We start from the raw sequence: 115,343 nt of genomic DNA on the forward strand, positions 1-115,343 counted from the left end.
CCTGATTCAGCTGAATTTGTTCCTACATACCAACAATCAGCATAAGAAGCCATATCCTCAACACTTGGTTCTTTGTTAAAGAATACAACTGGCATATCTGCCTCTTTAGCCTTTGATATTATTGTAGCCGCAGCTTGTGGATCAACAAGATTAATAGCCAATGCTTTAACCCCTTTTGATATCATCATCTCAACCTGTTCATTTTGTTTAGCTTGGTCATTTTGAGAATTGTTAAAAATCAACTCTGCCTTGTCTTCTGCATTTTTTGAAATAGCTCTACGTACAAAAGACATAAAGTTATCATCGTATTTATAGATTGTAACACCTACCTTCGGAGTTGCCTCCGCATCTGCACTTTTATTCTTATTACCACATCCTATAAGCGATACTGATAATAATAAAACAAGTAATAACGATACTACTTTTTTCATGTCTGACCCCCCATTATATTCATTATCTAAAAGGAAATTTATTCCTTTGACTCGATTTTACTAAAAATTTACCTAATTGTCAATATATTCTGACAACTCACACTTACATCTTTTCCATAATTTATTGGTACGCAATATATATATATTATATTTTTCAAAGATTTATACTAAGTTATTTAAGTTCTTTCATACTCATGTATTATATATTATTAGTATATTATCTATAATTTCATCTTACTCTTATTTTTTTGCCTATATTTTTACTTACTAAACACAAATAAAAACGAGATATCTCAAAATAATTTAGAAAATCATTTTGAGATATCTCGTTTTTATTAATATACCTTTTTACTTAATTTCCTTACAACTTTCTCTTAATACCATGTTCGTTGGTACAACTACTTTCTTAGGAATCTCCCTATTATCATTAATTCGCTCAATTAATAATTCAACAGCAGTACTTCCCATGAACTCTGTGTAAACTCGAATAGTTGTAAGGGGTGGAACTAAATATTTAGCTGTTGGTATATCATTAAAACCAATAATGCTCACATCTTTGGGAACACTAATTCCAGACTCATACAGTGCTCGCAAAGCTCCTATTGCCATAGAATCGCTACCAACAAAAAAAGCAGTAGGAAGGTCTCCTTCATCAATAGCCTTTTTCATAAGCTTATATCCATCCTCAGCGGTAAATTGTCCAATATAAATATAATCTGATTTTAGAACACCTTTTTCTTTCATATACTGCTGGAATATAAATTCTCTCTCATCTTTTATAACCACTTTATCATTTCCAACGTATTCCAATCCACCGATATATCCTATATTCGTATGTCCAAGTTTACTTAAATAATCTAACCCATCTAACACTGCAGCTTTAAAATCTATCACTACGGAATCATATTTCTTAACATTAGGAGAATAATCTACAAAGGTAATATTATTACAACGCTTAGCAAATCCCTCAGCATCCTCGTTGCTGAATTTTCCTATTGCTACAACACCATCAAATCTTCTTAATTCATTGATTGTATACTTATCGCTATTTTTGAATATCATAGTAATTTGGATATTTTTCTCAGCAGAATATTTTTCAATTCCCTTTCTTATAGATAAATAATATGGATCCTCCAACTCTTCATCTTGAGAATACCAATGCAATACTCCAATTTTTATACTCTTATCCATATTTCTATAATTACCTTTATTTCGTTGTTTTGGCGTTCTATAATCTAAGTCTTCAGCTACTTCAAAAATACGTTTTCTTGTTTCATTAGTTACCGAAATACTTCCATCATAATTTAAAACTCTTGATACAGTAGATAAAGATACATTTGTTAGTTTTGCAATATCTTTTAATGTTGCCATAAGTATTCCCTTCCTAAAACCTCAATGGATTTATAAATAATAATACATCAAATTAAACAATTCTATTCAAACCAAAATACGTACTTCACGAGCATTTCTAGAGAAGACCATATTTCCTTTCGAAGTAATTTTACTTCTCAGCACCCTTCTTAAATATGATTTTAGTAAATTTTTAGTATAATGTCAATATTGTTAATTATATCCATTTTTCTGGTAGAGAAATATTTTTTTACATTTCATGATTCTAGTTATAACCATTAATATTTTAAATTGTTAAAAAAGTTGTACATTTTTTCTACACTGCTTCTTCGCTCTTGCAACGTATCTGATAACAATTTAACTTTCTCTTTATATTCTTGTTCTAATATTTCTAATTCCTCATTTGACAATCCCTCTTCACCCATCATTTCATTTATAATATCCAATTCTTCTCTGATATCAGGAATAGCTATTTTATTATATTTATCAATCATTGATTCAATCATATAATCATGTTTTCCTGTTGTATACGCTTCTTTTCCCTCCTCATCTATTTCAATTTGATGAACATCTTCTAATCCACTTTTTAAATCATTAATTTTACTTTTAATATCATTAATCTCTTCAAATATTTCTTTTTCTTCAAACTCTTCATATAAATCTTTTTCATCCATATACTTAATCTGCTTAAGTTGCTGCTCTTGTTTCATCAGTTTAATTCTAATAGCCTTTGATATAATATCTTTCATAATAACTCATCACCTAAAATATTAAATTTTAAAAATCATATTATAGATAAATCTACGAAGTAGTTTATCTATAATATAGTCTATAATCACAGTAGTATATTTATGAAAACAAATAAATACATTAATAACTAACTTGTTTTTCTTTAATTTTTTTAAAGTTGATACATAAAGTTTTTGAAAATGATAATAATATTAGTATCGGAGATGTATTGAATACTCTCAAAGATGATTATAGTGAAGTTAGTATGATTCGCTTAAAAATAATCTTCTTTGTATTTAATATATTTACCGTTTGCTTGGGATTGTTTTCCCAAGCTTTATTTTTGCAATAAAAAAGGCTCGTTTCACGCGCTTCGCTAGGGAACTCTTATAAGCTGGATTACATGTGCTAATTTATTAAGAAAATTTTTAAATTTCCTTAATAAAAAAAACTTGTTCAAAACCAAACCTTAATAGGTTGGTTCTATGAACAAGTTATTCTATATTGTTTTCGTTCTTATGCATATTTCTTTTCTTTACTAATCATATGAATTTCTTCTTTAATTTCTGTCCAATCAGTTACCCTCTTAATATTGTTATTTAGAGCATGTCTATTATAATAACAATCTATAAGTAACACTCTGATACCACTTTGTGATAATTCAATTGCATTTTCATATCTATCCTCAATGAAAAGATCACACTTAAGTTCCATTGCTTTTTTTACCTTATTATGACTTCCCAACATAAATAGCTGCCCTTTAGGAAGCCCAGTCTTCTGGAACCATTCCTCTGTTATCTTTTTAAGTGAACTATCTCTAGCTGTTACATAATAAATATTATGCTCATGTGCTATGTTCTCTAAAACTTGTTTAGCATTTTCTCTAATAACAGCATTTCCATGAATTTCATCACTGTAAGTTCTATAAAAATCTTCAAACTGTTCTTCTGTAACTTTTGCCACTTTACACAAATCATAGTATATTATATCCTCATCTACAAGATTTAAATTAAAGTGTTCATTCATGTAATTTACCCAATAATATGCATTAGTAATTGTTCCATCAATATCTATACAAATATTCATCTCATACCTCATATATTTAATATTTCAAATTAGGCACATTCAAATAAGTAACTAGTCACTATGCCTTACAGTATTCCATCATACCCCAAAATAATTCCTCTACACCTTTATGCCAATTAGGATCATCTGCATATAATCTATTTATCCATTTAAAGATATTTTGACCCTCAATAGCGCCTTTACCAAGATTAATTACAGTTCTAGCTGCAATCTCACTGGAATCTTTAATATTCGTATTATAATGTCTCCAACTAATAAACACATTAAATGGATTATTAACTATTTTATTAGCATCATCATTCTCCCTTGGTACAAATCCTTGTTCTTGTCCTGTAATTGCAAAAAGGATTAAGGGGTTTAAATTGAACTCCTTTGATGTTTGTATTATATCATAAAAATACTCATCTTCTATTAACAAAGAGTTACGTTTACTTAAATATTCTTTTAGTTTCATCTCATCAATTTCAATATAATCGAAATAATCTGGTAAAAATGGATGACAAGCTAATATATCATAATTAACCTTAGCTTTTTCCAATTCCATTGAATATACTCCATATTCTTCAGCAAGATTACTTCTGTATTCTTTTTGAGTCAGTCCCCCATTGCTCTCTGCTATACCAACACTCTCATTAAACATATAAAATGCCCCTGTCATTATCAAAATCGCTATAAAGCTACGTCTAGCGATTTTATAGACCTCTTCAGCAGTTAGAGTAGTTAAAAATCCTTTAATAGCTCTCATAAGGTCACTAGTGCTTTTTACGACCACATGAGGAATAGTCACCAACTCCTCCTGGTGTGTTTCAGTTTGCACAACTGAATAATCTCCTAGATAGTCTATACCCTTAATATTATCCAAGAATTCCACTACTTCGTCCTTATGAACCGTGTAATCGACGCTATTCTCAATCCAATTTCCAATTTCCTTAATTGAACTTGATTGCTTATCGATAATGTTACTACAAACCTTGAGAACATCATATTTAGTTATATCATTCCCTTTATTAGTAATAGCTTGTTCAATTACACCGTTTATAACATCATCTTTTTCAGTTATGTTCAACTCTTCTAATTCCTTATTAACAACTTTATTAAGCGCATCTTTAATAATACTAGTGTTAACAGAGTCAGTGTTATTGGGATATTTAGTTTTAATATACTTGTCCACTTTAGTCACGACTTTCTTATCCACTAAAGTAGCTTGTTTTAACTTCTCAAAATAATACATAATAATCCTCTTCTTCTTCAATCTTCGCTACAATTACACTATTATACATGTAAAAATCAAAAAGTCAAATTTTTAACACTTTTTTAATCATTTATTTACTATTTATTAATATTCAGCTCTTGATTTTACAATAAATTCGTATTATATATACAAAGGTATTTTCTCTCTTATTTAGGCATATATAAATAAATAACTAGTCAGTATGCTAGTCTATTTTTCTAAAAAATCTAAGGCATATTGCATATATAATTTAGCCCCTTTTTCAAGGTTACTCTCTTCTATATCAAACCTTGGATTATGATGGGGATAGTTCTCTTCTTTTTTTGCTCCTAAGAAGGCTAATACCGATGGTACTTTTTTTGCAAATAACGAAAAGTCTTCTCCTGCTGTAAGCTTTCTCATAGAAATCAAACTTTCCTTTCCAAAAAGCTTTTTCACACTTTCTTCAGCAATTTTACTACACTTACCATCATTAACGACTGGTGGTGGACCATATATATATTCCATTTCAACATGAACACCGTACATTTCCCCTGTAGCTTTTATAATTCTCTCAATTGAATTCTTTATCTTAATTCTGGTTTCCTGATTAAAAGCTCTTACTGTTCCACTGAGCAAAGCATCTTCAGCAATTATATTATATTTTGAACCTGATTTCAGCTCCCCTATAGTCACTACCCCGGATTCAAGAGGACTTATTTCTCTACTAACAACTGTCTGTAAACTCATAACCATAGATGCTGCTGCAACTAACGCATCTTTTCCTTCTTGAGGTAAAGAGCCATGACACCCTATTCCTTTTATGTTTATCTTAAAAATATCTGGTGATGCCATTCTCTCCCCTTCATCAACTGATATTTTACCATTCTCAAGCATAGACCATATATGTATTGCAAACGCACCATCTACGCCATCTAAAACTCCCTGTGAGATCATTTCCTGGGCACCTTCACCGCACTCTTCTGCTGGTTGAAATACAATCCTTACGCTGCCCTTAATAAACTCTCTGTTATCATTAAGAAGCTTTGTGGCACCAAGTAACATAGCAATATGGGCATCATGGCCACACGCATGCATAACTCCCGTATTCACTGATTTAAAGTCAAACTCATTTTTTTCAATCAATTCTAAGGCATCCATATCCCCTCTCAGTAATACCCTTTTATCACCAACACTACCATTTATATCAACAACCACACCTGTTGATGCACACTCCTTAAATTCTATACCCAGTTTTGTCAATTCTTCTTTTATCCTCTTACTTGTTTCATACTCTTTCCAACTAACTTCAGGATATTTATGGAATTCTCTTCTTAAATCAATTAAATATTTATCAAATCCTTTTTCAATTCTCATAGATTCACCTCACTCTATGCCTAGTAATACTTACTCCTCAACCTCTCTTTTTTATACGCTTGAATTTTATTTTCAAATCACACTTTAGATATATTATACCATAATTATACATTTATACAGCAATCTTTTTTACAAATATTTCAAATAAAAAAAGCACGGCCATCCGCGCTTAAAAACAAATTGAGAATTAATAATGGAAAATGAATGTAGATTCTGACAAGAGTCAGAACCTACATTCTCCATTTCCCATTCTCGATTATCTTTTTATCTTTTCAATTTTTATCCTTCATATGGAAGTTTCATACTTCCATCTTTCTTTACCTTGTAATAATTCCCATCATATATATTCTTATATGTGATCCACTCACCTTTACTCTTAAGTTCTTTTGAAGCTTCGTTATTTATCCTTATGGCTCCTAAACCATCTTTATTTACTCGATAGATGTGTCCTCCAATTCCACTACTAAAGAAAATCCAATCATCCTCAATCAAAAATTCTAAAATACTTTCATTAGTAAGTTTTGTATTCTCTGTTCCATCAATCTTTATTTTATACAATCTAAAACTATCTTCTATATTGAGATAATATAACCATTTTCCATCTTTTACTGGAATAATCATCTTTCTGAAATAACTAAATTCTTTATTATTTAAGGCTCCAAACTTCTCCTTATCCCAAGTATGATTATTATCAATTACTGCATCATCTACTAGAAAATATGCATAACTAACCTTACCTTTCTTATCTGGTATAGGATCATTCCATGTTGGATCTAAATGATATTCTTTACCATCAATTTTAACAACATTCCATATGTGACTTTGGGTACGATTTTTTATTTGCGTTTCTCCTGTTATAACCCTGTTTGGTATTCCGAGTAAATCTAGGAACACTTTCATCCCATCTGCATAACCTTGGCAAACAGCTAAATTATCAATTAGAAGTCCATAAAGGTTAAACGAGTCTGAGTCTTTTGGTATTTTTTCATCTACAAAAATAGCCGTATTATATTCTGCATTCTTTACTATATAATCATTTAATATAATTAATTTTTCAAGATCAGTCATATTTTCGTCAATATTTTCTTTGATTACTTCAAGGGCTTTCATATAAGCCTTTTCAATTTTATCGTCATCAATATATAATAGAAAATCCTTTGCCACGGAATCAGATAGTTCTTCAAATGTCTTAACCATCGTGTATTTTTGAGAATTGTTCTTATTGTTTATCTCATCTTTTACTATTATAGGTTCTATTCTCGTCCCAGCTTTATTTACTTCTTGTCCAGTTCTCATAGCCAACTCAATTTCATTCTTATTAACTGCATCCAAATATAATAGATACACACCTTGTTCTTCAGGAACCCATTTAATAGTATCTTGATATACATCATTAACATCAATCCACGTATTTCTATTCACATCTAAAACCCTAAGCTTATACATGTAATCTACATTAAAAGAGTCAAGAAACTCTAACATCTCAATACCATTAATTGTGATTTCTTTTCCAGTTTTGTATATCTTATTTTTCTTAATAATATTGCTATCAAAATATTCATCTGGTTTTTCAGGCTTTGCTTGTATACTAAAATGTTTTCCGTCTGATGTTGTATACCCCTCATCATCATACATTGTTCTTGCCCATACCCATAACTTATAATCTCCAAAACCAATATTCTTATCTATTTCAAGTTCATAAACTTCATCTTCATCTATGAATTCACTATATCCATCAGTAATTTCAAAATATTTTCCCTCCTCAGGAAAAACAAATGCTCTATACTGAAATCTATCACTACCTGAAGATTTAATATAAAACTTTAATTTATCTTTATAAATTATTGGATCATGGGAAGGTATAATATAGTCTATTTTGGCTTTTTCTTTTCCACCTAAAATTTTTACAGGTATGATTACCCATCTATCAAACTTTTTCTTACTTTCATTACTTTTAATCCATAAATCTAAAAAATACATTCCATCTTTCTCTGGTTTCCAAGTTATATCTTTTCTATATTCTTCATCATCTATTATCCAATTATTTCTTTCAATATCGTAAACATGTAATTTATATAGTTCCCCTTCTTTATTCTTAATCTTTATATTATCTCCAATCAAATTATCTTTGTTGAAAATATACTCTAAAAGACCTTCATCTACTACTTTCCCCTCTTCAACTATACCATTTTTATCATATACGTTTTTAATATTTCCAATTCTTTCATTGTCTACTTCATAAATATTATCTGCTTTAATACCCCTCTTTATATTAATTTTTATGTCTAGTTCATAATCATCTGCTTGGCTATGATTATCTTTCTCCTGTATGTATACTTTTAAACTCTTGTCATCAAGAGTATATTCCTCTTCAAATTTCAGATTATAAACATCGTCTTCTTGAATAAATGCTTTATAATCATCAGTTAACATTCTTATATTTCCCTTATTATCAATTATTTCTACTTTGAAAACAGGTTCAGAATATCCACTAATCACAAATATCAATTCGATTTTTTCACCCTGTATCAATGGATAATGCAAAACTCCTCCATTCACCTTAGTATCCGTATATGCGAATACATTGGAATAAGTATGAAAGAAAATTATCCCCAATAAAATAAAGGCAATACTAAATTTTTGTATATACACCTTATTGCTTTTTCCCATCAAATGCCACCTTTATATTTTTCCTTTAAACTTAATATGTATTTGTTGCTTATGCATATATATATATTGCATAATAATATTCATTTACTATATAATCATATTATACCAGTAATTAAGGACATAAATATTAAAATTTTATTAAATGTATATATTTTCTATATGCCATTATATATACGGAATTTTAGTAAAAAAAGTTATAATAATTTTTTAGATGGAGAATTTTATGAAGAAATCAGGTAAAGTAACGAATGTAAAGCGCAGTAAAGTATATATTTTAACCCCTGAAAATGAATTTGCAATAGTAAAGATGAACTCTATTACTCCAGTTAAGGGTGAAATGTATACAGGATATGAATTCTACGAGATGCATAAAGGCTTAAAATTATTGATTTTTTTTATTCTGATTATGGGACTAGCTTTAAGCATATATTTCATGAAATATACTAAAACTAGTACTTCATTCATAATAAATATGAATGCAGAGTTTAAAATACACGTGAATAAAGATAATAAGGTTGTTGAAATTGAAGGTTTAAACTCTAAAGGAAGAAGTATATTAAATACCTCTAGTTTCTTTAATAAAAATTACGATGATACTCTTATCAGATTGTATAATATCTGCACGGCAAAAGATTATTTTTCAAATGACTACCTTTCAAAAAAACCCTATATAATCATATACATTAATGGACATAGTAAAAATATTAATCTTGATTTTTCTTCATTTGAAGAGTATATAAATTATCGAAATCTTGATTTAATAATAAACCAAAATGGAAAAAGCAATAAATAATCTATAACAGTGGATTATTTATTGCTTTAGGCATAAGAAAACAAATATTATTTTTTATATCTCGGTATCTCAAAAACTAATTTAATATTTTCACTCTTTTCAAGATACTCTTTTATCCTCTTTATTTGACCATATGGCCATCTCACATCTGTAGAAAATTGGTGCCACATGACACTCTTATTCCACCTCATCTCATAAAGAGTATTTTGATCATATTTATCACTATTAATATAATTTTCTCCAACCCACTTAGCACCTTCTATAATTGCTATCTCAGGTGTAAACCACCCCTGTTTATAAGCATATTCAGATCCATATTTGTTTGGGTTAGCATCTGTTGCTTGAATTCCATACATATTATATACAATCTTAGGTTCAACAGCCTGTCCTTTTACACTAGTAACTTCAATACCTTTAGCTAATTCTGATACCTTACCATGTCCCGTTTCAAGTATTATATGTGCTATAAGGTATGCAGGATTTATATCATATTTTTTTGCACCTTCTAATACAGCTGCGCCCTTTCCTTCTAATATTCCTTTTCCTTTTAAAATATCATTGACCTCATCAACAGTCATACCATCAACATAATTAAGTACAAGGAATTGGTATATACCATAGTCATCCATAAAGTTTTCTGGATCAAGATAATATTTTATTTCATCTAAGGTTGGTGTCCTCCAATAGCCATTACCTGCATATATTATTTGTTTTTCATTATTCTTCTCCTTCATAGCAAATTCTTCAATAGTCATATCATAATCAACATATCTAATGATTCTGTTTTTCTCAGCAACAATAAACCTTATAGTTGATATCTTTTGAAGAATTTCTCCATTTTTTGCTTTCAACCCAGAAGGTATATTTATCTCGTAACTACAACCTTCTTCATATCCTCCACTAGGTGGTTTTATTAATACAGTTTTCTCATCATCACCTAAGATTACTGATAGGTATGTCTTTATTCCTCGCTCATCTATAAGTTTAACTTGTACCTTTTTTAAGTAATCTTTATCTACTGCCTTATTAAATTTAACTTTCCAAACCTTATCTGGATTCACATCTGTAAACCTGTATTCATTATTTTTAATAGCATAACCACTGATAGATGAGAATAAAAAAACAACTAATAATACGAAAAAACAACTAATTCTTCTTAAGGTAACCTTCAACATCTCCACTCCCTGCTTATCTTTTTCATATAACTAATACTTTATCTACAAAGTTCATCATTTTATTTTTATATGTTTCATAATCCACAAAAATACTCTGAGCATGAGCTGCATCAGGAACTAAATATATCTCCTTATATCCTTTAGTCTCTTTATACATATTTTCACTCATAAATGTTGGTACGAATTTATCTTCTTTACCATGTATAAATAAAACTGGTATTCCACTGTCTTTTATTGACTCAATAGGATTCACATCTTTAACATTAAACTTAGCTTTAAACCTTGTATACCTATACGTTATATTTAACAGTGGAAATATAGGTACTTTACTTTTTTTAAATTTATATAATAGAAGATCATGAAAACTACTAAATCCACAATCTGCTATTATAAAATCAATCTCATTTGTCATGTTCGCTGTCAGCAGTGCAGAAGACGCTCCCATGGATTCACCATGTATCCCTATTATACTATTATCTACAACCTTTTCCTTTATAAATTCAATCCATGACAATAAGTCATGCTTCTCATAATATCCCATAGTTGAATATTTACCTTCACTATCACTATGTCTCCTATGATATATAAGAAGTACATTCCATCCTCTTTCAATGAAAGGTCTAGCATATTTATATGATGCTGGTATACCTGATGTTATTCCATGGGATACTAGTAAGGTCTTATCATTATTTTCATTACCATGTATAAACATTCCACTTAACTTAAAGCCATCAACTGATTTTATAAAAACTTTTTCCTGATATAACTTATCCAAAAATTCTCTATCGATTAATCCCTTCTCTAATTCCCTTTTTTCAACTTGATTCATATCCTTGATTTTCCTATTAATTGTTTCCAGGGAAAACTTTCTTAAATTCAATGCTATGCCAGTAATTACTAAAATAAGGCATAAAAAGATGAATGTCACCATATTTGTCTAAACCTCCCCCTTATCTACATTAATTATAATATGAAATAGAACATTTTTCTACGTTATCCACAAATATTATGTTGATATATTGTGGCAATCCTCTAATAATAATTATCCCCGACTTATTTCTATTAGTTATCAACAAAAAAACAAGTTATCCACAGCTCATTTGTGGATAACTTGTTTATTCTTTGTTTATTTTATAATTTTCTATTAATTATAATGCAAACCTTCGTTCTTTATATAGAATTAGCTGAATTTTCACTTAAAATTATCTCACTGATTGATTACTTTACAGAAAAGTTATCAACATTATCCACAGAATTGTTGATAACATGTGCATAAACCAACAAACCTACGTTCTAAAAATTACTTTCTCTTTATTAAACATAGTTCTAGTAAAAAGTATAGCTACAATAACAGCCACTATCATAACAGCTATTGTTATCCAGTAATGTGTATAATTTATTTTACCAAGCGCAATCTCCTTCAAGCATATTGCTGCATTGTATATAGGAATAAAGAACTGTACATTAGATACAGTCTTTATATTTATTACATATGAACTGAATCCAACAAACATACCTATAAGTGTTATTGGTGTTAGATAAGTTTGCGCTTCCTTGAATGACCTAGCATATATACTTATGGAAAGTTCCAATGCAGCGAAAGTCATAGTAACAAGAATTGTTATTGTTCCTATTAATAATAATGACTTTGTATCAATCCCCAAGGATCCACTATCACCACCAAATAATACTGGATTTCTCTTAATGGCTATAAGTAATCCTGTTAGAGATGCTATTACAGTTATTATTCCCATTGTTGTTATTGCAAAAAGTTTTCCCCATAAAAGAGATGTTCTATTAGCCTGTGTTGTAAGTAACGGTTCTAATGTTCCTCTTTCCTTTTCTCCAGCTGCTAAATCCACAGCAACAGGTAATGGACTTGTAGCAGAATACATTATCAACAACATTGGTAGTAACATTGAAAGTAGCATTAATCCTACTCCATCATCTTTATCATCTTTTTCTATTCCTTTTGTCTGTAACTGGAAAGGAGTTAATATACTCATATCTATATTTTTTTCCTGTAAACGATCTTTTACTATAACATTTGAATAGTCACTTAATATGCTATATACAGCTGATCTTGTCATAGATGATTTATTACTTGCTGTATCATATAGAATTTCTACATCCATAGTCTTATTTTCTTTTATAGCCGTTTCTATTCCATCTGGAATAACTACCGCTGCATCAATTTTACCTTTATTAATATCTTTTACTATATCACTGCTATTAATAACTTCTATATTATCCATAGACTTCAGATATACCTCAACACTATTTTCCTGAGTTGTAACAATAGCTATTTTTAATTTCTCATTAACCTCATCAATATCTTTTGAAATTCCTTTACCCATAAATCCATATAGAATAGGTAGAATCAATAAAGGTAGTAATATACTAGTTATTAAAGTTTTTTTGTCCCTACATATATCCTTTATTTCCTTTTTAAATACTGTTAAAATTATATTCATTATTTATCACCTACCAATTTAATAAAAATTCGCTCTAGATCATCATCATTATATTTGCTTTTTAAACCATCCAATGTTGAATCTTCAACTAATTTTCCTTTGTTAATAATAACAACTCTATCACATAGTCTCTCCACTTCTTTCATACTATGACTTGAGAGTATTATAGCTTTTCCTTCCTCTTTACATTTCAATATAAAATCTTGAACTATTCTAGATGATGTTACATCCAACCCAGTTGATGGCTCATCAAATAGCATAACTTTTGGGTTATGAACAATAGATCTTGCTATTGCAACCTTCTGCTTCATACCCCTTGAGAATTTTCCTACTCTTCTATTAATATATTCACCCATATCAAGCATTTCACTAAGTTTTACTATTCTTTCATCAAGATCACTCTTATTCATTCCATTAAGTTCACCAAAATATCTTATATTTTCTTTTGCTGTAAGCCTATCATATAGTCCCACCTCTCCTCCAAATAAGATACCTATTTCTCCACGCACTTCATATGGTTCACTGATTATGTTGTGACCATTCACTTCTGCATCTCCACCTGTTGGCTTTATCATTGTTGCAATCATTCTTAATGTGGTTGTTTTCCCTGCTCCGTTCTCGCCCAATAGCCCAACAATCTCTCCTTCTCTAACGGTAAAAGACATATCATTCACAGCTGTAACTTCCTTGAATTTTTTCGTTAGATTTGTAACTTCAATCATTTCCACTTCCCCCTTAATAATACACTATTAATTCTTATATAATATTGTATGTTATACCACATTATATCATTAAATCAATCCTTTATCAATTTATTTTGAAAATTTATGGTAATATTTTTCTTAAAGTTATCTATTTTTTGTAATTTATATAATATTTTGACTTTAATCATATCATTGATTTTTTATAAAATCTATATATTCTATAAACATTCTTTCATTTATTATCAATTACCTATAAACAATTATTTCTTATATCATAATAAAATGCTTAGTATATCTATCTCAATTAAATAAATACTAAGATTATAAAAAAAATAAGGATGGTGATTTTATGAAAAGGAAGCTTATTTCTTTTTCTTTAATTCTAATGCTTTTCATGGGAAGTACAGCTTCAGCATTCGGACTTCAAAAAGACTATATTGTAAAAAGAGGAGATACTCTCTGGAGGATATGCAAAAAGAATAATATTAATTATAGACGTTTGCTATCAGCCAACCCTAAAATTAGGAATCCTCGCGTATTATTCAGAGGACAACGGATAATAATACCTGACGAGTTTATGGAACCTAAGGATGGTAAATATGCACCTGAACAACCCCCAATGCCTGAAATGCCTCAAGTTCCTGAAAAACCTCAACCTGAAGCACCAAAACCTAAAACCCCTGAGGTGCCTAAAGCTCCTGAGACACCTAAAGTATCCATGAGTGACTTTGCTAAGGAAGTTGTTGAACTAGTTAATAAAGAACGTGTAAGCAACGGTCTTCAACCTCTAAAAGCACATGCTAAATTAACTGATTGCGCTCAAGCAAAAGCTCAAAATATGATAGATAAGAATTATTTTGCTCATAATTCACCTACATATGGTACTCCTTTCGATATGATAGAACAATGGGGAATTAAATTCACAGCAGCAGGAGAAAACATTGCTTATGGTCAAAAAACTCCTAAAGAAGTAATGCAGACTTGGATGGATTCTCCTGGGCACAGAAGTAACATCTTAAGTGATTCTTTCGCTGAAATAGGTGTTGGAGTTGCCACAAATAAGAATGGAGTTATTTATTGGACTCAAATGTTCATGAGAGCAGCTAAAGGAAACTAACAAAAAAAGCACGAAAGTGCTTTTTTTAATGGAGAATGATGGATGTTTCTAATTACTCAGAAACTACATTATATTATTCTTTGGCATAAGATATTTTACTCATTTTATCTGCGATAAAATATTGTATTTAAGTTACAATGTTTCATGTTACTTAACTGAACTTCTATTGATACTCGTTTGTCCACTTTCTACATTGTTCAATTCTCATACCATTATCTCCTTGTTCTTTGTCATATGCAAAACTCTTGAGCAAATCACAAGGGAACATTTCACATTTACCACAATGTAATCGTTTTTTACTTTCACAACAAGACTTTACAGGGCAATTTTCTCCCCAAAACGGCTTATCTATGTTTACACAACCTTTACACCCACTAGATGCCTTGTATTCGCATTTTGAACAATTAATTCCACATCTTGACTCAATCATTTTAGTTCCTCCCTCATATTTAAATATCTATCTAAAGTCAATTATACAAAAATGAATATGACACCTATATGTCATATTCACATATTATAATCTTCAAACATTTTTTTAGATTCACCCTTGATAGCTTCAACAATCTCCTCTGGTTCTATAACCTTCATCTTACTCCCAAAGCTTAAAACGTACCTCAATGCCCACTGAAAATTCACATACTCAAATGAAAATTTAAGGGTATCCTTATCTACAACTTCATAGGAATCTATCCCATAGCTATCCACTAACATATATTCCAAAGAGCGATGGACCAATGCCGTTATTACTTTAATCTTATTTTTATCCTTAAACATAAGATTAAAGTCTTTCTTATGTTCTGGTATATTCCTTTCTACATAAAGCTTCTCTGTATCCATAAGCTTGACCATTCTCTTTAGCTTGAATAATCTAAAATCCTCTCGTAACTTGCAGAAACCTAGCACATACCATTCATTCCATTGAAAAGTTAATATATAAGGTTCTATTTTCCTCACAGATTTCCCTCTACTTGAGAAATACTCAAATTCAATTAAATTCTTTTTTTCAATAGAATCTCTTATTATAGTAATTTTCTCTGAAAGAGTTCCTTTATAGAATGATGAGAGATCTATGATTGTATCATTAATAGATAAAGATGCAGTATCACTAGGGGAGAGCTTATCAATAAGAATATTTATGTTATTATTATCCTGAATACTGGTAATACTCTTAAGTCCTAATATTATATTATTCAATTCATCTTTAGTAAGAGCGCTTTTATCCATCTTAAAGCCTTCCATTATACTTATACCACCATGTCCACCTCTATATGAAACCACTGGAATCCCAGCCATACATATGCCATCAATGTCTCTATGTATAGTTCTAACTGAAACTTCAAACTTCTCTGCTAGTTCCTTAACAGTTACCCTATCTCTTTTTAATATCTCGTTTATTATTCCTATGGCTCTATCAATCTTCATATTGGTAACTCTCTCTTTCATTAAAAGTGTAATTCTTTCCTCATTTTTGTTTACTACTTATATATTATATCATGTGTTTTTCATATTTTTCCCATATATTACTCAGTGATATATACAAATATACGCAAATTAGTCCCTATTTTTTATTTATTCTTTAAGCTATAATAAAATATAAATATACTAAATGAAACTTAAGATATTCTAAAAGATGAAGCTGTTAGCAAAGTAGACTAGCATACTGACTAGTTATTTATTTGAATATGCCTAACTGTAGATAAATCTACGGAGTAGTTTATCTACAAATATAATTATATTTGAAAGGATGATATTAATTATGAGAATTGGTCATGGTTATGATGTACATAAATTAGTAGAAGGAAGAGACCTTATATTAGGTGGAGTTAATATCCCCCATAATTTAGGTTTATTAGGACACTCTGACGCAGATGTACTTCTTCATGCAATATGCGATGCACTTTTAGGAGCTGCTGCTCTTGGCGATATCGGCAAACATTTCCCTGATACTGATGATACCTATAAAGGAATATCTTCATTGAAATTATTAGCTCATGTTAATAACCTATTGAATGATAAAGGATACTCTATCGGTAATATTGATTGTACAATTATCGCACAGAAACCAAAGCTTGCACCTCATATTCCTCAAATGAAAAAATATATCTGCAACACATTAGGACTTTCCGATGATTGCATGAATATCAAAGCTACAACTGAAGAAAAATTAGGCTTCACTGGACGAGAGGAAGGAATTTCTGCTCATTGTGTCTGTCTTATAAAATAAGCACGGCAAGCCGCGCTAAAAAACAAATGTATAATTGAAAATGGAGAATTGATAATGATGTAGTTTCTGACTTTATGGTCAGAAACTACATCATTATCCATTATACATTCTCCATTTCCCTTAAGCTCACCACTCACAGTTCTCAACTATGCTTTTACTGCGCCAAACCCTTAAGTAAACCCACTCGCTCTTCAACAATTTTTCTATGTTGTTCTTCTGTCCATGAAGGGTTTTTATTTTCCCAAAACTTTTTACATGGTATCTCTTTACATTCTCCACAATGTTCAAATCCTTTATCAATTGCACAACATTCATAAAAATCACAGACATCAAGTCCCACTTCATGCAACCAACAAGCCATACCTTTTATAGCATGACATCCCTTACATTCCTTTTCAAAAATACGACAATCACTACAAATACATCCACAAACCCCAACAACTTTTCCCATTATGATTCCCCCTTCAATTATTTAAACACTCTAATTAACTTCCATAATTAATCTATTTATTTCATAATTATATCATGATTTACATTAAAATAACCCTATGGATTATTACTATAATCCATAGGGCTATACTCATTCTTTTAATAACATTTTCTCAAATTTTTGTAGTACGCTTATAGTTCTTTGTCCAAGTATACCATCTTCTCTTAGGGGATATCCACTTTCATCATATATACCTAATACATTTAGGAATTTTTGAAATTCTAATACAATATTTCGTTCTTCCTCCCCTAAAAATTCTGTAGCTACTACTTCTTCAAATTCTTTTTCAAAATAATTACAACATCCTCTTACAATACTAGACGCAATTTCCCATAAGAATTCTGATGATAAAAGAAGTTTTGCCTCTTGGGGATTGGATAGAAACCCTATCTCTATTAACACCGCTGGCATAACCGTTTTATTTAGAACTGAAAATCTCGCTTTTTTACATCCTCTGTTAAACAGAGATGTAGACCTTATAAGTTCTTTCTGAATGAGCTGAGATAACTTTTCTCCTTTAGTACTACTTGGATAACTCCATGTCTCAATCCCTCTTGCTAATTCATTTACAAAGCTATTACAATGTATACTTACAAAAATATCGCAATCATTTCTATTTGCATACAAGGCTCTATCCATATGAACCAGAGATTCATCTTTTTCCCGTGTCATAAAACACTGGAATCCATTTTTTTTAGCAATAAATCGTGCGTAATTACAAATTTTAAGTGTTATATCTTTTTCATATACACCATTTACCGATGCTCCATTATCTTTTCCTCCATGGCCTGCATCGAAACATATCCTCATATAAACATCTCCAAAGCTTGGTATTCCGTTATATATAATATGAGAATTATAAGAACTAGTGAATACTATTTTTTTAAATATTTTCTTACTTCACTTAATCTCTCATTTATAATATACATATCCTCTTCATCTGAAATCTTTGTTCCCTTAACATATATCTCTTCTGCTTTTGTTAGATCCCTAAGAGTTACTTTACCCATCTTTATTGCTGATAACCAATATGTATCTCCCCATTTTACATATGGCCATACAGTATCAGTATATTCCTTTGTAATTTCTTCAAAGCTTCTCTCACTCTCTTTTTCATTACCTAACTCAAAATAAGATTCTGCTATTGCTGTCTTCATGCTCATTACTATAAACTCCTCAGTCATAGGAAAAGCTATACAGAATTCCTCACAATAATTTATTCTTGCTTGATAATATTTATTATCAACAATTCCCGCATTTTCTAATTCCATTTCAAGGTCTTGCACCCAGTTAGTCAAACTCTCTTCACTCTCAACTTTTGTATCCATATCCTCAATAGATTTGATTTTATTTTCACATGCAATCTCTTTGATATTTTCCCATAACTTTAACCAACAGTCACATGCTTTTATTACGTCCTCATTTTCTAAATATGTGTATCCTTGAATCATTAATTCATTATTTATTTTCATATTTATTCCTCCTATTTGTATAATAACAATTAGTAAAGAACAGAGAATAAAGAACAAATAATGATACCTTTTAGCAGAGCTGAAAGCTTATAAATTAACAAAAGACTATATTATTAACCTTAGTAAATTTAAAATACATTTTCTTCTGACATTAGAAAGAAAAATAGCCTAATTTGTTCTTTTTTCTTTATTCTTTGTATAGATAAATCTATGAAGTAGTTTATCTATATATATTAAAACATAAAAAAGAGTTATTTAAAATAAAATTTGTGTAAAATAAGGAACAGATTGCATTTAACACCTGCAATCTGTTCTTTATTTTCATTATCTCATTGCCATAACTAGCATACTGATTAAAGTTGCTACTACTGCCGCTATTATAGGATATAATAACGCAACCCTAAATTCTTTCTTTTTATCTTTTAATTCGCTAACCTTCTCCGTTAAAACTTTAATGTCACACTGAACCTCAGTTAACCGATGTTTAATTTCACTATCTTTCTGATCACTTATAGCTTGTACCCCACTTATCCTATCCATAAATGTTTGTATATTGCTTAAATCCTCCTGTCTATGCTCATTAAATTTCAAATTCAATTCATGATTCAAGCCAACTCTCATTTTCTCAATTTTACTTTCTAGCCTATCAAATTTATTGCTATCCCCTTGTTGCGAAATATTTATCTCGATTAAGGACTGGTTAATCTCACTTACTTTTGATTCTAATTTTTCAAATTTATTCTCACTATTCTTTTGATTGTCCTTAATTTCATCTAATTCTTTTCGCAACTCATTAATTTCATTCAATAAAAACACCTCTTAATAAACGAGTCTCTCTATATAATATGTAATTCAATTATTCTTGTTCATCTTTTATAAAAATATATTTTCTGATAATTTCCGACTACATAAATAAACTTTCCATATGATTATTCTTTCAGATTATTACATAAAATAACCTTAGTGTCGGCTTAAAAATTACAACCCCTTTTATTTCAAAAATGTGAATGGTTCTTTCACTTTTTGAAATAACTTTAGTGGAGGTTATTTTTAAACGATCCCTTAGTCACATTCAAGAAAATAAAATAGGAGGTGATTCCATGAAACTTAATCTTTGGTCTTCAATAAAAAGAAATAAAAATCTTCACTCTCCCGAAGAAGAAAAGAAAATAATAAACGCAAAAGAATACGAAATAGCAAATAAGCTTAATGCTGCCTATAACTATTTCGTAAACAAAAAAGACTAATTATTGTACATACACAATGCTCGGTAATCTACTGTACTTTGTTCATTGTGTATTTTTCTGATTGAATAGGTTTCATATCCTCACGTAAGAAGCGTTTTTCACTATCCTTCATGTCTAATCCTAGTGTTCCACCTGGATTCATTATATTTTTAGGATCAAAGTGTTCTTTAAGAACTTTGAAAACATCTATCTGCTCTGCCCCAAGCTGACCTTCTAACCATGGTGCAGTCATCTTTCCTATTCCATGGTGATGACTCATTGCAGCACCATATTTCTGAATATTATCTAGGATACCACTTTGATACTCAATATAATCATCTATTTTATTTATCTTTGCAATAAAAATGAAATAAAGATTTGCACCCTGAGGGTAAACATGTGACATATGAGTCATACATACAGTGTTAGGTCTACTCTTACAATATGCCCTAACTCCTTCATGTACTTTTTTCATAGTATCCCATGTAACTGAGCATTCTAGTGTATCAGTCATAACACCATAATCTTGAAGATCTTCTCTCATATACGGATCTCTAAATCTTCCATGCTCCCAATTCTTTGTCACATATCCAGTAGAGTACATAGCTCCATACTTCTTACATATTTTATGAACCTTACGTTTTACTACCTTAGTAAAACTCTTTTCACCATCTGTAAAGCCTAGGAATAAGCACCTCTCACCTTTTTTATATCCCTTCATCGCCATGATTTTATCTAGAACTGTACCTTCAATTCCATAGAGTTTCATTGCCACATCAGTCTCTTCTGAATCTGATAATCTAAACACAGATGGATATCCAAACTGCCCTTGCATAATCTCTCTAGCTGCTTCCATTGCATCATCCCAATTTTTAAAAATGTAGCTGAATCTCCTCTGATTCTCAGGCATATGTCTAAATATCTTAAGAGTAACATTTACAAGAACTCCGTAAGCACCTTCACTACCCATCATTATCTGATCTATAGATGGTCCTGTTGCATTTGCAGGAAATTCTTCTGTTTTTATTATTCCTTTTGGAGTAACATACTCCTGACATATTACCATATCCTCTATCTTTCCATAATATGTTGAATTCTGACCTGCTCCTCTAGTTACAACCCATCCTCCAACACATGAGTATTCAAAAGATTGAGGGAAATGCCCGCATGTATATTTTCTCTTTGCATTAAATAAATTTGGAGCATCATTTAAGGTTTTCTCAAGATCTGGTCCGGACATTCCTGCTTCAACAGTTATCGTTTGATTCTTTTCATTGAAATTCAATACTTTCTTCATGTGCTTTCTCATATCTAATGAGATTCCACCTTTAACACATTCTACTCCTCTGGTTACTGATGAACCGCCTCCATAAATATACACAGCAATCTCTTGTTCATGACAATACTTAACTATTTTTTTAATATCTTCTTTATCTCTAGGGTATAGTACAATATCAGGAATATTCTCTACTATCCCTTCTCTTAATCTCATAAGGTCTATCATTGTTTTACCATAAGCAACCTCAAGTCTAGTATAATCATCAGTTTTTACATTCTCTTCTCCAACAAAGTCTTTAAACATTGATATTTGTTCATGTGAAACATTTATTGGAACATCATATTGAACCTTCTCTAATCCCCTTTTCTGAGGTGTCTTAAAGTCATCATCAGTCATATTAAATGTTTCTTTCATTAAAGCATATAATCGCTTATTAGGATGTTTATACTCATTAGGATCTCCCCATTTAAGTATACTTCTGTAAGACCCCTCTGGTGGTGCTTCTTCACACCATTTTGGATAATATTCCTCATTCTTATTTTTCATAATTAATCCCCTCCAAATTATCTTCAATATATTTCATCATATATTTTCTTGTACTCTGCGTGACGCAATCTTTTGCCAAAACAACTTTATCAAACTCCAAACTCCCCTTTGATCAGATATTTCATATCTGCTGTCAAAACTACATTAACATTCAGTCCAAGAACATTTTCTAAAACTATTTCTCCCGTGGCAAGAATCTTATCCACCACCACATTGTTTATCTTATCCATTACCTGAAATGTCATATTAAGTGGTATTTCCCCATCAGTTTTAACAGATATCCTAGGTAACTCTTCAAATACCGTTCTAACTGTTGAACATATGCTTCTCATAGGATTTCTTATCTCTTTTATTGCAAACTCCCTACCCCTTAAGCATTTGTTTCCTTCTACTTCTAAGGTACTATCATCATATATAACTGTCATCTCACAGCTGTTAGGACATATAATACACACCATATCCCTTTTCATATTACCTATCTCCTTATTAATAACTTAGACGTATCAAAATAAATAACAAGTCAAAGATTCAATAAAATAGACTAGCATACTGACTAGTTATTTATTTGAATATGCCTTGCAATACTCAAAATAATATCTCCCTGAATTTTATCCTTATTTAGGATAATTCTCTCCATCTCAGGAGGCTTCAATGTTATATATTTCTTTTTATAAATTGTTTTATTACAAGAATTTATAATCACTTCTGCATTTCTAATGTTTTCCTTAACTCTAAAATATAAAATTACTTCTCCATTTTCTTGACTCATATCTATTTTTTGAGGTACAGCATAAAGAAAATCTTTATTATCAGCTATAACCTGTACAAATCTTTTCTCTCCATTATACCCACGCTTTGCGTATTCCGCCGCATTCCTTCCTGCTATCTCTCCGCTCTCTGATACATAATCTACAAGATCATTAACATGTAATGCATTTCCACAAGAAAACACACCAGATACGCTGGTCATAAGTTTATTATCTACTATAGGCCCTTTTGTTCTATCATCAATTTTAATTCCTAACATCTCTGCAATTTCATTCTCTGGTATTAATCCAACTGATAATATCAATCCATCACATTTGATTATTTCTCTTTCTCCAGGTAATATCTTCATATAATTATCTACACTAGCTACCTCAACCCCTTCAACTCTGTCCTTTCCTATGATATTGGTTATAGTTTTTCCTAAATAAAGGGGAATGTTATAATCATCAAGACATTGAACAATATTTCTTGTTAATCCTGAAGGACTACTCTTTGCCTCATAAACTCCTACAACCTCACTTCCCTCCAGAGTCAACCTTCTAGCCATTATAAGTCCAATATCTCCGCTCCCTAGAATCACGGTTCTCTTACATGGAAGGTAACCATCAATATTAACAAGATATTGTGCAGTTCCTGCTGTAAATATGCCTGCTGGTCTTGTTCCATTTATGAATATCTGTTTAGCTGTTCTCTCTCTGCATCCATTAGCAAGAACCAAACCTTTAGCCTTAATAATCTGTACTCCACATTCTCCATTCATAACTGTAATATGAAACACTTTATTCTCTTCTACTATTTGAAGAACATAGGAGCTTAACATAACTTCCATACCTAGTTGTTCTATATTTCTTGCATATCTTTCAGCGTATTCTGGTCCAGTCAGTCGCTCTCCAAATTTAACAATCCCAAATCCATCGTGTATGCACTGTTTTAATATTCCTCCTACCCTTTTTTCTCTTTCAATTATTAGTACTTGATCAACCTTATCATGAGCTTCAATTGCTGCAGCCATTCCTGCTGGTCCTCCCCCAATAACCACCACATCATACATGGATATTCACCTCATCCTTATTTTTGGTCTGCTCTGAAATTACTTTTGATTCTCCCCCTTTTTTCGTTATATCTTCAAATGGAATGTGTCCTTCTCTCTCCATTATCTCCATTACAAGTGGCATACAGAATCCCCCCTGACACCGTCCCATCCCAGCTCTTGTTCTTCTCTTTATACCATCTACCGTCCTCACTGGTATTGGAGATTTAAGTGCATCTATAATTTCCCCTCTACTTATTCCCTCGCATCTACAGACTATCGTTCCATAATTAGGATTCCTCTTAATAACCTCATTCTTTTCTGCTATAGAAAGTTCCATCATATTTGGAGTTGACTTTCTAGTTCCACTCCAATATTCCTTTTTCTTTAATATTATATTTTTCTTTAATACCTCAACAGTTAACCGTTCTATTTCTTTAGCTATTGCTGGGGCAGATGCAAAGCCAGGTGATTGAATCCCTGCCGCATAAATCATATTTTGCAAATATTCCGACTTTTCAATCAAAAAATCTTCCTTATACGTCGCAGCTCTATTCCCTGCACAATATGTGATAATATCTCTTCTCTCAAGCCCCTTTAATAATGGTAAATGCTTCTTCAATAAATTATTAATATTATTCATATTAGTAGAGTAATCTTCTTTATCTGGTTGTTCATATGCATCTGGTCCAATCAATATATTTCCCTCTAGTGTTTTAACCAATCCCCCACCTTTAGAATGATTACTACCAAAACTTAATGTAACTTTTCCTAATACAGAGTTGAGAAGATGTCCTTTTTTCTTATCTAATAATATAATCTCTCCTTTTCGTGGATGTATTGTGAAGAATCTATCTCCTGCCATATCTGCTATTTCATCTGCAAATACCCCAGCTGCATTTACTATTAGATCAGTACTTATCTCCCCTTTATTTGTTTTTAAACTAACTATTTTATTTTTTTCCACCTTAATTTCCTCAACCATAGTATTCAGTGATATATCCACCCCATTATTCACAGCATTTTCAGCGTAAGCTATGGTCATCTTGTATGGAGACGTAACAGCAGTTGAAGGTATATGAACCCCCCATTTTATATCCTCACTGATATTTGGCTCTATATCTCTAAGTTCACTAATATTTAATTTTCTAACACCTTCTATACCAACTCTCTTGCTCTTATTTATGATAAAGGGCCAAGCAACTTTTATCCACTTTTTATCAAATAATATATTGGATCCACATCTATTTATTTTTACACCTAACTCTTTACTAATATCTGTATAGAGCTTATTTCCCTGCACATTATATTTGGATTTTAATGACCCTACTTTAGGTGCAAATCCTGGATGTATCATACCATCATTTCTTGATGAAGTTTGCATTGACACATCCTCTTCTTTGTCTAATAAAAGAATAGAAATATCCCATTTTGAAAGTTCCCGCGCTATTGAGCAACCGATTATTCCAGCTCCGATTATGACTACATTGTATTTCTTTCCTTCTAGAGATGAATCTCTATCTTTAGGTTTTCTATATGTGATTTCCTTCATATCTGTATATTTCAGGTTATTAATAACTCCCTTATAATTTGAATTTGCTGCTATATATCCTGCTTTTACAACCTCATCCCAGCTACTAACTACCCCTTCAAGAATAATTGAACTTCTTAGCTCACTACAAAATATATTTTCCCCTGTTTTTTTTCTGATTGTATTTTCAATTCTATTTATATATCCTATACTAATCACCCCTTTGATTAGGACGTCCGAACCTTTATGCTTTAATTATACCTTTTATGTTATACTTTAACAATATTTGGTTTAAATAAAATATTTTTGTATTTTGCTAGGTATTATGAATTCCATATATTGAAATGGTTCCGTTCTCCCTTCAACATATATCCATCTTATCATCTTCATTATCTTTACTTCATTTGAATACCCAAGCCTTCTTGCCTCTTCTATTGTTGAGTCTCTATAAGAGATATCTTGAATCACTCTTTTTATGGGAATATTAAGCTTCTCAACTATTATCTTTCCTAATGAATCTGAAATATCCTCCTTCTGAATCTCTTCTTGGAATTCATAATCAAAATAAAATTTTTCTATTCCAATAAGTTTCTCTTCAACAAACCTTTCCCTTTCAATGTAGTATGCTTTATCTTCATGCCACTTCATATCTATTTGTTCTGTCTGTGAAACATTAATTTTTTCATTTTTTATTATCTTATTATTGTGCTTTAATCCTCTTAAGTTAAGGGATACTGCCAAACTTATGAAGGGTTCAAATCCTAAATGCGGCTCTCTTCTACATACAAATGTCCCAATTCCTTGTCTCTTCTCAAGATACCCTTCATTAACAAGCATAGTGATAGCCTCTCTTATAGTAGCTCGTCCAACTTTATAATTTTTCATAAGCTCTTTTTCAGTTGGTATTTTTTCCTCTACCTTCCATACCTCATCACGTACTTTAGATAGTATTTCGTCTTTCACTTGTATGTACAAAGGTATATAATTATTTCTATTTATCATAGAACCCCCCCCTGATAGAAGTACCTAAAATTATATTTTTATTGAATATATATTTATCTAATTATACCAAAAAAAACCTGTTGCATCACTTAAATCTGTTAATTTCGTTTATTTGCCTATAAACATCTGAACCCAATATCTAGTCCCTTTATTATCTACTGCCGACCCTATTCCTATATGACTATAATTTTTACTAAGTATATTTGCTCTATGTCCCGATGAACTCATCCAAGATTTCATTACTTCAGTTGCACTCTTCTGCCCCTGTGCAATATTTTCTCCTGCTGCTTTATAACTAATATTATATTTTCTAAGCATTTCAAATGGTGATCCATATGTAGGTGATGTGTGGCTAAAATACTTATTATTAATCATATCCTGCGCTTTCTTTTGAGCAACATTGTTTACCTCATTACTTAATTTTAAAACTGGAACTCCAGCTTTTTGCCTCTCATTATTCACAATTTTGAATACCTCATTTATTATATTACTCCCTTGTTCTTTGGATCCGTCTGTTTCTTTTGGAGGTTGAGTTTTTTTTGGGGGTTGAGTTTCTTTTGGAGTTTCTGTTTCTTTTGGAGGTTGAATTTCTTTAGCAGGTGTTGTAACCTCTTCTTTTCCCTTGGACGGTATCTCATTGCTTATAATGTTTTTTTGTTCCTTAATATGCTTTTCCTTTTCTTTAGAGTATTTATTTACCTTTTTCTTTAAAATATCTCTATCATATTTCTTCACTATATTATGATCATGACTTTCCTCTGAAAGTTCCACCATATCCAACATTATTGGTATTGAAATCAAAATAGCCAAACCTATAACAAAAACCATTATTTTGTACTTTTTCATTTTTTCACATCCTTTTATTTCCATAACTTCTCACGAGATTTTCTGAATATATTTAGCCTTATTACATATAAATTATAAAAGAAATATATATATTATTAACTTTCCATTGTTTAAAAAAATCATACATTATAAAAGGACGGTAACTATATATGAAAAAGTTTTCCCTATTATTTGTTATAATTAGTTCGCTAATTTGTATGTGTTTTTCGTGTAAATATTCATGTTTTGCTCTGGATAAATATATACTTGCATTTGATTCATCTGATTATAATTCCAATCAGAAAATAAAAGTGGAATTATTTAAGGATAATAAAAAATTAGAGTTCTATAGTAACTTTAAAAAAGGCATTTCTGCATATGATTATTCAGAAGTACCAGGAGTTTTAACATTTAGAGGAGATAATCACCGTTCCTCTCCATCGTATGGTTATATTGAAAAAAAACCTAAAACTTTATCTGTAATCAACAAATTTAGAACAAGTTATCTTTCATGGGGTGGTGGTGCTGGCTGGACCGGACAACCTTTGATTATACAATGGCCACTTTCAACATTAAAACATATGAATGTTTATAAAGAATTTAAAGAATCCCAAAATTTTATTGAAGCTATATGCGTATCATTAGATGGACATATTTACTTCTTTGATTTAAATTCTGGAAAACCCTCTCGTGATCCAATAAATATCCATAATCCTATCAAAGGTACTCCATCAGTTGATTCCAGAGGATATCCACTCTTGTATGTGGGACAAGGTATAAATGAAACTGGTGAAATCGGTTATAGGATTTATAGTTTGATTGATAGTTCTTTACTCTTTTTCATAAATGGTAGTGACAAATTAGCCTTTCGTGGATGGGGAGCCTTCGATTCATCCCCTTTATTAGATAAAGAAAATGATACCCTTCTTTTATGTGGAGAGAATGGATTATTCTATAATATAAAATTGAATACTGAGTACAATTCTAAAGAAGGAAAGATTTCTATAACACCTGATATAATAAAACTAAGATATTCTGGAGATAACATTCCTCGACAGGGAATAGAATCTTCACCAGCGGTTTTTGAAAATTATTTATATTTTGCAGATAACTCTGGAACTATAGTATGTTTAGATTTGAGAACGCTATATCCGGTATGGGTAAATAGTAATCTTGATGATACAGACTCAACAATAACAATAGATATTCAAGGCGATATTCCTTACCTTTATTGTGCCAATGAAGTTGATCATCAAGGAACGTATGGAAATGTCTATCTAAGAAAATATAATGGTTTGAATGGGGCTATAAAACTTGAAAAACGCATTCCAGCATACTCAATATTAGGAGATCACCCAGTGAATGGTGGTGCATTAGGAACAAATATAATAGGAAAAAATAACCTTGATGATACTGTTATATTTTCCATAGCTCGATATAAAACAATGAATGGTGGTCTGATTATAGCCCTAGATAAGGAAACTTTCCAGGAAAAATGGCGTATTGAATCCCCATATTATTCATGGTCCTCTCCTGTTGCTGTTTATAGTAAAAATGGACAGGGTTATATAATAAATTGTGATTCAAAAGGAAATGTTCAGCTCATAGATGGGAAAACAGGTAAAATTATTGATTCTATAAATCTTGAAGGTAACATAGAATCTTCTCCAGCTGTATTTAATGATACAATTGTTGTTCCATCAAGGAACGGTAATATATACTTCTTGAAAGTTGAAAGTTAAAACCTTTAAAGAAGTTGTGAGTGGTGAATTGAGAGTTGAGAACGATGGATGGTTCTGCATAAGCAGAACCTACATTCTTTGTTTCAAAATAAAAAAATTTACTCATTTCATCCTTGCATGAAATGAGTAAACTTACCTTGTCCAAAAACAACATAATTAAAATTACTCGAAGAGAAATGTCCATCGTTTTCAATTCTCAACTCTCAATTCTCAATTATGCTTTTATATCTTCTTTTTATTCCGTTGGTATTATAAAGCATGCAATTATATAAACCCATAAACTCAAACCACCGAATAATATTAAAAATAAACATATTAATCTAATTATTGTTGGATCCACGTTAAGATAATATCCTATCCCAGAACATAACCCAGCTATTTTTCTATCATTCTGTGGCCTATACAATTTTTTACTCATATTATTTCCCCCCTTACAATGTATACTTTATACAATTATACCTTATTTGATACTAAAATTGAATTTGTTGAAAAGTCATAAATGTTGTAAATACTCTGTTTTCACTCTTCAGAGTTTCGGACGTTGAAAAGCCCGAATTACCATCCACCTGAGGCTCCACCACCTCCAGAGCTACCTCCTCCGAAGCCTCCACCACCAGATGAACCGCCACCAAAGCCTCCACCTGAGTTATTATGATTGTTTCCAAACAAGAACATGAAAGGTATTCTGGACCTTCTTCCTCGTCTTCCTCTAGGTAATATGAACAAGATTACAAGAATCATTATCCATATTTTAGAATTTCCTGAAGAATTGTTATTTGAATAATTATAATTTTCTATTTTAACATTCTCATCAATAACTATATTGTATTCTTTTTGTATCAAAGCTAATATAGCCTTAGTTCCTTGTATAATTCCTTCATCATAATTCTCATTCTTGAAATGTGGTGCAATTGTATTTCTAATTATTGAACCAGCTTTACCATCTGGTATGGCTCCTTCAAGACCGTAACCTACTTCTATTCGCATCTTTCTATCATTAAGTACTACAAGTAATAACACTCCATTATTTTTATCTTTGTCACCTATTCCCCATTCTCTAAAAAGGGTATTTGAGTACCCCTCTATATCAGATTCACCAAGGGTATCTATAACAACAACCGCAACTTGTGCTCCGGTCTTTTTCAACCCTTTATTAATAATATTTATATACTCTTTTGTTTCTCTAGACAGAGCATTAGTCTCATCATATACAAATAACTCTTTACTATTCTTAGGAATATTCGGTTCTCCATATACTGTAGTAAATGATATCATCATAAATACAATAAGGAGAACTCCTAATATACTACTAATTTTTTTCATGCAATTAAACTCCTTTGATTCTTTTTAGGGCAACAATACTTGATTTTTAGAAATTAACATCAGGTGCTTTTTCTGCCCCTGGTGTAGCAGTATAAAGATCTACCTTTTCAAATCCAAACATATTTGCAAACACGTTTGTTGGGAAGCTCTTTATTTTCTTGTTAAATTTTGTTACAGAATCATTATAATCTTTTCTAGCTATTGCAACTCTATTTTCAGTACCCGCAAGTTCATCTTGAAGCTTCATAAAATTCTCATTAACTTTCAAATCTGGATATGCCTCTACTGTTACTTTTATCATAGTGTTTAACTTTGCATCAACCTCATCAAATTCTTTTAAACTCTTTGCATTTTCATACCCACTTCTTAAACTTGCTATTTCTGTTAATACTTTAGCTTCATGCTCTGTATATCCTTTAACAGTATTCACTAAGTTAGGTATCAAATCTGCTCTTCTCTGATAATTATTTTCAACCTGTGCCCACTTGTTATGTACATCTTCATTAACAGAAACTAATCCATTATAAGTCATCACAGAGTACAATAACACTACAGCTACAAATGCTGCAATCCCCAATATAAGTTTTTTCACATCCTACCTCCACGTATTATTTATTGTTTTAGATAGTATTAATTACTTTATTATATTATATACAATTCCACATTGAATTTCAATGTCTTTATAAAAATTGTTTATGGAAATCAGTACCATCTATTATTAAGTTTATTTTTTTTTGTAGTTAATATACATCTTTAGCCATTTGATAGCAAAAAAAATATCCAGTAGTAATTACTGAACTTCTTAAAAAAGTCACATAATATTGTTTTCATACTCTTTTGCATCTTAGTGACAATGCAATTCACTTCAATTGCTTTTTCTGACCCTAGTGTACAGTATAAGCATCTATCTTTTTGAATCCAAACATATTTGCAAATACGCTAGTTGGGAAGTTATTTATTTTTTTATTATATTTCGTTACAGAATCAATATAATTCTCTCTAGCTATTTCAACTCTTTTGTCATTACTTGCAAGTTCATCTTGAAGCCTTAAAAAATTCTCATCAACTTTCAAATTTGGATATTCTTCCACTATTATTTCTAACAAAATGCTTAGATTTGCATCAAGTCTAACAAAATCAAATAAGCTTTTTGCATTTTCATAGCCACTTCTTGAATTTTCTATTCCTGTTAGTACAGTGGATTCATTATCTACATATTCTTTTACACTATTCACCAGATTATGTATTGATTCTGATTTTCTGTAATATTCTTTTTTAACCTGTGCCCATTTGTTATGTACGTCTTCATTTACAGAAACTAATGCATGATGGGTCATGATTGAGTACACTATCACTACAACTACAAATGTTGCAATCCCTAATATAAGTTTTTTCATTCCTCGCCTCCTCGAATATTTGATTATTTTAAACGGTACTTAGTGCTTTATTATAAAACATATGACTCCACTTACAATTTTCATACTTTTCTCAAATTTTTTTATGAAAATCAATGCCACCTATATCTTAATTTTATTTTTCAATTTGTAATATATGTCTTTATAAAAAAAGCACGCTAAGTGCGCACTAAGAACTTTTTAAAATAAGTTGAGAATGGGGAGTTGAGAACAATAACATTAAAATTTCTCGAAGAGAAATGTCAATATTTATTCTTTCTTCTCTGTTCTTTGTTCTTTTATAGATAAATCTACGAAGTAGTTTATCCATATCTATCTATATAAAATTAATGATTGCCAAAATGGTAGTGACTGATATTATAGCAAATAGAATCAATCCCATAACAAATCCTTTTGCACCTTTCTTAATAAAGCTCTTAAGATCAACTCCAAGACCCATACCTGCCATGGCCATAAGAATGAAAACTTTACTTAATTTTACTGAATAGTAAATCATCTCATTTACCACTTTCACATTTCCTACGAATTCTTTGTATGCACTAGAAATCATAACCGCAATTACAAAATACAATACATACATTGGGAAATTAGCTTTCTTTTTATCTCCATTCCCCCCCTTAGCGAATATAATACTAAGGACTATAGACGTTGGTACAAGCATTATAACTCTTGCCATCTTAACAAGCGTTCCTACTTCCCCTGAAACATCTCCACCAGCAAAAGCTGCTCCAACCGCATGTGCTACCCCTTGTAATGATAACCCACACCAAACACCATATTGAGATTCAGAAATACTTATTAAAGCCGATGCTACTAAAGGATAAATTATCACACCAATTACTCCTAAAAGACTCACTATAGCAACAGCTGCTGTAGCATCTTCTTCTTCTTCTGCCTGAATACATGGTGAAACAGCTACTATAGCCGATGCTCCACATATACTAGAACCCACACCTATCAATGTTGCTAATTTCGTATCTATCCCTAAAACCTTACCAATTATATTTGAAACCACAAATACACTAGGTATCAATATAAGAACCATTATGATAATGCTGGGTCCCAACTCTACAATAGAGAAAATACTCAATTTAAATCCTAACAAGACTATCCCTATCTTTAAAAGTTTCTTTGCAGAAAATTTTATTCCAGGCTTTAACCCTTCTGAAGCCTTCAATATATTATTATAAATTATTCCAATTATAATGGCATATGTTACTGCCTCAAGTCTTAAATTAAAATTTTCAACCATGATTTTGTCAAAGAATATACTTACCACTGAAATAATAGCAGTCAATATAATTCCTGGCAAAACCTTTATGACTTTATCCATCTTTAACACCGCCCAGTTATAGGATTTTCATAGTATAACTTAATTTATACATATCTCAAAGTCACAGTGATTCAATGTGTTTTGAGTATGTATAAGTTTAGCTTTATACTTAAAGCCTTATATTATTATTGATTATTTTCAATCTGAATTATAACATAATGACTCTTTGATTTTACTGATTATGCTTAATCTTGTGTCTAAATAATACGCTCCTTACAATGTATTTTCTTATAATTTTCCCTGTCTATTTTACCACTTTACAATATCAATTTATTACTGCTTGACAATATCAATTTATTACTGCGATAAATTATTAACGAATAATCAAAATTATTTATCACTTTTTTTCGTTATGTGATTGCAATCACATCTTTCATTTTTTCTAGAGAATATAATAATCCTGCAAGATAAAATTCACAAAAGACAATAATTAGTATATGTTTACATAAATATTTTAATCTGAATATAAAAAACTTAATTTTTCTTGAAGGGGTGGACAATATGTTTAAACAATGGGATGGATTTTTAGAAGGTACTTGGCAAGAAGAAATTGATGTTAGGGATTTCGTAGTTAAAAACTTTACTGCTTACGAGGGAGATCAATCATTCTTAGTAGGAACTACTGAAAAAACTAATAAGGTATGGGAAAAATCACACAAGTTAATAATTGAGGAAGTTAAAAAGGGAATTATTGATGTTGAAACTGAGAAGATTTCAGGAATCAATAATTTTGCTCCTGGATATATAGATAAAGATAACGAAGTAATCGTTGGTTTTCAAACAGATGCTCCATTAAAAAGAATCATGAATCCTTATGGTGGATTCAGAATGGTTGAAAACTCACTTAAAGCTTATGGATATGAAATGAAGCCAGAAATTAATACTCACTTTAATGAATATAGAAAAACACATAACCAAGGTGTTTTCGATGCATACACAAAAGAAACTAAACTAGCTAGAACAGTTGGTCTTCTAACAGGTCTTCCTGATGCATACGGAAGAGGAAGAATCATAGGTGACTATAGAAGAATTGCTCTTTATGGTATGGATTTCTTAATAAAAGAAAGACAAAATGATTTAGCTAACCTAAAAGCACCTGCTAATGAAGACACAATAAGAGCTAGAGAAGAAATTTCTACTCAAATCAGAGCATTACATGATATAAAAGCAATGGCATCTACTTATGGTTGTGATATATCAGAACCATCTAAGAATGCTAAAGAAGCAGTTCAAGCTGTATACTTTGGTTACCTTGCTGCTGTTAAAGAAAATAATGGAGCCGCTATGTCTCTTGGAAGAAATACAGCATTCCTTGACTGTTATATAGAAAGAGATTTAAGAAATGGAGCTTTAACAGAAGCTGAAGCTCAAGAATTAATAGATCAATTTGTAATTAAATTAAGATTAGTAAGACACTTAAGAACTCCTGAATATAATGATTTATTTGCTGGAGATCCAAACTGGATAACTGAAGCAATTGGTGGTATTGGAATTAATGGTAAGCATCATGTTACAAAAACAGCTTATAGATTCTTACACACATTATCAAACCTCAACCCAGCTCCAGAGCCAAACATGACAGTTCTTTGGTCTGAAAAATTACCTGAAAACTTCAAGAAATACTGTACTCATATGTCAATAGAGACTGGTGCAATCCAATATGAGAATGATGATATTATGAGACCTATTTATGGAGATGACTACGGAATAGCATGTTGTGTATCTGGAATGCAAATCGGTAAACAAATGCAATTCTTCGGAGCAAGAACTAACCTTTCTAAAGCATTATTATATGCTATCAACGGTGGTGTTGATGAGATTAAATTAGATAAACAAGGAAACAGAATAACTGTTGTTCCTGGAATAGAGAAAATTACTGATGAAGTTCTTGACTTCAAAAAAGTTAAAGATAACTACTGGAAGGTTATGGAGTATATTGCTGAACTTTATGTAGACACAATGAATACTATTCACTACATGCATGATAAATATGCTTATGAAGCTGGTCAGATGGCTCTTCATGATTCACAGGTTCACAGATACATGGCATTTGGTGTAGCTGGTATATCAAGTGCAGCTGATAGCTTAAGTGCTCTTAAGTATGCTAAAGTTAAAGCTATTAGAAATGAAGACGGAATCACTACTGATTTTGAAATAGATGGTGACTTCCCTAAATACGGAAATGATGATGATAGAGTTGATGATATAGCTGTTGAAGTTATTAAGAAATTTTCTAGTGAACTTAAAAAGCATGAAACATATAGAAATGCTGAACATACTTTATCAGCACTTACTATTACTTCAAATGTTGTATATGGTAAGAAAACTGGTTCTACTCCAGATGGAAGAAAATCTGGTGAGCCATTAGCTCCTGGTGCTAATCCAATGCATGGAAGAGATGAGAACGGAGCACTTGCTTCACTAAACTCTGTTGCAAAAATTCCATATAGAGAATGGTGTCAAGATGGTATCTCAAATACATTCTCAATCGTTCCAGATGCACTTGGAAAGACAGAAGAAGATAGAATTAACAACTTAGTATCTATAATGGATGGATATTTTTCTCAAGCAGCATTCCACTTAAACGTTAACGTTCTTAATAGAGAAACACTTATGGATGCTATGGAAAACCCTGATAAATATCCAACATTAACAATTAGAGTTTCTGGATATGCTGTTAACTTTAATAGATTAACAAAATCACAACAATTAGAAGTAATAAGCAGAACATTCCATGAATCAATGTAATTCATATAAATATTAGTATAAGGTGGTGTTATCTATGACAATTGGAAGAGTTCACTCTATTGAAAGTATGGGATTAGTAGATGGACCTGGAGTAAGAACGGTAGTATTTTTCCAAGGATGTAAGCTTAGATGTGCGTATTGCCATAACCCTGATACATGGCAAGTAAATGAGGGGGCTGAATATACCCCGGAAGATTTAGTTGCTAAGATTAAAAGATTTAAGCCTTACTTTGAACGTTCCAATGGAGGTGTTACATTCTCCGGAGGTGACCCCCTTATGCAACCTGAATTTCTTGTTGAATGTTTGAAACTTTGTAAAGAAAATGGAATTCATACATGCATTGATACCTCAGGATATGGATTTGGTGAATATGATGAGATACTTAAATATGCCGATCTTGTTCTTCTTGATATAAAGCATATAGACAGCATAGGTTATAAAGAACTTACAGGACAGGATGCTAAGGGTGTAAACACTTTCCTAGATGCAATAAGAGATTCTCAAACCCCTGTATGGGTTCGTCATGTTGTTGTTCCTGGTATGACTGATTCAAAAGAACATATAGAGAAGATTAGTTCTATTGTTAATGAAGAGATCCCTACTGTTGAAAAGGTTGAACTACTACCTTACCATAACCTAGGTACAAATAAATATAAAAGATTGAATATGAAATATAAACTTGAAGGGATGGAACCAATGTGTAAAAACAAGGTTCAAGAACTACAAGGAATTGTTAATAACATAATTAAGAATGCACGCAAACCATTCTTAGGAGTTTAAAATATAAATATCTGAACCGCTTCATTTGAATTAATTTGAAGTGGTTCATTATATTGTATAGAATTTTAATATAATTTGTAGTACAATGATTCTATTGAACTAACTTGTAAATAAATGAACTATCTATTATAGTGGCATAATAAATAACTAACAGATGAGTTATATATGAGGTGGTAATTTTTATGAAAAAATGTAGCCCACATAATCAGAATTGTCTAAATTGCGAAAATGATTATTGTTTACGAACTGTACCTTTTTTATCTAGTTTAGATCCACACCAACTTAAAGAAGTTTCAAAAGGTACTGTAAGGAGAAGATACAAAAAGGGAGAAAGAATTTTTTCCGAAGGCGAAACTGCTAGAAAACTATATATGCTCTGTAGTGGAAAGGTTAAAATATTTCGTTACACGCCTGATGGTAAAGAATTAATATTGTACATTTTATCTCCTAATTATTTCAGTTTTATTGGTGCTTTTAACCTTTTGAAGGAAACTACCTTTGATTTCAGTGCTGAAGCTTTAGAGGACACTGTTCTTTGTACTCTTGATAAACATGAATTTGAAAATATAATTTTGAAATATCCTAAAGTCACCCTAAAGATTTTAGAAGAGGCTTATGATAGAATAAATAAAATTGAAAGCCTTGTATATAGACTTAGTACTAATAATGTAGATGCTAAAGTTGCTGGATTATTATTAAGTTTAATAAAAGATTTCGGTGTTGAAGCAGATGATGGTATACATCTTAATATGACTATGAACCGTGAAGAAATGGGAAGTTATGCAGGTCTCACAAGAGAAACTATGAGCAGAAAACTCCGTTCAATGCAGAAACAAGGGTTAATAGAAATACAAGGAAATAAGAAGATAATAGTTAAAGATATAAATGATTTAAATGACATGCTTTTATAAAAATCCTCCAATTCATTGGAGGATTTTTTAATTGAGAATGAAGAACATACGTCCTTGTTTGGTCTGAATTTTTAAAAATTTATTATTAATAATTTAAGATTTTATTAATATATATTAGTTATAATCTCTTTATAAGGAAAATTTGCCATAAAAGGAGCTCACTATGCTAGAACTATTAAAAAAATCATTTAGTTATTCTTTTAGAACATTTGACTCAAAAAGTGAGGAAGCCTTTTTGATCATACTCAGATTACTCACCATATTCGCAATAATATACAATACATTTAATTTTAACATTGTCAGAATACTAGCATCACTAGCTTTGATAGGGATAACATACATTCCATTATTGATAAAAAAGCTATTTAAAGTGAACTTTAATTATGAACCTGTTGCAATATGTCTGGTTTTTTCATACTTCGCAATATTCATCGGTACCATTTTAGGTGGCTACGGAACGTTTAAACGCTGGGATACCTTCATGCATTCAATATCAGGGGTTATATTTATGATGTTGTTCTTAATGCTTCTATTCATAGTTTTTCATAGATATAACGCTGTACAAGTCCCTTTATGGGTATATTTTGTTTTTGCATTTGCTCTTTCCTTAACCACAGGCATAGTATGGGAGCTCTACGAGTTTGGACTTGATCAATTCTTTGGTATGAATACTCAACATGCCATAGATACAGGTGTTTTCGATACTATGAAAGATGTTGTTTGTAACACTACTGGTGCTTTAGCCTCATCTTTTATATTCTATAAAGCTCTGAAGACTAAAAAATTCAAGTCAATTTATAATATGTTCAACTCTTTCTGCCAGTTGAATGATATGAATTTGCCCAAATAAATAATCTCAATATAAAATCGAAACCAAGGTTGTTAATAAATATCTTTTATTAACAACCTTTTTTAATTGACTTTCTGCGTTTACAGTTGTAAACTATAAGTATATTTTTGTTGTTTACATATGTAAACAACAAAAATATATTTCAAAAGAAAATAAAGGAGGCTACCGATGAAAAAAGCTCTACCCAAAATATCAGATAGCGAGTTTGAAGTGATGAAAATCATATGGGAAATACATCCTGTAAGAGCTAAACAAATAAACGAACTCTTATCAACAAAAAAAGATTGGACTGAACAAACTATTAAGACTTTAATTAATAGATTGTTAAAAAAGAATGCAATATCATTTAAAAAAGAAGGTAGAACTTATTTATACTATCCCATTATAACTGAGAAAGATTATATGAATAGAGAAAGCAAATCATTTTTACAAAAATTCTACGATGGCTCTTTAAATGCCATGTTCTCATATTTTATTAAAGATAAAAATCTTTCTAAAGGTGATATTGAAGAACTAAAAAAACTATTAGAAGAGAGTTCTCAAGATGATTAGTTTATTCTTAATGATTGTAAAATTATCTGTTAAAGCATCTATTGCTCTGATTGCTGTACTTCTTTTACAAAAGCTTTTACATAATTTTTTATCACCAAAAGTAAAGTACTTTATGTGGGTTGTAATACTGATAATTCTTTCTTTGCCATTAACTATAGAATCTAAACTAAGCATTTATAATTTATCGACTTTTTATCAATCACAAAAGTCAATTGAAATAAATAAAGAAAAAGTTACTAATGATAATTTAGTCTCTATAAATATTCCTAGTGAACCCAATAGTACAAAACCCATAATTAATTATGAAGTATTAGATGAAAAAGAAATAGATGCGTTTACTAATAAAAAAAGTTTTTTCACTCTTGAGTTCTTCATAAAAATTTCATCAATAATATGGCTCTTAGGTTTATTAACTTTCATAACCATATATATTATTCAATTAAAAAGATTAAAAGATGTTATAAGGTCTGAAAAAGAACTTAATGATAAATCGCTCTGCAATATATTAAATGAATCAAAAAGGAAATTAAATATTTCAAAGAATATTAGATTATATGAAACTATTGAACTCTCTTCCCCTGCACTTACAGGAATATTTAAAACTAAAATATTATTACCTGATTATTTATTAAAGACTCTTTCAAAAGAGGATTTAAAGTTCATAATATATCATGAATTGTGTCACTTAAAAAGATTAGATAATATTACAAATTATTTAATTCTAATTTATAAGTCAATATATTGGTTCAATCCTCTTATTCATATGATGTTTAAATATATGAAAAGAGATATGGAAATCTCATGTGATAATCTGGTTTTAAATTATATTGCCGAAGAAGAATATTCAAATTATGGCATGACCATAATTAATACAGTGGAAAAAATGTGTATGAAAAAACAAAATTCTATTGCTACATGCCTAATAGAAGATAAATCAGAGATAGTGAGGAGAATAAAAATGATAAAAAAACATAACAAATTTTCAAAAACAGCATCCGTATTAACTTTATCACTAATACTGCTTGTTGGATGTTCTACGGTAAGTGAACCAGTAAAAGACACTTCATTACTAGGTTCAAAAGTTGAAGAAAAAAATAATCAATCTACAGAAAAAGTAAGTAATGATACTGTAGAAAATAAAAACGATAATTCAACTGAGAATTCTAATGAAGATAAATCAACTGAACTTACAGTGGATGAATCCTTTGAAATTGCATCAAAAGCTGTAAAAGAGTACTTTAATTTTGATGCTGATAAAAACGCTTTTAACCCTGATACTATAGTTGATATGGGTCATTACTGGATTGTTAATGTAAGTAATTCTAATGGAGGTTTTGAAGTAAGAATTTCACTTGATGATAAAAAACCATTCATGTTTGCTGGTTCAGCATCAGCAGCAAACAAAATGATGGAAGAATATAAAAAAGCTAAAAATGTTGATAAGGTTGATATTACTGAGTACTATGATTATTATTATTCTAAAAAAGCAATATCAAAAAAAGAAAGTAAAGAGATTGCAGAAGAGTTTATTAAATCTTCTCCATTAAAAAATATGAATTTAAGCTTTTCAGAAAGCGAATCCTTCTATGAATTTAAATTTGATAGCCCAGAAAAAGAATTCTATGTATTTGCTTATATGAAAGATACTAACCCTGAGGATATTGTATTTATCAAGATAAATAATTACTTAGAGGAAGTAAGTGAAGTAACTTTCTAATTAAATAATTCACAACAAAAAAGGCCGTTGATAAAATAAATTTATCAATGGCCAAGTTTATTAATAAAGTAATAAATATTATTTTTACTTCGTCTTCTATCTTTAGAATTTCAGGCTAGTTGAAAAAGCCCAAGATCAAGGAACAAGGCGAAGCTGCAGGGTCAAAACTGTACAAAGTAGTACTTGAGCAGCGCAGAGAGCCTTAGTGACGCCGAGATTGGGCTTTTTCAACAGCATGATCTGTATTACTTATACATAGCCTCTACACTCTTCTGAATATCCTTATTCTCTAAATACTCATCAAAAGTTGTAACTCTGTCATAAGCTCCTTTTGGAGTTAACTCAATTACTCTGTTAGCTATTGACTCAACAAATTTATGGTCATGTGAAGTGAATAACATTGTTCCTGTAAATGCAACAAGTCCATTATTCACAGCCTGGATTGATTCAAGGTCTAAGTGGTTTGTAGGTTCATCTAATAATAAAACATTTGCTCCTGAAAGCATAAGCTTAGAGAACATACATCTAACTTTTTCTCCTCCAGATAAAACTGTTGATAATTTAAGTGGTTCCTCTCCTGAGAATAACATCTTACCTAAGAATCCTCTTATGAATGACTCAGATTTTTCCTCTGAGAATTGTCTTAACCAATCCACAAGTGAAAGCTCCTCTTTGAAATAATCTGCATTGTCTTTTGGTAAGTAATCACTTGTAGTAGTTACTCCCCATCTATAAGAACCTTCGTCTGGTTCCATCTCACCCATTAATATTTTAAATAAAGTAGTTCTTGCTATCTCATCTTTACCAAGAACAATTACCTTGTCCCCTTTTGTTAGTGTGAAAGAGATATTATTAAGAACCTTTACTCCATTTATAGTTTTACTTATTCCTTCTACTTGAAGAATATCTTTACCAGCTTCTCTCTCTGGAGTAAACCCTACAAAAGGATATTTTCTTGAAGATGGCTTAATATCCTCAACTGTAATCTTATCAAGTAATTTCTTTCTTGATGTTGCTTGTTTTGCCTTAGAGGCATTAGAGCTAAATCTAGCTATAAAGTTCTGAAGTTCTTTAATCTTCTCTTCACTTTTCTTATTCTGATCTTTCATAAGTTTAAGTGCTAATTGACTTGACTCATACCAGAAATCGTAGTTACCAACGAATAACTGTGCTTTTCCAAAGTCTATATCAACCATGTGTGTACATACTTTGTTTAAGAAGTGTCTATCATGTGATACAACTATTACTGTTTTCTCATAAGTTATTAAGAATTCTTCAAGCCATGCTATAGCTTTGAAGTCAAGGTGGTTAGTAGGCTCATCCAGTAAAAGTATGTCTGGGTTACCAAATAAAGCTTGAGCAAGTAATACTGTTACTTTCTCTCCCCCTTTTAAATCTTTCATTAACATATAATGAAGATCTTTTCCTATTCCAAGACCCATTAAAAGTTTCTCTGCATTCATTTCAGCATCCCAACCATCAAGTTCAGCAAATTCACCTTCAAGTTCTGCTGCTTTAATTCCATCTTCCTCTGTGAAATCAGGTTTAGCATATAAAGCATCTTTCTCTTCCATTATCTCAAATAATCTTTTATGACCCATTATTACTGTATTTAATACAGTGCACTCATCAAATTCAAAGTGGTTCTGCTTAAGAACTGCTAGTCTCTCTCCTGGAGTAATAGCTACATTACCTTCATTAGCTTCTACTTCCCCAGATAAAATCTTTAAAAAAGTAGATTTCCCAGCACCATTAGCCCCTATGACACCATAACAATTTCCTGGTGTAAACTTTAAATTAACATCATTAAATAATTTCTTATCTCCATATCTTAATCCTATACCTGTAACTGTAATCAAATTTTTTTCCCCTTCCGTTTTTAGAATTATATATTTTAAGTCTAATATCTTTAGTCTTCTGTCATTATTATAGTTTCCTATTTAATTTATGAAAAATCACAACTCTTTAAATTATATACTGTTTTTGCATTAAATGAAACAGTTAAATTATAGTTCTACATGAACTCTAAGCTAAAAAATATTATTTTTCTTATAATTGTAATTTCACACAGTGAAATCTCTAGCATTCTTCATTCTAAATTTCCAATTCTACATTAAAATAGAACCCCGATTAGGGTTCTATTTTATATTAATCTCTTAACACTCTCATTGCATTAAATACTGCCAATAATGCAACTCCTACATCACCAAACACTGCAAGCCACATAGGAACAGCTAAGAAAAATGTAAGTACCATTATTCCAATTTTCACTGCTAATGAGAAGAAAATATTCTGATTAACAATCTTCTTAGTCTTTCTAGCTATCTTTATTCCATCAATAAGCTTAGATGGTTCATCATTCATTATTACAACGTCTGCCGCTTCAATGGCAGCATCTGAACCAACTCCACCCATAGCAACTCCAACATCTGCTCTTGCAAGCACAGGCGCGTCGTTTATTCCATCTCCTACAAATACAAGTGATTTATCACCTTTACTTTCAATAAGTTTCTCTACTTCGTCAACCTTATGATTTGGAAGTAATTCGTATTTGTATTTAGTAATTCCTAATTTCTGTGCAACAGCATCTGCTGTTATTTTTCTATCACCAGTTAACATTACCACATTGTTAATACCTAACTCACTAAATCCCTGTATTGCTTTTTTAGAGTCTTCTTTAATCTCGTCAGATATTGTGATAAATCCAGCAAATTGGCCATCTATTGCAGTGTACACAATAGTGCCTGGTGTTTTAGATTCTTCCACTTGAATATTATTATCTTTGATGAACTTCAAGTTACCACTGATCACTTTCTTTCCACCTATAGTAGCCTGAACACCTTTCCCTTTAACTTCTTTATATTCTTTAATTATTGACTTATCAATATCTTTACCATATTCATTTACTATTGATACAGCAATTGGGTGATTGGAGAAACTCTCTACATGAGCTGTCAATCTTAATATCTCATCTTTACTTATATCTTTTTCAGCATGTATCTTATCAACCTTAAAGTTTCCTTTAGTCAATGTTCCTGTCTTATCAAAAACTAGTACCCCAGCTTTACTTAAAGCCTCAAGATAGTTACCACCTTTAACTAAAATACCTCTCTTAGATGATGCTCCTAAGCCTGCAAAATACGTCATTGGTACAGATATAACTAAAGCACATGGACAAGATACAACTAAGAATGTAGCAGCTTTTAATAACCAATCATTGAAGTTTCCTCCAAAGAAAACAGATGGTATTATAGCTGTTAATGCAGCTATAATAACAACCACTGGTGTGTAATATCTTGCAAACTTAGTTATTCTAAGCTCAGTTTTTGCTTTCTTTGCACTTGCATTTTGTACAAGATCAAGTATTCTTGATACAGCTGAATCCTTAAATCTCTTCTTAACTTCAACTGTTAATAAACCATCTATATTGATGAAACCACTTGTTATTTCATCTCCACCTGCAACATCCATAGGTGCTGATTCTCCTGTTAATGCTTTAGTATCAACAGATGAACTTCCTTCTATAATTATACCATCTAGAGGTACCTTTTCACCCGCTTTAACGACTATTATATCTCCAACCTTAACATCATTAGGTGATACTTTCTTTATATCATTTCCAATTTTAATATTTGCATAATCAGGTCTGATATCCATAAGGTTTGCAATTGATTTTCTTGAAGATTCTACTGCTCTTCCTTGGAAATATTCTCCTATTTGATATAAAAGCATAACCAAAACAGCCTCTGGATGTTCACCAACATATAATGCCGCAGCGCTAGCTATCGTCATCAGGAAGTTTTCATCGAATACTTCCCCTCTCTTGATGTTAGAGATAGATCTCTTAATTATGTCATATCCCACTATTAGGTATGCAATCAAAAATGGTATTAATTCAAAGCTCTCACCTCTGAAAACCATTCCAATTCCCAGAAACCCAATAGCTACTCCCATTCTCATAAGAAGGCTATTACCTTTTTTCTTATTATTATCCTTCTTAACATGAATTTCATCTTCAGATCCAGTATTTAATATAACCTCTACATCAGGTTCTAAATCTTTTACTATTTTCTCAACCTGTTCATATAACCCTTTAACGTCCAAGTTGTCTATCTTAACCTCAAATTTCGATATTGCAAAATTCAAACTTGTACTTACAACCCCTGGAAGTTCCTTAACATTTCTTTCTATCTTACCTGCACACGCTGCACAATTCAGACCTTTAAGTTCAAATTCCACTTCCTTACCATCAAGATCATCCTTCAATGTAGCAGTTGTTCCTGGTTCAGTTTCTTCAACTATTTTAATGATTTGCCTCTTCAGCGCATCTTTATCACTACTATTAATATAAGCATTCAATGTTGATATAGCAAAATTCATTTCAGCATTATCAACTTCTTTTAATGCCCTTACCTTGTTTTCAATTTTCCCTGCACATCCAGCACAATGAAGCCCCTCAATTACAAACTCCATCTTTTCTGTACTACTTGCACAAGCCTCACTTCTATGGATATGCTCTTGCGAGTGATCATCACATCCACAGTTATCACCATGACCTAATAACCCTTTAAAAGAATGTTCATGTTTATGTCCTTCACTTGAACAACAACCATCCTCATAATGATGACTACTTTCCGAGTCCTCATCTCCGCCATCATCTTTTTCCTTATTCTTATCACTATGACTTTCTCCACAGTCACATCCACAGTCTTCTACCTCTTTTGCTTGTAAATCTAATACTATTGGTTCTTTCTTTCCACAATCACACACTCCATTTACGAAACTGTGTTGATGTTCGCTCTTATGCTCATGTTTGTGTTCATGTGTTCCGCAACCACATCCACATGAACCTTGGTGATCATGATGATAAACTTTCTTTGAAAACAACATAATATTAATCCTCCTTAATACTTTATCATATATATTAATTTATTCTTGAACATGCTCTAATGCAATGTTAAAAATCTTCTCTACATGCTCATCATCTAAAGAATAATACACAACCTTACCCTCTCGTCTATACTTAACCAATCTCTCTCCCTTAAGAACTCTTAGCTGATGAGAGATAGCCGATTGAGTCATATTAAGAGCATTAGCTAAATCACATACACACATCTCCGAAATACTAAGCGCGTTTAAAATCTTCATTCTTGTTTTATCTCCAAATACTTTAAGAAGCTGAGCTGCCTCTTCTAATATTTTATCGTTTACCATACTATTGTTAACCTTTTCAACTATATCATTGTGTATTACATTACAAGTACATATTTCTATATTTTCATTTTTCATAAAATACACATCCTAATATTATATTATGTGAACATATGAGCAACTGTTCATATGTTTAAGTAAATTATATCATTTTTTTTAAGGTTGTCAACCAGAAAAAGTCATAAATAATGAAAATTACCCTGTAAAGTGTATAGGCTACTATCATACTTTACAGGGTGTCTTTCACTTGTTACTAATTTATTATTTCAAATTCTACTCTTCCCATAGATCCTGGTGCAATTTCATATTTATCAAAAACGACTACAACATTTTTATCTTCATTAATATAAAAATCAATATCTTCTCTAATTTTCTCTGATTCTTGTATTATATTTGAGTCTTCAAAATATACTTTTGTCTCATCATTCTTTTGCTCTTCAATTTGCTTTAATACATTATCAGTTATTATATCAACATACTCTGATCCAAAAATAGATTTAAGTGTTATAATTTCATCAGTCTCTAGATTTATATTGTAATAAGTATATTCAGCATATGCTGCTGCTATAGAATCACAACTAGTAATCACAAAAGATAATAACTTATCATTGGATGCTTTTATTTCATAATCAACTTTTATTTCAATTTTCTTTTTCTCATACTCCTCTTCAGTACCACCAGTCTCAATATATGCTTTCTTGTATTCTGCAGCTCTTTCTTCTGCTTCCTTTAATGCTATATTCATCTTTTCTTGAATTTGACTATTTATTTTAGCTTCAAGCTCTTTATCTGTTAAACCTTCAACTTTAGGTATAGATACTTCACCTTCAACCAAATCATTTGAAAAACTATAATCTACAAAAGTTAACACCTTGGCTATATACCCAATAACTGGTGCAGCATAGACAGTTTTAGCAAAGGTTGCGCTAGTATTTAAACCTACAACAAATACACTTCCAGCCACTAGACCTGCTATTAATCCCGTCTTCAATTTATTTTTCTTTTTATGTTGATTGTTACCACTGTTTTTTTGATTATTATTTTCATTAATTGTTTTATTAATCATTTCATTCAACTCCTGCGGAATCTCAATAGATTCAAACTCTTTTTTAGCTTTTTTAAATTCATTATTCATATTAATTCTCCTCACAATCCAATAAGGTTTTCAATCTTTTTGTTGCAGAATAAAGCCTTGATTTTATAGTATTAACATTAGTTTCTGTGACTCTTGCTATATCCTCAATCTTCATATCTTCAAAGTACCTAAGAATAATTACCGTCTTCTCTTTTTCTTTTAGATGATCAATGGCTTGGTATAAATCCAAATAATCTTCTTTAGTGTATATTTTTGATGAAGGTTCTTCAGGTAATTCGCCTATCATTATCACTTCTTTATTATTTCGAATATAAGAAATGCTTGTATTTATTAATATTCGATAAAACCAAGTCTTCATATATTTACTCTTTTTTAAACCTTCTATGGATTTTAGAGCTTTATAAACAGATTCTTGAACAATATCAAGAGAAGCTTCTTTTGATTTTACATAGCTATATGCAATTCTATAAAAGTCCTCTTGATTACTTTTTATAAAGTCTATTAATTTTAAGTAATTTTTACTATATGTGCGCATCATTAAGTAAATCCCCTTTCACCTATTAGACCTTCTACTGATGAAAAAAGTTTGAAAAATTTTATGATTATTCGCAAAAAACTCAAACCATGGTTAAACATGGTTTGAGTTTTTTTAGTGATTAAATTATTCCTTGAGTTTTTCCTTAAGTTTTCTTATCTCCTCATCTTTTGAAGCTATTTTTTTCTCATAGCTACTCTCCATCTCACACAAATTCTTGTTTAGTAAGTTTATTAAAGATGCCATTTCATCTGCACTTCCTGCAATTCTATTAAATAAAAGAAGATTTGAAGCCAATACTTCCGGAATTTCCTTATGAGAATATCTCAGTTGATGATCAATCTCCCCATACCCTTCCTCAAATATTGTTCTAACTTGAATTTCTGCTATAACCTTTTCATTAGTTGGATAAAACTCTATAAGATAATGAACAGATCTATAACCTGAAGGTCTAGACTTAATTTGTATATCTAGATCTTTAAACCTTTTTGTATCATCACCATCTCTTACATTTGCGGTTATCTCAATAACTTTCCATGTGTTTAAAATAAATTCATGTATACTTTCCCAATCTTGTTTAAAAATATGTATAGCTCTTATTCCTATAAGATCATTGATTTCTTCTTTATAGTTTTCAACTGAAAATTGAAAGTCATCTCCATACTTTTCTTTTCTATCAGTAGTTTTTCTAACAATCTTATCAATTAACCTCTCTGAACTCTTTACTCTGGACTTTACACTATGTATCTTATTATGAGTTCTTAAAGTATTTGCTATAAAATCTGATTGTCTTTCATATGTCTCTTTATAAATATTGTAATCATTATATATATCATTTAAAACATCTAAGTCTATGTTATTAGATATAATATCCGCTTCTATATAAGGATATTTTCTTAAAAACTCTTGTTTTATAAGCCCTTGTTCCATGGAATCCTCCTACTCATATCTTATCTTGTTATTAATTATTATAGCCTATTTTGGCTGTTTATAGAAACTATAAACTTCCCAACTCCATACCCAAATTTACTTAAAAATCATTTTAAGATTACATTTATGTCTAATTATGTTAAATAAAAATTGAAAATTTTTTGTTTAAATGTTATTATTTATCTTATAAGATGGTAATTTGAAATTTATTATTTATTCAAAGTTACCTTATATTAACAAATTGTAGTAAGTTCACTTATGAATTACTACTATAATTTATTTAAGTTAGGGGGAATATTAATGTTTTTCTTTGAATCGCAGCCTTTGAGCAACTGGCTTATGTTACTAATTGTATTTTTTGTTTTAATTGGACTAAATGAATTAGGCCGTAGATTTAAATCGGGATTCATATTACTTTTCATTGCATTACCGATAATTCTTACCTTCGCCGTATGGCCAAAAACTACTGAAGGGACAAGCGTAAACGATTGGTTCCATTATGCTAAAGTATATTCATCACTAGCAGGATGCATAGGATTCTGGTTAATTAGATACGTGAAAGGCGCAAGTAGCAAAAAGTGGGTCTTATGTTTTCCACCATTAATTTTAGCAATCAATATTTGCGAAGCGATAGCACGTGATTTCCAAATTTATGGATTGCACCTTAACAACGAAGTATTTGAAGGAATGATGACCGTAAGTGGTTCTTGGAATATTATGAATGGAATTGCTGGTATCTTAAATATCATTACTATTACAGGTTGGATTGGAATCTGTATCAGTAAGGATAAAAGTAAAGATATGTTATGGCCTGACATGCTATGGTTTTGGATTGTAGCATACGATATTTGGAACTTTGCATATACATATAACTGCTTATCTGACCACTCATGGTACTGTGGTATAGCAATGCTGTTGGCTCCTACATTTGCAGCTTTCTTTATTAAGAAGGGGGCTTGGCTACAGCATCGTGCACAAACACTTGCGTTATGGTGTATGTTTGCAATGACTTATCCAGGTTTCATTGATAACTCACAGTTTGCAGTTAGATCATCACATAACCCAAAAGCTTTATTTATTGCAAGTTTAGCTGCATTACTAGCAAATGTCGCAGTATTTGGATACTATATTTACAAAATAATTAAAACAAAACGTAATCCTATTAAAGGTGAGCTTTATACAGACCTTAAAAGCTACAAAGAAATCAAAGCATTAGCTCAATAAAACTATAATAACAAGTCAAAGATGCGACGGATATTCATTACTAAAAACAGCTTAAGACATGATTGCCTTAAGCTGTTTTTATATTCAATACTATAACCTACTATTCATCAACAAGATTTGATAAATAGCCTATTTTTTGAACCCATATTAAAGCGATTTAGATATACCTGCAAAGAATGCAATTATAACTAATCCCACTACCATAACTGGACCAGAACCACTTTCAAAGCCTTGAATAATTCCATTTACAGCTACTATCGCAATTGTACCTGGAATAACATACTTAACCATTGGATACCATATTCCAAACAAGCTAAACTTTACTGTACCATTGTTTGTAATTTCATCATATAACTCTTCTTTCTTTAATCTCCAACCTGCAAAAATACATAATAACATTCCGCCTATTGCTAAGAAGATCTTATCTGTCAATAAATCAAATACATCAAATGCACCTGTTCCAAATAGTTTTGGTCCTAAACCTCCAAGTGATAAAGAAGCTACTATACAAAATAATACCATCATTGTTGATGAAGAAAACACAGCTTTCTTTCTACTAAACTTCTTTTCATCAATTAAAAACGAAACAACAACTTCTAGTAATGAAACTGAAGACGTTAAAGCAGCTACTGTAAGCGCAACAAAGAATAGAATTGCAAATACTTGTCCCATAGCACCCATTTCCGCAAATATTGTAGGTACAACAACAAAAACTAATCCAGGTCCTTCAGTAGGAGCTATACCATATGCAAACATTGCTGGGAACATTGCAATACCAGCTAATAATGCCACAGATGTATCCATTGCAGTAACAATAGCTGTATTTTCTATAAGATTTTCTTTCTTAGAAAGGTACGAACCATAAGTAATCATACATCCCATTCCTAATGATAATGAGAAAAATGCTTGTCCCAGAGCTGCCAGCACTACGCTTCCATTTACTTTGCTAAAATCAGGCTTAAATAAGAATTCCATACCAGCCATTGCACCAGGGAGCATTAACCCTTTAATTGCAATAACAATTAAAATAACAAACAATAATGGCATTAATACCTTGCCAGCTTTTTCAATTCCAGAAGATATTCCTTTTACAACAATTACTACGTTTAATAATAGGAATAATACCATCCAAATAAGCGGCTCACCAGGATTTGTAATAAACGCATTGAAGGAATCGCCAATAACAGCCGGATTATTTAATAACCCACCAAATACTTTAAATATATATGCAATTGCCCATCCTCCAACTACAGGATAAAATCCCATAATTAAAAACCCACTTAAAACACCCAAAACTCCTGTAAACGTCCAACGCTTATCCACTGATTTAAACGCACCAACAGCCGATTGTTGTCTTCTTCTACCTACCGCAAATTCAGTAAGCATAACACTAAAACCTATGATTGCAACAAAAACCAAATAAATTAAAACAAATGCCCCACCACCATTGTTACCTGCTGTAAACGGGAATTTCCATATATTCCCCAATCCAACTGCTGAACCAGCTGCAGCCATTATGAACCCAAGCTTTGAGCCCCAATTTTCTCTCTTTTGCATTTTTTCTCCCCCTTCGATATCATTTTTCCACGTCCTGAATTTCAAAGCAAGCTATCTTATTCATACCCTGCTCGTCAGCAATATTATACAAATTTCTACCTTGTTATAATTTTAACTGACAAATTCAACCCCGAATTAAGTCGGAATATTGATAAAATTGTATTAATTATATCATGTTTTTGCATTTTAATATAGTGGAAATTTATTTTCAAGCAAATCTTTCTGACTTCCTTGTATAAATATTATCTACCTTAATAACAGTAAACTGATCATCTTCATTAGTAATTCTAAACCTCACCAAACAAGGTACCCCTTACGTTTCAAGCGATTCCACTATTGCAATAGGCTTTACTTATAACGTGATTTTTCTTCATTTCCTACTCTATTTTATAAAGACAACTTCTCTTAATTCATCATAATTCGGGTGGTGACAGGCACCTCAATATGCAATTTTCATTTTTACAAGTTGCAAATTAAAGTTCGTATACTATTTTGTAACTTGGAACTGATACTTATATGTACAAAATTTTGAGTATGGATACTTCACAAAAAGAAGTTACTTATGATGTAAACAAAGCAGCACCTATTGATAAAAAAACAAATTATGTAGAGTTTAAATTTGTTAATAACTAAAGGTTTTGTTTTCTCAACAAAAAGGCCAGCAGTTTCGTTATGAACTGCTGGCCTTTAATTCGTTTTTTGTGCTCCTATAACTTTGCTCAAAAATGAGTAAAAGTTTTTATTATAAATTCAAGTAATTTTCAGGCAACAAAATGGTTCAATTTCATTCCAATTTTGACCATTTAAATTTTGACATATTACATTAAAATGCTTTATCACTAATATAGCGAAGTACTAATTCAATTACCTCTTCTAAATCAGCTTTTTCTATCACCTCAATTGTATCATCAGGAGTATGATATTCCGCTTGTTCAATTTCTACTAATGTAACCGCTTGACCACCTTCTTCTTCAATATATGTGTGATCACTGTAGGTTACTTGTAAATTTTGCTTGTAAGATATATCCATTTCTTTGGCAATTTCAACTATCTCTTTAAATAACTCCGTATATCCCACAGCAGCAATATACAACGGTCCATCAGATTTATTGGCTATCATATCAATATTAAGCATTGTCACCTTTTTCATATCTAATCCCGAATTTTCAGCAAAGAATTTAGAACCATTCAATCCATTTTCTTCACCATTAAAGGCTATAAACAATATGGGTCTCTTAGGAGCAATATTATTAGATTTTATACTTCTAGCAATTTCTAACATGCTCGCTATTCCTGACGCATTATCTGATGCTCCTGGATTATAAGTACCATCATAGTTGTTTCCTAAATGATCAAAATGACCACTTATGATTATATAATCATCCTTCATCTCTTCATCAGTTCCAGGAATCACTCCAATAACATTTGCTATAGTTTTCTCTTCCACGTAACATTCAAAATTCAGTTCTACCAAGTTCCCTTTTTTACCTTCCTCTATCAATATATTTGTTCCAGCAATATCCACATCAGCTAACATAGGTATATCTTCATTTCTGGACTCATAGTTTCCCTCAGTGAAATAAACGCTTTTCTTAAAGGATTTATCTTCTCCATTTCTAAAAGTATTCTCGCGGATTATACCTAAAGCTTTTGATTTTCCGCTAATAAAAAAATCTTGTACATCTGATTCCCAAAAAAGGTTCTTAGGAATGATTGCAATTTTCCCCTCTAAATTCTCTTTGTTTTTCTTAAATTCGCTTTTATTTTTTAAATAGATAGTTTCTCCTTTAACTGTGCCCTTTATCTTAAAATCTGGATTTGCTCTTACAACAAAATCTTCTAGAAATTTTAATTCCTTTACCGTTTCTCCATCTTTGTTAACAATATTTATTTTAGGAATATCTTTTAGATAAGGCACCATTTGATCATAGTATTGTAAATACCCGTCCATTCCCTCTAAAGTCTCAAGTCCCAATTCTTCAAATTCACTCCTGATATATTCAGTTGCCAACTTATTACCTTCAGTTCCCGTTAATCTCCCATCAAATTTTTCAGAAGCTAACTCCTTAATAGTACTTATCATTAGATCCCCATCAATATCTTCATTTAAATTTTCAAATACTTCTTTAGCATACTCGCTATTTTGTTCTTTATCACCAACGATAATTTTGTCATTGTTAACCTTCCCATTAACGATGGATTTGTTACACCCCATAAATAATGATGTTGTTAATAATACTGAACTAACAATACATAATATTTTTGATTTTTTACCTAACATAAATTTTTCCCCCCATTTAAATTATATTTCATATTTTCTGTTATACAGTTTTCATAGTATAACTTAATTTATGCATATCTCAAATCACAGCATTTCAATGTGTTTTCAATATGTATACCCTATATTTGTTTTTAAACAACTTAATTATTTTAATTCTATTATAGATTAGCTTAGATTTTTACTTACTATCATTGTTACTTTAAATATATTATACCATTTTATTTATATATTTACACAAACTGTCCCTCCTTTTGACTTCCTATACTATTAGTCATACACCTTAATTTAAGAATATTTTTATATAAATTTTATAAATGCTCTATTATATTATTATTGAAAAATTCATATACTAACGAATGATAAACCCTTATATTTTCTCATTGTATGCTATTTTTGATCAAATTTTACTCATATTAATATTAAAGAAAACAATTCTGAGAATGATTTTGCAAGAATTTTTTTAAAAAATTGCAGTTGCATTAATAAAATATATTGCATATAATAATATCATTAGAAAATTTGAAAGTTCGCAATGCTCAATATTGCATTTTAGTTAAAATATAATATATTTAGCCCTTAATCGTAATAGGAGGTATTAATTAATGATAAAAAAATTCAAAAGAATACTTGTGGCAAACAGAGGAGAAATTGCAATAAGAATCTTTAGAGCCTGTAATGAATTAGGAATTCGCTCAGTTGCAATATACTCAAATGAAGATAAATGTTCTCTTTTTAGAACAAAAGCTGATGAAGCTTATTTAATAGGTAAAAACAAAGGCCCTATAGAAGCTTATTTAGACATAGATGAAATAATAAATCTTGCATTAAAAAAAGGGGTAGATGCAATACATCCAGGGTATGGATTTTTATCCGAAAACGTAGAATTTGCACGTAAATGTGAAGAAGTAGGAATAGAGTTTATCGGTCCTTCGGCTGCTATGATGGATCAATTAGGAGACAAAATCAAGTCTAAAATTGCTGCTCAAAATGTTGGAGTACCAACTATTCCAGGAGTTGAGAAACCTATAACTTCTGAAGAAGAAGCCGTAAGATTTGCTGAGTTATGTGGGTATCCAATAATGTTAAAAGCGGCCGCTGGCGGTGGTGGACGTGGAATGAGAATTGTTAGAAATGAGAATGAATTACTCTCTTCTTTTAGAAGTGCTAAAAATGAAGCTAAGAAAGCTTTTGGAATAGATGATATATTTATTGAAAAATATTTGGAAAGCCCAAAGCATATAGAAGTTCAAATTTTGGGTGACAAATACGAAAATATAGTTCATCTTTATGAGAGAGATTGTTCTATTCAAAGACGACACCAAAAAGTAATTGAATTTACACCTGCATTATCTCTTACTAAAGAAAAAAGAGATGCTATTTGTGATGATGCTTTAAAGATTGCAAGAGCTGTAAACTATAGAAGTGCAGGTACTTTAGAATTTTTAGTTGATAAGCATGGAAATCATTATTTTATAGAAATGAACCCAAGAGTTCAAGTTGAACACACAGTAACAGAAATGACTACAGGAATTGATATTGTTCAAAGCCAAATTTTAATAGCACAGGGTTATTCATTAGATTCTGAAGAAATCGGAATCTATTCTCAAGAGCATGTGCAACCAAGAGGTTTTTCAATTCAATGTAGAATTACTACAGAAGATCCTACTAACAACTTTGCTCCTGATACTGGTAAAATAGATATTTATAGAACAGGATCTGGTTTTGGTATAAGACTTGATGGTGGAAATGGATTTACAGGAGCTATAATAAGCCCTTATTATGATAGCCTTCTTGTTAAAACTACATCTTGGGCGCTAACTTTTAAAGATGCTGTAAGAAAATCTTTACGTTCTGCAAAAGAACTTAAAATTTCAGGTATAAAAACTAATATTGACTTCTTAATTAATGTATTAAATCACCCAACATTTAAAGAAGGAGAATGTAACACAAATTTTATAGCTGAACATCCAGAACTATTTAATATAGAATCAAATACAGATGAAGAATATAATGTTTTAAAATTCATAGGTGAGAAAATTGTAAATGAAACTAGAGGAATTAAGAAAGATTTTGATGTTCCTGTTGTTCCTAAGGTTAAAGTACCTAAAGATTTAAGTGGAACTAAGTTAATCCTTGATAAAGAAGGCCCTCAAGGAGTAGTTAACTTTATTAAATCTCAAAATAAACTTCTTCTTACTGATACTACAATGAGAGATGCACATCAATCATTAATGGCAACAAGAATGAGAAGCGTAGATATGATTAAAATTGCAAAAGCAACTTCTGTGCTAGGAAAAGACTTATTTTCTTTAGAAATGTGGGGTGGAGCAACTTTTGATGTATCCTATAGATTTTTAAAGGAATCTCCATGGGAAAGACTTCGTGAACTTAGAAAAAAAGCACCAAATGTCTTATTCCAAATGCTTATTAGAGGGTCAAATGCTGTTGGATATAAAAATTATCCTGATAATGTTATTAGGGAATTTATTAAGGAATCCGCAGAATCTGGAATTGATGTTTTTAGAATATTTGACTCATTAAACTGGCTAAAAGGAATGGAAGTTGCCACTGATGAGGTATTAAAAAATAATAAGATAGCAGAAGTTTGTATTTGTTATACTGGTGATATTTTAGATAGCTCCAGAAGTAAGTATGATCTTAAATACTATGTAGATAAAGCTAAAGAAATTGAAAAAATGGGTGCTCACATTCTAGGTATAAAAGATATGTCCGCTCTTTTAAAACCGTATGCAGCATATAAACTTATTAAAGCATTAAAAGAGGAAATTACAATACCAATACATCTTCATACTCATGATACAACAGGTAATGGTGTTGCAACAGTTTTACTTGCAGCTGAAGCAGGAGTAGACATTGTAGATACTGCATTCAATAGTATGTCCGGACTTACAAGCCAACCAGCACTTAACTCTATAGTTGCTGCACTTGAAAATACGGAAAGAGCTACTGGTATAAACCTAAAAGATATTCAATATATATCAAATTACTGGGATGCGGTAAGACCAGTTTATTCTCAATTTGAATCTGGCTTAAAATCTGGATCTACTGAAATATATAAGTATGAAATACCAGGAGGACAATATTCTAACTTAAAACCACAAGTTGAGAGCTTCGGACTTCAGCACAAATTTACTGAAGTTAAAGAAATGTATAAATATGTTAATACTATGGTTGGAGACATTGTAAAAGTAACACCTTCCTCAAAAATGGTTGGAGACCTTGCAATTTTTATGGTACAAAACAATTTAACACCTGAGAATATTGTTTCAAAAGGAAAAGATTTAGCATTCCCTGATTCAGTTGTGGCATATTTCAAAGGTATGATGGGCCAGCCAGAAGGCGGTTTCCCTGAGGATCTTCAAAGTATTGTTCTTAAAGGTGAAGAACCTATTACAATTAGACCAGGTGAATTACTTCCAAGTGAAGATTTTGATAAAATTGAAAAGTATTTAAAGAAAAACTTCTCTATAGAACCAAGTAAAAAAGACCTTCTAAGCTATTCACTATATCCTAAAGTATTTGAGGATTATCTTAAATATATAAAAGAGCATGGTGACATGAGTAAAATGGGCAGCGATATATACTTCCATGGTTTAAGTGAAGGTGAAACTTGTGAAGTTAAAGTAGCTGAAGGAAAAATATTAGTTATTAAACTTCTTCATATTGGTAGAGTTAATGATAAGGGCTTTAGAACATTGATTTTTGAAATCAACGGTAACAGACGTGAGATTGAAATTAAAGATAAAAAAAGCAATAAAATCCTGTCAGTAGACTCTGTGAAAATGGCTGATCCTGATAATAAACTTGAAATCGGTGCCAGTATTCCTGGAAGTGTATTAAAAGTTGTTGTTAATGAAGGTGATGAGGTAAAAGAAAATGATACTTTAATAATAATAGAAGCTATGAAAATGGAGACAAATATTACAGCCTCATCTTCTGGAACAGTTGATTCTATTTTTGTTAAAGAAGGACAGCAAGTAGAATCTGGAGAGTTATTAATGAAATTGAAATAATCAAAGAAAAAAATGTCTGTGGACCTGATCCTCAGACATTTTTTTCCTATGTGACTGGTACACTGATAAATTCTGTCTGTGTACCAGGTCCGCGCTCATATTCTTCCAAACTATTTTTCCGAATAAAATCCATCACTCTCGTACCCCAATCGCCATCCTGCAGCTCCTTTAAGCTTGTACTCCTTAATCATCTTTATTCTCCATTGAAATGACTCTTCATCTTCAATCCATATCTTATGCTTAAGCTTTGCTGTTCCAGACTTATCATATTTATAGTAAGTTAGAACATTGTGTTTTGAACTATCATCATACGATATTGAAATTTCTTCTCCCTCTTTCATTATCGCATCTACATCTTTTTGCCTAACTGTATCCCATCCAACTACAATTTCATTCTTATCTCCAGGATTTAAGAATGTTATGAAGTCTTTCTTTATAAACCCTGAACCTTCACCAACCTTAACCTTATACCAACCATTGAAGTAATCTTCTGTCACGAACTGCTCTCCATATGTCACTGGCTTTATTACCTTACTTGTTTCATCAGCATTTTCATACAATGTAGCTTTATTTCCATTTACTACTCTGCTAGTTACAATAACTGAATTGAACTCACTGTCCCCTTCAACAACTGCGAAATCCATTGTGTAGAATGGTATTGCCAAAATCAGCTTATTGTTTGGAACTCCTTTATCTAAAAGAACATCTACCCCAAACTTAACCCATGGATATGACGAAACTGCCCCAGCATCTATACTATTAGACGTTCTCTCATCATATGCCATGAACATAAATGCATCTGTATATGGTTCTAACTCTCTAATATTCATAAAATCAAAATATGGCGATCCATCATAAGGATAAGCTACACAAATCATTATTTCCTTATTGCCAATAGCTTGTTTTAACTTCTTTATGAATTCAGTGAATCCATCTCTATTTTCTTCACCTATAGCTTCGAAATCTATTATGATTTTATCGGCTTCAAGATCTTTCAAAGAGTCTGCTATCTCTTCTATTATTTTATTCTCTTTATCTTCATTACCAAATAACTCTCCTACACTATCAGTAAAATCCTTAAATAATCCATGAACACTATTATCTCTTATAACATGAAATGTAGGTATTAATTCATATCCGTTATTCTTTAGTTTGGTAATATACTCTTGATTTATAACCTTCTTCAAGCTTTCAACTTTACCATCCTTATAATTAAAAAAGTATGTTAGAGGGCTGATACCTTGAAGATTTTGATCATTAGCTTTCTTATTTACCATATTTCCCTTATTATTTAGAATACCTTTGTATGCATCATTATTTATAGCAGCTTCCCATGCTATAAAATCACTTAATTCACTCATGGAGTATTCTTCTGTTTCAAAAGAGAATGAAACCTCTTCTGCTAACCCCTCCTGATTAATCCCTTTTACTCCTTCTTTTATGAAAAGGGTATAACTTGTACCAAATCTATAGTCTTTTATAGGATAAACTTCAACTGTTTTGTTATCAATTATCTTAGTTGTTATTTCTAATTGATTTCCATCTTTTTCTTTTAGTATTACTGTATCCTTATTGATAGATTCCTCTACAAAACTTTCAGAGAATATTATTCTCCACACTTTATCAATAGGTACTTTCTTATCATGCTTTATTTCTCTTCCTTGGATTCCATAAACAAGTTGGCTTGTACCCAAAAATACAGCCATACAAGTTACAAAAACTGTCATCATCCTTATGTATTTCCTCATAAATCCGCACCCCTTTTCTTCAATATTCTTACATTTTAATTATATCATATAATGAATCAATCTTCTGTAAATTAATTTTAACAAAATAAACCATCGTAAAAATACGATGGTTTAAACTTATGCTGATATTTTATTTTCTCTATTATTCCTCTTAAAGTGTGCCCTTATCTTATCTATTCCAACCTCTGGTCGTCTCATTAAAAGTATAATGAATAATGATACTAATACAACACCTTTCAATATACTACTCAAGGTTATACTCCACCAAACTCCTTCAATCCCTAAAATTGTAGTTGATAGAATATATGCTGCTGGAACCCTTGCTCCTGTTAATATCATACTTACAAATGAAGGTATTTTAGTTTTTCCGAGTCCATTGAAGGCACCTGCTGTTGTTATCTCAACACACATAAATAGTTGCGATAGCCCTAGTATTCTCAAATAAATGGTTCCCATCCTTAGAGGTTCTTCGCCTGATATAAATAACTTAAATATTGGTTCTGCTGCAAATACTAGAAGGCATGTTACACCAACACCAAAGACAGTTACAATTGAAATAGCTGAAAAATATCCCTTATATATTCTGTCCCATTTTTTAGCACCATAGTTTTGTCCCACAAAAGCACTTAAAGCTGTCTGAAATCCTCCTGCAGTCATCCATGATAGTGACTCAATCTGAGAACCTACCTTTTGTACACCTATTCCAACTGGATCTATACCAGAAATTATTCTTCCTATATACATACTGCAGAAAGTAAAAAATCCACTTTGAATAGCAACAGGTATACCTATTTTTAGTATATCCTTCATATATGGGATTTCAATATTTGATAATATATTTACTCCACTAAATAAAGTTTTTTCCCTTTTATTCGTCTTAATTGCTATTATAAATGCAATAGTAACCACCAACTGTGAAATAATTGTTGCTATGGCAGCCCCTTTGACTCCCATTTCACTGAAAGGTCCTATACCATAGATCATTAATGGATCTAAAATAAGATTTAATATTATTCCAATGAAATTCATTATTAAAGGAGTTACGCTATCTCCTGACCCATTAAATATAGCTGTAAATACTGGATTGATAAAATAAAAAACTAATCCAAATGCGATTATTGTAAGATACTCAACAGCCATATTATTAATAATTTCACTTTCAATGTTAAAGAATCCTATAAAATTTTCTTTAAATAATAATATTACCCCTGTGTAAAATACCCCAAGTATTATAATCATCTGAATTGCAGTCTTTATATATTTTTTAGTATCCTCAAACTTATTCTCTCCTAATGATTGGGAAACCTTAACCTCTGCCCCGATTTTTGCAAGCATAATAAATGCCATTCCAAACCATGAAAAGAATCCTGCAGTTCCAGCAGCGGAAACCGCTTGTCCAGAGGAATCATAATTACCTAACCAAAACATGTCCATCATATTATAGGCCATCTGCAGTAGCGAAGTTAACATAATTGGTACTGCAAGTTTAAATAAGCTTCCATATATACTTCCTTGAGTGAGATCCACTCTCTTTTTCATAACTCATCCTCCCCTCTTCTAATGCTACATAATGAATATTAAGATATATCTTCACATAATATATTTTATTTCATGTGTCTAAAGTTTCGATAATCTAATTTTATGCCGAATCAAAACTATTATACACTCATTTAGAAGTAGTAACAAGAGGTAAGTTTTATTAATTATTTATTATTTAATCCACTGAATTATGTCCTTATACACATCATTTCTATTAGTTTCATTTAGTATCTCATGTCGCCCCTCTTCATATAACTTTAATGTAATATCTTCTACCCCACTCTCTTTTAATTTATTATAAACCTTCTTAACACCCTTTCCAGCAGCTCCCACAGGATCTTTATCGCCTGAAATCATAAGTATAGGAATATTTTTCACTGTTTTGTTAAAAGCTTCACTAGAATTTATATATCTAACTCCTGTAAATAAATCTTCATACCCTTTTACTGTAAATATAAATCCACATAATTCATCAGCTATATACTTATCTACTTCCGCACCTTCCCTACTTAACCAATCAAAATCGGTTCTTGTAGGTTTAAATTTCTTATTAAACCCTCCAAATGTAAGTTTATCTATTCTTTCACTTCTATGCATAATTCCATTTTTCTTTTTTTCAACACCAACTAAATGTAGTGCTAATTTAGTCATAAATGCATTTGTGTACCCTGTTCCACAAATTATACACTTTGATATTCCCTTTGGATCTCTTGTTAAATAGTCTCTAACAATGAACGATCCCATACTATGACCAAATAGAATTATTGGTTTATCTGGATATTGTTCAATTATATGTTTAGTTATTAAAACTTCGTCCTCCACCAATCTATTCCATCCATTTTCTTCTCCGAAAAATCCTAAATTTCCATCACCCTTAGCTGCTACTCCATGACCTGAATGATCATCTCCAACAACCACATACCCTAACTCATTTAACTTTTCCGCAAATTGTTCGTATCTCTTAGCATGCTCAGCTGCACCATGTACAATCTGAAATACCCCTTTGATATTAGCCCTATCAATATTGTCATTTACCCACTTATGAATTAAAATTTCACTACCATCTTTTCTTTTTATTTCTTCTCCACTATAAGTCATAATTATCCCCCTTTGTAATTTTTACTTACCTTTTACTACCCAATGCATATTCAAATATTTAATATTATTTTACATCTTCCAAGGAATTTTTTCTATATAATTACATTATAATATATAATTAACTATTAATATGTGAAATTTTAGGCAATTCTTGACTTACATTATATATATTATATAATCTCATTATAGATTAATTTTTTATATAAAATTATCATATTATCAACCTTAGGAGGTATTTATGTCTAATAATCGCAATTTCCATCTAATCGATGTGTTGATTATAGTACTTTTAGTAATAATATTCTCATTAATATCATTACTACCAATACCCAAGTATATTCCGATAGGCTTGGCAGTTTTTTCTACTTATATTACATTTTATATATTATCAAAGAAAAACATTCAAAAATCAGAAAAGCTTCAAAGTTATTCACATGAAATTCATAATAATACTAACTCATCTAATAAGGATTTAACTGTAATTTCTCAAAAATTAGCTGATAGTAGTATGGACATTTTTATTTCTAATAGAGAACTAAGAGAGTTTTCTGATAAAATAAATTCTGCTTCAAAATCAATAATATCGCTTTCTGAAAATGATAATAATTACATACAAACTTTAATCAGCTTAATTGAATTAATTAGTTCACAAATAAGTAATATTGTTGATGTTTCTGAAAAGGCAAATAATATTTCTAATAATAGCATTGCTACTCTTACTAGTGAAAAAGATACCATATCATCTGCAATATCAAATATGGTTGATTTAAAGGAATATTACGATACTTTATTGAACAGTACTGATAATTTAAAGAATCTTTCATCTGAGATTTCTAGCATTACTAATTATATCGAAGATGTTGCTAATAAAACTAATTTATTAGCATTAAATGCTCGTATCGAAGCTTCAAGAGCAGGAGAAGCTGGAAATAGTTTTGCTGTTGTAGCCAATGAAATCAAAAAATTATCTGAACAAACCAAGAATTTTAGCTCTAATATATCAGAATATATTTCTGATATGGAAAGTGAAATAACTAATTTAAATAATAAATCTTTATCGACTAATGATAAGATATTATGTGCGAAAGAATCAGTTCAAAAGATAGATAGTACATTTTCAACGGTTGTACAAGCTAATCAAGATCTTCATAAGAGAATTAATGATATACTAGATAGCTCTGATACAATCTCTAATTCATCTGTTGAAATCAAAGATACAATTCATGAATTAAGCATTTGTCATACAACAACATTTGGTTCCGTACAAGAAATCGCAGCTGATATTGATTTGCAATGGAATGTTATTCAGACTCTTAATACTATTACTGAAAATATATCTAATGTTTCTAATAATTTATTAAACCTTTCAATTGATCAAGATGTATACAATAGACTTGAAGAAATAGGCTTAGATATAATGAATAATACTCAAATTGTTAAAACTGAAGACTCCTTAAGAAAATATTGTGATTCTCTTGGTATAAATGAAATATCTTATGCTGATAAGGAAGGATATTTTAAATATGTTTCACTTAAAGATGCTTATATGTTGAATATATTTGAGTTGGATTCAAGATACAAAGACTTTATCAATAGTAATGACAACCTTAAGATTTATCCTCTTACTAGAAGAACTGATACTGGAGAGTTATATATATTCATGGCCATTAAACGATTAGATGAAGATGGTGTAATATCAGCAGCTATATCCATCACTAATCTTCTTAAATTAAAAACTAATCAATAACAGGGGAAGTACTTCCCCTACAACCCCTTCATTTTTCATTCTTAAGAAAATTTTCAATTTCCTTAAGAATGAAAAATGCACCTCAAGTATACTTAAGGTGTCGCATTAAATAAATTTTATTTGGGAGAACATCATGATTAATTATGGGGTTTTATTAATCATTATTGGTCTGTTGTTTAACTAACCAACAATGACATTTTACTACTAAAAAAAACACTCCACAAGGCTTTTTATAAAATATTAATAACTCTTTTATATACCGTTCATTTTCTTAATAACTTCATCATATTCTCTCTTTATTTTATCAATATCTTTATATGGATAGGAAATTACTTTTTCCTCATTAAGAAGATAATCATCATTCAAAGAAACAATCATTATCTTCTTTGTATTAGAACTTAGGTATACTAATACCCCATTTTGATTATTATATCCCTTTCTTAATAAAGTAATATTTCTTTTAAATTCAACATTTTTACATATATATTTTTCCTCACCAACAAATATATTTCCCGTAAATTTTGTCTTCTTTAAAAAAGATTTATTTATAGTTCCATCTATTTTTATTATAATTTCATCAACTATTTTTTCTTTTGAAATGTCAGCAACTTTACATTCATATAATCTATTCACTTTAGAGGGAATAAGATTAAATATGTATGCAAATAAAAAAACAACAATTAACGCAAATATTACTTGAACCCAAATTCCTTTTGTTCTCATGATGCTCTCCTATTTAATTAATCCTATTATTATTTTATGCTGAGAACTATAAAATAGTTTTACTTTTTTTATTGTATAACTTCTTTTAATTTTTTCTTAAATTTATAAAAATCCTCATCAAATATTATTAAACTTATTCCCATTTCCTTTGCTCTATCACTTGTAGTACTTTTATAAGATTCTTTTGTTGCTACCAGTATTTTTTTTACTGTCTTTCCTCCAATTTTTTTAGCATATACTTCTAATTCATTTAATGTATCAGAATCATAATGAGCGGTATCTTTACATGATATATAAATAAGATTTGAACTATATGAAGCAAGAACATCTACCTCATTTTTTATATCTTCTTCTTTTCTATCCCATAAGAAAACCACGCCAGCTTTAGCATCGTCAATAAATCCTAGTTCTTTTATTGCATCATAAGTTAATACCTCTAACCATGTACCAACCTTTCCTATAAAATCCTTACAAGAATTATTTGAAAATTTAAAGGTTATTCGCTCTTTATTTCTAGAAGATATTTTCCCAAGGGAATTTTTTCTCAATTCTTTTAAAAACATCATCAATACTGAATATTCTCTATTACTTAGTTTCATTGTCATAAACTGCACTATATTGAGCCTTGCTCTATCCCAGTTTGTAATATCATAATTTCTTTTTATTCTTTTAAATATTTCCCATTCTCTTCTATTATTCATAATAAATTTGCTCATATTTATAAATCTTTCATCATCAAATATCTTACTATTCTCTTCTAAGATTTCTCCACCAGTAATTCCTATAAAATCATGTATATCCATATCAAATTCTGAAATACTCACTTCTTTGTCTTCATCTATAAATAATATAGTATCTTCTTTATTATCTATATATACACATTTCAGTCCTAATTCCTGTGCCTTTATATATACCATTAATACAGCTTTGGGTTTATCACCAAATAAGCTGATTATTGTATCTTCACTATTAAACTCCTTTAAAACATTTCCCAGGTAATTGTTATTTATCTTTTTTACACATCTTCTACTACAATTTATATGAGAGTAATTAATTTTAAAGAATTTACTTATCTGTTCATAGTTCTCATTACTTTCCATATCCTCATCTATTATAAAGATAATATTTTCTGGTTTAAAAAATAACATAGAAATTATACTTCCATAGTTTCTATTATTCATAATACATACTAAATTTTTATACCCCATAAATTTACCACTCCTTTATACCATTTTATCACCAAGCAATCTCGTATTCATATAATATACTGAACCATTACTTAAGGAGGCAGAAAATGCACTGCTGTTGTTGCGAACACCGACATAAATTTAAATGTAGAACCGGCTGCTGTGAAGATCACACTCATAAAATAAAAGGTTATACTTGCTGCTCTGATAATGTTTGTTATCATACACACATATTAGAGGGTTGCTGTACTTCAAAAGATGATCATGCACATCGCTATTGTATAGAAACCAGCCCAGCTATCCCATTACCTTGCGGTGGACATTGTCATTACGTTGATAGTGAAACCAATTGTTATTATGGTCATGTTCATGATGTATGTTTTGAAATTGAAGACAAAAAAACTGATTTATGTTGATCTTTTACTAATAGTACTTCAAGCTAGGTTTAAACAACCTAGCTTTCCTTACATATAATACCATCATAATGTATATTATTCTTCTATTAAACAGATATTATTCTAAAAGCACACTATATCTGAAAGGAGATATTATGAATAAGGTTCTTATTATAATTGATAGTGGATTTGAATTGATTGAGACACTCTCTGTTGTTGATGTATTAAGGGCATTACATATTGAAACTCACCTCTGTTCAATGAATGATAAGTTGGTAAAGAGTTTTAGAGATGTTAAGATTAACTGTGATATAGTATTTTCTGATGTTAATTCTGAAGATTATTCCTGTATCGTTTTCCCTGGAGGCCCAGCTGCTGATGAATTGATGAAGAATAAACATCTTCTGAGTTTTACTAAATCTTTCTTTGAAAAAGGTAAACTCGTTGCTGCAATATGCGGTGGTCCACAAATTCTATCTTATGCTGATGTTGTTGCAGAAAAGCGCGCTACTTCTCATCCAAAAGTGAAAAATAATATATGTTGTAAAGAATATGTTGATGAACCAGTAGTAATTGATGATAATGTAATAACAAGTCAGTCTCCTGTCACTGCTTTAGGTTTTGCATTTGCTATAGCTGAGTCTCTTATTGGAAAAGATGCTTGTAAAGAAGTTAAAGATAATTTCCTTTTTGAATAAACTAAATGGCAATATATCATCTTACTATTGATATATTGCCATTTATCTCTGTTAAAATGATTTAAAACTATCTTCAACAAGTGCTTCAAATCTATATCCTCTATCTATTAACTCTTCAATTATTCCTGGCAAAGCATCAGGGGTTGTCTTTTTTCCACCAGCATCATGGAAAAGAATAACTATCTTTTTCTTCCAAAGATTATTTATAACATTCTCTTTAATCTGATTTGCCGGAACTAGAGAAGCTCTTGTATCTCCTGAATCAATGTGCCAATTAAAGTGTTTATATCCCAACTCATCCACAGCTTTCTTGCCTTCTGTTCTATGAAACGATCCTCCTGGAAATCTGAATATTTTATTATCATATCCTTGAATCACACTTTTTATTATTTCATCTGTTTTATTTATTTCACTAATTAAATTATCTACATCTGAATAAATATACTTATACTCATGACTATATGAGTGATTTCCAATAACATGTCCATTTTCATGTATCTTTTTAAGTATTGTTTTGTTATTTTCAGCATTCTTTCCTAGAACAAAGAATGTTGCTTTTATATTATACTTGTCTAGTATATCTAATATTTTATACGTATTGGCACTAGGACCATCATCAAATGTTAAGTAAGCTATTTTTTCTCCTCTTGCTACATCCTTATTTACGTCTTCCTTCTTAGAAGAGTTATTGTTCGAAGTATCATTCTTAGCGGGAGTCTTCTCAGGAGTATCGCTTTCTTCTGAAACGTTTCCACAATTCACCTTATATTCTTTCTCATGAACTACCTCATCACTTCCAAACTTCTTTAAATACACTATAATATAATATATTCCATTCTCATTGAACTTAAGGTCTATATCTATACTATCCCCAGCAAAAAATGGAGGAGATGAATTTTGAAAATAATTGAGAATTTCTTTTTTATTGTGATCAAATACTTTAAAATCAAGTTTAATTAAATCATCACCATCTGTCTTAATAACATATTCAATATTCTCCATTGCTTTTATACTTTCATTATTACATTTTAATTCTTTTATCTCATTCTCTATTGCTTTAACAGGTTTAACTCCTATAGTTAATACCATTAATAATAAGACAAAACCCCTTATCCATCTTCTCATATACTCCCCCCTAACAATTTATTCCATATTATGATATTAGACATAAATATCTAATATCCTTTTTTTAGAATAAAGCAGTCAAAAACAAACGAACTCCACTTCCATGTTTTATACATGAAAGTGGAGCCATTATATTTATCATATTCTCAGTTATGTTTTTGAACATATATTTAACGTAAAACTTCTTTATTCATGAATTTGTATACTATAAGAATTCCAATAACCAAAACTATAGTGCACGCAATTCCTCCCTCAATTCCAAATCCTCCACCTGAAATAAATTGTGAACCTGAGTTATTGAACTTAAATATTGTTCCTCCTACAACAGGGTTACCACTTACTTCGATTCCAAATATATTTCCCTGTGCCCAGTTCCAAGCAGAATGAATTCCCATTACTCCCCATATTGCTCCCTCACGCAGAGCATAAACTGCAGCAAATACACCAAATAATATTAGGTTTATCATAGGTAATACCCCAACATTATTATTGCCTAAGTGTAATAGCCCAAAAAATGATGAAGATATTATTATGGCAAGTATTACATTATATCGTGCTCCAATAACAGGTAAAAGCCATCCTCTTGTTATTATCTCCTCTGTTCCTCCCTGAATTATCCATCCTATAAGAATTAATAAAACAGGTCCAATTGCAGCTGCCCCAACCGCTACACCACTTGCTGTTGTTGTAGGTTTCATTGAACCTGTAGCATAACATATGAGTACTGAAATAGTCATCATGGCAATTCCAATAAAGAATCCCTTTATGTAATTCTTACCTGCATTCTCTTTATAAAATCCAAGTGTTCTTACTTTTCTTTTCTGAATGAACTTAACATACAACATAAATACTACTGCCATTCCACCAAAAATAAACACTAAATTCAGTATTGTATTAGTAGTCATCCCCATGTCAGTAGGAACTGCAAGTGTTATTACACCAATAACTATTCCTCCAATAATCTGCCCAACTATCATTAACACAAAAGCCAGAGCCACCGTAAATATTAATAGTAGTACCGAAACTACTGTATTTGGTTTCTTCTTTTCACTTCTGAATCCCTCAATCAATCTCGATTGGTTTTCATTCATGTTATCACGTCCCCTTTTAAAATTTCATATTACACATTATATTAATATTATACCATAGTAAAAATCACCATATTTAACAAATATAGTGACTCTTTTTAAATGAAATCAATCTTTATCAGTAATTAGTTTTACTTAAATTCACTAATAAGTTTTCCTTCACTATTATATAATTTACCCGGGTCTTCAGATGAATTACTCCACATATTTTTCTTACCCCATTGTATATCACCTTTCCCATCACCACTAGAAACAGTAATTGCCTCACCTGGTTCAATAGTTACTTCTGGGAATATAAATTGTTGATTCCCCTTAACAGAAAGAAGTTTGTACCCTTTCAAATTAACTTTTGTATTTCCGTTGTTTTTAATAAAAACAAGTTCCTTTACCTTATCAATATTTTCTATACTTATGCTATTAAGCTGTTCATCTTCTTCTTCATCATTATTATCTTCCTGATTACTCTTATTATCCACTTCATTGATAATTCCATCCTTAGATACAAATTCAATGCTTTCTCCATCACTCAAACATACAATTGTACCTAATTTATCTGTTCTCAACATCTTAATTCCCAGTTTATTATATCTTTCAATTATTTCTTTATGTGGATGACCATAATCATTATCTTTACCACAACTAATAATTGCATATTTAGGTTTTACCTTTTTTAAGAATTCATTACTACTAGAGCTCCTACTTCCATGGTGTCCAGCTTTCAATACATCACTTCTAAGTTCTAATCCATTATTAATAATCTCTTTCTCACTATGGGCCTCTGCATCACCAGTAAACATAAAGCTCCTATTACCGTATTCAAATCTTATAACTATAGAATACTCATTCAGATCCTTGTACTCTGAACTATTTGGTGCTAATACTGTAAATTTACCTTCTCCTAATTCAAAAGTATCTCCAATTTTAGGTGTTGTAAATTTCAATCCTTTTTTCTTAGTTTCACTTACCACATCTTTGAATGTCTTAGTTGTATGAGTAACCTTTGGCATTAATACTTTTCCAATCTCAAATTTCTCTATAACTGCATCCAATGATCCTATATGATCCTCATGAGGATGTGTTCCTATTACATATTCTAATCTCTTTACTCCATTACTCTTTAAATATGATAATAATATTTCTTTATCATCATTATTTCCTGCATCAATAAGCATATATTTTCCTTCTTGCTCAATAAGAATAGCATCAGCCTGCCCAACATCGATATAATGTACCTTTAATTTTCCTTCAACATTTGCTCCCTCAATACTTTTATCTGCTAGACTTTCTACTTGAAGCTTACATCCACCTAAAATCAACATAATAATACTTGCCAGTACTATTATATAGCCCTTAAAATTCCTCATCTGTTTTCCCTCCACAAATATTGTTATGTAATTTGTTACTCTATCTAGATTCCATCATCCTTCTCTCTATCTTATCAATTGGCGATTCTTCTCCCATCTCTTTGTACCTGTGATTTACTGCTGCTGTTTCAATAATAACAGCAAGATTTCTTCCTGGCATAACAGGAAGAACTATTTTTCTTTTCTTAACTCCCAAGATATCCATATGGTCATCACTGCTACCAAGTCTATCATAGTTCTTGCCTTCTTGCCATCTTTCGAGTTGAATAACAAAATCAATATATTTCTCATTTCTTATTGAACTCAATCCATACAGGGCTGGAACATCAATTATACCAAGTCCCCTAACCTCAATCATACCTTCTGTTATATATGGACTTCTCCCTAATAAATGCTGATCTATGTTTTTTATATTAACGGCATCATCTGTCACTAACCGGTGTCCCCTCTTGATTAATTCAAGAGCAGTCTCACTCTTACCAATACCACTTTCACCTACAATCAATATCCCAAGACCATATATGTCACAAAGTACTCCATGTATCATTGTCTCTTCTGCTAATTCTCTATCAAGATAATTCATTATATTTGATATTATTCTTGTTGTGAGCTTTTTAGTTCTAACAATCCATATTTTTTGTTCTTTAGCAAGTTCAACGATTTCCTCACTAGGATATATATCTCTAGAGAACACCAAACATGGCATATCGAAGCTGAAGTAATATTTAAGCCTATCATATCTAACTGATGAATCAAGTTGTTGTAAGTAATTCATTTCAGCCTTTCCTAAAACTTGAATTCTTTCACTAGCAAAATAATCAAAGTATCCAGCTAACTGTAATCCTGGTCTATTAATATTGCTGATACTAACTTTTTTTTCATCATCACCTTTAACTATCACATCCAACTTCAAATCTTCAATAAGCTTTGATATATATATAAACATTATCATTGACTCCTTTTGATATCTAGTGTACAAGGCACTATGCCCCTTGTCATGGCTATGTTTATATATAGACTAAATGTAATCAATGTAGTCTATAATTTAAGTATTATCACTTAATACACTTACTATATAATAGCATAAATTCGACATTTAATGAAAATCTACAAGAACAATACCTATTTTAAATAGATAAGCTTAGGCAGTAGTAAATTCAATGATTTTGCCTCTAATGCTTGTTTACTTCTCTGCATAAAAGGACTACTATACTATAGTTGTGAAAAAATACATGCATAAGGAAGTGATAATATGAATGCTTTTATAAGTATGGGAATTGCTCTGATCGTTGGTATCGCCTTTGGTAAACTTATGGGGAAATTTAAAATACCATCTGTTGCTGGTTATATATTAGCAGGTTTACTTATAGGTGTTTCAGGATTACATATAATCGATAATAATTTAGAATTACAACTTTCTTTTTTAAGTGATTTAGCTTTAGGGATTATTGCTTTTAATATTGGAAGTGAACTTGAAATTTCTGTTATAAAAAGATTAGGAAAATCTATTTTCTTAATTGCTTTGTGTGAAGCTCTAGGTGCTTTTATATTAGTTACAGGTATTTCATTACTCTTAACTAATGATGTATCACTCTCATTAATACTCGGAGCTGTAGCATCTGCCACAGCCCCAGCAGCAACGGTTATGGTTCTAAAAGAATACAAATCCTCAGGACCCCTAACAAGTACGCTTCTAGGAGTTGTTGCAGTAGATGATGCTATATGTCTTATGATATATTCAGTTGCTTCAGCTGTTGCGAAGGTTTTTGTAAAAAATGAATCATTAACGTTTTTTAAAGTAGTTATATCTCCTTTATTTGAGATACTGCTATCTGTTGCAGTTGGTGCAGCTCTAGGAATCTTCTTGACTTATTTATTAAATAAATCTAGAAATAAAGATGAACTACTTATCTTTTCATCAGGAACAATTCTATTACTTATAGGTATTTGTTCTATATTCCATCTGTCATCTTTATTGTGTGCTATGACATTAGGATTTATGGTAACTAATGTTTCAAACAAAAGCAGAAAAACCTTCTCAGCCCTTGAGAAATTTTCACCTCCACTAATAGCAGGATTCTTTGTTCTTGCTGGTGCTAGATTAGATTTATCTATGATACCTCAAATTGGTGTGCTTGGTTTAGCTTATTTAATATTTAGATTGGCGGGTAAACTACTAGGTGCAAATCTTGGTGGTCGTCTTGCTAAAGTACCAGATAAGGTTAGAAAAAACATTGGTTTTGGATTATTTTCACAAATCGGTGTAGCTGTAGGTCTAGCCATTATTGTAAGTAATGAATTTAGTGGTACAACCTTAGGTAGTACAGTTATGACAATATTATTAGCCACAACTGTTGTTACTGAAATACTAGGACCTATCTGTACCAAAAGAGCTATTACCAATGCTGGAGAAATACCAGATATTGCTGTGCCACAAAAAAATATTGCTTGTTAGGAGATGGTTTCAATGTATTCTGTTTTTATAATACTTAATAAATTAAGCAAACTCGATGAAATACTTAAAGTTTTCTATGACAATGGATGTGGAGCAACAACATTAAATAGTGAAGGTCTTGCTCACACTCTTTGTAACCACAATCATAATATACCGATATTTGCAGGCTTAAGATCACTTTTTGAAGATGATGAACCCAATAATATAACAATAATGAGTGTCATAGAAGAAGAGAAGAAACTACGTGATGTAGTTGATGCACTTAAACATGAATTTGATGAGAATAGAAGCGGAATTATGTTTGTAACACCAGTTCTTGAGAGTTATGGACTACACAATAAAGAATACGAGAACTATTAAAAAAACGCCCTTAGGCGTTTTTTTTCTTAAGCGTGACCTTTTTTAGGAACTATACAAATAAATTCAAGAGTTTCATCTCCAGTATTCTGGAACTGATGAAGTGTATTTGAAGGAACATAAGCATATGAACCAGCTTCAATAACCTTATCCTCTCCATCTAAATGCAATATACCTTTACCTTTTATTACATAATTTATATGCGGCCAGTCATGAGTATGTCTAGGTGTATAACCACCAGCTTCAACTTCAAGCACTCTCATAACATGATCTTCCCATCCCTGTTCAGGACCAACTAAAACTTTCATCGCAGCACCTTTAACATTATCAGCACTAATTTTTACACCTTCTAATTCTGATAATTTTCCTACTACCATCACTATCACCTCAACATACAGAATTATTTGAAAACATTTATTAAGGCACATTCAAATACCCAATAGTCTTCTTATCTCTATATTATATCAAACTATGTTCTGAATAAATACTTTCTTACAAATATATTTTAGACTTAATGCATAAACTAGTGTAGTATTAAATCAAAATCTTTATAATTTAAGGAGGAGATTATCCATGCCATATACTTTGCCAAAATTACCTTATGATTACAATGCATTAGAACCACATATGGATGAGGAAACATTAAGAATTCATCATGATAAACATCACAAGGGATATGTTGATGGTCTTAATAAAGCCGCACAAGCCCTTGAAAAATCAAGAAAAGATAATGATTTTGCTCTAGTTAAACATTATGAAAGAGAGCTAGCATTCAATGGCTCTGGACATATTTTACATACTCTATTTTGGGAAAACTTAGCTCCTAATGCTAAAGATAAACCATGTGGTGAATTGCTAGCACAAATAGAGAAAGACTTTGGATCATATGATGCATTCAAAACTCAATTCACAAAAGCCGCTGCTGCAGTTGAAGGTTCTGGATGGTCTATATTGGCATATCATCCTATGTTATGTAGATTAGATATACTACAATGTGAAAAACATCAAAATTTAACTGTATGGGGATGTCAACCTCTATTAATCTTAGATGTTTGGGAACATGCATATTATTTAAAACATCAAAATAAGAGACCAGAGTATATTGAATCTTTCTGGAAAATATGCAACTGGGATAAGGTTGAAGCAAGATTCTCACATTGCTGTAAATGCAAATAAAAAAGCACTCGCTGAATGCGCTAAGAACCTTTTAAAAGAATTTGAGAGTGGTGAGTGTAGAGTTGAGAACCTCAACTCTACACTCACCACTCTCAACTATGTTTTCAAGCTTTCCTCTTTAATTTTCTAAATATTAAAAACACTTATTTTCTTAGAATAGGTGCGTAAATCTGAATCTTAGATGTCTCATCTTTGAAATCAGCATCGTATACCTCAAAACTAGGGAGTCTTGAGTAAGTATATTTGTTCTTGGTATAAACTGTTTGAGGTTGTTCTAGACCTTGTTCATATAGCCACGTCTTGAAAAAGTATTTCCAAAATTCTCCGCTAGTTTCCATCTCAAGAGTGGTGTCAAACACTGCGTATTCGCAGGTATCAAATCTACGAGCAATCAGACCCGATGGCAAGTTATCAAGTGTTGAAACTTCCACACCAATCATATACTTGGCTGTATCATCTTCTCTTGATTCATGAGTCATACCATATACTACAGAAGAGTTTACTTGATCAGGAATTAGTTCCTCCAATTTTTCGCTGTTCCATTGGTCATACAAATCTCCTATGTTATTAGTACCTCTATTGTAATCAATGTCAGTCTCAATTCCTACTACTAGGAAGCTTTCTTTTGTAACAAATTGTACACTGTCAAAACTTTGTTTTAGATTCATATCTATACCTCTTTCCATAAATAAATTTTTCGGTGGAAAAGGATTAATAAGTGGATTTATCCTCCTGAAACGCGCCGGCGGAATTCTATATTGCTGTACAAATTTCTTAGTAAATGACTGCTGGGACGAAAACCCTGTTTCAAAGGCGATAGAGATGATTCTCTTATCAGTCTCCTTAAGTAAAGTTGCCGCTCGGTATAAACGATATCGATTAACGTATTCTTTCACTGTGCACCCTGTCAGTATCCTAAACATATTCGAAAAATACGATGGCGAAAGATATGCACTCTCAGCTATATCGGCAACTAGTATGTTTTCGTCATATTTGCTGTGTATAAATTTAATTGCTTTAAATGTACTATTAAGGTAATCCATGTTAATCCCTCCTTCCACTATTATATTACTATATCTGGAATCTAAAAGTTTTGTCAGAATCAACTTAGTTTAAACTCTCCCTATAAAAAGTTCTTTTAGAGTCATCAAATTTAATTTCATTTTTATATAAAATAATGAGGGATGATAATTTTAGATAATAAAAAAAGGGTTCCAGTAATCTGGAACCCATATAATCATCTCGATTATAAATGTAATGCAAATTTTATCCCTATTTCTACTTGTTATTCCATCGAGAATCATATCATATTATGCGGTAATATGTCAATGTAATTTGAATTATTCTCTCTAGTTATTATTATCCTTATTTTCTCTTATCTAACTCTTTTACAAATGCTATGAGCAAGTCTTTTCCTTCCTCTGTTAATCCTAAATCATAAATTTCTTCTTTCAATAATTCATAGCTCCCATGCCCATGAGCATATCCATTCATATGCCCAACTGCAGTAGACATAGTTATTTGTTTCTCCGTATTATATATTTCTTTCATATCATAATATAACTTTCTAATTCTTTTGAAATAGTATTTTTGATGATAGTTCTCAGCTGCATAAAAGTTCTTAAATAATCTTATGTCCGTATCAAATTTCCTGCTTATTTCCTTCTCTTTTTTCTCCATTATTTTAAGGATAATATCTCTTTCTTCATCATCTCCATAAAATAAAATTGATCTATATTGATTACTTTGGTTTAGATGAGGACATGTTTGTGTATCAAAAAACATTTCTACCAACTCTTCATAACTTATTATTTCAGGAATATAATGAATTTGAACAGTTTCAGTATGATCTCCCATATTCTTATATTCCGGATCAGTCATATCTCCACCAGCATATCCAACCTCAGTATACTTTACTCCATCTTTTATCCCAAACTGAGAATCTGGTCCCCAGAATCAGCCCATAGCAAATGTGGCTATCTTTATTGTATTATTAAATTTACTATCCATTATTGGTTTATTCATTGAAATCATCTCCTTGGTTTAGTAAATAATCTTTAAGTTTTGATATTATAATCCTATCTGGAGGATTTAAATCTCTTTCAAGCGGTAAATCATTTAACTTAAAAAATCCCAACTCCAAAGTTTCTTCTTCATCTCTCTTCAAATCACCACTATAGTTGTTACATAAGAATACTGCTGTAGTTATATATACTTCATCTCCATTTGGATAAATATAATGTAAGTCCTCTCCTGAAAAAATATTAAAAAGTTCTAACCTATTAACACTTAACCCCGTCTCTTCCATAACTTCTCTAGTAGCTGTCTCTTCAAATGTTTCACCTAATTCCATGCTACCCCCTGGGATTCCCCAACACTTATTATCTGTTCTCCTCTGTAATAGTATCTCATTATTTTCATTAATTATAGCTGCACCTGCTGCTGGCATCAATATTGGCCTTTTACCCACGTATTTTCTCAAGTCCATTATATATCCCATAAAACCTCCTTATTAATATAGATATTCTAGTTAAGAAATCTATTGAAAGAATTTTCTCTATTTTTATTATACTGATTATATCACTGTAAGGTATGTTAAAACAACAAAAGAGGGTTTATTTCACCCTCTTAAAGTATACTCTTATTTAATTCTGAAATTACCACCATTTAAATTTATCTTAATTTCTGGACCTTCACCAATTTTCTTTTCTATCACTTTACTTCCGTCACCTTCCACAACTTTTATATCATCTTCTTTAAAAACCTTTTTACTTTCAAGGTTAATATAATTGTCGCTCTCAAGATAATAATTACCTTCTTGGTTTTTGGGAATATAAATTTCTACACTTGAACCTTGACCATCTATATTAATGTCTTGCTGAATTTTTTCCTTATACTTTATGTTAAAATTACAGTTATTTAGTGATAATTCACATTTCCCCTTCAATTCATCCACATGCATCCTATCACTTTGAACTTTCCCTGATAAACTTCCATTTATATTATTAAGAGTTATTTGGTCACCATAGGTATCTAATTGTATATCTCCAGTGATATTATCAAGATTTATATTACTATATCGATATCCATTTCCTTCTCTTATATTTATATCACCTGTAATTTCATTCCCTTTTAAGACTGAACCCCTAATATAAATATCTAGTTTATTCTTAATTCCACTAATATTAATACTTCCATTAATATTATTTATATCTACATCAATATGCTCAGGTATAAATAGTTCATAGTTTGTATCAATTTCTCCAATCTCAACAAGTTTATTTAAACTTTGTTGATTAAAATCTGATATTAGAAGTTTTCCATCTATAACTTTTATATCAATTACATTCTCTTTATATTCCTCTGCTACTTTCTTACTGTTTGCCTTAACTACAACACTTGTTTTTATTCTTACTTTATTATCAGTGCTTTGCTTTATATTAATATTACCTCTATCCTCAATTACAATCTTGTTAATATCAGCTTTGTCATATTCATATTCTTTAATCATTATATCTGAATGAGCCTTACTTTTAATATCACCCATTACTACGTTAGATACTTCATCATCCATGAATTCATTAAACACAAATACTCCTGAAGATATTAAAACCAATATTATAAATATAAATACAGCCAAAACGTCGTACTTTAACTTAATCTCTGCACCCTTATTTCTATAAACAAAATATAATATTTCTATTCCAATACTGATCAATATTATTGGCCAGAATTTAAGTATCAATAGAGCTCCACTTATACCCTTTATTCCTCCAAATAATATAAGCATCCCTATTATAACTAACAAAATACCTAATGAAAATGTACCTACTCTCATTTGTTTCAAATTATTCTCCCCCCAATACTACTGGTCAATTTCACCCTTACTTAGTGCCTTTGTACCGCTTTTAAATATTAATCTAAATCCAACTAAAATGAAAATCAAAGATATAAAACCCATTTTAGCTAGTGATATTACTCTATGATCAAGATATCTAAATAGTTCAGGTAATATAATTTTATTACCAATTATCAATGCTCCCACAAGAACAAATAATATACCAATCACTTTATTGCTGTTGCTATTGACTGTCAATCTTCTAACAATTGTAAATAAAATAAATTCTTCCCCATCATCATAGATTGAACTTCCCGAAACCCTATGAACCATGTCAAACATACTATAGAACCATATAATTATGGACCCTATTAAAAATAACATTACTCCTGTTAAATTTGACAAATATAATAACACCAAGAAACTAGTCATTATTTGTACACCTTGATTCATGGCCCCTAAATACATATGCCCTGCTCCAGGCATTATAGAAAGAAATATACTTAGAATCTGCTCTTGCTCAAAGCCTAGAATTTTTTTATCTTTCATTATAAACTTATATTCATCAAGTTCTCCATATTTTATTGTAAAATTGATTCTATCAACAATCATCATGGAGTCAATCATACTTATTAGCCATATTACTGGTAAAAATACTATAGTAAAAGGCGTGCTATATGTCATATTGGAAATCAACATAGATATGGCTGTAACCCCTATTAATGAAGCAAGAACTATTCCTGCTCTTCCTGCAAAGCCTATATATAAATATTGTAATCCTGGTAAAAACGATAATATAAAAGTTAAAAATTTACTTTTTTTCTTCACTTAGTTCACTCCTTAACTTAAAATTTTATATTTCAATTCACTAAAGAATAAAAATTTCAAATATATCTCTAAAAATACCAGTTGAAAACAGAAACATTGATACTGCTACTAGAACTAGATATACTAGCATTAGCCTTTCCCTTCCTCTGATATACATTTCATTTTGAATACTCTCAACCACCTCAACATCTAATATTTGAGGATAATAATCATCAATTCTATTCATAACTTGCTGATTGAAACTAGTTCCATTAACCCCTCCCTCTCTATCCTTAAAATCAAATTCTATTAATTCATCATCTTCTAACTCCATTAATAATTTATCCACATCAACCTCTTGCTCTAATAAAATTATATCTTTTCTATCTATATTTTCTTCATCATAAGAAGCCTTCATATAGTAATTCATCTCCCATACTATTTTTTAGTATCTTTTTAGCCCTATACAAACGAGTTTCCACTGTCCGTGGTTTAATACCTTCTTCTTCTGCTATAGTATAATAATCTTTGTTCTCAATGTAATATTTTATGAGAACTTTACCATATTTATCTGGTAGTTTATTAATACTATTTAATAAAATTTTGTTCTTCTCTTTATGTAATACATTGTTTATAGGATTTTCCTCGGATTTAGTTTCTTCCACTGTTTCTTTTAAAACTTCAACAACCTTTGTTTGTGCTTTTTCTTTTCTTATGTAATCAATGCATTTATTTGTAGCTATTCTACCTATCCAAATCTTAAAGTTCTTATTATCAAACTTAGCTATGGACAAATAAACCTGTAAAAAAGTTTCTTGTGAGAGATTCTCCGCAAGATGAACATCTTTTAACAGCTTATAACATATAGAAAAAACATATTTTTTATATATTGTTATAAGATCTTCAAAAGCTCTGTTCTCGCCAAGCATCGCACGCCTTATAAGTTCATCTTCCCTCATAATTCCCTCCTTTCCACTTTTTAACGTTTTCAATAATATAAACGTGGCTTTTATAACAAACCCTTCACTTTTTTCTAATATTTTTGTTTTTTTATAAATTTTTATAAACTTAAAGCTGAAAACTCCAGATTTTACTGGGCTCTCAGCTTTTATTTGTTTGCATATTTCTAAGATATTCTGAAGCATGAAGAATATCAACAATATTTGTTCTCTGTTCTTTGACCTTTGTTCTTTGTTTTATCTATATTTAATTGTATTTATATACTTATGTGATTTCATCTTTCCCTCTTGTGACTGAATTACCTCAAAACTCATTCTATTCTTTTCCAAACCAACTTTTAAGTGGTATAGCGATATCCCCATATCAATAAGATTCATCTTATCATATAGAGCTTTTGTGATTTTATTTTTTCTCTCTATACAATAAGTGTTAATAATTCCATCTTCCTTTGAAAACATCCATGGTTGACTGTTTATTGCTGATGGCGCTACTCGTACATAGTTGAATATATCTTCAAAAATAGAATCAATCTCTCCTAATACAACTTTATCAAGAGTCTTTCTTTTATATTCATTGATACCTTTTCTATACATTGTAAAGAAATCTTCTGGTTCTCCAAATGCTATAATAAGTATTGGTTCTTGATTATCATCAATCTCAATCATATCCTTAACCATATTCCTATCAAAAGGTGCTCCTACCCAACAAGTTCCTATTCCCATACAAGTCAACTGGATCACTATCTCCTCAAAAGCAAATCCTACATTTTCAAGATACCCATCTTTTTTATCAGATGTTATTACTATATAATGAGGTGCTTTAACCTTGATATATTTACCAATAAAATTATTGAAAAGAGCTTGCACCTTCATACCATCTTTAACTAAATGTCCCTTAAAATTTATTTCTTCATATAATCCTTTTACGTTCTTTAACATTTCTTCGACTTTACTTATTGTTTCTTCATTCAATCCATCCATTTTATACTTTCTAATTGACTTTCTTTTAAAAATAGCATCCTTTATTATCATAAAATTCCTGATTTCTAAAATCATAACAAATAGTAACACTCACTATTCATACGATTTTTCACCTTATCCGACAACAAGGCGGTAGCATGACAGGATTCAACTACTTAGGTTAGTACTGTTATACTAAAATTCCACATAGCCTTTACATTTCAATAATAATTAAAATTATTTCCTTATAAAGTACAAAAGAATTGCGAGTGTTACTCAGCCCCTAATATTATTTCTCCACCAAAGCCTTTCCTACTAGGTGTACTTTGACAGTTTTCATTTATATTAAAGTTAATTATAACTTGCTATCCCTAATAATTTCTTCCTATTTACTATCCATAAATCAGGCTTGTCACCTACCTTTCTTTTTATATTTTTATTTATTTCTGCCCATTTTGCCCATTCATTTTTCTTGCTAAATTTATCTAAATCTTTTACTAATACATCTTTCAATATTTTTGAAACCTTTTCTTTAAAACCATAACTACGTCTTGCTATAACCATTCCTGCACCATTATGAACTACCATTCCGTACTGATGGCAATACTTATACAATCCTATTTTGCTTGTAAATTGTGGTTTAACTTTAACTATTTCAACACCTTCTTTTATACAAGCACTTTCAAGCATTGTTAATAACTTGCTATATATAAATTGATGTTTGATTCTAGCAAACTTGGCATTTACATCTTTATCATTTTTAAATTTCAAATCTTCTATGGCAATTCCACATCCATAAGTTTTAGCAATTAAGATTACTTGTTTAGCAAGTTCTCCACAAAGGTTTTTACGTCTATTACTTCTTGCGTACTGCAATTCTCCTTGTTTTAGGTATGTGTGCCATTTATAATTACCTTTATCATCAATCATAGTTAGAGCAAAACCATCTGGATTAGTATCTATGCCAATCATCCTATTATGCCCTGTATATATGACCTCAGATTTAGGTAATTCAAAAGTGATGTGTGCGTAACATTTTCCATTTTTCTTTATTAATTCAACTTGATAAGCTTCTCCACTTTGTAAATGATTTAAAAACATTTCTCTATAATTATTACCATTAACTTTCCCAGTTTTCTTAGATAGTTTTTGTGGTAAATATATAGGTACTTGTATTTTTAAGGCTCTATTTGATTTTGTTTTTTGTAATGTTGATATTTCTAAAAAACTCATGTCATTATTTACAATTACTCTTAAGTTTGGATTTCCTTTTTTTGTCTTGTCTCCCCTTGAATAGAATCTATTATTTCTGCATTCTTTCCACTCTTCGTTGCTTATTAACCCTTTACATCTTTTGATAAACATTTCTTTACTACCAAATGTAACTGGTGAAATAGTATTGTTATCCTCTAAGGATTGAAAATATGCCAATTTTCTTTGTCTCTTATCTAGTTTTCTCAATAAAGCATTTCTTTTTTTAGCAGATATTTTCTTTTTACCATTTAATATTTTTTTAATAGCTTTTATTTTAGAATTGTAGCTACTTATATTATCTTTCAATAACTCCTTTTGAGAAACTATTGTTTGTCTTGCATTTTCAACAGCATCCTTGGATTGACGAATATTTAAATTGTACTTATTGGCTACTATTTTTTCTAATTCACCTTTTTTAATTGTTCCTTCTAGTAATCTATTAAATGAATATCTAATAGCAGTGCAAAATACTAACATCATATTATCAATTATTGATTTTTGTTCATCATTCATATTTATTAATATTGCTTTCAGTGTTATTTTCACTAATACTTTGTACCTGCCTTTCTTTCTCCAATTCAGTGATAATTTTCTTTAATTTCCTTTCACTCCTTGCACCATATAACCTTGCACTAAAACAACTTCTATATCATCCAAGTCATACCTTCTATGTCCATCAGGAGCCTTGAATTTTGCTTTAAGCTTACCTTCATTTTCTCATATTTTAAGAGTTTTTATTGTAACACTCGTTAACTCACTAACTTCTGATATACTTATCATTTTACCTATATTCATAATCACATCTGTAATAAGCGCATCTTAATTTCAATTTATTGTGAATTCCATTTGTTATCAAATTTTATGATTTGTTATTAATTCTTACAACTGTTGCTACCTCCTAAAAGTCCTTTTACATATTATACCACATAACATTTTGTCTATGCACATCACAACTAGGCGTTTAGAATATCCCATGTTAAACCTAATTTCATATTTTCTTATATTACAGAAAATTTCAGAAAGAAGCTATTGTTCGTGTGAAATTCAATATATTTCCTAAAACTAAAATAAAAGCATGATTCGTAGCTATCCGAACCATACCTTTTAATTTTAAATTTTAATTCTGTCTTTTCTGTTGCTCTCCTAGAGATATATTCAATATAATGAATAATTATCTTGAATATAATCTTCTATTATTTTTTCAAGTTACTTATCTTTAGTCCTTCTAATGGACTAAAATCTGTTATTTGATTAGACCTTAAATCTAGATTGTTTAATTTTGTCAATCCTTTTAATGGGCTTATATTTAGCTCTCTTGCAAGCTCCTTTTCTGATTGATTCAATACTACAGCTCTATAGATTATCTCTTTCTGTCTATCTGATAATCTATCTATAGCTTTTAGTATCATTTCATCTATACACAAACAATTAAAATCAACTTTATCTGATGATGGTATTATTATTTTATTTATGAACTCCCCATCGTTACCTTCTATAAGATCAATCTTCTCTTGTTCAAAGTCATCGGCCTTAGTATTTAGGCTCAACATTTCTTTTGTTTCAAGCTTAGCTTTCTTATTATAATAATCAATAACACCATATGTTATCATTTGTTTTATGTAACTTATAATCTTAATCCCCACACAATGTTTATCAAATCTTATCCTTAGTTCTTCCATAGCCTTTCTATGATGAATACCAAGGAGCATTGGGAACTGAAGTGTGTGTTAAAAATGAACCAGATTATGTAGCACAGAGAGTATGTAACAAATTAGCTTCTTTAGGATTTAAAAATAGAGGGACAAAAACACAAGAAGAATTAGGGCGTAGATTAGGTGAACTTAATTATACTAATATGCCTGCTATTATAGCTGAAGTATGTTTTGTTGAAGCAACAGAAGATGTGGCAATATATTTAAACCATGGACCTCATGTTATAGCTAAAGCCATAGCCGAGGGAGTAACTGGTCAGACTGTCGATAACGAAATCATGCCGAACTAGTATATGATATAGCTAATTACATCTACTATCTTTTAGTAGCTGTAATTTTATTTTACTACCTAAATGTACTTTTAGATAATTCTGCTGCGTGTTGCATTTCTTCAAATTGTTTCCCATCTACTAGAAATTTAACTCCATCAATCCAATCACCTTTATATTCTCTTTGAAGTATATTTTCTCTAAGAGTATACGTTATCATAGAGCCTCCTGTAGTCCCCTGCATTTTACCAAACCAATAATTATCTCCAACCAAATTAATAACAGCGATTTTTTTACCATTTATTGTTTCTATATCGCTTAGTTCCAGTATGTGGTTTTTGTAATATTTAACCGATATAATACTAAGTATCATTTTTATATTATCCTCGACTAACAACCCAGTGGTTATCAGTTCGCCTTCCGTTAATCTTTCATAATCACTATTCATAGTTACTATGTTTAAAACTTGCTCAGTTTCATCAAATTTATCAGATTTGGCAACATTACCTTCAATAATTTTTTTTTCTAATTCTTTTATTTTTTTATTAGCATCATTAAGTTCACTATTTAATTTGTTTATTTGAGCATTTGAGTTCATTAATTCTTCTTTGGTGCTGACAAGCTCACTATCTAATTTCGAAATTTCATTTAATGATTTAGTATTACTATTGCACCCTCCAAGAATTCCAACACTTAAAATCCCAATACATAAAACGCTTAATATTTTTTTCATTATTAGTTTTACCCCCCCTTTTGTTCTCTAAAACTATTATAAAGCTCTATTTCTTACATATAGTTACATACTTATTACAATATGTATTTTAATCCATAACCCCATTGCTACATTGGAATATTCTTATCTGTTATTAATAAACTCAATAAGGAATTTAAACTAATAAAAAAACCGTTCAATGAACTTTTAACGTCTTTTTACTATGTATAAATCTTTCTCATACATCTTCAACTTAAATTCCGTAGCACAAAACACTTTTCTTACTACACTTATTGATGTACACAAGATAAAAGATTGGCAAGTAATTGCAAAATCAAAATTAAAATGGATAAAAAATTAGAGTGCTTCCCTTAACCAGGAGGCACTCGTTTCTATTATAGTTTATAAATTTCTAGATTCAAAATTGCTACAATCAGTCTCAGTAGAATATTTAGCATCTTTTTTATTTTTCTTTATGTGAATCTTTACAAGATTACAATGATGATACGCATTATCGTTATGTTTACATTCGCCAACAAAGCATTCTATACTTTTGTTCATAAAGACACCTCTTTTAAGTTTTTAATATTTTAATCACCCTATTGTTATTTTTCCTTAGACTTCTTTTAATATACAATCTCAAATGCTTCTTTTAGCGAACCACAGTGAGGGCAAACCCAGTCATAAGGTATTTCATCAAATTCAGTCCCTTCATCTATACAGCTGTTTATATCACCATTTTCTGGGTCATATAAAAAACCACATACTGAACAAATATAACTATCCATTTTTATTCCTCCAGAATAATCTCTCAACTCTATAATATAATTTATATCTCATTTTTGTTAAATATTACTTAATATTTTTATAGTTTATTTTATTTATGAGATTTTGTGGATATACTTAATTTATAGGTTTAAGAAAGGTGTGTTTTATATGAGTATCCGAAAATTATTTGATAAATACAATCATTTTTTATACTTGCTACTATTCATTCCAACTCTAATAATATTTACCCTTTTACAGGGATATATTAACCCCCAATATATTATGCATTCTCCAATAGATGATTATATACCCTTCATCAGTGGTTTTATTATATTTTATGTTATATGGTACGCATATATCGGTTGGTGCTTTATATATATGGGATTACGTTCAAGAAGTGAATTTATGAAATATTTCAAATTCATATTCTTTGGAACAATAATAAGCTATTTCATATATATGCTATTTCCTAACGGTCAGAATCTACGAAATCCATTAGCTACAACTGATGTTTTTTCCTATACAATAAATCTAATTAGATCCGTGGATCCACCAACCAATGTTTTTCCTAGCCTACATGTTTATAATTCACTAGGGGTATTCTTCGCTGTATCTAGCTATTATAGGAACGATAAGCGATATCTTAGTATTACTCTTCACCTTATATTATCTTTGCTTATATGCGCTTCTACAGTGTTTATTAAACAACATTCTATATTAGATGTTAGTGCTTCAGTAATTTTAGCATTTTTATTATATTTTAGAATATATTTAATCCCAAGACTTCAATCCAAATCAGAACTGTCAGAAATAAAATAAAAAAGCAGATGAGCTTATCTGCTTTTTTCATTAAACACTTACTGTATTATTTACAATATTCTTATCCACTTCTCCAGCCTTTGTCAATGCCATTTTAGTTAGCAGTGGGCCTGCCATTTCATATACCACTGTCGCTCCTAAGATGATTGCTCTTATTTCCATTCCATGATTCGGCAATGCCTCTTGTGCTGCCATAGCAAGACCAATTGCTACTCCAGCTTGAGGTACCAAAGTTAACCCTAAATATTGCTGTACAGTTTTAGGTGATTTTGCTATTCTTGCACCTATTCCAGCACCTAATACTTTTCCAATAACTCTAACTACGATATATATTGCTCCAGCCAGTCCCACCGTTAAGAGTACTGACAAATCTAGTTCTGCTCCTGCAAAGGTAAAGAATGCGATAAAAATTGGAGGCGTGAATCTATCTACCACATCCAAAGTTCTCTTACTATTAGGCATTATATTAGATACTGTTGTCCCAATAGCCATGCATAATAGTAATGGTGAAACATTAAAATGACTAGAAATCCCTACAGATATAAATACTACTCCAATTGTTAAAGCTAAAAGTTGGTCTCCACCCTTTGCACTTTTAGAGATGAATGCCAATATTATACCTATGCCTATACCGATAACAACAGCTAAAACTATCTCCATAATAGGTTCAAATAACATATTATATAAGGTTACCTCTCCACCAATAGATGACAATCCTTTAGCCACTGTTATAGATACACCAAAAACTATAATACCAACTGCATCATCCATAGCAACAATCGGTAGTAACGTGTTTACTACTGGCCCTTTTGCTTTATACTGCCTGATTACCATAAGTGTTGCTGCTGGTGCTGTCGCTGCTGCAATTGCTCCAATGACTATGCTAAAACTTAAATCTTTTCCCCCTAAAGTCATCATAGCTAATGTTACTAATATAACTGCACCTAACGCTTCACATAGAGTGATTATTACTATCCCCTTACCAACTTTTTTAATATGGGATATCTTTAATTCACTACCTATACTAAAAGCAATAAACCCAAGTGCAACCTCTGATATTATAGATAATTGACCTACAATATCATGTGGAATTATGTTTAAGAAAGATCCTCCTATCAATACCCCACCTAAAAGATACCCTGTTACCTCTGGTAACTTAAACTTGGAAACAATTCTACCTGAAACAAGTCCAACAAGTAAAATTAATCCCACATAAAACAAGATATGCATTTTTACGCGCCTTCTTTCATTAAATTAGCCTTAAACAACATAAAAATTTATTACTATGACAGGCCCATAGATATTATAATACCATAAATTATAAATTATTTTAAACATTTTTTTAATTTTATTTAACTCTTAATGATTTCGCGTATTTCATTACAGTAATCTCTATAAAAAAGGAGTGTTTCCCTTAGTCTCAACTACTGTTGCTGGGCATCCTTCTTAAACCTGCAAAGAAAATACTTTCCTACAACCCCTTGATTTTTTATTCTTAAGAAATTGAACTGGTGCCATTTTACACTAATACAAAACAAACTGAACTTTGAGAAAAATCCCAAAACTCAGCCTTGGGGTGTCCCCAAGGCTGATATTATTATAAATTTATTATGCTCCTAAAGTTGCAACCATTACTGCTTTGATAGTATGCATTCTGTTTTCAGCTTCATCAAATACTATTGATGCTTCACTTTCAAATACTTCATCAGTTACTTCCATTGAATCTAATCCAAATTTCTCATGGATTTCTCTACCAACTATTGTATCTAAATCATGGAAAGCTGGAAGACAGTGCATAAACTTAACATTTGAGTTTCCTGTCATATCCATCATTTCTTTGTTTACTTGATATGGCTTTAACATATTAATTCTCTTAGCCCATACCTCATCTGGTTCTCCCATTGACACCCATACATCTGTATAAATGAAGTCAGCGCCTTTAACACCTTCTTGAACATCTTCAGTAATAGTAATCTTAGCACCTGATTTTTCTGCTATCTCTTTACATTGAGCTACTAACGCTTCTTCTGGGAATAACTCTTTTGGAGCTACTATTCTGAAATCCATACCCATTTTCGCTGCACCTATCATCAATGAATTGGCCATATTATTTCTACCATCTCCTGCATAAGTGAAAATAACTTTGTTAAGAGGCTTATCAGTATGCTCTTGTATAGTTAAGAAATCTGCTAATATTTGAGTTGGATGAGCTTCATTAGTTAATCCATTCCAAACTGGCACTCCTGAGTGTTTAGCTAATGATTCTACAATTTCTTGTCCAAATCCTCTATATTCAATTCCATCAAACATTCTTCCAAGAACTCTTGCTGTATCAGCAGTAGATTCCTTTTTACCAATTTGACTTCCTGATGGCCCAAGATAAGTAACGTGTGCTCCTTGGTCATATGCAGCTACTTCAAATGCACATCTTGTTCTAGTTGAAGCTTTTTCAAAAATAAGTGCGATATTCTTTCCTTTTAGCTTTTGCTGCTCTGTTCCAGTATATTTTGCTCTCTTTAAATCTCTAGCTAGATCTAAGAAGAAGTTAATCTCCTTTTGTGAGAAATCTAAAAGAGTTAAAAAGTGTCTGTTTCTTAAGTTATACATAGTGCTACCCCCATTAAATTATTATTTATTTTATTTTTAATCCCTACAAATTCTTAATTATAAGTCTTCTCTATAGAATGGCATAGACATACATCTTGGGCCACCTCTACCTCTTGATAATTCACTTGATGGTATTGCTAGTACTGTTATATTATTTTTATCTAAAATCTCGTTTGTAATATAGTTTCTCTCATATGTGATTACTTTTCCTGGAGATATTGCTAATGTATTTGAACCATCATTCCATTGTTCTCTTCCAGCAATAATTTTATCTCCATTACCACATCTAATTAATTTTGCATCAATGTTGAGATGTTTAGATAATATCTTTTCAAGTGTTCCTTCTTCTTCCTCAGCAATAACTTTACCGTTCTTCTGATCATAAGTTAACGCTATTACCTTTAATTCTCCCTCTATTCCTGGATGAACTGTGAACATATCATGATCAATCATTGTAAACACAGTATCAAGGTGCATAAATGCTCTTGTCTTTGGAATATCAAATATCAAAACAGTATTGAAACTTTCACCGCTCTTGAATATATTCTCAGCAAGTTTAAATACCCCTTCTTTATCACTTCTCTCACTATATCCTACAGCCAATACTTCTTTAGATAGAATTAACTGATCTCCACCTTCAATAGCGAATTCATTATCTCTGTGATACCATTGAGGTATTCCTGCTTCTTTATATTCAGGATGATGATTAAATATATATTTACCAAAAATAGTTTCTCTTCTTCTTGTAACAGTCCTCATATGATTTAAAGATATACCTTTTCCTATACAAGCAAATGGATCTCTTGTAAAGTATAGATTCGGCATAGGGTCCATGATAAATGGATATTGATCAACATCTTCTTTAAGATTTATCTCTTTTCTCCTTACACCTGCCATTACTTTATCTACCATAGCTTTAGTAGGCATACTCTTTAAGAAATCTTTTAAGTATTCAATATTTTTACTTTCTTTAACTTTACACTCTGCTAGAACCTCATCTAAGAATTTTTCTTTTATCATACTATCCTTCAATGAGTCAGCAACAAGTTTCTCTAAATAAAGAACCTCAACTCCGTCATTTCTTAATATATCTGCAAATTTATCATGTTCATCTCTAGCAACCTTTAAATAAGGAATATCATCAAACAAGAGCCTCTCTAAATATTCTGGGATAAGATTTTCTATCTCAGCTCCTGGTCTATGAAGCATTACAGTTTTTAACTTACCTATCTCAGAATAAACGTTGATTTTCCTTGTATCATTCACAAAATCACTCCTCTTAAATATAAACCTATCTTACTATTCTAGTTCCTGATTCCCCTTTTAAAGCCTCCTTAGCTTTTGCCAATGAAGCTATTATTGCAATTTTTGATGAGTCATTAAGAACAAATTTCTTACACGCTTCAACTTTAGGAAGCATACTTCCAGGTGCAAACTGACCTTCTTCTATATATTTATCTATTTCTTCGATATTTATTTCAGTTAATTCTTTCTGATCAGGTTTATTAAAATTAACACAAACTCTATCAACTGCTGTAAGAACTACTAATGCATCTGCATCTAATATTTCAGCTAGCTTTTCAGCAGCAAAATCCTTATCAATAACTGCAGGTACACCTTTAACCATTCCTTCTTCTCTTATAACAGGTATTCCCCCGCCACCACAAGCGATTATAACATTTCCATTATCTACTAAGCTTTTGATTATATCTTTTTCAATTACATCTACTGGTTTTGGAGATGCAACAACTCTTCTATACCCTCTTCCAGAATCTTCTTTCATTACATAACCATTTTCTACTTCAAGCTTTTTTGCTTCCTCTTCATTATAGAATGAGCCTATAGGCTTAGTAGGATTTTGGAATCCAGAATCATTCTTATCAACAATAACTTGTGTTACAACTGTTCCTACATTCTTATTAATATTTCTTTTTGCAAGTTCCTCAGAAATTGCATTTTGAAGATGATATCCTATGTATCCCTGTGAAAATGAACCACAAACATCAAATGGCATTAATAAGTTAACTTCATCAGATTTATGTGCCGCTTCTATTGAAGCTACTATTTGTCCTACTTGAGGACCATTTCCGTGTACAATCGAAACTCTATGACCTTCTTCAATCAAGTCAACAATTGATACAGCAGTATCTTTACATGTCTTTAATTGCGCTTGTGCACTCTTATCTTTCGGATTACTTTGAAGTGCATTTCCCCCTAACGCTAATACAATTTTCATGAATTCCCCTCCTAATATGTTCCTTAATTTCATATTAAATAATTTTCAGAATATTGTCAAATTATCAAATCTTCAGTTTTGTGAATATATATTCTATACTTTTACGTGTTAATATTTGTATATTAAAAAAACACCTTAAAATTTTTAAAAAACCCAATGTTACTATGCATATTTATTTATTTTCTATGGATAAAATTTTTTTGTTTTTTTTAATTTAGTATATACTTTTTTCAACTTTAAGCATATACTATATATATAACAAACTACCCCCTAGGGGTATACGGAGGTCAAGATAAAATGAAATTAAACATTGATAAACAAACTCTAGATATATTAAAAAAACATTTTCCTGAAAGTAAAGGTATTCGTCTAAAAGTTATAGGTTTTGGATGAGGAGGCCCTAAATTTGATATGGTTCAGGATGAACCTCAAAGAAATGATATTATCGAAACTATCGAAAGCATCAACTTTATAGTGGATAGAGATGAAGAGTATATCTTCAACAATGCTTCAATAAGATATGTGAAAAGTATGTTTGGATCAGGATTCAAGATTACTCAAGCATCTTAAGAGTTTTCAATAGCCTGAGGAGCGCTTTTCCATGCTCACACTATAGAAAATCCCATGATAAAAATCATGGGATTTTCTAATTTTATTAATGTATCTTTTTTCCCTTCGACGCAACTATCGTTGCTGATCACCTTCCTTAAACCGGCAGGGGAAATACTGCCCCTACAACCCCTTCATTTTTTATCATTAAGAAATTAAACTGGTGCAATTTTACACAAACGTGCAACTCATTGATATACGCACGATTATATGTGATAATTTATTAAGGAAATTTTTCAATTTCCTTAATAATAAAAAAAGAACTTAGCAGAAATTCAATTCCATTAAGTTCTTTTTCTATAATATCAATACAATATATTGTATTGATGCAATATTAAAGTTATATGATATATAATTTGCTAATTTCATTTACAGTTCGTTATATTCATCAACAATTCTTTGTGCTACCTTTTTAATAACGCTTGCTTGGGCAATCAATGTCATTACCATTAAAAATACTAATATTCGTTCTTCATCTTTACCTTTAAGATTCATATCCTTCATTAAATCTTTCAATTTATCTTCTTTAAAGTATTCCTGTGAAAAAAAATCATCAAAACTATTTCTTTGGATTTCACAGAAAACTTTATAAGCTTTCTCCCATGATATTATATCATCGCTTCTATCATTAATCTCATTAAATGCCAATCTAAAAACTTTCTTTATTTCTTCAGTAGTTAGTATTGGTCTCATATAACTCAAAAGAGCAAGTTGCGCTAAATGAAGCTTTGTATATCCACGCTTCTTTCCATCTTCTGGCTTAGAAATAACTTCACTTTTAATATAATTCTGTACAATATTATTAGTATATTTTTCATTTTCAAATCTATCATTTAAGTAATCAATTACCTGAGATAAAAAGAAATCGTATTGTGGTAAATCCTTATATGGAATAACGCTGTTATCAGACATTTCCTTTACCATTTCATTTACTGCACCGATGGAAAAGTTATCTTTTTTCATAATCTCACCTTCCAAAATATATTATTTCATTATATATATTAACTTTTATTTATTATATTAACCCTTATTTATTATCTATGATTCTTCTATATTATATGATACGCATAACCTTATTACAAGTTATTATATATAAATCTTTAATTTATTAACAATTTTTTATTATTTTCATAAATAATTTTAATAATATTCAAGTTAAATATCCATTTAACTTCCTTAGTATGTATAAAATGTATTTCCACATTTTCCTGTGGATAACTTGTAATTATCTGTGAATATTTATTACCTCTAGAAGCTTATGTATGTAGGTCTAAGGGTTATATAATTCTTTTGTCCACATTATCCACAGCCCTGTTGATAAATTTGCTAACATTTTTGAATATTTACTCAAAACTATAGCATCAATATATTGTATTGTGGATAACTTTATACCACAATATATTGATGCCTTTTTAATTCTATATTATTTTTTTGCATCTTGCATGAATTTTTCTATTCCTAAATCAGTTAATGGATGTTTAAACATTTTTTCAATAACTGCTGGTGGAATCGTAGCAATATCTGATCCAGCTTTAGCAACCTCTTGAACATGCATTGGATGTCTTATACTTGCAGATATTATTTCAGTAGTAATATTGAAGTTATCATATATCTCTCTAATATCGTATATTAAACTAATACCATCATATCCTATATCATCAACTCTTCCTAAAAACGGACTAACATAAGTTGCTCCTGCTTTTGCCGCTATTAGTGCTTGATTTGCTGAAAAAATAAGTGTAACATTTGTTTTTATTCCTTCTTTACTCAATCTACTTACAGCTTTTATACCTTCTTCGCACATAGGTATCTTAATAACAACGTTTTTATGGATTTTAGCTAGTTCTTTTGCTTCCTCAATCATCCCTTGATGATATTCACTCATAACTTCCGCACTAATTGGTCCATCTACAATACCACAGATTTCTTCAATAACATCTGATAATTTTTTTCCTTCTTTTGCAATCAATGATGGATTTGTTGTTGCACCATCCAGAATACCGTACTCTGCCATCCTTCTGATATCGTTAACATTTGCAGTATCAACAAATATTTTCATTTAATTACCTCCTAATCTCCCTATTAAAGTTATAATAAACTACATTTTATTATAACTTAAATTTTCTAATTAATACACAATTAATATTTTTTAGAAGATTTTTTCCAAATTGTTTTCAAATTATTTACAATCTGTTTTTTGACAATTTTTATGTACAAGCTTCGACAGTTTGTCTATGTATACCCAGTAAATTACTATTTTACAGTAATATTTTTTACTGAATTTGCGTTTTTTTTTTTTGTATTTTTTGGGTATTCGTTCTCTAAACACCGCTTAACCCTTAGAGCCTCAGTACTTTACGCACCACGCTACCGATTTGTATATATTTTGAAATACATATTGACATTTGAATAATTTGGTAGTATATTATCTATAGATGGAATAAAAAAAACATTTTGTAACTTAAAGGATTTTATATAAAGAATATATTGACTTTTTATGTCATATTTGTTATGATTTTAAGTGAGAATTGTCGAACATTGTAAAATAGGAGGATGTTGAATATGAAATCAACAGGTGTAGTAAGAAGAGTAGACGAATTGGGAAGAATTGTTATTCCAATAGAATTAAGAAGAACTTTAGATATCGCTGAAAAAGATGCTTTAGAAATCTATGTAGATGGTGAGCAAATTATATTAAAGAAATATCAACCAGCTTGTATTTTCTGTGGTGATGCTAGAGACGTTATTAACTACAGAGGTAAGAACATTTGTAAACACTGCATGGAAGAAATGAAAAACAATAACTAGTAATTACATATTGCTAATATAATAAAAAAGCCTATGCACAGCATAGGCTTTTTTATTATATTTCTAGGGAATATTTATAAACTTCACTTTTAGGAAGATTTCTTTCCTTTGCCACTTGCTTAACCGCATCTTTTTTTCTCATACCATTTTCAATATGTACCTTAATATGCTCTTCAATGGTAAGATCTTCCCATGTTTGTTTATTCTCAGCTTCTATCTCTTCTTGAGTCTTACCTTCTACAACTAGAACATATTCACCTTTTGGTTTACGCTCATTAGAATAATACTCTATAGCCTCATCAATTCTCATTCTTAATATTTGTTCATACAACTTTGTAAGTTCTCTACAAATAGCAATTCGCCTATTTCCCAAATTCTCTTTTAAAAATTCTAATCCCGCTATAAGTCTATGTGGTGACTCATAAAATATAAGGGTTTCTCTGTTTTCTTTTACTTCTTGTATTAACGCCTTTTTCCCTTTGTTATCTCTAGGAATAAATCCTCTGAAAGAAAAAGATTCGGTTGGTAATCCTGAATATACTAGTGCTGTTGTAAATGCAGTCGCTCCTGGAAGCACTTCAAATTCAATACCTTCTTCAATACATTTTTTAATAATTACACTTCCTGGATCTGAAATTCCTGGTGTACCAGCATCTGATACTACTGCCACGGTTTGCCCTTCATTTAATTTTTCAATTATAAAATTACTTTTATCTTTTTCATTATGCTGGTGATAGCTTGTAAGAGATTTTTTAATATTCAAATGATTAAGGAGCCTTAATGTTACTCTCGTATCTTCAGCCGCTATTACATCAGCCGCTTTTAATGCTTCTATTGATCTTAAAGTTATATCTTTCAAATTTCCTATAGGCGTTGGTACAATATATAGCTTTGACAAAACATCATCTCCAATCGTACTTTCTAACCACTGATTATACATTAATTTATTATTGGAAGTCAATATTATATAATCCACATTCAACTAAATATATAGGAAAAAGGACTGTTTTTTAAACAGCCCTTTCCTTCTAATTACTTTTTCTTTATGCAATTATTTTTTATAACAATTTGTTGTACATTGCATAAAATATTCATTTGTCTAAGCAATTAGAACTTTACCTGTCTCCGTTTTTTTTCCTAGCATGCGCTTCTTTGCTTAAACGCAGTGCTAAAAGTTCGTGTTTGCTAATAGGAATACTTTCCTCTTCGCTACCGCGGAGTGTAGCTTTTTTAATCATAACTATCATCTCCATTACTGTTAATGATGTTACTAACTTGCTACAGTAATATTATAACCGTAATACAGTTTTAAATTCATATGTTTTCATGGTAAATAGATGTTTTGATTATATTTTTATCCAAAATTTTTTATTATTTCCATGTCATCAAAATGAATAGTTTCATCTTTTAGTATTTGATATGTTTCATGCCCTTTACCGGCTATCACGATAATGTCATTATTGAGAGATATCTTTAAGGCTTTAATTATAGCCTCTTCTCTATTAGTTATTCTCTCATAGTTACAATTCAAACCTTTCATTCCTGCTTCAATATCATCAATGATTTTGTCAGGCTCTTCACTTCTTGGATTATCGGATGTTATGATTACATAATCTGATAATTTCCCTGCTATACATCCCATTATCGGTCTTTTAGTATTGTCTCTATCTCCTCCACATCCAAAAACAGTTATTATTCTTGCTTCTGCATATTCTTTTATTGACTCTAATAAGCTCTCTAAGGCATCTGGAGAATGTGCATAGTCAACTATAGCTACTGCACCATTATTCATTCTCTGGGCTTCTAGACGCCCTCTAACACCACTTATTTTAGGAAACACACTTAATATATCATCAAAATCCAATCCTATCTGCATACATACACCAAATGCAGCAAGTAAATTACTAACAGTAAACTTTCCTGGGACATTTACCTTTACAGTCTTACTTTTATTTCTATAATGTATATCAAACTGCACTGAATCTATAGCCAATTCTATATTTGTAGCTCTTATATCAGCTTCGTCACATAACCCGAAAGTTACTACCTCCCCCTCAAAAGTATCTATAATCTCTTTTGATACTGAATCATCTAAATTAACTAATGCCCTTTTACACTTATTAAATAGTTTTAATTTTGCATTCTTATAATTTTCCATATTTCCATGATCATCAAGATGATCCTGAGTTAAATTCAAAAATACACCTATATTAAAATCACAGAAATCTACTCTTCTCATTTCAAGAGCCATAGACGTAGCTTCAATGACTGTTGCAAAAACCTCTTGCTCTCTCATGTTTGAAAATATCTTTTGTAAATCTGGAGACTCAGGAGTCGTTGGCGTTGTCTTATTACTCTCTATATCTTCATCATTTATCTTACAACCTATTGTTCCAACAACACCTACCTTTTTATTTAAATTCATCAATATATCTCTTATAAAAATTGATACTGTTGTTTTTCCATTAGTACCTGTAATTCCAACTAAATTAAATTCTTTAGAAGGATCATGATTTAACACAGTAGCTAATCTAGCCATTTCTTTTCTCGAGTCTTCAACTTTTATCATTGCAATGTTTTTAGGGACTCCTTCAATATTCCTCTCCACCACTAGAGCTTTTGCTCCTTTTTCGATTGCTTGAGATACACGTTCATGGCTGTCAACATTCCTACCTTTTAGACAAATAAAAATATCGCCATCTTCAACCAGTCTAGTATCATATTTTATCTGATTTATATCTGTATCTAAATTCCCTTGAATCAGCTCATATTCAGTACGTTTAAGTAAATCTACTAATTTCATTGAATACCTCCTTAACTTAAGCACATTCAAATAAATAACTAGTTATAAGTCTGTAGTATACATACTTTATTTTTAACTTGTTATTTATTTCCATGTAACTAATTTGACACTTAAGATTAGTCTCTCTTTATATTATAGTAAATATTTGAATATTGATAAACCATTAATATTTTAAAATTCCATGGATTTTATCACTCTATAGTGTTAAATTTTTATTGACATAGTTTTTTAGAAATGATATTATATTTGATAATAAACAAAAACATACGAACAATAAACATTAACATATAAATAACATTCGTACTAGGAGGAATAATATGAAGGATTTATTGTATAAAGTTCCAGCATCCCTTCATGATGTTGGTAATATAAAAAAATTGTTATATGAACACTCAGAAATAAAATTCATTTCATTTGTTGGTATAGATCTATCTGGTCATGATACTGATACTAAAATTCCAGTTAAACTATTTTTAGATGATTTAAAAGATTTTCTAAATGGCTCTGTTCAAACTGATGGTTCTTCAGTTGTACTTCCAAAGATAGCCACTCTGAATAATGCCAAAATTGATTTGGTGCCTGATTTAAGCGTTGATTGGTTTGTAGATTACAATTATGAACTTGTAAAAGATGGATTTCCAGTAGGAACTCTTAAAATCCCTTGTTTCTTATTTCATGAAAACAAAGCAGTAGATTCAAGATCAATCCTTAATAACTCTATCAAAGCCTTAGAGTCTTCAATAATGGATATGCTTAAGAACTCCCCTGACATCTGTCGTGATTATGGATTCTGCTATGAAGAGTTATCTTCAATTTTCATATCATCTGCAACAGAATTAGAATTTTGGGTTAAAACACCAAATGAAAAAGCTCAATTAGATCAACTTTCCACATCTCAGGTATTAAAGGAACAATATTGGAAAAAGACCGTTGGTATAATTAGAACATCTCTTGAAGAAACCCTATTAGAAATGGATAAGTACGAATTTGAACCTGAAATGGGCCACAAAGAAGTTGGCGGTGTAAAGGCTTCTATCGATACTCAAGGTAGGCATACTCATATAATGGAGCAACTTGAGATTGATTGGAAATATAGTTCTGCTCTTCAAGCTGCTGATAATGAGTTATTCATTAAAAGTATAGTTAAAGAGACTTTCAGAAGAAACGGGCTTGATGTTACTTTCTTAGCTAAACCATTAGATGGTATCGCAGGAAATGGTAAGCATATACACATAAGTATCAATGCTAAATTAAAAGATGGTCAGAAGATAAATCTTTTTGCACCGACTAAACATCATTATATGAGTAGCATCGGATATGGTTCAATAATGGGTATTTTAAAGAACTACGAAGTAATAAATCCATTTGTAACATCATCTTATAATGCACTTAAAAGATTGAAACCAGGATATGAAGCTCCTGTGTCTATTGTTTCATCATTAGGTCATACAATTGAAACTCCATCTAGAAATAGAACTGTATTATTAGGTCTTGTCCGTGATGTAACAAACCCTGCATCTACAAGATTTGAATTAAGATCTCCTAATCCTCATTCTAATACTTACTTAGCATTAGCTTCTATGAATATGGGAATGCTAGATGGAATAAAATACGCTCTTCAAGCTAACAAATCTGAAGATTCTTTATTGAAAGAACTTAAGAAATCTTTTAATGAGTCAGCGGACTATCTTGAAGATGATAGGGTATATATAAGTGAGGAAGATATCTTTGAAGATTATTCTGAGGAAGATAGAAAGGTTCTATTTGGAAAAACTCCAAGAACTGTTTATGAGTGTTTTTCGGCTCTAATAAATAAAGATAGCAAGTATTCTGTCCTATTAGAAAAAGATGTTTATGATAACTTACTAATTGAGAGTTATACTTCTGCAAGACTTTCTAAATGGTTGGCAGAAATTAAGGGTAGAGTTATACCTACTCATATGAACTCATTAAAGAATATGATAAAAGTTCATGATTATGAATATTCTACTGATTATGATGAAAATATGTGGGATAAAATACTCACTATCAAAAAAGAACTGATGCAAAATACATTAAACAACAAATCTCTATTCAATAGATTAAAAAACGAAATAGAAGCTTGTAACTATGCTAGTGTTTCTGATCTTGAAATGGAAATGGATTCTAAAATGAAAGAAATCAAAGAGTTTTATTCCACGTATGTTTCAAATATAATTTAATTTAATAAAAACAAGGAATTTCCTAATGGAAATCCCTTGTTTTTATTGACAAATTTACAATATATTGTTTTCACCCTATTTTCTGTCTTTAGAATTTCAGGCTGTTTAAAAAGTTCAAGATTAAGGAACAAGGGGAACGAGCAGCGGAGTGTACGAATTATGTACTCGAGCAGCACAGAGAGCCTTAGTGACGCAGAGATTGAGCTTTTTAAACAGCCTGAAGGAATTTCCTATTGGAAATTCCTCATCTTATTATATCTATAAATTTATCATTTTCAAGTAAACTATTGAAAGCTCCATCCGTTGCTGCAAGTTCTTTAAATTTATCAGATAATTCAACTGCTTTCCTTAAGTTTTTAATAGCATTATCTGCATCATTTAATTTCCCATATGCTCTTGCTAAGTTATAATATCCATCTCCAAAGTTTACATTCAATTCTATAGATTTGGAATAATTTTTAATAGCAGATTGATAATCCTCTTTACCATAATATATTTCACCTTTTAAAAAATAGGATATATATATATTAGGATAATCACCCTGTAATGTTACTTTATCTAGATATATTAATGCATTATCATGATCACTAGCTATGAATTTAATGGTACCCATGTAATAATACGCATCAATATCATCTCCCACTATCTCAATATATCTATTAAAGTTATCAAATGATTTCTCATATTCTTCCTGAGCAAAATATACCATACCTATTCCATAGTATGCCAATGGAGCCTTTTCATCTATTTTTATAGCCTCTTCATAACTTTCAAGTGCTTTCTCATATTCATTCAATTCCCATTCAATATTTCCTTTATTAATATAATTGTCAGTTTTCTTTTCAATTTCAATAAGTTTACTACTATATTCAAGAGCTTCTTCAAATCTTCCTTGTTGCATAAGTATAGCGATTATATGATTATATGCAAATGTATCATTCTTATTCTTTTTAATTGCTTTCTTATAACTCTCCAATGCATCATCGCTTTTATTTTCACTTTCTAGTTTATGTCCCTTAATATCATAGAGTTGATAAGACGTGAAGATGCTATATATAGCACCCCCTGATAACATAATCAATATGAGCAATATTATAATAGCAACCTTATTATTATTTTTTTTTCTAATCTTTATCATATACACAATAAAGATTAGTATAGCTAATAATATCAAAATACTTCCACCGACCATTATATTCACCCCTACTATTTAATATATAACTTAAGACATATTCTGAATCTTCTATGTTATATTCTATGCATAAATTCATGCGCCTATCCAACAGGAGAGTAAATAAAAAAAGCACGCTCCTGCGTGCTTTTAAACATAAGTTGAGAGTTGATAGTGGACAGTGGATAACGATGGATGTTTTCCAATCTTTATCTTTCTTTATACATTTCAATAATATCTTCAGTATATCCACCATCAGTGGTATGAATATTTAGAGGTCTATCCCATTTAAGAAACTTCCCTCCATCTCGCTGTCCTTCAACCAAAACAATATTCGCCGCCTTCCCCTCACTGGGATGCACCATCCTTATTCGCTTTGGTTCTATCTTATATTTTCTCATAAGGGTTAATATGTCTACCATCCTATCCGGCCTGTGAACCATAAAAAACCTTCCATTATCCTTCAATAAATCTCTTGAAGCTGATATTACATCTTCAAGTGTGCACAATATCTCATGTCTAGCAATAGCATTTTTATCATTCTCGTTTATTATTCCAGAATTCTTTAGTTTATATGGCGGATTCACCGTAACCACATCAAATCTTCCTAGTTTCTTCAATAATGACTTATTCTTCAAATCACCATGAGTGAAACTAATCTTATCTTGAAGTTTATTATATTCAACCGATCTATTAGCCATATCAACAAACTCTTCTTGAATCTCAACTCCCACTATTTTTTTAGCTGAGGTCTTACCAGCTAATATAAAAGGAATTATACCTGTTCCTGTGCATAAATCAACTACACTTCCTGCCTTCTTTATATTAGCAAAATTAGCTAATATAACAGCATCTACTCCGAATCTAAATCCTTCTGTTTTCTGTATAACATGTATACCTTTTAACTGTAAATCATCCAGTGTCTCTCCACTTTTTAAATTTTCCATATTTCACCTCTAATTAGGCATGTGAAAATAAATAACAAGTCAAAGATAGGAAGTATACTGACTTGTTATTTATTTGAACTTGCCTTATTTTGAGGCAGGAATAAATCTCCCACCTCAATCTTTTATCATATTATAATATGCTTCTAATTATTCTCTTCAATACTTTCAATTTCTTCTGTTTGTTCCGTTAGTTCTGATTCCTCTGAGTTATGGTCGTTGTCACTTGAATTACTATCTTCATTATTTATTGTTTCTGATGTCTGGATTGGAAGTGCTTCTACTATTCCTCTAGCAAGTCCTGTAGCAATCTTCTCTTGATATTCTTTAGTATTAAGCAACCTATCTTCATTTTCATTACTCAAGAATCCCATCTCAACTAATACAACTGGTACCTTTGACCAGTTAAATCCTGTAATATCCGTTCTAGGCTTTAACCCTCTATTATACATTCCAGCTTCCTTAACCATAGCATCAATCAATATCTTACCACATCTTTTGCTCTCATCATATATAGGCGCAGTATGTTTTGTTAAATCAGGTATTAACATTGATGCCCCATATGCTTTTGGAGTTCCTGCTGAATCAGCATGCATTCTTATTTCTAATGCTGCACCTACATTATTTCCAATCTCCGCTCTCTCAACATTTCCAGGGCTTTCTTGGTGTGTTGTTTTTGTCATTACAACTTTATATCCTAAGTCCTCTAATTTCTCTTTTAATATCATAGAAACATCCATTGCTATTATATACTCTGGTACCTTACTAAACTGTCCTGTAGCTCCTCCACCGTCTTTAATCTTCATATCACTAGATCCTGGAGCATTAGGTTCCTTCTCAAGGTTTGACCTATTACCATGTCCTGGATCAATTACTATAACATTATTACTAGGATCATATGTAACCTTCTTTACATTTGGATATGCTTCATCTACGTTACTCTTACCGCTTGATGTTTTTATTGTTTCTTCAATCTTATTTTCATCATTTTTAGTTTCATTTTTTAATGTTTCTTTTGAAACCTCTTTTTCACCCTCTATAGTATCTTCTGTCTTTGAGTCTTCTTTTATATCTTCATTTGCCTCTTCTTTTTTACTCTGATCTTGTTCTTCCTTATCTTTATCATCAGCGTTATTTGATTTTTTATCATCATTCTTGCTATTAACTACATTTTCCTTTTTATTTTCAGCGTTATCTTTATTCTGAGTTTCTTTAGATATTTCCTCTTTATTTGTTTCTTCTTGAATCGTTTTCTCTCCTGCTACAACTTTATTATTGCCATTTCCTAAGGTCATAAATATCACCCCAAGACAAATTCCCACAAATACTAGCAATATTAAACCTGATTTTTTCTTCTTTTTACTAGGCATATTATTTTGCTCCTTTTAGTTTAGTTAATTTTTCATTTTAAAACAAAATATATAATTATTTTATCACAATGTGTCATTATTATAAAGAAAACCAACAGCCATAACTATTAGTCAGACTGTTGGTGAATTTTTAACTATTCTTTATCTACTGCTACTTGCTTAATAGTCTTGTCAGTATAGATTTCTTTCGAACTATCACCTGTATTTTCTATATAAACACTTGTACTTGGGAATGCGAAGCTTACTCCGTTATCCTCAAATATCTTCATTAATTTAAAGTTAATATCCTCTTTTATCTTCAAGTGCTCTTCTAAATTTGTTGTCGTTGTGAAGAAATATAAGAATATATCTAAACTGCTACTACTGAACTCATTAAAAGAAACAAATATGGTCTCTTGATGAATACCACTATGCTCTTTTAACATTCTTTCTGTCTGTTCTATACATAATTTCATCTTTTCTCTAGGTGTATCATATGTAACCCCTAGATTAAATGATATTCTTCTCTTACCTCTCTTTGCATAGTTAGTTATTGAAGCATTTGCAAGTATGGAATTGGGTACAATGACCATCTCTTGAGAGAATGTTCTTATTATAGTACTCCTGAAAGATATATCTTCAACAACACCTTCAATTGAATCTGCGGAAATCCAATCTCCAATATTAAAAGGTTTTTCTAGTATTAACGCTATTCCTCCAATTATATTAGACGCAAAGTCTTTAGCTGCAAGGGAGAATGCTAGCCCTCCAAGTCCTAAACCTGCAACCAATCCACTTATATCAATTGTCCATATATCTAAGATTATCAATACTGCCACAACAATCAATAATACTCTTAGACACTTGACTACAAATGGATATAATATTTTATCAACCTTTATTCCTAAACGCTCTTTAAGGTTATCAAACATAACTGATTTTTCTTTGGTTACATTATAGAAACCCCATGTTGTACAATAAATAACAGCAGTCTTCAATACCTTAGTAGTTAATTTATAAGTTAATAAATCAGTTATTGTTTCTGCACTTGTTGTGTCGTGAAGAAAATAGAACATAGCAAAGCATATATTAGCTATAATCAACAATATATTAATAGGTTTCTCAAAACTCCTAAATAATTTATCATCAGCATCAGTTTTGGTCTTGCTAGCAAATTTCATAAGGTGCTTATAGATTTTTTTTACCACAATCTTTCTCAAAAAATTAAGAATTAAAAATATGCATAATGCAATACCAATCTCTTTTATATGTATTTTGTTTATAAAAAACTCTGTAACCATTTCTAAATTAATGTTATTAAAATCCAAATTAAATTCACCTCTCACTTTAATCAATATTTTATTAGGTTTATCCAACTAATATTATACAGTGATGATGGGTGATAGGGCAAATTAACATTCTTTTAACTGAAACAACAACTTTTTTCAAGATATTCATATATTAAAGGTATTCTTCAGCACATTCTATTTGTGATATTATATTTATAAGATAACTCTAAGCAGAAAGTAGGACTACGAAATGAATATAATGTGTATAGGTGACAGCATAACAGCAGGTTATGGATTATCATCTAATGAAAATTGGGTTTACCTTATGAATAAATCACTTGATCATAGTTTTATCAATAAGGGGATAAATGGAGATACATCAACGGGATTGTTAATGAGATTTAAAAAAGATGTGATAGATTTTAAATCTGATATGTGTTTTATTATGATTGGAATCAACGACTTGATGCTAAATACTGAACCAGAGATCGTAATTAAAAATATTGGTATTATTATTAAGGATGCTGTGAACTTTAACATAACGCCTATTATCATATCTCAACCACCAATAAATAGGGATATGGCCATTACCCTCTGGGATGAGTATCTCAACTATGATAGGATATTACTCAAACAAACTCACCTTAATAATCTATTTAAGGATTTTTGTTCTTCAAAAGATATTCTATTTATTGATGTCTTCTCATATTTTAAAAGTATATGTAATTCAGAAAATTATCATTCTGATGGTATTCATTTAAACTCATTTGGAAACCTTGCTCTAACAAAATTTATTTCCCAAGAAATACAATCCCTTTTTTAACCTGATATATTACGCTTCTTATACAGTTAATTACATTTATGTATTTTTTATCTTAAATTTTAATATAATCATTACATTATTATATTTTTGTAGTATAATATATATTGAATTATTTAAATATAGTATGTTTCATTTCTTTAATAATATATAACGTAGAGGTAATATGTGATGAATAATTATAGTATTGATTGTCTTCAAAAAAATAGTAGATATTTAAAATTGCTGTCTAAGCAATATCCTTCAGTTGCAGCCGCTTGTACTGAAATTATAAATCTTGAAGCAATATGCAATTTACCTAAAGGTACTGAACATTTCTTGACAGATATTCATGGTGAGTATGAAGCATTTACCCATGTTTTGAGAAACGCATCCGGAGTTATAAAAAGAAAAATATCAGATATCTTTGGTAACTCCCTAAGGGAGTGCGAGAAAAAAAGTTTAGCAACTTTGATTTATTATCCTGAACAGAAGCTAGATATTGTAAAAAAAACTGAGCCTGATATGAACGACTGGTATAAGATTACACTATATAAGCTTATAGAAATATGTAGGAACGTATCCTCAAAATACACCCGTTCTAAGGTTAGAAAAGCCCTTCCAAAGGATTTTCGATATATAATTGAAGAATTACTTCATGAAAATGAAAATGGTTTAAATAAGCAAGAATACTACAATCAAATTATAGATAGTATAATAAACATCGATAGAGCAAGAGAGTTCATAATCGCCCTTTGTAAACTCATACAGCGTTTAGCCATAGATAACCTCCATATTCTTGGAGATCTTTATGATAGAGGCCCTGGAGCCCATATAATAATGGATGAACTTATTGATTACCACTCAGTTGATATTCAGTGGGGAAACCATGATATTATTTGGATGGGAGCTGGTGCTGGTAATAAAGCATGCATGGCCAATGTAATAAGAATATCCGCTAGGTACGCTAACTTAGATACAATCGAAGAAGGTTATGGTATAAATATGCTTCCATTAGCCACCTTTGCTCTGGAACATTATAATGATGATCCTTGTTCATCATTTCATCCTAAAATAGCTAATGAATCCCATTATAATGACAAAGATATAAAACTATTAGCTAAAATGCATAAGGCAATATCAATACTTCAGTTTAAACTAGAAGGCCAAACCATAAAGAGACATCCTGAATTCAAAATGAATAATAGACTATTGTTAGATAAAATAAATTTTAAGAATAATACTATCATCATCGAAGATAAAGAATACCCTTTAAATGATAGAGATTTTCCAACAATAGATCCTAAATCACCTTATGATCTTACATCAGATGAGAGTGATCTATTAGATAAACTCACACTATCTTTTAAAAATAGTGAAAAACTACAAAGACATATTAGATTTCTATACTCAAATGGGAGTATGTATTTGAAATATAATTCTAATCTTTTATATCATGGTTGCATACCTATGAATGAAGATGGCGATTTCACGGAAATATGTTATCAAGATAATAACTTTAAAGGAGATGAACTTCTTAATCTTTTTGATAGGCTTGCCCGAGAAGCTTACTTTGGTAAATCTGAAAATAAAGAATTTGCACTAGATGTATTATGGTACTTGTGGTGTGGTCCCAACTCCCCTCTATTCGGTAAGGATAAAATGACCACCTTTGAGAGATATTTTATTGATGATAAATCCTCACACATAGAAAACAAAAATCCATATTTTACACTTAGAAATGATGAGTCTATGTGTAAAAAGGTACTCAGTGAATTTCATCTTAATCCTAGTGAATCTCATATTATAAATGGACATGTACCTGTTAAAACAAAAAATGGAGAAAGTCCAATAAAAGCAAATGGTAAACTCCTAGTCATTGATGGTGGTTTCTCAAAAGCATATCAGCCTCAAACAGGAATCGCTGGTTATACACTAATATATAACTCATTAGGATTAATGTTAGCATCACACGAACCATTTGAATCTATACAAAAAGCAATTTCTGAAGAGAAAGATATTCTTTCTACCACAATCATACTTGAAAAAAACTTCAAGCGTATAAGAGTTTCTGATACGGATAAAGGTAAAGAACTCCATGATCAGATTGATGATTTAAAAATGCTCCTTGCTGCATATAGAAAAGGGGTAATAAAAGAAAAATAAGTTGCTCTTGATTAAGTTTTTTATTTGGAGCTATAATAGTACTTGAGGTGATTGTATGGCAAATAATTATAAATTCATTAATCATAAATCATGCGAATATTTTCCTTGTCATAAAGTAGAGGATGAGTCCAAGTTTAACTGCCTCTTCTGCTACTGTCCATTATATGCCTTAGGAAAAGATTGCGGTGGTAATTTTAAGGTGAATTATGGAGTAAAAGATTGCAGTGAATGCTTAATACCGCATTCTGAGAATGGCTACGATTATATAATGAAAAAATGGCCTGAAATAAGTAAATTAGCTCAAAAAAACTTAGACTAAAAAATAAAAATGAACTGACTTTTGGTCAGCTCATTTTTATTTTATACTTCTCCATTTTCATCTGGAATATATATAGTTATACCTGATTGAATAGAGTTTTCATTTGTAATATTATTATTTTTCATTAATAATTCTTTAGCTTTAAAATATTCACACCAAGACATTTCATTAATTACTATACTATGAAGAGTATCACCATTCTTAACTGTATACTCTTCTCCTTTAGGTAATAACCCTTCAAAGTTAGCTTTAGTAGGTATAATCATCTTACTTCCTGTAATTATCAAGTTAGGATCTGATACATTATTTACTTTAGATATAAGCTTTTTAGCATGCTCAAAATAAATATTGTTTGATTCATCTAATTTGTTTGCTATTAAGCATTTTTTAGTAATATCACTTAATGTTTCTTTAGGTTGCACTATGTATTTATTTTTAAATACATAAACAACATTTTCTCCTTTACTTTGATCCAATTCTTTATTACCATCTTTTGTTTCATCTATAGTCTTTCCATCTTTATCTTCTGATTTACTAGTTTTCTCATCCTTAATTTCATTTTTATCATCAGCTTCTTTGTTTGTTTCATCAGTTTTATTTTCATCTAATTTTTTATCTGTATCGTCTCTTTTTTCTTTTTCATCTACATCTTTGTTTGTTTCATCAATATTTTCTTTATCATCTATTTTTGATGTAGTATCTTCTTCCTCATTAGTTTTTTCTATTTTTTCATCTTCTTTTGTGTCTTTATCTGTATTCTCAATATTTTTATCCTCATCTACTTTATCATGGTCTATTATACCATCATCAGCAATATCGCTTATCTCATTGTTTATCATACCATTACCTAAAGTACTATCCTCCTGAGTAGCATTCCCAATCAATCTAGCACCTAAAAATACAGCTAAAATTATTACTAAAATTGAACTACCAACTATTAATTGATTTTTATATTTCATTGTAATCGCTCCTTCCTATGTTAAATAATTCCCACATACACTTAATTTATACATATAAAGCATACTTTTCTTATTTTTTTTAATGTTTTCCAAAAAGAAAAGAGAACCATTGGTTCTCTTTTCTTCTCTATAGTATTATTATCTTTTAAGTCATTTCTCTATCTAATTCATTTTTAACATCTTCTGCAGACATACCATCAGCATTAATTATAGAAGCATTTGTCAAAGTATCTTCAATGCCCATAACATCCTTGCTTTCTCCAGTTATAACAACTGCATCAAATTTATCCAGATAGTTTTTAGCTGATTTTTTTCTATTATCAAATTCTTTAACTTTAAAGCCTTCGTTTTCCAAATGATTTTTTATAGGTCCCAGCCCTTTTTGTACAGCAACCTTTTTCATTTTTGTTTCTCCTTCCTTGAATATATTTTATAATTTTATTATTTGCAAATATCCTTCTTATATTCCATGCTTTTAATTTTAATCAAATAAAAAAAGAGCATGATTTCTCATGCTCTTTTGTGAATTCTACGTTAAAGATTTTTATATCACAGTAAAGCCCATTTCTTCAATGGATGCAATAATTTTTTCTATATCAGTATATTGATCAAATATAATCTCTGCTTTACCTTCTTTTCTTTCAATTTTACAAGCAAAAACACCTTCATTGAATGAAATTGCTTGCCTTACTTTATTTATATCCTTAGAAGATTTCATTCCACAAATATTGATTACTTCTTTCATTTGTTTTTTCCTCCTAATTCTCTTTAAACAATTCCTCTAAAGCATCTCTATTTTTGTTATTTTTTATTTCTTTTTTAATATCCTCTTCATATTCCTTATCGCCTTCATAATGTCCATTTATAAGCTCAACATCCTGAAGTTTTACTAGCTTAATTTCTTCATTATCAGTAGTACTAATTCTTACTTTAAGAGTTTCTCTAAGAAGATTATTCTCTACAACTGTTCCTTTTCCAAATGGCGTGTTAACAATTGAATTAACTCTTGGCATTCTCTCTCTTACATCTTCATAAGATTCTTGCTCATAAGTTAAACAACACATTAATCTTCCACATATCCCTGAAATTTTAGAAGGATTTAAAGATAAGTTTTGTTCCTTAGCCATCTTTATTGATACAGGTACAAATTCCCCTAAAAATGTTGAACAACATAATGGTCTCCCACAAGGACCTAATCCACTTATCATCTTAGCTTCGTCTCTAACACCAATCTGTCTCAATTCAATACGTGTTCTAAATACAGATGCTAAATCCTTTACTAGTTCTCTAAAGTCAACTCTCCCATCAGCTGTAAAGTAAAATATTATTTTATTATTATCAAATGTATATTCTACATCTATAAGCTTCATTATTAAATTATGTTTTTCTATTTTCTCTATAAATATGTCAAAAGCTTCTTTTTCTTTCTCCTTATTCATCTTATGTTTCTCTCTATCTTCTTCTGTTGCTATCCTAATAACATTCTTCAGTGGAGATACTATTTCCTCTTCATTTATTTCCTTTATACCTATAACAGCTTTTCCATACTCTATACCTCTAGCCGTCTCAACTATAACATCATCATTCTTCTTTATCTCTAAATCTTCTGGATCAAAGTAATATATTTTTCCAGCTTTTTTAAATCTAACTCCTGTTACTTTTACCATATTACACCTCCTGTAACTCTAGTAGCATTACTTCTATAGCTATATTAAAATTTAAGTTCTTTACTATATTTTCATTTGTTTTATTTATGCTTTTAAGCATATTTATTAATGATTTATATGAATAGTCATCTGATATTGACTTTATATCCTCTATATAATCTTTATTTAAAATCATACTTTCATCATAACACTCTTTTATTATGATCATATCTCTTATTAAGTTAACTAGACAACTATATAAATCATCCCATTCTGACTTATATGATAATAATTTTGAAGTACACTCAAATAATTTATTATCAACTTTGGATTTAAAGAACTCAATTGAAAAAACTCTAAGTTCCTTAAAAGTTTCATCTTCAAGAAATCTTTGAGCTCTTCCTGGAATCCCTTCAGAAAAACTCAAAACCATCTGTAATAAATCATCTGATATATTACTGTGATCTCTTAATACAAATCTTTCCATGTCATTATTAGTGAGCTTTCTTAGTTTATGAATCTGACACCTTGATTGTATTGTACCCAATATACTTTCAAGATTATCACTGAGAACAATAATGAAAACCCCTTTAGGTGGTTCCTCAATAGTCTTTAAGAAAGCATTTTGTGCTTGAGGTGTGAGATTATCACCATCATGTACTATAATAACTTTTTTATCACCCTCAAATGGTCTCTTATTAATTTCTTTAATCAGCTCTCTAATTTCATTAACTCCTATTGATTTTTTGTTTTTGCCAATTCTCCATTGGAGTATATCTATATGCTCTCTCTCTCTCTTTAATCCTAAAATTTCAAGAGCTATCCCCTTTGCAATAACACTCTTTCCAATTCCATCTTCTCCAATTATAAGATGAGCATGAGCAAATTTTTCCTCTTTTATTGCATGAGCAATATTGTTTATATTCACCTTATGTCCAATAATATCCTTTAAATTCATATTTATACCTCATTAATATTTAAGAAACTGATCCACATCTACAACAAATATCGTAGCTCCTCCAACAGTAACTTCTATCGGATAAGGGACAAATATGCCTGTTGTTCCTACTGTGGGTGTAGGTGAAGTTACTATCTGCTTTCTTGTACTGCATTCATCCTTTATAATATCAATAACCTCATTAACCTTCTCTTTGGCAACTCCTATAATTAATGTAGTATTTCCTGATTTTAAAAATCCTCCAGTAGTTGCAAGTTTAGTTACACCATATTTTTCTTCGGTTAATCTGTCAGTTAAAATATTTGCATCTTCATCTTGAATAATTGCAATTACAAGCTTCATAGTATCCTCCTAATTATTATTTTAATTATATTTTATCACATAATTCTATTTGTTGAAAAAATTATTTTATGCTTAAATCTTAATTTTCATAACTATTTAATCTATTTTCAATAACTTCTATTATTTTTTTATGTACATCTTCTATACATCCTGATGCATCCACTGTTTTTATTCTCTGTGGATATTGCTTTGCAATTAACATATATCCTTCCCTAACCTTTTCATGGAATGCTATTCCTTCAAGATCTAACCTATTTATTTCTCTATTCTCATTAGAATGAATTCTCTTAAGACCTACTGCTGGTTCAATATCTAAAAGTATTGTTAAGTCAGGCATATACCCCTCAATTGCAGGTTCATTTATCTTCATCACTTCATCAATTCCTATCCCTCTAGAATATCCCTGATATACCAACGACGCATCAATGAATCTGTCACATAATACTGTAATTCCACTTTCTAAAGCAGGTATAACCCTTTCAACCATATGTTGTCTCCTTGATGCTGCGTATAGCATAGCTTCAGTAACAGAATCCATAGCTGTATTTTCTTTATTTAGTATTACCTCTCTTATCTGTTCTGATATATCTATACCACCAGGCTCTCTTGTATTTATACAGTTTATACCCCTATCTTTTAAATACTTATTTAACAATTCTACCTGTGTAGTCTTTCCTGTTCCTTCACATCCATCTAGCGTTATAAATAACCCTCTCATAATACACCTCTTCTTAATTATTTTCTATTACAAGTATTTTATCCTTATCTACTCCTAAAATTTGAATATTATTATTCAAACAGAATTGTATATAATCTATAGCTTCTTCTGTAATCACCTCTCCAGGATTAAGCAAAGGTATCCCCGGCGGATATGGTATGATTTCTGTACCACATATCCGATTTTTGCACTCTTCCAATTTCAAACTAACCTTATTCATATTAATAGCCTCATAAGGAAGATACTTTATTGTATGAGATATCCCACATATTAAAGTTTTGTAATTATCCTTATCCTTTATACGCTCCATCTCGCAATCTTTAAGAACTTGATAAAGCCTTTGAAATTCTTTCTTTGTATTAAAATATGACAATATCAAAACTACACATCTATGATTACTCATTTCTGGTTGAATATTATTACTAATTAGATAATCATATAATTTCTTACCACTATATCCTTCAGGCACTAATATCGTGTACCTTGTTCTATCTGTACTAATATAACTTCTATCTTCATAAAAAACCTCAAATTTTTTTAACTTATTAATCTTATCTTTATAAGATTCACATATATCTATAAGATAATCATAATCCTTCTCTCCATATTTCTCAAGATAATATCTGCTATATGCCATGCTTTGCATAAACAAATAGGAAGGACTTGTACTTGAAAACATGCTAAAATATCTTTCTACATTTTCTACTAAATTAATATTATTCACATGAAGATATGCTGTTTGAGTCAAACTAGGTAATGTTTTATGTGCTGATACAACAACTATATCCGCCCCTAGCTGTACTGCTGACTTGGGTAATCTTTCGTTAAATCCAAAATGTGCACCATGAGCACTATCTATTATAATCTTCATGTTTAGCTTTTTAGCTTTTACTATTACCTTCTCAAGATCAAAGCATATACCAAAATAATTGGGATATGTAAGTATAATTGCCTTAGCATCTTTATTATTTTCCATCATGTCAATAATTAACTCCTCTTGTGGAACAAGAGGAGTGTCATATTTATCATAATTATAAGGGTCTACGTATACTGGCTTTAGTTTTCTTAAAATAATCCCATTCATAATAGATTTATGGCAGTTTCTCTCCACAATAATTTTATCTTTTTCTTCTAAAGCCGAAAAAATCATTATCATATTTCCACTTGTACTTCCGTTCACTAGAAAATAAGATTTTTCAGCACCATAAGTTTTTCTTAATAATTCTAATTCCTCACTCAAAACATCCTCAGGTTTATGAAGATTATCTAATCCATCAACCTCTGTTAAATCTCCAGTAATTATATTATCAAGAATACTCCTTCCTATTTCATCTCTATTAAACCCTCTTCCCATTTTATGTCCTGGCATACAAAAATATATACAATTTTTATTTATATATTCTTGTATACGTTCAGCTATTGGTACTCTAGTCATCTGAACACCTCATTCTATCAATAGTATTTCATATAAGGAACTATATGTTTTTTGATTCTATTCTTTATCAGTTTGTATATATCCGTATAATTATTCTCTATAAGCATCCTTTTTTCACATCTTGAACATATTAATTTTCCTTCTAATATTATACCATCTTTTAGGGTTCTTCCACATACTATACATTTGCAATTTCTCATAAGTCCTCCAACCAGGTTTAATACTATATTATATTCTATTCAGAATTCTTGTCCATCTTATTTTGTCCACCTAATTTTTTTTAAAATTTATAATTTATATAAGTATTATTATTTTATTGTAACTAATGCTCCCTCAGTAATGTTATCATAAAACCATTTAGAATCTTCCAAGGGCATTCTTATACATCCATGAGATGCTGGTGTACCTAGTTTTTTATATTCCCACTCATTTACTGTCCCATCTTTATTAAACAGAACACTATGAAAAAGATAGTTATTATTAAACCTAACCCAATTATAACAAGTATAGGTACTTGAGCCAAAACTATGCCCTCTCCTACCTATTATGAATCTCCCTTTAGGCGTGTCATACCATTCCTTACCACTAGAACAAATTATTTCTCTTAGAAGTATATTATCATAAAAAACCTTTATAATTTGATCTTCAATATTAACAATAACATTATATCTTGAATTAAGTCCTCTCTTCTTTATATCTTTTACTGGTATATACCCAATTACTGATTTTTTATCTGAATACCTTACAGTTTCCACTTTATAAAAGTCATTTTGTCTTTCTATAAGTTTTACCTCTGTAAGGTTTCCATATACATATCCTATAGTCCCACTATTTATATTTGCTTCCTTGTAAATATAGTATCTGGCTGTTTCATCTCTATTAATTACATTAATACTTATCTCATCATCTTCTTCTTTTTGATTATTACTATATCTACTGAGTAATTCACTCACCATATCATAATTATATACTCTAAATATATCTCTTTTAATTTTATTACTTATATTTTTTGTTATATATTCAATTAAATTTGTTTTATCTTCTTCATCGCTACAAATATAAATTATTTTGTCAATATCATTCTCAGTTATAATGGTTTCAATATCCTCTATCTGTTCTTTATTGTAAATATATCTAAATATTATACCTTTCTCATCACATTCTCTATTAATATTAGTATTAAGAAATATATCCCTAGAAGTAGTTAATATTATATGTTTCTCTTCTTTCTCTTTGGCAAATTCAAATGCATATATTCTCTGATAATGCGAAAAAATAGCACTAAGAAGAAAAAAAACTATAACCATTTTTTTATATTTAGAAATTTTAAGCACCTCCATTTATATGTACACTTAAATTTATGATTTTGTTGTAAAATTATTCCACAATAAATTGAAAATATAAAGTTCTATGAAGGGAATACTAATTAGTGATAAT

The 115,343-nt window shown here is 30.5% G+C and carries 108 protein-coding genes and 1 pseudogene (1 of these 109 running past the window's edge); 27 read left to right on the plus strand and 82 right to left on the minus strand.

The window, feature by feature from the left end; translation table 11 throughout:
• From mglB to KDK92_RS19475, 7 genes are all read right to left on the minus strand, one after another.
• On the minus strand, positions 1-431 hold the beginning of the coding sequence (gene mglB / locus KDK92_RS19445) for a galactose/glucose ABC transporter substrate-binding protein MglB (RefSeq protein ID WP_250861058.1). 604 nt of this gene lie to the left of the window's left edge; only the first 431 of its 1,035 coding nucleotides appear in the window; it begins with the start codon at positions 429-431; its stop codon lies off the left edge, out of view.
• A gap of 348 nt (positions 432-779) precedes the next feature.
• The gene (locus tag KDK92_RS19450; RefSeq protein ID WP_250861059.1) at positions 780-1,802 is read right to left on the minus strand and encodes a LacI family DNA-binding transcriptional regulator; all 1,023 of its coding nucleotides are present in this window, start codon (positions 1,800-1,802) and stop codon (positions 780-782) included.
• Between the two features lie 257 nt (positions 1,803-2,059).
• Positions 2,060-2,530, minus strand: coding sequence for a hypothetical protein (locus KDK92_RS19455; RefSeq protein ID WP_250861060.1), 471 nt, complete (start codon positions 2,528-2,530; stop codon positions 2,060-2,062).
• 496 nt (positions 2,531-3,026) lie between these two features.
• On the minus strand, positions 3,027-3,596 hold the full coding sequence (locus KDK92_RS19460; RefSeq protein WP_250861061.1) for a 5' nucleotidase, NT5C type: 570 nt from the start codon (positions 3,594-3,596) through the stop codon (positions 3,027-3,029).
• A gap of 58 nt (positions 3,597-3,654) precedes the next feature.
• Positions 3,655-4,827, minus strand: coding sequence for a hypothetical protein (locus KDK92_RS19465; RefSeq protein ID WP_250861062.1), 1,173 nt, complete (start codon positions 4,825-4,827; stop codon positions 3,655-3,657).
• A 210-nt stretch (positions 4,828-5,037) separates the two neighbouring features.
• On the minus strand, positions 5,038-6,183 hold the full coding sequence (locus KDK92_RS19470; RefSeq protein ID WP_250861063.1) for an amidohydrolase: 1,146 nt from the start codon (positions 6,181-6,183) through the stop codon (positions 5,038-5,040).
• A 279-nt stretch (positions 6,184-6,462) separates the two neighbouring features.
• Positions 6,463-8,853, minus strand: a complete 2,391-nt coding sequence (locus KDK92_RS19475; protein WP_250861064.1) for a DUF5050 domain-containing protein — start codon at positions 8,851-8,853, stop codon at positions 6,463-6,465.
• Between the two features lie 223 nt (positions 8,854-9,076).
• Here KDK92_RS19475 and KDK92_RS19480 point away from each other — a divergent pair, with 223 nt between their 5' ends.
• A complete protein-coding gene (locus KDK92_RS19480) occupies positions 9,077-9,646 on the plus strand; it encodes an anti-sigma-I factor RsgI family protein (RefSeq protein ID WP_250861065.1) in 570 nt (189 codons plus the stop codon).
• 47 nt (positions 9,647-9,693) lie between these two features.
• Here KDK92_RS19480 and KDK92_RS19485 read toward each other — a convergent pair whose 3' ends face one another.
• The 4 genes from KDK92_RS19485 to KDK92_RS19500 form a co-directional block, all read right to left on the minus strand.
• Complete coding sequence (locus tag KDK92_RS19485) at positions 9,694-10,821, minus strand: N-acetylglucosaminidase (RefSeq protein ID WP_250861066.1); 1,128 nt, start codon at positions 10,819-10,821, stop codon at positions 9,694-9,696.
• 22 nt (positions 10,822-10,843) lie between these two features.
• Positions 10,844-11,752 (minus strand): alpha/beta hydrolase, encoded by a 909-nt coding sequence (locus KDK92_RS19490; protein WP_250861067.1) that lies wholly within the window; start codon positions 11,750-11,752, stop codon positions 10,844-10,846.
• A 355-nt stretch (positions 11,753-12,107) separates the two neighbouring features.
• A complete protein-coding gene (locus KDK92_RS19495) occupies positions 12,108-13,295 on the minus strand; it encodes an ABC transporter permease (RefSeq protein WP_250861068.1) in 1,188 nt (395 codons plus the stop codon).
• Positions 13,295-14,017, minus strand: coding sequence for an ABC transporter ATP-binding protein (locus KDK92_RS19500; RefSeq protein WP_250861069.1), 723 nt, complete (start codon positions 14,015-14,017; stop codon positions 13,295-13,297). Before KDK92_RS19500 ends, KDK92_RS19495 begins: the two co-directional genes overlap by 1 nt.
• Before the next feature lie 331 nt (positions 14,018-14,348).
• Between KDK92_RS19500 and KDK92_RS19505 the strand changes: the two genes are divergently transcribed.
• On the plus strand, positions 14,349-15,116 hold the full coding sequence (locus KDK92_RS19505; RefSeq protein ID WP_250861070.1) for a CAP domain-containing protein: 768 nt from the start codon (positions 14,349-14,351) through the stop codon (positions 15,114-15,116).
• Between the two features lie 163 nt (positions 15,117-15,279).
• On the opposite strand, the gene KDK92_RS19510 is transcribed toward KDK92_RS19505, so the two are convergent.
• Both KDK92_RS19510 and KDK92_RS19515 read right to left on the minus strand, forming a co-directional pair.
• Positions 15,280-15,546 carry a DUF3795 domain-containing protein gene (locus tag KDK92_RS19510; RefSeq protein ID WP_250861071.1) on the minus strand — a complete coding sequence of 89 codons (267 nt, stop codon included), beginning with the start codon at positions 15,544-15,546 and terminating at the stop codon, positions 15,280-15,282.
• A 77-nt stretch (positions 15,547-15,623) separates the two neighbouring features.
• Positions 15,624-16,559: a helix-turn-helix transcriptional regulator gene (locus KDK92_RS19515; RefSeq protein ID WP_250861072.1), complete on the minus strand. Its 936-nt coding sequence runs from the start codon at positions 16,557-16,559 to the stop codon at positions 15,624-15,626.
• A 313-nt stretch (positions 16,560-16,872) separates the two neighbouring features.
• Between KDK92_RS19515 and ispF the strand changes: the two genes are divergently transcribed.
• A complete protein-coding gene (ispF, locus tag KDK92_RS19520) occupies positions 16,873-17,340 on the plus strand; it encodes a 2-C-methyl-D-erythritol 2,4-cyclodiphosphate synthase (RefSeq protein ID WP_250861173.1) in 468 nt (155 codons plus the stop codon).
• Between the two features lie 154 nt (positions 17,341-17,494).
• Here the strand turns inward: ispF and KDK92_RS19525 are convergent, their stop codons facing one another.
• The 4 genes from KDK92_RS19525 to KDK92_RS19540 form a co-directional block, all read right to left on the minus strand.
• Positions 17,495-17,791, minus strand: coding sequence for a DUF3795 domain-containing protein (locus KDK92_RS19525; protein ID WP_250861073.1), 297 nt, complete (start codon positions 17,789-17,791; stop codon positions 17,495-17,497).
• 129 nt (positions 17,792-17,920) lie between these two features.
• Complete coding sequence (locus KDK92_RS19530) at positions 17,921-18,640, minus strand: N-acetylmuramoyl-L-alanine amidase family protein (protein WP_250861074.1); 720 nt, start codon at positions 18,638-18,640, stop codon at positions 17,921-17,923.
• Positions 18,641-18,705: 65 nt separating this feature from the next.
• Complete coding sequence (locus tag KDK92_RS19535; RefSeq protein WP_250861075.1) at positions 18,706-19,302, minus strand: hypothetical protein; 597 nt, start codon at positions 19,300-19,302, stop codon at positions 18,706-18,708.
• A gap of 324 nt (positions 19,303-19,626) precedes the next feature.
• A complete protein-coding gene (locus KDK92_RS19540; RefSeq protein WP_250861076.1) occupies positions 19,627-20,109 on the minus strand; it encodes a coiled-coil domain-containing protein in 483 nt (160 codons plus the stop codon).
• Positions 20,110-20,402: 293 nt separating this feature from the next.
• On the opposite strand from KDK92_RS19540, the gene KDK92_RS19545 reads away from it, so the two are divergent.
• The gene (locus KDK92_RS19545; protein ID WP_250861077.1) at positions 20,403-20,549 is read left to right on the plus strand and encodes a hypothetical protein; all 147 of its coding nucleotides are present in this window, start codon (positions 20,403-20,405) and stop codon (positions 20,547-20,549) included.
• 28 nt (positions 20,550-20,577) lie between these two features.
• Here the strand turns inward: KDK92_RS19545 and KDK92_RS19550 are convergent, their stop codons facing one another.
• From KDK92_RS19550 to KDK92_RS19575, 6 genes are all read right to left on the minus strand, one after another.
• Positions 20,578-22,353, minus strand: a complete 1,776-nt coding sequence (locus tag KDK92_RS19550) for an FAD-binding oxidoreductase (RefSeq protein WP_250861078.1) — start codon at positions 22,351-22,353, stop codon at positions 20,578-20,580.
• Positions 22,354-22,442: 89 nt separating this feature from the next.
• Positions 22,443-22,823 carry a DUF1667 domain-containing protein gene (locus KDK92_RS19555; RefSeq protein WP_250861079.1) on the minus strand — a complete coding sequence of 127 codons (381 nt, stop codon included), beginning with the start codon at positions 22,821-22,823 and terminating at the stop codon, positions 22,443-22,445.
• A gap of 83 nt (positions 22,824-22,906) precedes the next feature.
• Positions 22,907-24,172 carry an NAD(P)/FAD-dependent oxidoreductase gene (locus KDK92_RS19560; RefSeq protein WP_250861080.1) on the minus strand — a complete coding sequence of 422 codons (1,266 nt, stop codon included), beginning with the start codon at positions 24,170-24,172 and terminating at the stop codon, positions 22,907-22,909.
• Positions 24,165-25,901 carry an FAD-dependent oxidoreductase gene (locus KDK92_RS19565; RefSeq protein ID WP_250861081.1) on the minus strand — a complete coding sequence of 579 codons (1,737 nt, stop codon included), beginning with the start codon at positions 25,899-25,901 and terminating at the stop codon, positions 24,165-24,167. The genes KDK92_RS19560 and KDK92_RS19565 overlap by 8 nt, the downstream gene beginning before the upstream one ends.
• Positions 25,902-25,973: 72 nt before the next feature.
• Positions 25,974-26,684, minus strand: a complete 711-nt coding sequence (locus tag KDK92_RS19570; RefSeq protein ID WP_250861082.1) for a GntR family transcriptional regulator — start codon at positions 26,682-26,684, stop codon at positions 25,974-25,976.
• Between the two features lie 108 nt (positions 26,685-26,792).
• Complete coding sequence (locus KDK92_RS19575; protein ID WP_250861083.1) at positions 26,793-27,530, minus strand: CAP domain-containing protein; 738 nt, start codon at positions 27,528-27,530, stop codon at positions 26,793-26,795.
• Positions 27,531-27,727: 197 nt separating this feature from the next.
• Between KDK92_RS19575 and KDK92_RS19580 the strand changes: the two genes are divergently transcribed.
• Positions 27,728-29,251, plus strand: a complete 1,524-nt coding sequence (locus KDK92_RS19580) for a PQQ-binding-like beta-propeller repeat protein (RefSeq protein ID WP_250861084.1) — start codon at positions 27,728-27,730, stop codon at positions 29,249-29,251.
• Positions 29,252-29,486: 235 nt separating this feature from the next.
• Here the strand turns inward: KDK92_RS19580 and KDK92_RS19585 are convergent, their stop codons facing one another.
• From KDK92_RS19585 to KDK92_RS19605, 5 genes are all read right to left on the minus strand, one after another.
• A complete protein-coding gene (locus KDK92_RS19585) occupies positions 29,487-29,669 on the minus strand; it encodes a PspC domain-containing protein (RefSeq protein WP_250861085.1) in 183 nt (60 codons plus the stop codon).
• A gap of 137 nt (positions 29,670-29,806) precedes the next feature.
• Positions 29,807-30,574, minus strand: coding sequence for a TPM domain-containing protein (locus KDK92_RS19590; protein WP_250861086.1), 768 nt, complete (start codon positions 30,572-30,574; stop codon positions 29,807-29,809).
• 46 nt (positions 30,575-30,620) lie between these two features.
• Positions 30,621-31,166: a LemA family protein gene (locus KDK92_RS19595; RefSeq protein ID WP_250861087.1), complete on the minus strand. Its 546-nt coding sequence runs from the start codon at positions 31,164-31,166 to the stop codon at positions 30,621-30,623.
• 292 nt (positions 31,167-31,458) lie between these two features.
• Positions 31,459-31,971, minus strand: a complete 513-nt coding sequence (locus tag KDK92_RS19600) for a LemA family protein (RefSeq protein ID WP_250861088.1) — start codon at positions 31,969-31,971, stop codon at positions 31,459-31,461.
• A 334-nt stretch (positions 31,972-32,305) separates the two neighbouring features.
• The gene (locus KDK92_RS19605) at positions 32,306-33,322 is read right to left on the minus strand and encodes a YeiH family protein (protein WP_250861089.1); all 1,017 of its coding nucleotides are present in this window, start codon (positions 33,320-33,322) and stop codon (positions 32,306-32,308) included.
• 501 nt (positions 33,323-33,823) lie between these two features.
• On the opposite strand from KDK92_RS19605, the gene pflB reads away from it, so the two are divergent.
• The 6 genes from pflB (at position 33,824) to KDK92_RS19635 (ending at position 40,881) form a co-directional block, all read left to right on the plus strand.
• Positions 33,824-36,070, plus strand: a complete 2,247-nt coding sequence (gene pflB / locus KDK92_RS19610; RefSeq protein WP_250861090.1) for a formate C-acetyltransferase — start codon at positions 33,824-33,826, stop codon at positions 36,068-36,070.
• Positions 36,071-36,104: 34 nt separating this feature from the next.
• Positions 36,105-36,851, plus strand: a complete 747-nt coding sequence (gene pflA / locus KDK92_RS19615; RefSeq protein WP_250861091.1) for a pyruvate formate-lyase-activating protein — start codon at positions 36,105-36,107, stop codon at positions 36,849-36,851.
• 182 nt (positions 36,852-37,033) lie between these two features.
• Positions 37,034-37,762: a Crp/Fnr family transcriptional regulator gene (locus tag KDK92_RS19620; RefSeq protein ID WP_250861092.1), complete on the plus strand. Its 729-nt coding sequence runs from the start codon at positions 37,034-37,036 to the stop codon at positions 37,760-37,762.
• Between the two features lie 163 nt (positions 37,763-37,925).
• Positions 37,926-38,612, plus strand: coding sequence for a DUF2238 domain-containing protein (locus tag KDK92_RS19625; protein WP_250861093.1), 687 nt, complete (start codon positions 37,926-37,928; stop codon positions 38,610-38,612).
• A 168-nt stretch (positions 38,613-38,780) separates the two neighbouring features.
• The gene (locus tag KDK92_RS19630; protein WP_250861094.1) at positions 38,781-39,164 is read left to right on the plus strand and encodes a BlaI/MecI/CopY family transcriptional regulator; all 384 of its coding nucleotides are present in this window, start codon (positions 38,781-38,783) and stop codon (positions 39,162-39,164) included.
• A 10-nt stretch (positions 39,165-39,174) separates the two neighbouring features.
• Positions 39,175-40,881: a M56 family metallopeptidase gene (locus KDK92_RS19635; RefSeq protein WP_250861095.1), complete on the plus strand. Its 1,707-nt coding sequence runs from the start codon at positions 39,175-39,177 to the stop codon at positions 40,879-40,881.
• A 245-nt stretch (positions 40,882-41,126) separates the two neighbouring features.
• Here KDK92_RS19635 and KDK92_RS19640 read toward each other — a convergent pair whose 3' ends face one another.
• The 6 genes from KDK92_RS19640 to KDK92_RS19665 all read right to left on the minus strand — a co-directional run bounded on the left by KDK92_RS19640 (position 41,127) and on the right by KDK92_RS19665 (position 48,653).
• A complete protein-coding gene (locus KDK92_RS19640; RefSeq protein ID WP_250861096.1) occupies positions 41,127-42,740 on the minus strand; it encodes an ABC-F family ATP-binding cassette domain-containing protein in 1,614 nt (537 codons plus the stop codon).
• Positions 42,741-43,029: 289 nt separating this feature from the next.
• A complete protein-coding gene (locus tag KDK92_RS19645) occupies positions 43,030-45,771 on the minus strand; it encodes a heavy metal translocating P-type ATPase (RefSeq protein WP_250861097.1) in 2,742 nt (913 codons plus the stop codon).
• A gap of 39 nt (positions 45,772-45,810) precedes the next feature.
• On the minus strand, positions 45,811-46,170 hold the full coding sequence (locus tag KDK92_RS19650) for an ArsR/SmtB family transcription factor (protein WP_250861098.1): 360 nt from the start codon (positions 46,168-46,170) through the stop codon (positions 45,811-45,813).
• A 175-nt stretch (positions 46,171-46,345) separates the two neighbouring features.
• Positions 46,346-47,227 carry a DUF3298 and DUF4163 domain-containing protein gene (locus tag KDK92_RS19655; RefSeq protein ID WP_250861099.1) on the minus strand — a complete coding sequence of 294 codons (882 nt, stop codon included), beginning with the start codon at positions 47,225-47,227 and terminating at the stop codon, positions 46,346-46,348.
• Between the two features lies 1 nt (position 47,228).
• Positions 47,229-47,726 (minus strand): sigma-70 family RNA polymerase sigma factor, encoded by a 498-nt coding sequence (locus tag KDK92_RS19660; protein ID WP_250861100.1) that lies wholly within the window; start codon positions 47,724-47,726, stop codon positions 47,229-47,231.
• A 123-nt stretch (positions 47,727-47,849) separates the two neighbouring features.
• Positions 47,850-48,653: a RelA/SpoT domain-containing protein gene (locus KDK92_RS19665; RefSeq protein ID WP_250861101.1), complete on the minus strand. Its 804-nt coding sequence runs from the start codon at positions 48,651-48,653 to the stop codon at positions 47,850-47,852.
• Between the two features lie 300 nt (positions 48,654-48,953).
• Between KDK92_RS19665 and KDK92_RS19670 the strand changes: the two genes are divergently transcribed.
• Positions 48,954-49,877: a DUF5692 family protein gene (locus tag KDK92_RS19670; protein ID WP_250861174.1), complete on the plus strand. Its 924-nt coding sequence runs from the start codon at positions 48,954-48,956 to the stop codon at positions 49,875-49,877.
• Between the two features lie 147 nt (positions 49,878-50,024).
• Here the strand turns inward: KDK92_RS19670 and KDK92_RS19675 are convergent, their stop codons facing one another.
• Positions 50,025-51,434: a sodium-dependent transporter gene (locus KDK92_RS19675; RefSeq protein WP_250861102.1), complete on the minus strand. Its 1,410-nt coding sequence runs from the start codon at positions 51,432-51,434 to the stop codon at positions 50,025-50,027.
• An 823-nt stretch (positions 51,435-52,257) separates the two neighbouring features.
• Positions 52,258-53,715: a M28 family metallopeptidase gene (locus KDK92_RS19680; protein WP_250861103.1), complete on the minus strand. Its 1,458-nt coding sequence runs from the start codon at positions 53,713-53,715 to the stop codon at positions 52,258-52,260.
• A gap of 602 nt (positions 53,716-54,317) precedes the next feature.
• Here KDK92_RS19680 and KDK92_RS19685 point away from each other — a divergent pair.
• Positions 54,318-57,749, plus strand: coding sequence for a pyruvate carboxylase (locus KDK92_RS19685; RefSeq protein WP_250861104.1), 3,432 nt, complete (start codon positions 54,318-54,320; stop codon positions 57,747-57,749).
• Positions 57,750-57,859: 110 nt separating this feature from the next.
• Here the strand turns inward: KDK92_RS19685 and KDK92_RS19690 are convergent, their stop codons facing one another.
• From KDK92_RS19690 to KDK92_RS19700, 3 genes are all read right to left on the minus strand, one after another.
• Positions 57,860-59,497 carry a glycosyl hydrolase family 18 protein gene (locus tag KDK92_RS19690; protein WP_250861105.1) on the minus strand — a complete coding sequence of 546 codons (1,638 nt, stop codon included), beginning with the start codon at positions 59,495-59,497 and terminating at the stop codon, positions 57,860-57,862.
• 117 nt (positions 59,498-59,614) lie between these two features.
• The gene (locus KDK92_RS19695) at positions 59,615-61,036 is read right to left on the minus strand and encodes an MATE family efflux transporter (protein WP_250861106.1); all 1,422 of its coding nucleotides are present in this window, start codon (positions 61,034-61,036) and stop codon (positions 59,615-59,617) included.
• A 171-nt stretch (positions 61,037-61,207) separates the two neighbouring features.
• Positions 61,208-62,134, minus strand: coding sequence for an alpha/beta fold hydrolase (locus KDK92_RS19700; RefSeq protein ID WP_250861107.1), 927 nt, complete (start codon positions 62,132-62,134; stop codon positions 61,208-61,210).
• A gap of 238 nt (positions 62,135-62,372) precedes the next feature.
• On the opposite strand from KDK92_RS19700, the gene KDK92_RS19705 reads away from it, so the two are divergent.
• Positions 62,373-63,881 (plus strand): methyl-accepting chemotaxis protein, encoded by a 1,509-nt coding sequence (locus KDK92_RS19705; RefSeq protein ID WP_250861108.1) that lies wholly within the window; start codon positions 62,373-62,375, stop codon positions 63,879-63,881.
• 252 nt (positions 63,882-64,133) lie between these two features.
• Here the strand turns inward: KDK92_RS19705 and KDK92_RS19710 are convergent, their stop codons facing one another.
• On the minus strand, positions 64,134-64,604 hold the full coding sequence (locus tag KDK92_RS19710) for a hypothetical protein (protein WP_250861109.1): 471 nt from the start codon (positions 64,602-64,604) through the stop codon (positions 64,134-64,136).
• 68 nt (positions 64,605-64,672) lie between these two features.
• Positions 64,673-65,812, minus strand: coding sequence for a Card1-like endonuclease domain-containing protein (locus KDK92_RS19715; protein ID WP_250861110.1), 1,140 nt, complete (start codon positions 65,810-65,812; stop codon positions 64,673-64,675).
• Between the two features lie 86 nt (positions 65,813-65,898).
• Here KDK92_RS19715 and KDK92_RS19720 point away from each other — a divergent pair, with 86 nt between their 5' ends.
• Together KDK92_RS19720 and KDK92_RS19725 are read left to right on the plus strand one after the other, a co-directional pair.
• Positions 65,899-66,207, plus strand: a complete 309-nt coding sequence (locus KDK92_RS19720) for a YmaF family protein (protein WP_250861111.1) — start codon at positions 65,899-65,901, stop codon at positions 66,205-66,207.
• Positions 66,208-66,341: 134 nt separating this feature from the next.
• A complete protein-coding gene (locus KDK92_RS19725) occupies positions 66,342-66,884 on the plus strand; it encodes a DJ-1 family glyoxalase III (RefSeq protein WP_250861112.1) in 543 nt (180 codons plus the stop codon).
• 51 nt (positions 66,885-66,935) lie between these two features.
• Here the strand turns inward: KDK92_RS19725 and KDK92_RS19730 are convergent, their stop codons facing one another.
• From KDK92_RS19730 to hprK, 4 genes are all read right to left on the minus strand, one after another.
• Positions 66,936-68,009 carry a polysaccharide deacetylase family protein gene (locus KDK92_RS19730; RefSeq protein WP_250861113.1) on the minus strand — a complete coding sequence of 358 codons (1,074 nt, stop codon included), beginning with the start codon at positions 68,007-68,009 and terminating at the stop codon, positions 66,936-66,938.
• Positions 68,010-68,179: 170 nt separating this feature from the next.
• Positions 68,180-69,100 carry a CPBP family intramembrane glutamic endopeptidase gene (locus KDK92_RS19735; RefSeq protein ID WP_250861114.1) on the minus strand — a complete coding sequence of 307 codons (921 nt, stop codon included), beginning with the start codon at positions 69,098-69,100 and terminating at the stop codon, positions 68,180-68,182.
• Positions 69,101-69,228: 128 nt separating this feature from the next.
• On the minus strand, positions 69,229-70,461 hold the full coding sequence (locus KDK92_RS19740) for an MBL fold metallo-hydrolase (protein WP_250861115.1): 1,233 nt from the start codon (positions 70,459-70,461) through the stop codon (positions 69,229-69,231).
• 40 nt (positions 70,462-70,501) lie between these two features.
• On the minus strand, positions 70,502-71,407 hold the full coding sequence (gene hprK / locus KDK92_RS19745) for an HPr(Ser) kinase/phosphatase (RefSeq protein WP_250861116.1): 906 nt from the start codon (positions 71,405-71,407) through the stop codon (positions 70,502-70,504).
• A gap of 306 nt (positions 71,408-71,713) precedes the next feature.
• Here hprK and KDK92_RS19750 point away from each other — a divergent pair, with 306 nt between their 5' ends.
• Together KDK92_RS19750 and KDK92_RS19755 are read left to right on the plus strand one after the other, a co-directional pair.
• A complete protein-coding gene (locus tag KDK92_RS19750; RefSeq protein WP_250861117.1) occupies positions 71,714-72,916 on the plus strand; it encodes a cation:proton antiporter in 1,203 nt (400 codons plus the stop codon).
• Between the two features lie 12 nt (positions 72,917-72,928).
• Positions 72,929-73,276 carry a hypothetical protein gene (locus tag KDK92_RS19755; protein ID WP_250861118.1) on the plus strand — a complete coding sequence of 116 codons (348 nt, stop codon included), beginning with the start codon at positions 72,929-72,931 and terminating at the stop codon, positions 73,274-73,276.
• Positions 73,277-73,302: 26 nt separating this feature from the next.
• Here KDK92_RS19755 and KDK92_RS19760 read toward each other — a convergent pair whose 3' ends face one another.
• Complete coding sequence (locus KDK92_RS19760) at positions 73,303-73,650, minus strand: cupin domain-containing protein (RefSeq protein WP_250861119.1); 348 nt, start codon at positions 73,648-73,650, stop codon at positions 73,303-73,305.
• A 196-nt stretch (positions 73,651-73,846) separates the two neighbouring features.
• On the opposite strand from KDK92_RS19760, the gene KDK92_RS19765 reads away from it, so the two are divergent.
• Positions 73,847-74,449 carry a superoxide dismutase gene (locus KDK92_RS19765; protein ID WP_250861120.1) on the plus strand — a complete coding sequence of 201 codons (603 nt, stop codon included), beginning with the start codon at positions 73,847-73,849 and terminating at the stop codon, positions 74,447-74,449.
• Positions 74,450-74,592: 143 nt separating this feature from the next.
• On the opposite strand, the gene KDK92_RS19770 is transcribed toward KDK92_RS19765, so the two are convergent.
• The 10 genes and pseudogenes from KDK92_RS19770 to KDK92_RS24850 form a co-directional block, all read right to left on the minus strand.
• A complete protein-coding gene (locus KDK92_RS19770) occupies positions 74,593-75,492 on the minus strand; it encodes an AraC family transcriptional regulator (protein WP_250861121.1) in 900 nt (299 codons plus the stop codon).
• 322 nt (positions 75,493-75,814) lie between these two features.
• Positions 75,815-76,393 (minus strand): annotated as a pseudogene (locus tag KDK92_RS19775) (peptide-methionine (S)-S-oxide reductase); the annotation flags it as partial.
• Between the two features lie 73 nt (positions 76,394-76,466).
• The gene (locus KDK92_RS19780; RefSeq protein WP_250861122.1) at positions 76,467-76,949 is read right to left on the minus strand and encodes an NUDIX hydrolase; all 483 of its coding nucleotides are present in this window, start codon (positions 76,947-76,949) and stop codon (positions 76,467-76,469) included.
• A 141-nt stretch (positions 76,950-77,090) separates the two neighbouring features.
• Positions 77,091-78,296, minus strand: coding sequence for a hypothetical protein (locus KDK92_RS19785; RefSeq protein ID WP_250861123.1), 1,206 nt, complete (start codon positions 78,294-78,296; stop codon positions 77,091-77,093).
• An 18-nt stretch (positions 78,297-78,314) separates the two neighbouring features.
• Entirely contained in the window at positions 78,315-79,115 is an 801-nt protein-coding gene (locus tag KDK92_RS19790) for a hypothetical protein (protein ID WP_250861124.1), read from the minus strand.
• Positions 79,116-79,155: 40 nt separating this feature from the next.
• Entirely contained in the window at positions 79,156-79,512 is a 357-nt protein-coding gene (locus KDK92_RS19795) for a hypothetical protein (RefSeq protein ID WP_250861125.1), read from the minus strand.
• Positions 79,496-80,053 (minus strand): RNA polymerase sigma factor, encoded by a 558-nt coding sequence (locus KDK92_RS19800; RefSeq protein ID WP_250861126.1) that lies wholly within the window; start codon positions 80,051-80,053, stop codon positions 79,496-79,498. The genes KDK92_RS19795 and KDK92_RS19800 overlap by 17 nt, the downstream gene beginning before the upstream one ends.
• 237 nt (positions 80,054-80,290) lie before the next feature.
• A complete protein-coding gene (locus KDK92_RS19805; RefSeq protein WP_250861127.1) occupies positions 80,291-81,124 on the minus strand; it encodes a nitroreductase family protein in 834 nt (277 codons plus the stop codon).
• A 240-nt stretch (positions 81,125-81,364) separates the two neighbouring features.
• Positions 81,365-82,813 (minus strand): IS200/IS605 family accessory protein TnpB-related protein, encoded by a 1,449-nt coding sequence (locus tag KDK92_RS19810; RefSeq protein ID WP_250861128.1) that lies wholly within the window; start codon positions 82,811-82,813, stop codon positions 81,365-81,367.
• A gap of 647 nt (positions 82,814-83,460) precedes the next feature.
• Complete coding sequence (locus KDK92_RS24850) at positions 83,461-83,910, minus strand: sigma factor-like helix-turn-helix DNA-binding protein (protein ID WP_250861129.1); 450 nt, start codon at positions 83,908-83,910, stop codon at positions 83,461-83,463.
• 65 nt (positions 83,911-83,975) lie between these two features.
• Between KDK92_RS24850 and KDK92_RS19820 the strand changes: the two genes are divergently transcribed.
• Complete coding sequence (locus tag KDK92_RS19820) at positions 83,976-84,269, plus strand: N-acetylmuramoyl-L-alanine amidase (protein WP_250861130.1); 294 nt, start codon at positions 83,976-83,978, stop codon at positions 84,267-84,269.
• A 55-nt stretch (positions 84,270-84,324) separates the two neighbouring features.
• Here KDK92_RS19820 and KDK92_RS19825 read toward each other — a convergent pair whose 3' ends face one another.
• The 3 genes from KDK92_RS19825 to KDK92_RS19835 all read right to left on the minus strand — a co-directional run bounded on the left by KDK92_RS19825 (position 84,325) and on the right by KDK92_RS19835 (position 85,748).
• Positions 84,325-84,981, minus strand: coding sequence for a hypothetical protein (locus KDK92_RS19825; RefSeq protein ID WP_250861131.1), 657 nt, complete (start codon positions 84,979-84,981; stop codon positions 84,325-84,327).
• 381 nt (positions 84,982-85,362) lie between these two features.
• Positions 85,363-85,521 (minus strand): DUF1540 domain-containing protein, encoded by a 159-nt coding sequence (locus tag KDK92_RS19830; RefSeq protein ID WP_250861132.1) that lies wholly within the window; start codon positions 85,519-85,521, stop codon positions 85,363-85,365.
• A gap of 65 nt (positions 85,522-85,586) precedes the next feature.
• Entirely contained in the window at positions 85,587-85,748 is a 162-nt protein-coding gene (locus tag KDK92_RS19835) for a rubredoxin (RefSeq protein WP_250861133.1), read from the minus strand.
• Between the two features lie 385 nt (positions 85,749-86,133).
• On the opposite strand from KDK92_RS19835, the gene KDK92_RS19840 reads away from it, so the two are divergent.
• On the plus strand, positions 86,134-86,547 hold the full coding sequence (locus KDK92_RS19840) for a phosphatase PAP2 family protein (RefSeq protein WP_338115280.1): 414 nt from the start codon (positions 86,134-86,136) through the stop codon (positions 86,545-86,547).
• A 30-nt stretch (positions 86,548-86,577) separates the two neighbouring features.
• Here KDK92_RS19840 and KDK92_RS19845 read toward each other — a convergent pair whose 3' ends face one another.
• From KDK92_RS19845 to arcC, 4 genes are all read right to left on the minus strand, one after another.
• Positions 86,578-87,759 (minus strand): cation:proton antiporter, encoded by a 1,182-nt coding sequence (locus KDK92_RS19845; protein ID WP_250861135.1) that lies wholly within the window; start codon positions 87,757-87,759, stop codon positions 86,578-86,580.
• A 396-nt stretch (positions 87,760-88,155) separates the two neighbouring features.
• The gene (argF, locus tag KDK92_RS19850; protein WP_250861136.1) at positions 88,156-89,154 is read right to left on the minus strand and encodes an ornithine carbamoyltransferase; all 999 of its coding nucleotides are present in this window, start codon (positions 89,152-89,154) and stop codon (positions 88,156-88,158) included.
• 57 nt (positions 89,155-89,211) lie between these two features.
• On the minus strand, positions 89,212-90,420 hold the full coding sequence (gene arcA / locus KDK92_RS19855) for an arginine deiminase (protein WP_250861137.1): 1,209 nt from the start codon (positions 90,418-90,420) through the stop codon (positions 89,212-89,214).
• A gap of 25 nt (positions 90,421-90,445) precedes the next feature.
• Complete coding sequence (gene arcC / locus KDK92_RS19860) at positions 90,446-91,390, minus strand: carbamate kinase (RefSeq protein ID WP_250861138.1); 945 nt, start codon at positions 91,388-91,390, stop codon at positions 90,446-90,448.
• Positions 91,391-91,801: 411 nt separating this feature from the next.
• On the opposite strand from arcC, the gene KDK92_RS19865 reads away from it, so the two are divergent.
• Positions 91,802-91,960 (plus strand): hypothetical protein, encoded by a 159-nt coding sequence (locus tag KDK92_RS19865; protein ID WP_250861139.1) that lies wholly within the window; start codon positions 91,802-91,804, stop codon positions 91,958-91,960.
• Between the two features lie 408 nt (positions 91,961-92,368).
• On the opposite strand, the gene KDK92_RS19870 is transcribed toward KDK92_RS19865, so the two are convergent.
• Both KDK92_RS19870 and fsa read right to left on the minus strand, forming a co-directional pair.
• A complete protein-coding gene (locus KDK92_RS19870) occupies positions 92,369-92,962 on the minus strand; it encodes a DUF1836 domain-containing protein (protein ID WP_250861140.1) in 594 nt (197 codons plus the stop codon).
• Between the two features lie 460 nt (positions 92,963-93,422).
• On the minus strand, positions 93,423-94,058 hold the full coding sequence (gene fsa / locus KDK92_RS19875) for a fructose-6-phosphate aldolase (protein ID WP_250861141.1): 636 nt from the start codon (positions 94,056-94,058) through the stop codon (positions 93,423-93,425).
• A 503-nt stretch (positions 94,059-94,561) separates the two neighbouring features.
• On the opposite strand from fsa, the gene KDK92_RS19880 reads away from it, so the two are divergent.
• Positions 94,562-94,807, plus strand: coding sequence for an AbrB/MazE/SpoVT family DNA-binding domain-containing protein (locus tag KDK92_RS19880; RefSeq protein ID WP_250861142.1), 246 nt, complete (start codon positions 94,562-94,564; stop codon positions 94,805-94,807).
• Positions 94,808-94,862: 55 nt separating this feature from the next.
• Here KDK92_RS19880 and rsmI read toward each other — a convergent pair whose 3' ends face one another.
• From rsmI to KDK92_RS19890, 3 genes are all read right to left on the minus strand, one after another.
• Positions 94,863-95,747, minus strand: a complete 885-nt coding sequence (rsmI, locus tag KDK92_RS19885; protein ID WP_250861176.1) for a 16S rRNA (cytidine(1402)-2'-O)-methyltransferase — start codon at positions 95,745-95,747, stop codon at positions 94,863-94,865.
• Positions 95,748-95,922: 175 nt separating this feature from the next.
• Positions 95,923-96,045: a hypothetical protein gene (locus KDK92_RS24660; protein WP_276576050.1), complete on the minus strand. Its 123-nt coding sequence runs from the start codon at positions 96,043-96,045 to the stop codon at positions 95,923-95,925.
• A gap of 116 nt (positions 96,046-96,161) precedes the next feature.
• Entirely contained in the window at positions 96,162-97,610 is a 1,449-nt protein-coding gene (locus KDK92_RS19890) for a UDP-N-acetylmuramoyl-L-alanyl-D-glutamate--2,6-diaminopimelate ligase (RefSeq protein WP_250861143.1), read from the minus strand.
• 317 nt (positions 97,611-97,927) lie between these two features.
• On the opposite strand from KDK92_RS19890, the gene KDK92_RS19895 reads away from it, so the two are divergent.
• Complete coding sequence (locus tag KDK92_RS19895; protein ID WP_250861144.1) at positions 97,928-99,811, plus strand: type I glutamate--ammonia ligase; 1,884 nt, start codon at positions 97,928-97,930, stop codon at positions 99,809-99,811.
• 244 nt (positions 99,812-100,055) lie between these two features.
• On the opposite strand, the gene KDK92_RS19900 is transcribed toward KDK92_RS19895, so the two are convergent.
• The 4 genes from KDK92_RS19900 to KDK92_RS19915 all read right to left on the minus strand — a co-directional run bounded on the left by KDK92_RS19900 (position 100,056) and on the right by KDK92_RS19915 (position 104,603).
• On the minus strand, positions 100,056-101,003 hold the full coding sequence (locus tag KDK92_RS19900) for a tetratricopeptide repeat protein (RefSeq protein ID WP_250861145.1): 948 nt from the start codon (positions 101,001-101,003) through the stop codon (positions 100,056-100,058).
• Positions 101,004-101,191: 188 nt separating this feature from the next.
• Positions 101,192-101,929: a tRNA1(Val) (adenine(37)-N6)-methyltransferase gene (locus KDK92_RS19905; protein ID WP_250861146.1), complete on the minus strand. Its 738-nt coding sequence runs from the start codon at positions 101,927-101,929 to the stop codon at positions 101,192-101,194.
• A gap of 143 nt (positions 101,930-102,072) precedes the next feature.
• The gene (locus KDK92_RS19910) at positions 102,073-103,296 is read right to left on the minus strand and encodes an N-acetylmuramoyl-L-alanine amidase (RefSeq protein WP_250861147.1); all 1,224 of its coding nucleotides are present in this window, start codon (positions 103,294-103,296) and stop codon (positions 102,073-102,075) included.
• A 134-nt stretch (positions 103,297-103,430) separates the two neighbouring features.
• Positions 103,431-104,603 carry a mechanosensitive ion channel family protein gene (locus KDK92_RS19915; RefSeq protein WP_250861148.1) on the minus strand — a complete coding sequence of 391 codons (1,173 nt, stop codon included), beginning with the start codon at positions 104,601-104,603 and terminating at the stop codon, positions 103,431-103,433.
• A 211-nt stretch (positions 104,604-104,814) separates the two neighbouring features.
• On the opposite strand from KDK92_RS19915, the gene KDK92_RS19920 reads away from it, so the two are divergent.
• The 3 genes from KDK92_RS19920 to KDK92_RS19930 all read left to right on the plus strand — a co-directional run bounded on the left by KDK92_RS19920 (position 104,815) and on the right by KDK92_RS19930 (position 107,848).
• A complete protein-coding gene (locus KDK92_RS19920) occupies positions 104,815-105,387 on the plus strand; it encodes a GDSL-type esterase/lipase family protein (RefSeq protein WP_250861149.1) in 573 nt (190 codons plus the stop codon).
• A 168-nt stretch (positions 105,388-105,555) separates the two neighbouring features.
• Positions 105,556-107,529: a fructose-1,6-bisphosphatase gene (locus KDK92_RS19925; RefSeq protein ID WP_250861150.1), complete on the plus strand. Its 1,974-nt coding sequence runs from the start codon at positions 105,556-105,558 to the stop codon at positions 107,527-107,529.
• A gap of 55 nt (positions 107,530-107,584) precedes the next feature.
• Positions 107,585-107,848: a cysteine-rich small domain-containing protein gene (locus tag KDK92_RS19930; protein WP_250861151.1), complete on the plus strand. Its 264-nt coding sequence runs from the start codon at positions 107,585-107,587 to the stop codon at positions 107,846-107,848.
• A 41-nt stretch (positions 107,849-107,889) separates the two neighbouring features.
• Here the strand turns inward: KDK92_RS19930 and KDK92_RS19935 are convergent, their stop codons facing one another.
• The 10 genes from KDK92_RS19935 to KDK92_RS19980 all read right to left on the minus strand — a co-directional run bounded on the left by KDK92_RS19935 (position 107,890) and on the right by KDK92_RS19980 (position 115,213).
• Entirely contained in the window at positions 107,890-108,807 is a 918-nt protein-coding gene (locus KDK92_RS19935) for a LysM peptidoglycan-binding domain-containing protein (protein ID WP_250861152.1), read from the minus strand.
• A 145-nt stretch (positions 108,808-108,952) separates the two neighbouring features.
• Positions 108,953-109,210 (minus strand): YkuS family protein, encoded by a 258-nt coding sequence (locus KDK92_RS19940; RefSeq protein WP_250861153.1) that lies wholly within the window; start codon positions 109,208-109,210, stop codon positions 108,953-108,955.
• A gap of 141 nt (positions 109,211-109,351) precedes the next feature.
• Positions 109,352-109,552, minus strand: a complete 201-nt coding sequence (locus tag KDK92_RS19945; RefSeq protein ID WP_250861154.1) for a heavy-metal-associated domain-containing protein — start codon at positions 109,550-109,552, stop codon at positions 109,352-109,354.
• 13 nt (positions 109,553-109,565) lie between these two features.
• Positions 109,566-110,474, minus strand: coding sequence for a PSP1 domain-containing protein (locus tag KDK92_RS19950; protein ID WP_250861155.1), 909 nt, complete (start codon positions 110,472-110,474; stop codon positions 109,566-109,568).
• A 1-nt stretch (position 110,475) separates the two neighbouring features.
• On the minus strand, positions 110,476-111,411 hold the full coding sequence (locus KDK92_RS19955) for a DNA polymerase III subunit delta' (protein ID WP_250861156.1): 936 nt from the start codon (positions 111,409-111,411) through the stop codon (positions 110,476-110,478).
• Between the two features lie 12 nt (positions 111,412-111,423).
• The gene (locus KDK92_RS19960) at positions 111,424-111,753 is read right to left on the minus strand and encodes a cyclic-di-AMP receptor (RefSeq protein WP_250861157.1); all 330 of its coding nucleotides are present in this window, start codon (positions 111,751-111,753) and stop codon (positions 111,424-111,426) included.
• A 79-nt stretch (positions 111,754-111,832) separates the two neighbouring features.
• Positions 111,833-112,474, minus strand: coding sequence for a dTMP kinase (gene tmk, locus KDK92_RS19965; RefSeq protein WP_250861177.1), 642 nt, complete (start codon positions 112,472-112,474; stop codon positions 111,833-111,835).
• A gap of 10 nt (positions 112,475-112,484) precedes the next feature.
• Positions 112,485-113,906 carry an aminotransferase class I/II-fold pyridoxal phosphate-dependent enzyme gene (locus KDK92_RS19970; RefSeq protein ID WP_250861158.1) on the minus strand — a complete coding sequence of 474 codons (1,422 nt, stop codon included), beginning with the start codon at positions 113,904-113,906 and terminating at the stop codon, positions 112,485-112,487.
• A 17-nt stretch (positions 113,907-113,923) separates the two neighbouring features.
• Positions 113,924-114,106, minus strand: coding sequence for a sigma factor G inhibitor Gin (locus KDK92_RS19975; protein WP_250861159.1), 183 nt, complete (start codon positions 114,104-114,106; stop codon positions 113,924-113,926).
• 108 nt (positions 114,107-114,214) lie between these two features.
• Entirely contained in the window at positions 114,215-115,213 is a 999-nt protein-coding gene (locus KDK92_RS19980; protein WP_250861160.1) for a L,D-transpeptidase, read from the minus strand.
• Between the last annotated feature and the right edge of the window lie 130 nt (positions 115,214-115,343).

Source organism: Oceanirhabdus seepicola, from assembly GCF_023684385.1.
Lineage (GTDB): Bacteria > Bacillota > Clostridia > Clostridiales > Clostridiaceae > Oceanirhabdus > Oceanirhabdus seepicola.

Excerpts from the sequence above, each read along its gene's own strand:
- KDK92_RS19725 (WP_250861112.1), top strand. The coding sequence starts at position 66,342 with ATGAATAAGGTTCTTATTATAATTGATAGTGGATTTGAATTGATTGAG.
- KDK92_RS19925 (WP_250861150.1), top strand. The coding sequence starts at position 105,556 with ATGAATAATTATAGTATTGATTGTCTTCAAAAAAATAGTAGATATTTA.
- KDK92_RS19900 (WP_250861145.1), bottom strand. The coding sequence starts at position 101,003 with ATGGTCGGTGGAAGTATTTTGATATTATTAGCTATACTAATCTTTATT.
- KDK92_RS19475 (WP_250861064.1), bottom strand. The coding sequence starts at position 8,853 with ATGGGAAAAAGCAATAAGGTGTATATACAAAAATTTAGTATTGCCTTT.
- KDK92_RS19690 (WP_250861105.1), bottom strand. The coding sequence starts at position 59,497 with ATGAGGAAATACATAAGGATGATGACAGTTTTTGTAACTTGTATGGCT.
- KDK92_RS19675 (WP_250861102.1), bottom strand. The coding sequence starts at position 51,434 with ATGCAAAAGAGAGAAAATTGGGGCTCAAAGCTTGGGTTCATAATGGCT.
- KDK92_RS19685 (WP_250861104.1), top strand. The coding sequence starts at position 54,318 with ATGATAAAAAAATTCAAAAGAATACTTGTGGCAAACAGAGGAGAAATT.
- ispF (WP_250861173.1), top strand. The coding sequence starts at position 16,873 with ATGAGAATTGGTCATGGTTATGATGTACATAAATTAGTAGAAGGAAGA.
- rsmI (WP_250861176.1), bottom strand. The coding sequence starts at position 95,747 with ATGTATAATCAGTGGTTAGAAAGTACGATTGGAGATGATGTTTTGTCA.
- hprK (WP_250861116.1), bottom strand. The coding sequence starts at position 71,407 with ATGTTTATATATATATCAAAGCTTATTGAAGATTTGAAGTTGGATGTG.
- argF (WP_250861136.1), bottom strand. The coding sequence starts at position 89,154 with ATGTATAACTTAAGAAACAGACACTTTTTAACTCTTTTAGATTTCTCA.
- KDK92_RS19930 (WP_250861151.1), top strand. The coding sequence starts at position 107,585 with ATGGCAAATAATTATAAATTCATTAATCATAAATCATGCGAATATTTT.
- pflB (WP_250861090.1), top strand. The coding sequence starts at position 33,824 with ATGTTTAAACAATGGGATGGATTTTTAGAAGGTACTTGGCAAGAAGAA.
- KDK92_RS19485 (WP_250861066.1), bottom strand. The coding sequence starts at position 10,821 with ATGTTGAAGGTTACCTTAAGAAGAATTAGTTGTTTTTTCGTATTATTA.
- KDK92_RS19940 (WP_250861153.1), bottom strand. The coding sequence starts at position 109,210 with ATGAAAAAGGTTGCTGTACAAAAAGGGCTGGGACCTATAAAAAATCAT.
- KDK92_RS19665 (WP_250861101.1), bottom strand. The coding sequence starts at position 48,653 with ATGGAACAAGGGCTTATAAAACAAGAGTTTTTAAGAAAATATCCTTAT.
- KDK92_RS19975 (WP_250861159.1), bottom strand. The coding sequence starts at position 114,106 with ATGAGAAATTGCAAATGTATAGTATGTGGAAGAACCCTAAAAGATGGT.
- KDK92_RS19960 (WP_250861157.1), bottom strand. The coding sequence starts at position 111,753 with ATGAAGCTTGTAATTGCAATTATTCAAGATGAAGATGCAAATATTTTA.
- KDK92_RS19830 (WP_250861132.1), bottom strand. The coding sequence starts at position 85,521 with ATGAACAAAAGTATAGAATGCTTTGTTGGCGAATGTAAACATAACGAT.
- arcC (WP_250861138.1), bottom strand. The coding sequence starts at position 91,390 with ATGAAAATTGTATTAGCGTTAGGGGGAAATGCACTTCAAAGTAATCCG.
- KDK92_RS19555 (WP_250861079.1), bottom strand. The coding sequence starts at position 22,823 with ATGAAAAGGGATATGGTGTGTATTATATGTCCTAACAGCTGTGAGATG.
- KDK92_RS19905 (WP_250861146.1), bottom strand. The coding sequence starts at position 101,929 with ATGGAAAATTTAAAAAGTGGAGAGACACTGGATGATTTACAGTTAAAA.
- KDK92_RS19955 (WP_250861156.1), bottom strand. The coding sequence starts at position 111,411 with ATGAATTTAAAGGATATTATTGGACATAAGGTGAATATAAACAATATT.
- KDK92_RS19945 (WP_250861154.1), bottom strand. The coding sequence starts at position 109,552 with ATGAAAGAAGTAATCAATATTTGTGGAATGAAATCTTCTAAGGATATA.
- KDK92_RS19585 (WP_250861085.1), bottom strand. The coding sequence starts at position 29,669 with ATGAGTAAAAAATTGTATAGGCCACAGAATGATAGAAAAATAGCTGGG.
- KDK92_RS19455 (WP_250861060.1), bottom strand. The coding sequence starts at position 2,530 with ATGAAAGATATTATATCAAAGGCTATTAGAATTAAACTGATGAAACAA.
- KDK92_RS19450 (WP_250861059.1), bottom strand. The coding sequence starts at position 1,802 with ATGGCAACATTAAAAGATATTGCAAAACTAACAAATGTATCTTTATCT.
- KDK92_RS19655 (WP_250861099.1), bottom strand. The coding sequence starts at position 47,227 with ATGAATAATGAATTTAAAAAAGCTAAAAAAGAGTTTGAATCTATTGAG.
- KDK92_RS19560 (WP_250861080.1), bottom strand. The coding sequence starts at position 24,172 with ATGTATGATGTGGTGGTTATTGGGGGAGGACCAGCAGGAATGGCTGCA.
- KDK92_RS19870 (WP_250861140.1), bottom strand. The coding sequence starts at position 92,962 with ATGAAAAAAGATAACTTTTCCATCGGTGCAGTAAATGAAATGGTAAAG.
- KDK92_RS19645 (WP_250861097.1), bottom strand. The coding sequence starts at position 45,771 with ATGTTGTTTTCAAAGAAAGTTTATCATCATGATCACCAAGGTTCATGT.
- KDK92_RS19710 (WP_250861109.1), bottom strand. The coding sequence starts at position 64,604 with ATGAGAACAAAAGGAATTTGGGTTCAAGTAATATTTGCGTTAATTGTT.
- KDK92_RS19890 (WP_250861143.1), bottom strand. The coding sequence starts at position 97,610 with ATGAAATTAGTAGATTTACTTAAACGTACTGAATATGAGCTGATTCAA.
- KDK92_RS19650 (WP_250861098.1), bottom strand. The coding sequence starts at position 46,170 with ATGAAAAATGAAAATATAGAAATATGTACTTGTAATGTAATACACAAT.
- KDK92_RS19620 (WP_250861092.1), top strand. The coding sequence starts at position 37,034 with ATGAAAAAATGTAGCCCACATAATCAGAATTGTCTAAATTGCGAAAAT.
- KDK92_RS19580 (WP_250861084.1), top strand. The coding sequence starts at position 27,728 with ATGTGTTTTTCGTGTAAATATTCATGTTTTGCTCTGGATAAATATATA.
- KDK92_RS19825 (WP_250861131.1), bottom strand. The coding sequence starts at position 84,981 with ATGAAAAAAATATTAAGCGTTTTATGTATTGGGATTTTAAGTGTTGGA.
- KDK92_RS19865 (WP_250861139.1), top strand. The coding sequence starts at position 91,802 with ATGGTTCAGGATGAACCTCAAAGAAATGATATTATCGAAACTATCGAA.
- KDK92_RS19545 (WP_250861077.1), top strand. The coding sequence starts at position 20,403 with ATGAAACTTAATCTTTGGTCTTCAATAAAAAGAAATAAAAATCTTCAC.
- KDK92_RS19660 (WP_250861100.1), bottom strand. The coding sequence starts at position 47,726 with ATGATGCGCACATATAGTAAAAATTACTTAAAATTAATAGACTTTATA.
- KDK92_RS19530 (WP_250861074.1), bottom strand. The coding sequence starts at position 18,640 with ATGAGGATATGTTTCGATGCAGGCCATGGAGGAAAAGATAATGGAGCA.
- KDK92_RS19720 (WP_250861111.1), top strand. The coding sequence starts at position 65,899 with ATGCACTGCTGTTGTTGCGAACACCGACATAAATTTAAATGTAGAACC.
- KDK92_RS19490 (WP_250861067.1), bottom strand. The coding sequence starts at position 11,752 with ATGGTGACATTCATCTTTTTATGCCTTATTTTAGTAATTACTGGCATA.
- KDK92_RS19515 (WP_250861072.1), bottom strand. The coding sequence starts at position 16,559 with ATGAAAGAGAGAGTTACCAATATGAAGATTGATAGAGCCATAGGAATA.
- KDK92_RS19895 (WP_250861144.1), top strand. The coding sequence starts at position 97,928 with ATGAAGGATTTATTGTATAAAGTTCCAGCATCCCTTCATGATGTTGGT.
- KDK92_RS19760 (WP_250861119.1), bottom strand. The coding sequence starts at position 73,650 with ATGGTAGTAGGAAAATTATCAGAATTAGAAGGTGTAAAAATTAGTGCT.
- pflA (WP_250861091.1), top strand. The coding sequence starts at position 36,105 with ATGACAATTGGAAGAGTTCACTCTATTGAAAGTATGGGATTAGTAGAT.
- KDK92_RS19780 (WP_250861122.1), bottom strand. The coding sequence starts at position 76,949 with ATGGGATATATAATGGACTTGAGAAAATACGTGGGTAAAAGGCCAATA.
- KDK92_RS19605 (WP_250861089.1), bottom strand. The coding sequence starts at position 33,322 with ATGGATAAAGTCATAAAGGTTTTGCCAGGAATTATATTGACTGCTATT.
- KDK92_RS19800 (WP_250861126.1), bottom strand. The coding sequence starts at position 80,053 with ATGAGGGAAGATGAACTTATAAGGCGTGCGATGCTTGGCGAGAACAGA.
- KDK92_RS19570 (WP_250861082.1), bottom strand. The coding sequence starts at position 26,684 with ATGATAAATAGAAATAATTATATACCTTTGTACATACAAGTGAAAGAC.
- KDK92_RS19755 (WP_250861118.1), top strand. The coding sequence starts at position 72,929 with ATGTATTCTGTTTTTATAATACTTAATAAATTAAGCAAACTCGATGAA.
- KDK92_RS19600 (WP_250861088.1), bottom strand. The coding sequence starts at position 31,971 with ATGAAAAAACTTATATTAGGGATTGCAACATTTGTAGTTGTAGTGATA.
- KDK92_RS19880 (WP_250861142.1), top strand. The coding sequence starts at position 94,562 with ATGAAATCAACAGGTGTAGTAAGAAGAGTAGACGAATTGGGAAGAATT.
- KDK92_RS19765 (WP_250861120.1), top strand. The coding sequence starts at position 73,847 with ATGCCATATACTTTGCCAAAATTACCTTATGATTACAATGCATTAGAA.
- KDK92_RS19705 (WP_250861108.1), top strand. The coding sequence starts at position 62,373 with ATGTCTAATAATCGCAATTTCCATCTAATCGATGTGTTGATTATAGTA.
- KDK92_RS19920 (WP_250861149.1), top strand. The coding sequence starts at position 104,815 with ATGAATATAATGTGTATAGGTGACAGCATAACAGCAGGTTATGGATTA.
- KDK92_RS19625 (WP_250861093.1), top strand. The coding sequence starts at position 37,926 with ATGCTAGAACTATTAAAAAAATCATTTAGTTATTCTTTTAGAACATTT.
- KDK92_RS19480 (WP_250861065.1), top strand. The coding sequence starts at position 9,077 with ATGAAGAAATCAGGTAAAGTAACGAATGTAAAGCGCAGTAAAGTATAT.
- KDK92_RS19740 (WP_250861115.1), bottom strand. The coding sequence starts at position 70,461 with ATGAGGAATTTTAAGGGCTATATAATAGTACTGGCAAGTATTATTATG.
- KDK92_RS19525 (WP_250861073.1), bottom strand. The coding sequence starts at position 17,791 with ATGGGAAAAGTTGTTGGGGTTTGTGGATGTATTTGTAGTGATTGTCGT.
- fsa (WP_250861141.1), bottom strand. The coding sequence starts at position 94,058 with ATGAAAATATTTGTTGATACTGCAAATGTTAACGATATCAGAAGGATG.
- KDK92_RS19670 (WP_250861174.1), top strand. The coding sequence starts at position 48,954 with ATGTTTTTCTTTGAATCGCAGCCTTTGAGCAACTGGCTTATGTTACTA.
- KDK92_RS19495 (WP_250861068.1), bottom strand. The coding sequence starts at position 13,295 with ATGAATATAATTTTAACAGTATTTAAAAAGGAAATAAAGGATATATGT.
- KDK92_RS19465 (WP_250861062.1), bottom strand. The coding sequence starts at position 4,827 with ATGTATTATTTTGAGAAGTTAAAACAAGCTACTTTAGTGGATAAGAAA.
- KDK92_RS19770 (WP_250861121.1), bottom strand. The coding sequence starts at position 75,492 with ATGGATTACCTTAATAGTACATTTAAAGCAATTAAATTTATACACAGC.
- KDK92_RS19680 (WP_250861103.1), bottom strand. The coding sequence starts at position 53,715 with ATGTTAGGTAAAAAATCAAAAATATTATGTATTGTTAGTTCAGTATTA.
- KDK92_RS19500 (WP_250861069.1), bottom strand. The coding sequence starts at position 14,017 with ATGATTGAAGTTACAAATCTAACGAAAAAATTCAAGGAAGTTACAGCT.
- KDK92_RS19970 (WP_250861158.1), bottom strand. The coding sequence starts at position 113,906 with ATGACTAGAGTACCAATAGCTGAACGTATACAAGAATATATAAATAAA.
- KDK92_RS19835 (WP_250861133.1), bottom strand. The coding sequence starts at position 85,748 with ATGGATAGTTATATTTGTTCAGTATGTGGTTTTTTATATGACCCAGAA.
- KDK92_RS19630 (WP_250861094.1), top strand. The coding sequence starts at position 38,781 with ATGAAAAAAGCTCTACCCAAAATATCAGATAGCGAGTTTGAAGTGATG.
- KDK92_RS19935 (WP_250861152.1), bottom strand. The coding sequence starts at position 108,807 with ATGAAATATAAAAATCAATTAATAGTTGGTAGTTCAATTTTAGTAATA.
- KDK92_RS19535 (WP_250861075.1), bottom strand. The coding sequence starts at position 19,302 with ATGAAAATAAATAATGAATTAATGATTCAAGGATACACATATTTAGAA.
- KDK92_RS19910 (WP_250861147.1), bottom strand. The coding sequence starts at position 103,296 with ATGCCTAGTAAAAAGAAGAAAAAATCAGGTTTAATATTGCTAGTATTT.
- KDK92_RS19735 (WP_250861114.1), bottom strand. The coding sequence starts at position 69,100 with ATGAATGAAAACCAATCGAGATTGATTGAGGGATTCAGAAGTGAAAAG.
- KDK92_RS19715 (WP_250861110.1), bottom strand. The coding sequence starts at position 65,812 with ATGGGGTATAAAAATTTAGTATGTATTATGAATAATAGAAACTATGGA.
- KDK92_RS19980 (WP_250861160.1), bottom strand. The coding sequence starts at position 115,213 with ATGGTTATAGTTTTTTTTCTTCTTAGTGCTATTTTTTCGCATTATCAG.
- KDK92_RS19795 (WP_250861125.1), bottom strand. The coding sequence starts at position 79,512 with ATGAAGGCTTCTTATGATGAAGAAAATATAGATAGAAAAGATATAATT.
- KDK92_RS19590 (WP_250861086.1), bottom strand. The coding sequence starts at position 30,574 with ATGAAAAAAATTAGTAGTATATTAGGAGTTCTCCTTATTGTATTTATG.
- KDK92_RS24660 (WP_276576050.1), bottom strand. The coding sequence starts at position 96,045 with ATGATTAAAAAAGCTACACTCCGCGGTAGCGAAGAGGAAAGTATTCCT.
- KDK92_RS19840 (WP_338115280.1), top strand. The coding sequence starts at position 86,134 with ATGAAATATTTCAAATTCATATTCTTTGGAACAATAATAAGCTATTTC.
- KDK92_RS19510 (WP_250861071.1), bottom strand. The coding sequence starts at position 15,546 with ATGATTGAGTCAAGATGTGGAATTAATTGTTCAAAATGCGAATACAAG.
- KDK92_RS19700 (WP_250861107.1), bottom strand. The coding sequence starts at position 62,134 with ATGACTTATAGTGGAGAAGAAATAAAAAGAAAAGATGGTAGTGAAATT.
- KDK92_RS19750 (WP_250861117.1), top strand. The coding sequence starts at position 71,714 with ATGAATGCTTTTATAAGTATGGGAATTGCTCTGATCGTTGGTATCGCC.
- KDK92_RS19470 (WP_250861063.1), bottom strand. The coding sequence starts at position 6,183 with ATGAGAATTGAAAAAGGATTTGATAAATATTTAATTGATTTAAGAAGA.
- KDK92_RS19460 (WP_250861061.1), bottom strand. The coding sequence starts at position 3,596 with ATGAATATTTGTATAGATATTGATGGAACAATTACTAATGCATATTAT.
- KDK92_RS19575 (WP_250861083.1), bottom strand. The coding sequence starts at position 27,530 with ATGAAAAAGTACAAAATAATGGTTTTTGTTATAGGTTTGGCTATTTTG.
- KDK92_RS19950 (WP_250861155.1), bottom strand. The coding sequence starts at position 110,474 with ATGGTAAAAGTAACAGGAGTTAGATTTAAAAAAGCTGGAAAAATATAT.
- KDK92_RS19695 (WP_250861106.1), bottom strand. The coding sequence starts at position 61,036 with ATGAAAAAGAGAGTGGATCTCACTCAAGGAAGTATATATGGAAGCTTA.
- KDK92_RS19635 (WP_250861095.1), top strand. The coding sequence starts at position 39,175 with ATGATTGTAAAATTATCTGTTAAAGCATCTATTGCTCTGATTGCTGTA.
- KDK92_RS19730 (WP_250861113.1), bottom strand. The coding sequence starts at position 68,009 with ATGAGAAGATGGATAAGGGGTTTTGTCTTATTATTAATGGTATTAACT.
- KDK92_RS19505 (WP_250861070.1), top strand. The coding sequence starts at position 14,349 with ATGAAAAGGAAGCTTATTTCTTTTTCTTTAATTCTAATGCTTTTCATG.
- KDK92_RS19550 (WP_250861078.1), bottom strand. The coding sequence starts at position 22,353 with ATGAAAAATAAGAATGAGGAATATTATCCAAAATGGTGTGAAGAAGCA.